At 41.9% G+C, this 115,343-nt stretch carries 104 protein-coding genes, 1 tRNA gene, 1 riboswitch and 4 other annotated features (1 of these 110 only partly in view); of the genes, 96 read left to right on the top strand and 9 right to left on the bottom strand.

Translation table 11 applies throughout. The annotated features are described in order from the left end of the window. Positions 1 to 632 carry the 3' portion of a M42 family metallopeptidase gene (locus V7201_RS08785; RefSeq protein ID WP_335376399.1) on the top strand. Its footprint begins 454 nt before the window's first position, so only the last 632 of its 1,086 coding nucleotides appear in the window; its start codon lies off the left edge, out of view; the stop codon is at positions 630 to 632. Between the two features lie 86 nt (positions 633 to 718). On the opposite strand, the gene sspI is transcribed toward V7201_RS08785, so the two are convergent. Then, entirely contained in the window at positions 719 to 931 is a 213-nt protein-coding gene (gene sspI / locus V7201_RS08780) for a small acid-soluble spore protein SspI (RefSeq protein WP_335376398.1), read from the bottom strand. Positions 932 to 1,054: 123 nt separating this feature from the next. Here sspI and V7201_RS08775 point away from each other — a divergent pair, with 123 nt between their 5' ends. The 3 genes from V7201_RS08775 (at position 1,055) to pheT (ending at position 5,656) form a co-directional block, all read left to right on the top strand. Further along, entirely contained in the window at positions 1,055 to 1,810 is a 756-nt protein-coding gene (locus tag V7201_RS08775; RefSeq protein WP_335376397.1) for a TrmH family RNA methyltransferase, read from the top strand. 69 nt (positions 1,811 to 1,879) lie between these two features. Next, positions 1,880 to 2,125: a binding site (T-box leader), on the top strand. Positions 2,126 to 2,184: 59 nt separating this feature from the next. Beyond that, positions 2,185 to 3,222, top strand: coding sequence for a phenylalanine--tRNA ligase subunit alpha (gene pheS / locus V7201_RS08770; protein WP_335376396.1), 1,038 nt, complete (start codon positions 2,185 to 2,187; stop codon positions 3,220 to 3,222). A 19-nt stretch (positions 3,223 to 3,241) separates the two neighbouring features. Beyond that, positions 3,242 to 5,656, top strand: coding sequence for a phenylalanine--tRNA ligase subunit beta (gene pheT, locus V7201_RS08765; protein ID WP_335376395.1), 2,415 nt, complete (start codon positions 3,242 to 3,244; stop codon positions 5,654 to 5,656). 356 nt (positions 5,657 to 6,012) lie between these two features. On the opposite strand, the gene rnhC is transcribed toward pheT, so the two are convergent. Further along, positions 6,013 to 6,942, bottom strand: a complete 930-nt coding sequence (gene rnhC / locus V7201_RS08760) for a ribonuclease HIII (RefSeq protein ID WP_335376394.1) — start codon at positions 6,940 to 6,942, stop codon at positions 6,013 to 6,015. Between the two features lie 140 nt (positions 6,943 to 7,082). Between rnhC and zapA the strand changes: the two genes are divergently transcribed. The 22 genes from zapA to V7201_RS08650 all read left to right on the top strand — a co-directional run bounded on the left by zapA (position 7,083) and on the right by V7201_RS08650 (position 33,047). Continuing rightward, on the top strand, positions 7,083 to 7,343 hold the full coding sequence (gene zapA, locus V7201_RS08755; protein WP_335376576.1) for a cell division protein ZapA: 261 nt from the start codon (positions 7,083 to 7,085) through the stop codon (positions 7,341 to 7,343). An 8-nt stretch (positions 7,344 to 7,351) separates the two neighbouring features. Next, positions 7,352 to 7,894, top strand: a complete 543-nt coding sequence (locus V7201_RS08750) for a CvpA family protein (RefSeq protein WP_335376393.1) — start codon at positions 7,352 to 7,354, stop codon at positions 7,892 to 7,894. 279 nt (positions 7,895 to 8,173) lie between these two features. Then, positions 8,174 to 9,895: a DNA polymerase/3'-5' exonuclease PolX gene (polX, locus tag V7201_RS08745; RefSeq protein ID WP_335376392.1), complete on the top strand. Its 1,722-nt coding sequence runs from the start codon at positions 8,174 to 8,176 to the stop codon at positions 9,893 to 9,895. Between the two features lie 264 nt (positions 9,896 to 10,159). Continuing rightward, entirely contained in the window at positions 10,160 to 12,514 is a 2,355-nt protein-coding gene (locus V7201_RS08740; protein ID WP_335376391.1) for an endonuclease MutS2, read from the top strand. 117 nt (positions 12,515 to 12,631) lie between these two features. Next, a complete protein-coding gene (locus V7201_RS08735) occupies positions 12,632 to 13,036 on the top strand; it encodes a DUF350 domain-containing protein (RefSeq protein ID WP_335376390.1) in 405 nt (134 codons plus the stop codon). A gap of 342 nt (positions 13,037 to 13,378) precedes the next feature. Further along, positions 13,379 to 15,082 carry a long-chain-fatty-acid--CoA ligase gene (locus tag V7201_RS08730; protein WP_335376389.1) on the top strand — a complete coding sequence of 568 codons (1,704 nt, stop codon included), beginning with the start codon at positions 13,379 to 13,381 and terminating at the stop codon, positions 15,080 to 15,082. Positions 15,083 to 15,297: 215 nt separating this feature from the next. Next, complete coding sequence (locus tag V7201_RS08725; RefSeq protein ID WP_335376388.1) at positions 15,298 to 15,900, top strand: TetR/AcrR family transcriptional regulator; 603 nt, start codon at positions 15,298 to 15,300, stop codon at positions 15,898 to 15,900. Between the two features lie 144 nt (positions 15,901 to 16,044). Beyond that, positions 16,045 to 16,818, top strand: coding sequence for an enoyl-CoA hydratase (locus V7201_RS08720; RefSeq protein WP_335376387.1), 774 nt, complete (start codon positions 16,045 to 16,047; stop codon positions 16,816 to 16,818). A gap of 92 nt (positions 16,819 to 16,910) precedes the next feature. Beyond that, positions 16,911 to 17,684, top strand: a complete 774-nt coding sequence (locus V7201_RS08715) for an electron transfer flavoprotein subunit beta/FixA family protein (protein ID WP_335376386.1) — start codon at positions 16,911 to 16,913, stop codon at positions 17,682 to 17,684. Between the two features lie 39 nt (positions 17,685 to 17,723). Then, positions 17,724 to 18,701, top strand: coding sequence for an electron transfer flavoprotein subunit alpha/FixB family protein (locus tag V7201_RS08710; RefSeq protein ID WP_335376385.1), 978 nt, complete (start codon positions 17,724 to 17,726; stop codon positions 18,699 to 18,701). 172 nt (positions 18,702 to 18,873) lie between these two features. Next, on the top strand, positions 18,874 to 19,188 hold the full coding sequence (gene trxA, locus V7201_RS08705; protein ID WP_335376384.1) for a thioredoxin: 315 nt from the start codon (positions 18,874 to 18,876) through the stop codon (positions 19,186 to 19,188). A gap of 236 nt (positions 19,189 to 19,424) precedes the next feature. Then, the gene (locus V7201_RS08700) at positions 19,425 to 20,612 is read left to right on the top strand and encodes a hypothetical protein (RefSeq protein WP_438825035.1); all 1,188 of its coding nucleotides are present in this window, start codon (positions 19,425 to 19,427) and stop codon (positions 20,610 to 20,612) included. Between the two features lie 114 nt (positions 20,613 to 20,726). After that, positions 20,727 to 21,680, top strand: coding sequence for an NAD-dependent epimerase/dehydratase family protein (locus tag V7201_RS08695; RefSeq protein WP_335376383.1), 954 nt, complete (start codon positions 20,727 to 20,729; stop codon positions 21,678 to 21,680). After that, complete coding sequence (locus V7201_RS08690) at positions 21,664 to 22,608, top strand: lysylphosphatidylglycerol synthase transmembrane domain-containing protein (RefSeq protein WP_335376382.1); 945 nt, start codon at positions 21,664 to 21,666, stop codon at positions 22,606 to 22,608. The genes V7201_RS08695 and V7201_RS08690 overlap by 17 nt, the downstream gene beginning before the upstream one ends. Continuing rightward, positions 22,592 to 24,058 carry an alkaline phosphatase family protein gene (locus V7201_RS08685; RefSeq protein WP_335376381.1) on the top strand — a complete coding sequence of 489 codons (1,467 nt, stop codon included), beginning with the start codon at positions 22,592 to 22,594 and terminating at the stop codon, positions 24,056 to 24,058. Before V7201_RS08690 ends, V7201_RS08685 begins: the two co-directional genes overlap by 17 nt. Position 24,059: 1 nt before the next feature. After that, positions 24,060 to 24,842, top strand: a complete 783-nt coding sequence (locus V7201_RS08680) for a glycosyltransferase family 2 protein (RefSeq protein ID WP_335376380.1) — start codon at positions 24,060 to 24,062, stop codon at positions 24,840 to 24,842. 47 nt (positions 24,843 to 24,889) lie between these two features. After that, positions 24,890 to 25,642, top strand: a complete 753-nt coding sequence (locus tag V7201_RS08675; protein ID WP_335376379.1) for a hypothetical protein — start codon at positions 24,890 to 24,892, stop codon at positions 25,640 to 25,642. A gap of 35 nt (positions 25,643 to 25,677) precedes the next feature. Then, positions 25,678 to 26,595 carry an FTR1 family iron permease gene (locus V7201_RS08670; protein WP_335376378.1) on the top strand — a complete coding sequence of 306 codons (918 nt, stop codon included), beginning with the start codon at positions 25,678 to 25,680 and terminating at the stop codon, positions 26,593 to 26,595. 114 nt (positions 26,596 to 26,709) lie between these two features. Beyond that, positions 26,710 to 28,179, top strand: a complete 1,470-nt coding sequence (locus V7201_RS08665; protein WP_335376377.1) for a hypothetical protein — start codon at positions 26,710 to 26,712, stop codon at positions 28,177 to 28,179. 15 nt (positions 28,180 to 28,194) lie between these two features. Next, complete coding sequence (gene uvrC, locus V7201_RS08660; RefSeq protein WP_335376376.1) at positions 28,195 to 29,967, top strand: excinuclease ABC subunit UvrC; 1,773 nt, start codon at positions 28,195 to 28,197, stop codon at positions 29,965 to 29,967. 71 nt (positions 29,968 to 30,038) lie between these two features. Continuing rightward, positions 30,039 to 30,216: riboswitch (Lysine riboswitch) on the top strand. 193 nt (positions 30,217 to 30,409) lie between these two features. Continuing rightward, positions 30,410 to 31,642 carry an aspartate kinase gene (locus V7201_RS08655; protein ID WP_335376375.1) on the top strand — a complete coding sequence of 411 codons (1,233 nt, stop codon included), beginning with the start codon at positions 30,410 to 30,412 and terminating at the stop codon, positions 31,640 to 31,642. A gap of 352 nt (positions 31,643 to 31,994) precedes the next feature. Further along, positions 31,995 to 33,047 (top strand): nuclease-related domain-containing protein, encoded by a 1,053-nt coding sequence (locus V7201_RS08650; RefSeq protein ID WP_335376374.1) that lies wholly within the window; start codon positions 31,995 to 31,997, stop codon positions 33,045 to 33,047. Positions 33,048 to 33,124: 77 nt separating this feature from the next. Here V7201_RS08650 and V7201_RS08645 read toward each other — a convergent pair whose 3' ends face one another. After that, complete coding sequence (locus V7201_RS08645) at positions 33,125 to 33,577, bottom strand: YslB family protein (RefSeq protein ID WP_335376373.1); 453 nt, start codon at positions 33,575 to 33,577, stop codon at positions 33,125 to 33,127. Positions 33,578 to 34,040: 463 nt separating this feature from the next. On the opposite strand from V7201_RS08645, the gene V7201_RS08640 reads away from it, so the two are divergent. The 26 genes from V7201_RS08640 to yihA all read left to right on the top strand — a co-directional run bounded on the left by V7201_RS08640 (position 34,041) and on the right by yihA (position 62,955). After that, positions 34,041 to 34,649, top strand: a complete 609-nt coding sequence (locus V7201_RS08640) for a succinate dehydrogenase cytochrome b558 subunit (RefSeq protein WP_335376372.1) — start codon at positions 34,041 to 34,043, stop codon at positions 34,647 to 34,649. A 47-nt stretch (positions 34,650 to 34,696) separates the two neighbouring features. Continuing rightward, positions 34,697 to 36,454 carry a succinate dehydrogenase flavoprotein subunit gene (sdhA, locus tag V7201_RS08635; RefSeq protein WP_335376371.1) on the top strand — a complete coding sequence of 586 codons (1,758 nt, stop codon included), beginning with the start codon at positions 34,697 to 34,699 and terminating at the stop codon, positions 36,452 to 36,454. 6 nt (positions 36,455 to 36,460) lie between these two features. Further along, positions 36,461 to 37,222, top strand: coding sequence for a succinate dehydrogenase iron-sulfur subunit (sdhB, locus tag V7201_RS08630; protein WP_335376370.1), 762 nt, complete (start codon positions 36,461 to 36,463; stop codon positions 37,220 to 37,222). A gap of 435 nt (positions 37,223 to 37,657) precedes the next feature. Beyond that, positions 37,658 to 38,125, top strand: a complete 468-nt coding sequence (locus tag V7201_RS08625; RefSeq protein WP_335376369.1) for an acyl-CoA thioesterase — start codon at positions 37,658 to 37,660, stop codon at positions 38,123 to 38,125. Positions 38,126 to 38,266: 141 nt separating this feature from the next. Continuing rightward, positions 38,267 to 38,491: a spore germination transcription factor GerE gene (gene gerE, locus V7201_RS08620; protein ID WP_019154738.1), complete on the top strand. Its 225-nt coding sequence runs from the start codon at positions 38,267 to 38,269 to the stop codon at positions 38,489 to 38,491. A gap of 215 nt (positions 38,492 to 38,706) precedes the next feature. Further along, a complete protein-coding gene (locus tag V7201_RS08615) occupies positions 38,707 to 39,165 on the top strand; it encodes a MarR family winged helix-turn-helix transcriptional regulator (protein ID WP_335376368.1) in 459 nt (152 codons plus the stop codon). A gap of 10 nt (positions 39,166 to 39,175) precedes the next feature. Then, positions 39,176 to 39,973: a glutamate racemase gene (racE, locus tag V7201_RS08610; RefSeq protein ID WP_335376367.1), complete on the top strand. Its 798-nt coding sequence runs from the start codon at positions 39,176 to 39,178 to the stop codon at positions 39,971 to 39,973. A 180-nt stretch (positions 39,974 to 40,153) separates the two neighbouring features. Beyond that, positions 40,154 to 41,224 (top strand): GerMN domain-containing protein, encoded by a 1,071-nt coding sequence (locus V7201_RS08605; RefSeq protein ID WP_335376366.1) that lies wholly within the window; start codon positions 40,154 to 40,156, stop codon positions 41,222 to 41,224. 125 nt (positions 41,225 to 41,349) lie between these two features. Further along, positions 41,350 to 42,105: a ribonuclease PH gene (rph, locus tag V7201_RS08600; protein WP_335376365.1), complete on the top strand. Its 756-nt coding sequence runs from the start codon at positions 41,350 to 41,352 to the stop codon at positions 42,103 to 42,105. 14 nt (positions 42,106 to 42,119) lie between these two features. Beyond that, positions 42,120 to 42,725 carry an XTP/dITP diphosphatase gene (locus tag V7201_RS08595; RefSeq protein ID WP_335376364.1) on the top strand — a complete coding sequence of 202 codons (606 nt, stop codon included), beginning with the start codon at positions 42,120 to 42,122 and terminating at the stop codon, positions 42,723 to 42,725. Further along, entirely contained in the window at positions 42,718 to 43,242 is a 525-nt protein-coding gene (locus V7201_RS08590; RefSeq protein WP_335376363.1) for a metallophosphoesterase, read from the top strand. The genes V7201_RS08595 and V7201_RS08590 overlap by 8 nt, the downstream gene beginning before the upstream one ends. 122 nt (positions 43,243 to 43,364) lie before the next feature. Beyond that, positions 43,365 to 43,441: transfer RNA gene (locus tag V7201_RS08585), tRNA-Arg, on the top strand. A gap of 402 nt (positions 43,442 to 43,843) precedes the next feature. Next, complete coding sequence (gene ilvE / locus V7201_RS08580) at positions 43,844 to 44,749, top strand: branched-chain-amino-acid transaminase (protein ID WP_335376362.1); 906 nt, start codon at positions 43,844 to 43,846, stop codon at positions 44,747 to 44,749. Between the two features lie 10 nt (positions 44,750 to 44,759). Further along, positions 44,760 to 45,016 (top strand) — a binding site (T-box leader). Between the two features lie 176 nt (positions 45,017 to 45,192). Beyond that, positions 45,193 to 46,908: an acetolactate synthase large subunit gene (gene ilvB, locus V7201_RS08575; RefSeq protein ID WP_335376361.1), complete on the top strand. Its 1,716-nt coding sequence runs from the start codon at positions 45,193 to 45,195 to the stop codon at positions 46,906 to 46,908. After that, the gene (gene ilvN / locus V7201_RS08570) at positions 46,905 to 47,420 is read left to right on the top strand and encodes an acetolactate synthase small subunit (protein WP_335376360.1); all 516 of its coding nucleotides are present in this window, start codon (positions 46,905 to 46,907) and stop codon (positions 47,418 to 47,420) included. The genes ilvB and ilvN overlap by 4 nt, the downstream gene beginning before the upstream one ends. A 171-nt stretch (positions 47,421 to 47,591) precedes the next feature. Next, positions 47,592 to 48,614 (top strand): ketol-acid reductoisomerase, encoded by a 1,023-nt coding sequence (ilvC, locus tag V7201_RS08565; RefSeq protein WP_335376359.1) that lies wholly within the window; start codon positions 47,592 to 47,594, stop codon positions 48,612 to 48,614. Further along, complete coding sequence (locus V7201_RS08560) at positions 48,601 to 50,139, top strand: 2-isopropylmalate synthase (RefSeq protein ID WP_335376358.1); 1,539 nt, start codon at positions 48,601 to 48,603, stop codon at positions 50,137 to 50,139. Before ilvC ends, V7201_RS08560 begins: the two co-directional genes overlap by 14 nt. Positions 50,140 to 50,177: 38 nt before the next feature. Then, on the top strand, positions 50,178 to 51,290 hold the full coding sequence (gene leuB, locus V7201_RS08555) for a 3-isopropylmalate dehydrogenase (protein ID WP_335376357.1): 1,113 nt from the start codon (positions 50,178 to 50,180) through the stop codon (positions 51,288 to 51,290). 38 nt (positions 51,291 to 51,328) lie between these two features. Then, positions 51,329 to 52,738, top strand: coding sequence for a 3-isopropylmalate dehydratase large subunit (gene leuC / locus V7201_RS08550; protein WP_335376356.1), 1,410 nt, complete (start codon positions 51,329 to 51,331; stop codon positions 52,736 to 52,738). 89 nt (positions 52,739 to 52,827) lie between these two features. Continuing rightward, positions 52,828 to 53,433, top strand: a complete 606-nt coding sequence (leuD, locus tag V7201_RS08545) for a 3-isopropylmalate dehydratase small subunit (RefSeq protein ID WP_335376355.1) — start codon at positions 52,828 to 52,830, stop codon at positions 53,431 to 53,433. A gap of 268 nt (positions 53,434 to 53,701) precedes the next feature. Continuing rightward, positions 53,702 to 54,718, top strand: coding sequence for a tetratricopeptide repeat protein (locus V7201_RS08540; protein ID WP_335376354.1), 1,017 nt, complete (start codon positions 53,702 to 53,704; stop codon positions 54,716 to 54,718). A gap of 158 nt (positions 54,719 to 54,876) precedes the next feature. Then, positions 54,877 to 56,166, top strand: a complete 1,290-nt coding sequence (gene tig, locus V7201_RS08535; RefSeq protein ID WP_335376353.1) for a trigger factor — start codon at positions 54,877 to 54,879, stop codon at positions 56,164 to 56,166. A 347-nt stretch (positions 56,167 to 56,513) separates the two neighbouring features. Beyond that, a complete protein-coding gene (clpX, locus tag V7201_RS08530) occupies positions 56,514 to 57,776 on the top strand; it encodes an ATP-dependent protease ATP-binding subunit ClpX (protein ID WP_335376352.1) in 1,263 nt (420 codons plus the stop codon). Positions 57,777 to 57,971: 195 nt separating this feature from the next. Then, entirely contained in the window at positions 57,972 to 59,639 is a 1,668-nt protein-coding gene (gene lonB, locus V7201_RS08525; RefSeq protein ID WP_335376351.1) for an ATP-dependent protease LonB, read from the top strand. Between the two features lie 407 nt (positions 59,640 to 60,046). Further along, positions 60,047 to 62,374: an endopeptidase La gene (gene lon, locus V7201_RS08520; RefSeq protein WP_335376350.1), complete on the top strand. Its 2,328-nt coding sequence runs from the start codon at positions 60,047 to 60,049 to the stop codon at positions 62,372 to 62,374. Next, positions 62,371 to 62,955 (top strand): ribosome biogenesis GTP-binding protein YihA/YsxC, encoded by a 585-nt coding sequence (gene yihA, locus V7201_RS08515; RefSeq protein ID WP_335376349.1) that lies wholly within the window; start codon positions 62,371 to 62,373, stop codon positions 62,953 to 62,955. The genes lon and yihA overlap by 4 nt, the downstream gene beginning before the upstream one ends. Before the next feature lie 135 nt (positions 62,956 to 63,090). Here the strand turns inward: yihA and V7201_RS08510 are convergent, their stop codons facing one another. After that, positions 63,091 to 63,576, bottom strand: a complete 486-nt coding sequence (locus tag V7201_RS08510) for a LiaI-LiaF-like domain-containing protein (protein WP_335376348.1) — start codon at positions 63,574 to 63,576, stop codon at positions 63,091 to 63,093. A 254-nt stretch (positions 63,577 to 63,830) separates the two neighbouring features. Between V7201_RS08510 and hemA the strand changes: the two genes are divergently transcribed. The 11 genes from hemA to V7201_RS08450 all read left to right on the top strand — a co-directional run bounded on the left by hemA (position 63,831) and on the right by V7201_RS08450 (position 79,562). After that, positions 63,831 to 65,177 (top strand): glutamyl-tRNA reductase, encoded by a 1,347-nt coding sequence (hemA, locus tag V7201_RS08505; RefSeq protein ID WP_335376347.1) that lies wholly within the window; start codon positions 63,831 to 63,833, stop codon positions 65,175 to 65,177. 14 nt (positions 65,178 to 65,191) lie between these two features. Continuing rightward, positions 65,192 to 66,025, top strand: coding sequence for a cytochrome C assembly family protein (locus V7201_RS08500; protein ID WP_335376346.1), 834 nt, complete (start codon positions 65,192 to 65,194; stop codon positions 66,023 to 66,025). Between the two features lie 12 nt (positions 66,026 to 66,037). Next, positions 66,038 to 66,973 (top strand): hydroxymethylbilane synthase, encoded by a 936-nt coding sequence (gene hemC / locus V7201_RS08495; protein ID WP_335376345.1) that lies wholly within the window; start codon positions 66,038 to 66,040, stop codon positions 66,971 to 66,973. Further along, entirely contained in the window at positions 66,970 to 67,755 is a 786-nt protein-coding gene (locus V7201_RS08490; protein WP_335376344.1) for a uroporphyrinogen-III synthase, read from the top strand. Before hemC ends, V7201_RS08490 begins: the two co-directional genes overlap by 4 nt. Before the next feature lie 3 nt (positions 67,756 to 67,758). Further along, positions 67,759 to 68,739, top strand: coding sequence for a porphobilinogen synthase (gene hemB / locus V7201_RS08485; protein ID WP_335376343.1), 981 nt, complete (start codon positions 67,759 to 67,761; stop codon positions 68,737 to 68,739). 134 nt (positions 68,740 to 68,873) lie between these two features. Next, the gene (gene hemL, locus V7201_RS08480) at positions 68,874 to 70,166 is read left to right on the top strand and encodes a glutamate-1-semialdehyde 2,1-aminomutase (protein WP_335376342.1); all 1,293 of its coding nucleotides are present in this window, start codon (positions 68,874 to 68,876) and stop codon (positions 70,164 to 70,166) included. A 431-nt stretch (positions 70,167 to 70,597) separates the two neighbouring features. Then, positions 70,598 to 71,752 (top strand): stage VI sporulation protein D, encoded by a 1,155-nt coding sequence (spoVID, locus tag V7201_RS08475; RefSeq protein WP_335376341.1) that lies wholly within the window; start codon positions 70,598 to 70,600, stop codon positions 71,750 to 71,752. A gap of 192 nt (positions 71,753 to 71,944) precedes the next feature. Then, complete coding sequence (gene ysxE / locus V7201_RS08470; RefSeq protein ID WP_335376340.1) at positions 71,945 to 72,994, top strand: spore coat protein YsxE; 1,050 nt, start codon at positions 71,945 to 71,947, stop codon at positions 72,992 to 72,994. A 393-nt stretch (positions 72,995 to 73,387) separates the two neighbouring features. Beyond that, positions 73,388 to 73,637 (top strand) — a binding site (T-box leader). Between the two features lie 44 nt (positions 73,638 to 73,681). Beyond that, positions 73,682 to 76,321: a valine--tRNA ligase gene (locus V7201_RS08460; RefSeq protein WP_335376338.1), complete on the top strand. Its 2,640-nt coding sequence runs from the start codon at positions 73,682 to 73,684 to the stop codon at positions 76,319 to 76,321. 75 nt (positions 76,322 to 76,396) lie between these two features. Continuing rightward, the gene (locus V7201_RS08455; RefSeq protein ID WP_335376337.1) at positions 76,397 to 77,710 is read left to right on the top strand and encodes a bifunctional folylpolyglutamate synthase/dihydrofolate synthase; all 1,314 of its coding nucleotides are present in this window, start codon (positions 76,397 to 76,399) and stop codon (positions 77,708 to 77,710) included. Between the two features lie 133 nt (positions 77,711 to 77,843). Then, the gene (locus tag V7201_RS08450) at positions 77,844 to 79,562 is read left to right on the top strand and encodes a sensor domain-containing diguanylate cyclase (protein WP_335376336.1); all 1,719 of its coding nucleotides are present in this window, start codon (positions 77,844 to 77,846) and stop codon (positions 79,560 to 79,562) included. 29 nt (positions 79,563 to 79,591) lie between these two features. Here V7201_RS08450 and V7201_RS08445 read toward each other — a convergent pair whose 3' ends face one another. The 3 genes from V7201_RS08445 to V7201_RS08435 are packed head-to-tail and all read right to left on the bottom strand — an operon-like array spanning position 79,592 to position 81,382. After that, complete coding sequence (locus tag V7201_RS08445; protein ID WP_335376335.1) at positions 79,592 to 80,515, bottom strand: hypothetical protein; 924 nt, start codon at positions 80,513 to 80,515, stop codon at positions 79,592 to 79,594. A 14-nt stretch (positions 80,516 to 80,529) separates the two neighbouring features. Next, entirely contained in the window at positions 80,530 to 80,961 is a 432-nt protein-coding gene (locus V7201_RS08440; RefSeq protein ID WP_335376334.1) for a PilW family protein, read from the bottom strand. Positions 80,962 to 80,965: 4 nt separating this feature from the next. Further along, positions 80,966 to 81,382 carry a type IV pilus modification PilV family protein gene (locus V7201_RS08435; RefSeq protein WP_335376333.1) on the bottom strand — a complete coding sequence of 139 codons (417 nt, stop codon included), beginning with the start codon at positions 81,380 to 81,382 and terminating at the stop codon, positions 80,966 to 80,968. A gap of 146 nt (positions 81,383 to 81,528) precedes the next feature. Between V7201_RS08435 and V7201_RS08430 the strand changes: the two genes are divergently transcribed. The 28 genes from V7201_RS08430 to pheA all read left to right on the top strand — a co-directional run bounded on the left by V7201_RS08430 (position 81,529) and on the right by pheA (position 106,387). Then, positions 81,529 to 82,089 carry a hypothetical protein gene (locus tag V7201_RS08430; protein ID WP_335376332.1) on the top strand — a complete coding sequence of 187 codons (561 nt, stop codon included), beginning with the start codon at positions 81,529 to 81,531 and terminating at the stop codon, positions 82,087 to 82,089. A gap of 52 nt (positions 82,090 to 82,141) precedes the next feature. Beyond that, positions 82,142 to 83,509 carry a G5 domain-containing protein gene (locus tag V7201_RS08425; protein ID WP_335376331.1) on the top strand — a complete coding sequence of 456 codons (1,368 nt, stop codon included), beginning with the start codon at positions 82,142 to 82,144 and terminating at the stop codon, positions 83,507 to 83,509. Positions 83,510 to 83,534: 25 nt separating this feature from the next. Further along, positions 83,535 to 85,199, top strand: coding sequence for a GspE/PulE family protein (locus tag V7201_RS08420; protein WP_335376330.1), 1,665 nt, complete (start codon positions 83,535 to 83,537; stop codon positions 85,197 to 85,199). 13 nt (positions 85,200 to 85,212) lie between these two features. Then, entirely contained in the window at positions 85,213 to 86,253 is a 1,041-nt protein-coding gene (locus V7201_RS08415; protein ID WP_335376329.1) for a type IV pilus twitching motility protein PilT, read from the top strand. Between the two features lies 1 nt (position 86,254). Next, entirely contained in the window at positions 86,255 to 87,460 is a 1,206-nt protein-coding gene (locus V7201_RS08410) for a type II secretion system F family protein (RefSeq protein WP_335376328.1), read from the top strand. 124 nt (positions 87,461 to 87,584) lie between these two features. Further along, positions 87,585 to 87,998 carry a type II secretion system protein gene (locus V7201_RS08405; RefSeq protein WP_335376327.1) on the top strand — a complete coding sequence of 138 codons (414 nt, stop codon included), beginning with the start codon at positions 87,585 to 87,587 and terminating at the stop codon, positions 87,996 to 87,998. A gap of 2 nt (positions 87,999 to 88,000) precedes the next feature. Next, positions 88,001 to 88,756, top strand: coding sequence for a prepilin peptidase (locus tag V7201_RS08400; protein WP_335376326.1), 756 nt, complete (start codon positions 88,001 to 88,003; stop codon positions 88,754 to 88,756). A gap of 75 nt (positions 88,757 to 88,831) precedes the next feature. Beyond that, positions 88,832 to 89,824, top strand: coding sequence for a type IV pilus biogenesis protein PilM (gene pilM, locus V7201_RS08395; protein WP_335376325.1), 993 nt, complete (start codon positions 88,832 to 88,834; stop codon positions 89,822 to 89,824). Further along, entirely contained in the window at positions 89,824 to 90,462 is a 639-nt protein-coding gene (locus V7201_RS08390) for a hypothetical protein (RefSeq protein ID WP_335376324.1), read from the top strand. Before pilM ends, V7201_RS08390 begins: the two co-directional genes overlap by 1 nt. Further along, positions 90,459 to 91,313 carry a hypothetical protein gene (locus V7201_RS08385; RefSeq protein ID WP_335376323.1) on the top strand — a complete coding sequence of 285 codons (855 nt, stop codon included), beginning with the start codon at positions 90,459 to 90,461 and terminating at the stop codon, positions 91,311 to 91,313. Before V7201_RS08390 ends, V7201_RS08385 begins: the two co-directional genes overlap by 4 nt. Positions 91,314 to 91,431: 118 nt before the next feature. After that, on the top strand, positions 91,432 to 92,463 hold the full coding sequence (locus tag V7201_RS08380) for an SPOR domain-containing protein (RefSeq protein ID WP_335376322.1): 1,032 nt from the start codon (positions 91,432 to 91,434) through the stop codon (positions 92,461 to 92,463). A gap of 327 nt (positions 92,464 to 92,790) precedes the next feature. Then, entirely contained in the window at positions 92,791 to 93,363 is a 573-nt protein-coding gene (locus V7201_RS08375) for a Maf family protein (protein ID WP_335376321.1), read from the top strand. A 67-nt stretch (positions 93,364 to 93,430) separates the two neighbouring features. Beyond that, positions 93,431 to 94,120 carry a RadC family protein gene (radC, locus tag V7201_RS08370; protein ID WP_335376320.1) on the top strand — a complete coding sequence of 230 codons (690 nt, stop codon included), beginning with the start codon at positions 93,431 to 93,433 and terminating at the stop codon, positions 94,118 to 94,120. A 162-nt stretch (positions 94,121 to 94,282) separates the two neighbouring features. Further along, positions 94,283 to 95,305 carry a rod shape-determining protein gene (locus V7201_RS08365; RefSeq protein ID WP_335376319.1) on the top strand — a complete coding sequence of 341 codons (1,023 nt, stop codon included), beginning with the start codon at positions 94,283 to 94,285 and terminating at the stop codon, positions 95,303 to 95,305. An 82-nt stretch (positions 95,306 to 95,387) separates the two neighbouring features. After that, on the top strand, positions 95,388 to 96,278 hold the full coding sequence (gene mreC / locus V7201_RS08360; RefSeq protein ID WP_335376318.1) for a rod shape-determining protein MreC: 891 nt from the start codon (positions 95,388 to 95,390) through the stop codon (positions 96,276 to 96,278). Then, complete coding sequence (gene mreD, locus V7201_RS08355; protein WP_335376317.1) at positions 96,275 to 96,793, top strand: rod shape-determining protein MreD; 519 nt, start codon at positions 96,275 to 96,277, stop codon at positions 96,791 to 96,793. The genes mreC and mreD overlap by 4 nt, the downstream gene beginning before the upstream one ends. A gap of 84 nt (positions 96,794 to 96,877) precedes the next feature. Further along, positions 96,878 to 97,558: a septum site-determining protein MinC gene (gene minC / locus V7201_RS08350; RefSeq protein WP_335376316.1), complete on the top strand. Its 681-nt coding sequence runs from the start codon at positions 96,878 to 96,880 to the stop codon at positions 97,556 to 97,558. A 1-nt stretch (position 97,559) separates the two neighbouring features. After that, entirely contained in the window at positions 97,560 to 98,363 is an 804-nt protein-coding gene (gene minD, locus V7201_RS08345; protein WP_335376315.1) for a septum site-determining protein MinD, read from the top strand. A gap of 173 nt (positions 98,364 to 98,536) precedes the next feature. Next, positions 98,537 to 99,313 carry a M23 family metallopeptidase gene (locus V7201_RS08340; protein WP_335376314.1) on the top strand — a complete coding sequence of 259 codons (777 nt, stop codon included), beginning with the start codon at positions 98,537 to 98,539 and terminating at the stop codon, positions 99,311 to 99,313. Then, a complete protein-coding gene (locus tag V7201_RS08335) occupies positions 99,306 to 100,172 on the top strand; it encodes a M50 family metallopeptidase (protein WP_335376313.1) in 867 nt (288 codons plus the stop codon). Before V7201_RS08340 ends, V7201_RS08335 begins: the two co-directional genes overlap by 8 nt. Positions 100,173 to 100,238: 66 nt before the next feature. Further along, the gene (locus V7201_RS08330; protein ID WP_335376312.1) at positions 100,239 to 101,693 is read left to right on the top strand and encodes a ribonuclease E/G; all 1,455 of its coding nucleotides are present in this window, start codon (positions 100,239 to 100,241) and stop codon (positions 101,691 to 101,693) included. A gap of 105 nt (positions 101,694 to 101,798) precedes the next feature. After that, positions 101,799 to 101,878, top strand: a sequence feature (ribosomal protein L21 leader region). A gap of 15 nt (positions 101,879 to 101,893) precedes the next feature. Then, positions 101,894 to 102,202, top strand: coding sequence for a 50S ribosomal protein L21 (gene rplU, locus V7201_RS08325; RefSeq protein WP_335376311.1), 309 nt, complete (start codon positions 101,894 to 101,896; stop codon positions 102,200 to 102,202). A 15-nt stretch (positions 102,203 to 102,217) separates the two neighbouring features. After that, on the top strand, positions 102,218 to 102,550 hold the full coding sequence (locus V7201_RS08320) for a ribosomal-processing cysteine protease Prp (protein ID WP_335376310.1): 333 nt from the start codon (positions 102,218 to 102,220) through the stop codon (positions 102,548 to 102,550). A gap of 13 nt (positions 102,551 to 102,563) precedes the next feature. After that, a complete protein-coding gene (rpmA, locus tag V7201_RS08315) occupies positions 102,564 to 102,854 on the top strand; it encodes a 50S ribosomal protein L27 (protein ID WP_023627149.1) in 291 nt (96 codons plus the stop codon). A 210-nt stretch (positions 102,855 to 103,064) separates the two neighbouring features. After that, on the top strand, positions 103,065 to 103,604 hold the full coding sequence (locus tag V7201_RS08310) for a sporulation initiation phosphotransferase B (RefSeq protein WP_335376309.1): 540 nt from the start codon (positions 103,065 to 103,067) through the stop codon (positions 103,602 to 103,604). Positions 103,605 to 103,693: 89 nt separating this feature from the next. After that, the gene (obgE, locus tag V7201_RS08305; protein ID WP_335376308.1) at positions 103,694 to 104,989 is read left to right on the top strand and encodes a GTPase ObgE; all 1,296 of its coding nucleotides are present in this window, start codon (positions 103,694 to 103,696) and stop codon (positions 104,987 to 104,989) included. A 69-nt stretch (positions 104,990 to 105,058) separates the two neighbouring features. Next, positions 105,059 to 105,514, top strand: coding sequence for an ACT domain-containing protein (locus V7201_RS08300; RefSeq protein ID WP_335376307.1), 456 nt, complete (start codon positions 105,059 to 105,061; stop codon positions 105,512 to 105,514). Positions 105,515 to 105,544: 30 nt separating this feature from the next. Continuing rightward, positions 105,545 to 106,387, top strand: a complete 843-nt coding sequence (gene pheA, locus V7201_RS08295) for a prephenate dehydratase (RefSeq protein WP_335376306.1) — start codon at positions 105,545 to 105,547, stop codon at positions 106,385 to 106,387. A gap of 345 nt (positions 106,388 to 106,732) precedes the next feature. Here pheA and V7201_RS08290 read toward each other — a convergent pair whose 3' ends face one another. Both V7201_RS08290 and V7201_RS08285 read right to left on the bottom strand, forming a co-directional pair. After that, positions 106,733 to 107,272 carry a transcription repressor NadR gene (locus V7201_RS08290; protein ID WP_335376305.1) on the bottom strand — a complete coding sequence of 180 codons (540 nt, stop codon included), beginning with the start codon at positions 107,270 to 107,272 and terminating at the stop codon, positions 106,733 to 106,735. A gap of 60 nt (positions 107,273 to 107,332) precedes the next feature. Then, on the bottom strand, positions 107,333 to 108,472 hold the full coding sequence (locus V7201_RS08285) for an IscS subfamily cysteine desulfurase (RefSeq protein ID WP_335376304.1): 1,140 nt from the start codon (positions 108,470 to 108,472) through the stop codon (positions 107,333 to 107,335). A gap of 158 nt (positions 108,473 to 108,630) precedes the next feature. On the opposite strand from V7201_RS08285, the gene nadB reads away from it, so the two are divergent. From nadB to V7201_RS08260, 5 genes are all read left to right on the top strand, one after another. Next, the gene (nadB, locus tag V7201_RS08280) at positions 108,631 to 110,220 is read left to right on the top strand and encodes an L-aspartate oxidase (protein ID WP_335376303.1); all 1,590 of its coding nucleotides are present in this window, start codon (positions 108,631 to 108,633) and stop codon (positions 110,218 to 110,220) included. Further along, a complete protein-coding gene (gene nadC / locus V7201_RS08275) occupies positions 110,189 to 111,025 on the top strand; it encodes a carboxylating nicotinate-nucleotide diphosphorylase (RefSeq protein WP_335376302.1) in 837 nt (278 codons plus the stop codon). The genes nadB and nadC overlap by 32 nt, the downstream gene beginning before the upstream one ends. A gap of 15 nt (positions 111,026 to 111,040) precedes the next feature. After that, positions 111,041 to 112,147 (top strand): quinolinate synthase NadA, encoded by a 1,107-nt coding sequence (nadA, locus tag V7201_RS08270; protein WP_335376301.1) that lies wholly within the window; start codon positions 111,041 to 111,043, stop codon positions 112,145 to 112,147. A 167-nt stretch (positions 112,148 to 112,314) separates the two neighbouring features. Next, a complete protein-coding gene (gene safA, locus V7201_RS08265) occupies positions 112,315 to 114,294 on the top strand; it encodes a SafA/ExsA family spore coat assembly protein (RefSeq protein WP_335376300.1) in 1,980 nt (659 codons plus the stop codon). 22 nt (positions 114,295 to 114,316) lie between these two features. Beyond that, on the top strand, positions 114,317 to 115,261 hold the full coding sequence (locus V7201_RS08260; RefSeq protein ID WP_335376299.1) for an aminoglycoside phosphotransferase: 945 nt from the start codon (positions 114,317 to 114,319) through the stop codon (positions 115,259 to 115,261). Positions 115,262 to 115,343: the final 82 nt, after the last annotated feature.

Below are 115,343 nucleotides of genomic sequence, written 5' to 3'. Positions count from 1 at the left end.
AATGGGGAGTCGTTCCAGGAGACATGATTGTTCCTTACTTCGAATTCACAGTGATGAACAATGAAAAAATGCTGCTTGCAAAAGCATGGGATAACCGCATTGGCTGTGCGATTGCAATCGATGTCCTAAAGCAGCTTAAAGGCCAGGAACATCCAAACGTAGTTTACGGAGTGGGTACTGTACAAGAAGAAGTAGGTCTTCGCGGGGCTAAAACTTCTGCGCAGCTGATCGAGCCAGATATCGGTTTCGGAGTTGATGTAGGAATTGCCGGAGACACACCAGGCGTTACTGAAAAAGAAGCACTGAGCAAAATGGGCGATGGACCGCAAATCATCATTTATGATGCTTCCATGGTTTCACACAAAGGCCTTCGTGACTTTGTTACAGACTTGGCAGACGAACTTAATATTCCATATCAGTTCGATGCAGTCGCTGGCGGCGGTACAGATTCAGGTGCCATCCACATGACGCACCGTGGAGTTCCTGCATTGTCCATCACAATTGCGACGCGTTATATCCACTCACATGCTGCAATGCTGCATCGTGATGACTATGAAAATGCTGTTAAATTGATTGTTGAAGTAATCAAACGTCTTGATAAAGAAACGGTTGATCAACTAACTTTTGAATAAGTTAAACAGAAGGAGGGCTGCAGCCTTCCTTTTTTCTTGGTCCAAAAAAAAGAACTCCTGGAAATTAAGGAGTTCTTTCGTTGTAATTATTTTCTTTTCAAGCCAGACTCAAGCGCATCCAGCATTTCCTGCTTTTCTTCTTCAGAAGCGTTTTGCCAGATTACTTCGAATAGTACTCCGAGTCCTGGCAGCATCTTTTCCTCACCAGCTTCAATAGCATCAATAATTGTATCCTTAAGCTCATCCTGTGTATTTCCAGAAACATTTGAAATAACGGCATTTCTAAGGTTTAAGTTCATTGTTCACTCATACTCCTTTCAAATTCCAACATTGATTATAGAATTCACCATTTTGGTTTTATTATGTATCGAATTTGAGATATAATAGTAAAATTGAACAAGCCATATTAAAGGAGAGCCAGAGTGAAGTACATTCAATCTGATAAAAATCCCCAAGTTAAACAATGGAAAAAATTACAGACGCGCAAGGAACGGGATAAGTCTCGAACATTTCTGATTGAAGGCTTCCATTTAGTTGAAGAAGCCATTAAACAAAAAGAGTATGTTGAAGAAATCATCCTGAGTGAAAAAACGGAAATGCCGCCAAGCTGGGATTATGGCGCAATCCCTGTCACAGTCGTGACGGAAGAAATTAGCAGGCAGCTTGCTGAGACGGAAACAACACAAGGCATTTTTGCCGTTTGCATGCAGCCTAGACAGACTCTGGAGAACGGGAAAACGTATTTGCTGATTGATTCTGTTCAGGATCCAGGAAACCTTGGAACGATGATCAGAACAGCGGATGCAGCTGGTATTGATGCAGTTATTGTTGGAAAAGGCAGTGTCGATATTTACAATCCTAAGGTGCTGCGCTCTGCGCAGGGCAGCCATTTTCATTTGCCAGTACTTAACGGCAATCTAGATGAGTGGATTGATCGGCTTACAACAGAAAATATTCCTGTATACGGAACAGCACTTGAAAACGGTTCTGTTTTTACTGAGGCAGCCTGCAATGAATCATTCGCTCTGCTCGTTGGGAATGAGGGTAGCGGGGTAAACAAGGAGCTGCTGGCAAAAACAACGCAAAATCTGTATATCCCGATTCTTGGGAAAAGTGAATCCTTGAATGTAGCAGTGGCCGCAGGGATCCTGCTATATTATTTACAAACGGCAAAATAGGCGCAATTTTTTTCAAAACCATTTGATACTGCGCGCAGTTTATACTATAATAAACAGCAAAATAATATTTCAAAAACGATGACGGAGAAAAGTAGCTTGATGATGGCCATCCAGGGAGAAAATGCCGGTGATTGGGAGCATTTTTATGGAACAGGCAAGCGAAGTTCACCTCCTGAGTTGGCATCGGGACCACTCTGAATGAGTGTAAAGATGCATCGGCACAAGCCGTTATCTTAATGAAGCGAACAAGTAATACATAATCGTATTGCCTGTTAAAAAGGGTGGTACCGCGATAACCAAGACCTCGTCCCTTTATCTGGGATGAGGTCTTTTTGTGTTCAAAAAAGAATGTATGAAATGAAGGAGGATTTAAAATGCAGGAACGTTTAAAAGAACTGCAGGCTGAAGCACTTGAAAAAGTAGCTGCAGCAGCTGACCTTAAAGAATTGAATGATATTCGCGTTTCCTATCTTGGGAAAAAGGGTCCAATTACTGAAGTATTAAAAGGGATGGGCAAATTATCCGCTGAAGAAAGACCAATGATGGGTGCTCTTGCAAATGAAGTCCGCGATGCAATTTCCGGACAGATTGAAGTGAAGCAGCAGGAGCTTGAAGAAGCAGCTGTTGCAAAACAATTGGCAGCAGAACAAATTGATGTAACACTTCCTGGAAGACCTGTGAAGACAGGCAGCCATCACCCGCTAACAAGCATTATCGAAGAAATCGAAGACCTGTTCATTGGAATGGGCTATACAGTTGAAGAAGGCCCTGAAGTTGAAAAAGATTACTATAACTTTGAAGCGCTGAACCTGCCAAAGGGACACCCAGCGCGTGACATGCAGGATTCCTTCTATATTACCGAAGAAATCTTAATGCGTACTCACACTTCTCCAGTTCAGGCAAGAACGATGGAAAAGCACCAGGGCAAAGGTCCAGTTAAAATCATCTGCCCTGGCAAGGTATACCGTCGTGATAACGATGATGCCACACACTCACACCAGTTCATGCAAATTGAAGGATTGGTTGTGGATGAAAACGTACGAATGAGCGACCTTAAAGGCACTTTGGAAGTTTTCGCAAAGAAAATGTTCGGTGAAGACCGTGAAATTCGTTTGCGTCCGAGCTTCTTCCCGTTCACTGAGCCATCAGTAGAAATGGATATTTCCTGCAAAATCTGCGGAGGTTCAGGCTGTAACGTATGTAAAGGTACGGGCTGGATTGAAATCCTTGGAGCGGGAATGGTTCATCCGAACGTTCTTGAAATGGCTGGTTACGATTCAAAGAAATATACAGGCTTCGCATTCGGTATGGGACCAGAGCGTATCGCAATGCTTAAATATGGAGTGGACGACATCCGTCACTTCTACACAAATGATGTCCGCTTCTTAAAGCAATTTTCGGTTGAAGAATAAGGATTAGGAGGATTAAACCATGTTGGTATCATATAAATGGCTGCAGGATTATATTGATTTAGCTGGCGTATCTGCGGATGAGCTTGCTGAAAAAATCACAAAAAGCGGCATTGAGGTTGAAGGCGTAGAAAAGTTAAATGAGGGCATGAGCGGTGTTGTAGTGGGTCACGTTCTTGAATGTGAAAAACACCCGAATGCAGAAAAATTGAACAAGACTCTTGTGGACCTTGGCGATGGCGAACCAGTTCAAATCATTTGCGGTGCACCAAACGTTGGCAAAGGGCAAAAAGTAGCAGTTGCAACGGTAGGAGCAGTTCTTCCTGGCAACTTCAAAATCAAGAAAGCAAAACTTCGCGGCGAAGAATCCAATGGGATGATCTGCTCTTTGGCTGAGCTTGGAGTCGAAGCAAAGCTTGCACCTAAGGAATATGCTGAAGGTATTTACAATTTTCCGCAGGATACTGAAATCGGCCAGGATGCCCTTGCAGTGTTGAACAGGGACGATGAAATCCTTGAGCTAGGTTTAACTCCAAACCGCGCTGACGCAATGAGCATGATTGGTGTTGCTTACGAAGTAGGAGCCATTCTTGGAAAAGAAATTAAACTGCCAACTCCACAGCCAGAAACTTCTTCTGAACAAGCAAGCGACTATATTAATGTAACTGTTGAAGCTAAGGAAGATAATCCTTTGTATGTTGCAAAGGTCATTAAAAATGTAAAGGTTGGTCCATCACCGGTTTGGCTGCAGACTAGATTGATGGCTGCAGGTATCCGTCCGCATAATAATGTCGTTGATATCACTAACTTCATTCTTTTGGAATATGGCCAGCCGCTTCACGCGTTTGACTACGACAAGCTTGGATCAAAAGAAATCCTTGTCCGCCGCGCGAAGGCTGGTGAAGTGATTGAAACGCTGGATGATACGAAACGCACATTAACGGCTGATCACCTTGTAATCACCAATGGCACAGAGCCTGTGGCCCTTGCAGGTGTAATGGGCGGAGCGAACTCAGAAGTAGGAAGCGATACGACTACAGTTCTTCTTGAGTCAGCTTATTTCACTGGTGGAGTTATCCGTAAAGCATCCAAGGACCATGGCTTGAGAAGTGAAGCAAGTTCTCGCTATGAAAAAGGTGTTGATCCTCAAAGAGTGCGCCCGGCTGCTGAACGTGCTGCTGAATTAATGATTCAGCTTGCTGGCGGTGAAGTCCTTGGAGGCATCGTAGAAGCGAATGCACTTGAGATCAAACCTGTGGTTGTGTCAACAACTCTTGAAAAAATCAACAAAGTTTTGGGAACAGACCTTGAAATGAAGCAGGTTGAGGATATTTTTAACCGCCTGAAGTTTGAAACGTCTGCAGATAATGATACCATCTCCGTAACCGTTCCGACTCGCCGCGGCGATATCACAATTGAAGAAGATTTGATTGAAGAGGTAGGCCGCTTATTTGGCTATGATAACCTGAAAACAACTCTTCCAATTGGATCATCAACACCAGGACACCTTTCTGAGTATCAGAAAAAGCGTCGTGTTGTCCGTCGTTTCATGGAAGGTGCAGGTCTTTACCAGGCGGTTACTTACTCACTTACAAGTGAAGAAAAAGCGCTGCAATACGCTTTAGATGAACGCGAACCTGTAAAATTAGCAATGCCGATGAGTGAAGACCGCAGCATTTTGCGCCTAAGCATCGTTCCTCAGCTGCTTGAAGTGCTTAAATACAATATCGCACGCCAAAATGACAGTGTAGCTGTTTATGAAACAGGAGCAGTATTCTTAAAGAACAGCAATGAAGAACTTCCTGAAGAGCGTGAGCACCTTGCAGCTGCAATTACAGGACTATGGGAAAGCCATCCTTGGCAGGGTGAAAAGAAGCCCGTCGACTTCTTTGTCCTTAAAGGTATCGTCGAAGGTCTTGCTGCCAAACTAGGACTAGAAAGCCAACTGGGCTTCCAGAAAGCAGAGTTTGCAGGAATGCACCCTGGACGTACAGCTGAAATCACATTGAACGGTACGGTCATTGGATTCATTGGCCAGGTTCATCCAACAATGCAGAAAACAATGGATTTAAAAGAAACATACGTATTCGAATTATCGCTTAAAGCCTTATTGCAGGCAGAAACATCGCCGCTTCAATACACAGCAATTCCTCGCTTCCCTTCAATCTCGAGGGATATTGCCCTTGTAGTTGAAAAAGCAACTTTTGCAGGTGACCTAAAGAAGGTCATTACTGAAGCAGGAGGAGCGCTGTTAAAAGAAGTTCAGGTATTCGACCTGTACGAAGGTGAAAAAATGGAGCCGGGCAAGAAATCCATTGCCTTCTCATTGAAATATTTTGATCCAGAAAAAACCTTGACTGATGAAGATATTGCAAAAGCACACAATAAAGTGCTTAAGGCTCTTGAAGAACAGACAGGAGCAGTACTAAGAGGTTAAAAAATTAAAAGGCAGCCCGCGGGCTGCCTTTTTGCTATTTGAAAACTTTTTCCGTAACTTCAGAACGAATCCCCGAAAGAATATGCCTGTATCCCGTAAGAATGCCTCGAAAGTCCCGCGAATATATACCTCTATTCCGCAAAAATGCCTCAACATTCCGCAAGGGCGCCTCGACATCCAGCAAGAATATGCCTATATTCCGCAAAAATATGTCTGTATTCCGCAAAAATGCCTCGACATTCCGCAAAAACCCCTGGACATTCCGCAAAAACCCCTGGACATTCCGCATTTTTTGTCGAAATCCCGCAAACTGGAAAAAACAAAGGTTTTTTTCCAATTTTACATAGGTGAGAGGCTTATACCCTTGCAATCTTCTTCGCTTTTTCCGTATTAGCGAAGTGCAGCTTCACGAACTCAGGCAGCACATCAATCCCTTTATCCAGAATCAATCTTGCGGCTGCTTTATCCACTGCAGCACCTGCTCCTTTTGGAATCGTGAATCCAGCCCGCTTGCTCAAATTTTCAAAGTGGCGTACAAATGCATACCGTGCAATCATGGATGCTGCTGCAACTCCTAAATGGATCCCCTCAGCCTTGGTGCTGAATAAAACATTTTCCCGCATGATATTTTTTTGTCCTTTTAAGTGAGCGTAATAGATTTCCTCTTTCGCAAATTGGTCGATCAGGATCGCTTCAGGTTTTTCCGGCGCTATTTTTTCCAGGACATGATTGATTGCCTGGTTATGGAGCAACGCTTTCAATTTGCCCTGTGACATGCCTTTCATCTGCATTTGGTTGTATTTTTCATTGTGAAGGGTAAGCAGACTGTGTGGAACAAAAGTTACGAGCTGCTTTGCGATTTCAATGATTTTATCATCCTTTAAATTTTTTGAATCCTGTACCCCGAGTTCTTTTAAAACCGGAATATCTTCTCTTCTGACATATGCTGCAACAACTGTAATCGGGCCAAAGAAATCTCCAGTGCCGACTTCATCCGATCCTATGATTGACATTTGACTGATATTGCGGGGTAAATGGGATGGAGATGAGGATACGCTCATCTTCTTGGCGGAAGGTTCAACAGCTGTCCCCCATTTAGCTGCTTCTGATTCGCCGTCTTTGCCCTGGAATAGTACTTTCCCGGACTTGTAGGCTGTTATTGCACAGGAAGCTGTTTTTGCAGCGAAAATGCTGCCTGGAGGAAGCTTATCAATCAAAAATTTACTATAGTACTCTTTCATCTTTTTGATTTCTTCCGTTTTTTTCTGCAGGACGATATTTCCCATGGTTAAACACTCCCTGTTTTGATTTCAAAGTTAGACATTATCTTCCAAAATTCATATGTATGTGACAGGCAAATACTTCCCAGTCATTTGCGTTCATGTTATAGTATAGAATAGGATTCTTACGAATGGGGGCATAAATGTTGTCAGACATAAAAAAAAATCGATCGACTGTGGATATATTTGGACAGCAGTATGTCATAGTCGGTACAGAAAGCACCAGCCATATCCGGCTCATAGCCTCAATGGTAGATGACAAAATGCGTGAAATCAGCTCAGCGAATCCTTCACTTGATATTAATAAGTTAGCAGTGTTAACTGCAGTGAATGCCGTTAACGATTACATAAAAATGAAAGATCGTGTTGAGTCGCTCGAAGCGGAAATTAAAAGGTTAAAGGACTGAACTTATGCATGCTTGATCTCGCGGTTTTAGCTATTTTGGTTATTGGCTTTTTTGTAGGACTTAAAAGGGGATTCATACTCCAAACTATCCACCTCGTCGGATTTATTGTGGCTTTCATTGTTGCATACATATACTACGAACAACTCGCACCAAAGCTGACATTATGGATTCCGTATCCTAATCTAGGAAGTAATACGACATTAAATCTCATCTTTGATAATACCAATCTCGAAACAGCGTATTACAGGGCAATTGCGTTTGCAGCTATTTTTTTCGCTGTAAAGATTTTGCTTCAAGTTATTGGTTCAATGCTGGACTTTGTCGCAAACCTGCCAATCCTTCATCAGCTGAATGTTTGGGCCGGCGGTCTATTAGGATTAGTGGAAGTCTATCTTGTCATGTTCATCATTTTATACATAGCTGCACTATTGCCAATCCAGGCAATTCAGGACCCATTGAACGATTCAATTCTTGCCGAAAATATCATAAAAAATACACCGGTATTTTCACAGCAAATAAAACAACTATGGATTGAATATATGGCTGCATAACTTCTCTGTTGCGGAGAAGTTTTTCTTTTATCAGGCTTTTTTGACATAATGATAAAAAAGGACAAAGCGTTTTCGTATTTGGGAATATTACTAGTGACAAATTCAGCTTATATGGCGAAAACGGAAAGAGTAACAATACTAGATGACAAACTGCTTTTTGTAATCAGGCTTCATTTGATTTCACAGTGAAGCTTGTTTTCTATAAAATAGAATCAATCGACCTCTTCTGGGATAAATCTCTTTGCTTCCAGAATTGAAAAAAAAAGGCAGGTGGGCATTATGCCAGCAAATAAAAAAGATATCGTCCAATTGCTCGAAACAATTGCTATATATATGGAATTAAAAGGGGAAAACCCATTCAAGGTCTCAGCCTTCAGAAAAGCAGCAGCCGCTCTTGAAGCCGATGAAAGAAGCATGTCGGAAATGGGGGACCTGACTGAAATAAAAGGGATTGGTAAAGGTACTGCTTCTGTCATCCTGGAATATATGGAAAAAGGTACTTCAACAGAGCTTGCAGAATTACAGGAAGAGGTACCCAGCGGATTGATTCCGCTGCTTCAGCTCCCAGGTATGGGCGGCAAAAAAATTGCCAAGCTCTATAAAGAGCTAGGTATTGAGAGCATCCATGATTTAGAAGAAGCCGCTAAGGCAGGGAAGATTCGCGATCTTGCAGGCTTTGGCAAGAAAACGGAAGAAAAGATTCTCGCTTCAATCGAAAATTTTGGGACTAGGCCAGAACGTCTGCCATTAGCATATATGCTGCCAGTCGCAGAATTAATTGAGTCCCAACTTCAAATGATAGAGGGAATAGACCGCTATTCTCGGGCAGGAAGCCTTAGAAGGTTGAGAGAAACGATTAAAGACCTCGATTTTATCATATCATCAGAAACCCCGGCAGCAGTTAAAGAAGAGCTAGTCAAACTGCCAAAAATCAAGGAAATCATTGCGGCTGGAGATACGAAGGTTTCTGTGACGCTTGGACTGGATTACGATGTGAATGTTGATTTCCGTCTGGTTTCTCCAGAAGAATTCGTAACAGCACTACATCATTTTACGGGTTCGAAGGATCACAATGTCAGAATGCGCCAGCTCGCAAAGGAAAAAGGTGAAAAAATCAGCGAGTATGGTGTGGAAAATGTTGAAACAGGTGAAGTAACGACATTTGAGTCCGAAGAGGAATTTTATCAGTATTTTGGGCTTCCTTTTATTCCGCCTGAACTGCGCGAAGACGGTTCTGAAGTGGAATTATATAAAGAGGATTTAAAACTGATTACCCTTGACGCAATCAAAGGTGACGTTCATATGCATTCAACCTGGAGTGATGGCGGCCATTCAATTGAAGAAATGGCTAAGGAGTGTATCAAAAGAGGCTATAAATATATGGCCATTACCGACCACTCCCAATATTTGAAGGTAGCGAACGGTCTAACGCCAGAACGGTTAAGGAAACAAATTGAAGAAGTGAAGGAACTGAATGAAAATTTCGTTGATTTTACAATCCTGACAGGAATTGAAATGGATATTTTACCTGATGGAAGCCTCGACTTTGATGATGATTTGTTGGCTGAGCTGGATCTGGTGATTGCATCTATCCATTCGTCATTTTCACAGCCTGTTGAAAAAATCATGCATCGCTTGAAAACGGCTTTGGTAAATGCCAATGTAGACATCATTGCCCATCCGACAGGCAGGCTGATTGGCAGACGTGAGGGTTATTCCGTGGATATCGATATGCTGATTGAACTCGCTAAAGATACTAATACCGCACTTGAACTGAATGCCAATCCTAACAGACTGGACCTTGCAGCGGAATATCTAAGAAAAGCTCAGGATGCAGGCGTGAAAATCGTCATTAATACAGACGCTCATAAAGTAGATACACTCGAACATATGGGGATAGGCGTTACTGCAGCAAGAAAGGGCTGGATCAAGGAATCCTCGGTTTTGAATGCATTAGACCTGAATGGATTGCTTGACTTCCTGCATGAACGACATAAGTAAAACTATTTTCTAATTTAGACTCTCTACAATAGAGATTTATCAATTTAAAGGTTGTTTTCGCATTGTTTGTTGGTTTCAAACAAGTACTTGCATCCGCATTTATAAAGGAATCGGAGCTCTTTTCGAGAGGACTTCAGAACTAAATTTACATTAAAACTCGTAAAACCCAGGTGCCGGTTTTTATTTTCATTGAGAAAACAACAATGTTTACGAAAAGAGCCTTATTAAAAGAGAACCTTCGATTGAGAAGAAGGAGGAAATTTTGTGCAGCAACGAGCCATGAAAACACTTGAATTTGATAAGGTCAGGAATCAGCTGATCGAGCATACACATTCAGCATTAGGCAGGGAAAAAGCCCAAACCTTAATGCCGTCTGCAGATTTTGAAGAAGTATCACGGCTTCAGGAAGAAACAGATGAAGCGGCTAAAGTGCTCAGGATAAAAGGGAATGTTCCTCTGGGCGGCATCCACGATATAAGACCGCATACGAAAAGAGCTCAAATCGGCGGGATGCTCAGTCCGATTGAACTAGTCCAGGTGGCGAGCACGGTCCATGCGAGCAGACAAATGAAGCGATTCATCGAGGACCTGCAGGAGGTAACAGAGGTTCCCATTTTACTAACCTATTCTGAAGGAATTATTGTGCTCGCTAAGTTAGAGGAATCCATTAAAAATGCAATTGATGAAGGCGGCGAGGTTCTGGACAGTGCAAGTGATGCCCTTAGGTCTCTCCGTCAACAGATGAGAACAAGAGAGTCCAGGGTACGGGAGAAGCTGGAGAGCATGATCCGGTCCTCCAATGCTGCAAAAATGCTGTCAGATGCGATCATCACCATCAGGAATGACCGATTTGTTATTCCAGTAAAACAGGAATATCGAAGCCATTATGGCGGCATCATTCATGACCAAAGTTCATCAGGACAAACATTATTTATCGAGCCGCAGTCTGTCGTTCAGTTGAACAATGAACTGCAAACGATCAGAGTTAAAGAACAGCTGGAAATAGAAAGAATTCTATCTGAACTGTCTGCATTCACTGCGGAATATCATGATGAACTTCTAGCAATTGTTGAGATAATGACTGAGCTTGATTTTATGTTTGCTAAGGCAAGGTATGGCAGCAGGATAAAAGGTTCTAAGCCAATGGTAAATAATGAGGGCCGTATCAATCTTATTAAGGCAAGGCATCCATTAATCCCAATCGATGAAGTGGTTGCCAACAGCGTCGCACTTGGCAAGGACTATACGACCATCGTTATTACCGGTCCAAATACCGGCGGTAAAACGGTTACGCTGAAGACAGTTGGCCTTTGCACATTGATGGCCCAGGCTGGATTGCAAATTCCTGCGCTTGATGGGTCTGAAGTGGCTGTTTTTGAATCTGTTTATGCAGACATCGGTGATGAACAATCAATCGAACAAAGCTTAAGCACCTTCTCATCCCATATGGTCAATATTGTGGAAATCCTCAACAAAGTGGATTATAACAGTCTGGTGCTATTTGATGAACTCGGCGCTGGAACGGATCCTCAGGAAGGCGCGGCACTTGCTATTTCCATCTTGGATGAAGTGTATAAGTGCGGTGCAAGGGTGATTGCGACCACTCACTATCCGGAGCTAAAGGCTTATGGATACAATCGTGAAGGTGTTATAAATGCCAGTGTGGAATTTGACGTAGAAACGCTCAGCCCGACTTACAAGCTTTTGATTGGTGTCCCAGGCCGAAGCAATGCCTTTGAAATTTCGAAAAGACTTGGGTTAAAGGAATCAGTCATCCAAACGGCAAAATCATATATCAGCGAGGATAGCAATGAAGTCGAGAATATGATCGCTTCACTCGAGACAAGCAGGAGACACGCTGAAAGAGACCGTGAAGAAGCTCATCAGCTTTTCAAAGATGCTGAAAATCTCCATAAGGATCTGCAAAAGCAGATGGCAGATTATTATGACAGAAAAGACGAACTTGCAGAAAAAGCCAAAGAAAAAGCTGCTGGAATTGTGGAAAAGGCCAGGGATGAGGCAGAAGAAATCATTCGTGAACTCCGCAAGCTCCGACTTGAAAAAGGAGCAGAAATTAAAGAACACGAATTAATTGATGCCAAACGCCGCTTGAGTGATGCTGCTCCTGAGTTAAGGCAGGTTAAAAAAGGCGGCAAAGCGAAGGCAGGAAAGCATGAATATCAACCTGGTGACGAGGTGAAGGTCTTAACCTTTGATCAAAAAGGTCATCTGATAGAACGCGTTTCAAATAAAGAATGGCAGGTCCAAATCGGCATTATGAAGATGAAAGTCAAAGAATCGGATATGGAATATATCAATTCTCCAAAGCCTGTTGAAACTAAACCAGTTGCGATAGTAAAAGGGAAAGATTTTCACGTTAGTCTCGAATTGGACCTCCGTGGAGAGCGTTACGAGGATGCTCTTATGAGAGTTGAAAAGTATATTGACGATGCACTGCTCGCAGGATACCCGCGTGTTAACATCATTCACGGTAAAGGGACTGGGGCGTTAAGGCAAGGCGTTCAGGAGTACTTAAAGAATCACCGTTCAGTTAAGAAAATCAGGTTCGGTGATGCAGGAGAAGGCGGAACTGGTGTTACAGTGGTAGAATTCAAATAAGAAACTCTCTTTTACCAGTCTGTCGTACAGAGTTAAAATAAAGAATGCAAAATCAGGGGGATTAACCTTATAATATGTCTAGAACTTAATTTTAATTAAGATCAGGGAGAATTGGATATGGATCACTTCTGGGAAAATGAATTTGTTGTGACAGCGGGTTATTATAGTGTGGCGATTCTCTGCATGGTCGTATTCCTGGCTGTTTTCGAATTAGTGACGAAATACCGCAACTGGGATGAAATAAAGAAGGGCAATATATCAGTTGCAATGGCTACGGGTGGAAAAATTTTCGGTGTGGCCAATATTTTTCGCCACTCTATCAATCAGCATGACTCACTGCTGACTATGATAAATTGGGGAGTCTACGGATTTGTGCTGCTCTTGATTGGATATTTTATTTTTGAATTCCTGACTCCAAAATTCAATATTGATAAGGAAATCGAGAACGATAATCGTGCTGTTGGCTTCATTTCCATGGTGATCTCGGTTGGCCTGTCCTATATAATCGGTTCGGGAATATAACAGGAGGACAATGATCAGATGGAAAAACTGGCAAAAATATTGCTGATTCTCTGTGGAGTATTCCTGTTAGTCGGCTTTATCTATATGATGTTTTTTACTTAGAGTATTTTTTGGGACCGCCTATTATTTGGCGGTTCTTCTTTTTTCGGTGAAAATTACTCTAACCTTTAAGCATATTGAAAAGTTATCCTATGATAAAGCACAAACTGGATATTTCGTCAGGACATGCCCTATAGACCAAATATCCTACAAAAAACTATTCTAATTGTCATAAAAAGACCATTATATTATAATGAGGAAAACAAAAGAATTTTCAAAAAATTTTAAATAAGGGGGTAACGAATGTTGGAAAACAGGCCATGGCTATCGCAATATCCACCTGAGATACCTGCTACACTGGATCTTCAGGAAGCAACAGTTCAGAATTATTTGAAGCAGACTGCAGAGAAATTTCCTGAAAAAGTCGCAATACACTTTATGGGGAAGGAACTGACGTATAAGCAGGTTTATAACTATGCGAAAAAATTGGCTGCTTATCTGCAATCTTTGGGAATTGAAAAAGGAGATCGGGTGGCAATCATGCTCCCAAATACTCCACAATCAATCATCAGCTACTATGCAATCCTGATGGCCGGCGGGATTGTCGTCCAGACGAATCCTCTGTATATGGAACGCGAACTTGAATATCAAATGAAAGATTCCGGCGCAAAAGCAATTATTACCTTAGATATTTTATTCCCTAGGGTTTCAAAAGTCATCGCGAACACGGATTTAGAGAATGTAATTGTAACCGCTATCAAAGATTATCTTCCTTTCCCTAAAAACCTTATCTACCCATTCATCCAGAAGAAGCAATATGGAATTATCGTAAACGTTAAACATGAAGGGCAGAATCACCTTTTCAATGAAATTATGAAGCAGCCTGCCGGTCAGATTAAAGAGTATGACTTCAATTTTGAAGAAGATCTGGCATTATTGCAATACACTGGCGGAACCACCGGATTTCCGAAGGGCGTTATGCTGACGCATAAAAATCTGGTTGCGAATGCAGCGATGTGTAATGCATGGCTCTATAAATGCAAGCCGGGTGAAGAAACGGTACTTGGTATCCTCCCATTCTTCCATGTGTATGGAATGACGGCTGTACTGATTCTATCAGTCATGCAAGGGTCGAAGATGGTCCTGTTGCCTAAATTTGATCCGGAAACGACCTTGAAGACCATCCAGAAGCAGAAGCCTACTTTATTTCCAGGTGCACCGACCATTTATATTGGTCTGTTGAACCATCCGGACCTAAAAAAATACGACTTGTCATCGATTGATTCTTGCATAAGCGGCTCAGCCCCTCTGCCAGTCGAAGTACAGGAACGATTTGAAGAAGTTACAGGTGGAAAGCTTGTAGAAGGCTATGGTTTAACAGAATCATCACCTGTCACACATGCAAATTTCCTGTGGGACAAAAAGAGAGTAAAAGGGAGCATTGGTGTTCCTTGGCCTGATACAGATTCTGTCGTTCTATCAATGGAAACCGGCGAGCCGATGCCTCAAGGAGAAATCGGCGAAATAGCAGTAAAAGGGCCACAGGTTATGAAGGGATACTGGAACAGGCCGGAGGAAACGGAACAAGTCCTAAGAGATGGCTGGTTATTGACCGGAGATCTTGGCTATATGGATGAAGAAGGTTATTTCTACATTGTCGACCGGAAGAAGGATATGATCATTGCCGGCGGTTTCAATATTTACCCTCGGGAAATTGAAGAGGTGCTGTATGAACATCCTGCGGTACAGGAAGTCGTCGCAGCTGGCATTCCAGATCCTTACCGTGGCGAAACAGTCAAAGTATATGTTGTTCTTAAGGAAGGCGCTAAAGTGACAGAGTCTGAACTTAATGAGTATGCGAGGAAACACCTGGCAGCCTATAAGGTTCCACGACTTTATGAGTTTAGAAAAGAGCTTCCAAAAACAGCTGTTGGCAAGATCCTGCGCAGGGCACTTGTAGATGAAGAAAAAGCAAAAAGACAGGAAGATGAACAGAAGCGAGCTTAATTTTAAAGCCGGCTCCTAAATCGGCTCTTTCTTTTTGGATATTATGGCTTGTCCAAATGAAACACATTTCCTTGACAGAAATGTGACTGGATACTATTATAAAAATATGAATGACGATTCATTCAGTAAACTATTTGCAGATAAAAATCGTAAACGGGAGTGTGTCACTGTAGCATTTTAATGCTTGTGCTTTTCCTGGAGCGGGAGTGAAAGTAATGAAAAAAAACAGGCCGAAATACATGCAAATAATTGACGCAGCAGTTGTCGTTATCGCTGAAAACGGCTACCACCAGGCTCAAGTGTCTAAAATAGCAAAGCAAGCTGGAGTGGCCGATGGGACAATTTATTTGTACTTTAAGAATAAAGAAGACATTCTGATTTCTCTGTTCCAGGAGAAAATGGGTTATTTCGTTGAAAACATCGAACAAAAAATTGCAGGAAAAACAACCGCGACAGAGAAATTATACATGTTGGTGGAAACGCATTTTAAGATGCTTTCCAAAGACCGGCATCTTGCAATTGTAACCCAGCTGGAACTAAGGCAGTCGAATAAGGATCTCAGGCATAAGATTAACGAGGTGCTGAAAGGCTACTTAATGCTGATTGACCGAATCATTTTGGAAGGCATAGAGAATGGAGAGTTTTCTGGCTCCCTTGATTTGCGTCTTGCAAGGCAGATGATTTTTGGGACGGTTGATGAAACTGTCACTTCATGGGTAATGAATGAACAGAAATACAATCTTCCAGACCTGGCAAAAGCAGTCCATCAGCTTCTGATTAACGGCTGTGGTTACCAGGACACCAAACCGGTCCTCTAATTAGGCTCTTATCGCAATCTTTCGGCATTTTACCCATGGTAAAGCCGCTGGTGAGTGAGGAGTACATAGTAAGGCTGTTTCGTAAAAAAGAGAATACCCATTGCTTTGCGAAAAACAGCTTTAATAAAAAAGGGAGGGGAAAACGTGGAATATCTTAAGTGGTCAACGGAGGACAGGATTGCAACCATTACAATCACCCGTCCGCCAGCCAATGCACTTTCGTCTGGGTTGCTGAGAGAACTTTCATCAGTGCTCGACGAAATCGAGGGGAATCAGGAGATCAGAGTGGTACTGATCCACGGTGAAGGAAGATTCTTCTCTGCAGGAGCAGATATCAAAGAATTCACGACCATTAAAACTGGTGAAGATTTTGCGAAGCTCGCAGAGTATGGCCAGGACTTATTTGAACGTATGGAATATTTTCCAAAGCCAATTATTGCTGCCATCCATGGCGCAGCATTAGGCGGAGGATTGGAGCTTGCCATGGCATGCCATTTCCGTCTTGTAGCGGAAAACGCTAAGCTGGGATTGCCGGAACTGCAGCTAGGATTAATACCTGGATTTGCAGGGAGCCAGCGTCTCCCACGCTATGTAGGTGTTGCAAGAGCTGCAGAAATGCTGTTTACAAGTGACCCAATTACGGGTACAGAAGCAGTGCAATTCGGTTTAGCTAACCACGCATACCCCGAAGAGCAGCTGCTTGAAAACGCATACAATATGGCTCGGAAGATTGCAAAGAAAAGCCCGGTTTCCATTGGCGCTGCTATTAAACTGTTAAACCATTCAAAGACTGATTCCTTCTATAAGGGAGTTAAGGAAGAAGCTAAGCTCTTCGGAGATGTATTCCTTTCAGAGGATGGGCAGGAAGGAATTCAGGCTTTTCTTGAAAAAAGAAATCCGGATTTCAAAGGTAAATAAAAGCAAACCTTTTAGCAGTAAATATTTTTTTAATACAAATTATTTAAATCTTTAGAACAGCTAAAATGTTTGAATACTTAGGAGGTCAAATAATGAATATCTACGTTCTAATGAAAAGGACATTCGATACAGAAGAAAAGATTTCAATCGCAAACGGCAAAATCAATGAAGACGGCGCTGAGTTCATTATCAATCCATACGATGAGTATGCGATTGAGGAAGCAATACAGGTAAGAGACGCTCACGGCGGTGAAGTGACTATTGTCTCAGTAGGCAACGAAGAAGCGGAAAAGCAGCTGCGCACAGCACTTGCGATGGGTGCAGACAAAGCAGTATTGATCAATATCGAGGATGACGTTGAGAATGGTGATCAATTTACGACTGCGAAAATCCTTGCTGAATATCTAAAGGAGAAGGAAGCAGACTTGATTCTTGGCGGGAATGTCGCAATCGACGGCGGCTCAGGACAAGTAGCACCAAGAGTAGCAGACCAGCTTGGAATTCCTTATGTGACAACAATTACTAAGCTTGAAATCAATGGTTCTACTGCTACGATCACAAGAGATGTTGAAGGCGACTCAGAAGTAATTGAAACAAGTCTTCCAGTTCTTGTGACAGCACAGCAGGGACTTAACGAGCCACGCTATCCATCCCTTCCAGGTATCATGAAAGCTAAAAAGAAGCCGCTGGATGAGCTTGAACTGGATGACCTGGATTTAGAAGAAGATGACGTAGAAGCGAAAACAAAGACAATTGAAATTTATCTTCCTCCTAAAAAAGAGGCAGGAAAAGTCCTTCAAGGCGATCTTGCCGATCAGGTGAAGGAACTTGTCAGCCTGCTTCATTCAGAAGCGAAAGTCGTTTAAGACAATACAGAAAGAATAAATAAGCAGGAGGTAAATCAAATGGCTAGAAAAGTATTGGTATTGGGAGAAGCGCGTGACGGTTCACTAAGAAATGTATCCTTCGAAGCAATTGCTGCAGCTAAAACAGTTGCTGAGGGCGGAGAAGTTGTAGGTGTATTAATTGGTGATTCAGTTAGTTCTTTAGGAAAAGATCTCTATCAGTATGGTGCTGACAGAGTTGTTGCAGTAGAGGATGCAAAGCTTGCACAGTATACACCTGATGGATTTTCACAGGCTTTAATGGCAGTGATTGAACAGGAAAATCCAGAAGGACTAATTTTCGGACATACGTCATTAGGAAAAGATCTGGCGCCTAAAATTGCTAGTAAATTAAACTCTGGACTCATTTCTGATGCCATCGGTGTTGAGGAAGCAGGAGGAAACTTAGTCTTCACTCGTCCGATTTATTCTGGTAAAGCATTTGAAAAGAAGATTGTTACTGACGGCCTAATTTTTGCGACGATCCGTCCGAACAATGTCGCTCCACTTCAAAAAGATGAAAGCAAATCAGGTGATGTTTCGTCAGTATCAGCTGAAATCAAGGATTTAAGAACAATTATTAAGGATGTCGTCCGGAAGGCTAGCGAAGGTGTAGACCTTTCCGAAGCGAAAGTAGTAGTCGCTGGCGGCCGTGGAGTGAAGAGCACTGATGGATTCAATCCGCTAAAAGAACTAGCTGATGTACTTGGCGGAGCTGTAGGTGCTTCTCGTGGCGCTTGTGATGCTGATTACTGCGATTACTCTTTGCAAATCGGCCAAACAGGTAAAGTAGTCACCCCTGACCTTTATATCGCGGCAGGTATTTCCGGAGCCATCCAGCACCTTGCTGGTATGTCCAATTCAAAGGTAATTGTAGCGATCAACAAAGATCCGGAAGCAAATATCTTTAAAGTGGCAGATTACGGCATTGTAGGAGATTTATTTGAAGTTATTCCAATGCTTACTGAAGAGTTCAAGAAGCTTAAGGTGAATGCATAATAACAAAAAACGGACGTCAAACGCGTCCGTTTTTATGTTGAAACTAAATGAATTTATTAGGAATATTCATAGTTGAAAAGGGTAAATTACAACGAGAGCAAATAAATAGCATCAATTGGTAAACGATGATATACTTTCGTTATTATTTCAGATTTATTTAGGAGGCATACAAATGGCAATTACACATGCTACAGACCAAACTTTTGAAAACGAAACAGGATCAGGCGTAGTCCTTGTTGACTTCTGGGCTCCTTGGTGCGGACCTTGTAAGATGATCGCTCCTGTTCTTGAAGAATTAGATGCAGAAATGGGAGACAAAGTTAAAATCGTTAAGCTAGATGTTGACGACAACCAGGAAACTGCAGCTAAACATGGCATCATGAGCATCCCAACATTACTTGTTCTTAAAGATGGGCAACAAGTAGATAAAGTAGTTGGATTCCAGCCTAAAGAAGCACTTGCTGGCAGACTTTCTCAACATATCTAGTCAAGAAATTAAAATCCCGCCTTCATATGAAGGCGGGATTTTTTTATTTGCAGGTTCTTTCTGTGAAGTATGTCCCCATGAATTAGGAAAATTAATTGTTCAATAGTTTGCCATACTTTTATTCAGGAAGTTTGTTGACAGTGATAATCATTCTCGCTTATAATTACAACTGTCAAATGAAAACCATTATCAATTAAAAAATAAATCAATTACATATTCAGTGGGGGTTTACGATCATGAAAAAAAGAGACTTAAAGATTATTTTTGCTAGCTTCATTATGGCAAGTACTGTAATGGCAGGGTGTGGTGCTGCGGATGATAACACATCAAAAACTGAAGAGAAAAAACAGGAAGAAACAGTAAAACAGGAAGATAACGAAGAAGATGCAGAGAAGGAAGTCGAATTTGGTGCTGTCTTCCAGGAAGCAGTTGCAGAACTGGAAAAAGCAAAAGAGGGCAAAGAAGTAGACTTTGATAAAGTAACAACTCTGTATAAAGAGAATCTTCAATCGTTAGTTCAACAAAGAGATCAGGAATTCGAAGATACAATTGACCAGCATATTACAACTGCACTTCAGGCAGGAAAAGATGGTTCAATGGATAAAGTAGTTGTTAAACAGATTTTTGATAAGTTAATGCAAAAAGTATTCTATACAACAATGAAACATGAATTCAACGAGGTTGCAGAAAACTGGGGAAATAAAGATGCAGTAAAGGAAGAGATTGAAGAGGCAAAAGAATTTTACGCTATTATTGAAGGTACTGTCCAAAAGCGTGATGATGCATACGGCACGAACATGAGAGATGCGATTTCAGGCGGTTTTGAAGAAATGGAAAAGGCTGTTGAAGCGGATGATGAATTAGCGTTCCAGCTCGGAAAACAATTAGTTGATAAAACGTTAATGAAAACCTTCTACCTTGCTACTGCTGCATTGCCAAATGGCTACGCGACAAAAGCTGCTGATAAAGCGAAGGAAGATGCAGAAGCTGCAAAAGTGGAACAGGCAGAAGGATGGGCATTCCATCAATCAAATGCTAGCTATCTAATTAAGAACGCACCTGAAGAAGCTGAAATTATGGAAAAGCAATTCAATCTGGAAACAGATGTTAAAACAATCGATCCAGCTGCAGTAAATAAGGCCGCAGTTAGAGGGTTCGCAAAAATTGCCCTCCATGAATATGAGGAAAGTGTAGAGAATATCGGTCAGGATAAGGGTGCAATCACTGCTCTTGAAGGTGCTTTATTCATCGATATGATCGGCGAAGACATTAAACGGCTAATCGGAGATACTGAATCTGCAACACTTTCGGAAAATGCCCAAAAATATTTAGATGCGGTTAAATCACAAGATAAAGCAAAAGCTGAAGAATTAATGAAAGAGCTGGAAGCGACTTTAAACTCTGTCATTGATGCAGCAAAATAAATAGATAACGGAAAAACCTTGTATGGATGACAAGGTTTTTCCCTTTTTTACTAACCCTCAGATTTTCTCTATAATATAAAAGGGTTAGACAACAGATATTGAGGTGTTAAGCAGGTGAAAATAATAGTAACAGGCGGAGCGGGATTCATCGGCTCTCATTTAACAAGGAAGTTAATTCAAGCTCAGCATGAAGTGTTAATTATAGATGAACTGCATCCGTACTATTCAAGGCAGAGGAAAAGAGAGCAGTTGGCTTTCATTGAAGAAGCTGGCTCTTTTATGTTTAAAGAGTTGAGCCTTTTAAAAGATGCAGAAGAGGTTCGCGAGGTTTTTGCTGCTTTTAATGCCGATTGTGTTGTCCATTTGGCAGCATTGCCAGGTGTAAGTTATTCCTTGGAAGCTCCAGGAGAATATGTGGATTATGATATTAAAGCGACAGCCAACCTATTGAAGTTCTCAGGCGAATCACATGTAAAGCATGTCGTTTTCGCGTCATCATCCTCGGTTTATGGTGACCAGGCTAATGAACCGTTAGTAGAAGAAATGGCAACAGGCAAAGTCATTTCTCCTTATGCTGCCGCCAAGTTTGGTGCTGAATCATTTTGCCATGCGTTTGCAAGCATGTACAAGTATGATATGACAATTCTTCGCTTTTTTACTGTCTACGGCCCATGGGGAAGACCGGATATGGCAATATCCAAGTTTATCAGCCATCTTATGAAGGATGAGGAAATCACTGTCTTTGGAAGCGGCACATCCCGTGACTATACATACATCGATGATTGCGTGGAAGGAATATATGCCTCGATTAAATACGGAAAAGGAACTAATATCATAAACATTGGTTCTTCACAGCCAGTGTCGATAGAAGAGCTTGTCGAAGGTTTGGCCGATCATTTCCCGAATATGAAAATTAATTACTCAGGCTTTCGCAAGGGAGATGTAAATGCTACTTGGGCTGACCTATCCCGCGCAAAAGAGCTGCTGAATTACGAGCCAAAGGTTTCTTTTAAGGAAGGGCTGGCGAAAACAGTAAGCTGGGCTAAAAATAATGAAAAAATATTTTAAACTGGCTGGCTTTGTTTTTGTGGTAGTCTTTGCCTTCTTAACCTTCCGATATTTTCATATAGAAGATTTATGGAATGAAGGCAAGCGATTCTTTGGGTCTTCCCTTTTTTGGTGGACCTGTGCAGCTTATGGACTGGCTTTCCTTTTTCGTGCTTTAGCCTGGAAAATCTATATTTATAAACCTGTTAGATTTTCCACCTGTGTTCAAGGAGTCTTGATAAGTTTATTCATTAATCATATTACCCCAGTAAAAGTTGGGGACATACTGCGAGCCGGAATACTAGCTTCAAAAGAAAAAGAAATATCTTTGGATGAAGCTGCCCATTCTGTGGTCGTAATGAGATTGATGGATATGGCGGTATTGCTCTTTTTCAGCGGAGCAGGATTATTTATACTAGGGAGAGAAATTAGAGTTGATTTTTCAGGATGGATTGCATTTATTGCATTTTGCTTCATTCTTCTTGCTGTGTATACAATGAAAAAGTACATGCCGGCTTTTTTTCATAAACATTTGACTATGGTAAAACTTGCAGTCAAACAAAAAAATAGTCTTTTTATCCTCCCGCTTGTAATAGGGAGCTGGATCCTGGAAAGTGTTGTACTTTGGAACGTTCTAAAGTCTATGGAGCTGTCTATTCCCTTTTTCCATAGCATCTGGGTGAACTCACTGACAGTGGGCGGACAGGTTTTCCAAGTCACTCCAGGAGGCATCTCTACATACGAATCAGTGATGACAGCCGCTCTAGTCTTAACAGGGATTGGAGGAAAGGATGCTTACACAGCCGCTCTACTAAGTCACAGCTTTAAATTTATATTTTCTTATCTATCAGGTTTAATTTTAATTCTATCTTCTCCTGCTCAAATGATTGGGGAGCTGAGAAGAAATGGTTTTTGGGGAAAGAAGGTTCAAAATGAAAAGCGCATCTAAATTTGAGAAATTCGCTGCACGATGCTGGAATTTGCTTAACGAAGGAAAGCCGTTTACACCGATTTTCACAGTCGGAACCATGCTGTTATTTCATTTGGGCGATCTTGGCAGCCCAGAGATGACAGTGGATTTCTTACTAGCTTTTCTTACGGTAATTCCATTATTCGTCATGTATTTTATTTATGATTTTCCACTTTTTTTGAGAAACTATATATGGATTCCATTCGTTACTTTTATCATCATCTGGCCAGGTCTAAATATCAGCCTGTTACTTTTCGCAGCAGGGCTTTACTTTTTCTTCACAGTCTTTTTCTGGGGTACCTTTTATTATCATTTAAGGATTGGGACATCCTGGCTGAATTTCACGAGATTTTGGAAGCTTGTCCTGAAAAACAGCGATTCCACTAGCGGAAATGCTCAGGAACAGCTTCCGAAAGTGTTTCTCCTCTTGTCAGTTTGGGAACTATCCTTTAATTCATTGTCAGCTAATAAAGGAATTCCTCTAGTAGAATTAGGATTATTCTACGGTTTTATTTTGGTCTTTGCTTTTATTTTGCATAAGTATCTATTTGATTGGAAGCCAAAGGCTTACGAGACTTTTACAAAGGATGAGGGACCTGAAATTCCCGAAAACGGTCTGTCGGACAAAGTGATTGTGATTGTGATCGATGGAATGAGGAAAGAGCGCTTTTATGAGGCAAACACTCCATTTTTAGACGGGTTAAAAGAAAACGGAACAGAATATTTGAATATGGAAACGGTATATCCTGCACGTACGGTTGTTTGTTTTAGCTCCATGTTCACCGGGACGTATCCGTTCGAACATGGAATTACTTCAAATATGGTATGGAGGCTAGGAATTAAGACTGAAAGCATTTTTGATTCCCTAAGGAAGGTTGGCAAAAGAGGAAGACTTCTTGGTATTGCCCATTTAGTAGATTCCATGGGAAGTGATGTCGAAACTGTCACGGCCGTTATGCATAAAGACAAAGCAGATCCACATATGCTTGCAAGAGCAAGGAAGATCATGAAAGAGCAGGACCCGGACCTGTTCATCGTTCAAATGATTGGGACAGACCAGGTAGGTCATAGCCGTGGAGTATTGTACGACGATTATATTGAGAAAATTGAAGAGGCAGATGCACTCATAAAGGATTTTGTAGAATGGCTGGATCAGGAGGGGAAAATGGAAAATACTACTCTTGTGATTTGTGCAGACCATGGACAGGCTGACGGAATAGGCGGTCACGGCCACCTTGACGAAGGTGAAAGATTTGTGCCGTTTTTCATGCACGGACCCCATATTGCCAAAGGGAATAAAATTCAGGAAAAGCATAGTCTCGTATCGCTGGCGCCGACGATTTCGTATCTGCTTGGTGCGCCGTATCCTGCCAGCAGCCGGGGGAAGGTCCTTGTTGACGCAATAAAAGAACAGAAGGAAGAGAAATGATTTGAGTAAAGTAATCGTATTTTTGCCTGCTTTTAATGAAGAAGAATCAATCGGAGAAGTGATTGAAAATATCCCGCGCAAATTCGAGGGTGCTGATCTTGTAGAGATATTGGTGATTGACGACGGCTCTACCGACAATACCGTTTCAGCTGCAAGAAAAGCGGGAGCTGATCATATAATAAGCTTTGGAAAGAACCGCGGTCTCGGAGCCGCGGTCCGTAAAGGGCTGGAAGAATGTCTTCATCTGGGTGCAGATGTTGGTGTGATGATCGATGCGGATGGAGAGTATCCTGCATGGCAGATCCCGGAACTTGTAAAGCCACTCTTTGAAAATCAAGCTGATTATACAATGGGATCCAGATTTATGGGCACTATAAGAGGGATGAAGTTCCATCGCAGGATGGGAAACTATTTTTTCACCTTTCTGCAAACATTGCTGTTAAGAAAATGGCTTTATGACGGCCAATCAGGCATGCGTGCATTTTCACGAGAAGTCCTTGAACATGCTGAGATCATCCATGATTATAATTACGCTCAGGTATTGACGCTGAATCTTGTACGAAAAGGATTCATGGTGCTTGAAGTGCCCATACAGTACAGGGTCAGGACGACTGGGACTTCCTTCATTTCTTTTCGAAAATATATGACAAATGTTGTCCCGGCTATTATTCGTGAAATATCCCGTCCAGTTAAAAAGGTGCAAAGGGACTCGGCGAAAAATAGATTCTTATATAAAAGTAGTAAAAATAGTGACAAAAAAGTGACGATGTTCAAATATGATTGACATAAGGAATGATAATCATTATCATTATCATTGTAGGAGGGAAACAAATGAAAAAAGCCATATTTTTTTGCTTTTCACTGATATTGATTCTCATTAACGGCAATCCACAGCCTGCCAGCGCTTATTCATATGGAGATCCTAATGAAGAGAAAGTGGCAGAGGTCTACAAGGAGATGCAGTTGAAACTTGATGAGAACCCTCCGAATTTCTCTGCAGCGAAGTCCCTGTTTGAAACGGTAAAAGAAGAAACAGATATGCATATGGGACCTGAGCCTGGAGAAATCATCATGAAAAATTTAAATGACGAAAATAAAGAAGCTACAATCGAAAACATGGAGAAGCTTCTGATTTTGAATATTGCAAGAAGGCTTGAAAGTATCGAAAAGAATTTCGAGGAGTACGATACCTCTAAAAAACTGCTAGCAAAAGGCTTCGCTACATATCAGGCTTTATCGCCAAAAGTAGAGGCAAACAATGCGGAATTAGATAAGGAAATGAAAGCTGATTTCGATGCTGCTCTTGAGGCACTTGGTAATCCTGGACTTTTTGGAGTCGGGAAAAAGCCATCTGACATAGAAGCATTTAAAAGTAATAAGGAAGAAATCCTTAATGCACTGCAAAAGGAATTCAATCTTGCCAGCCTGGAAGTCGGACATTTTACAGAAACAGTAGAAGAACAAGGAACTGGAAAAAAAGACTGGACCGATTTATCCAACATCCGAAACTGGATTCCGTTAATCCTGATCGTCGCAATCATTGCGGCAGTTGTTTTTATCGGCATTAGAAAAAGAAGAGGTTAAAGCTTGACCACACCTTGGAGAGGGGAGAATGGGCAATGGAAATTCAAGCATTACTGATTACCTTCCGTGAAGTATTGGAAGCGTTGTTAATCGTCGGGATCATCACAACTTACTTAAAGAGGATGGACCACTCTAAGTATACGAAGTATGTGTGGCTGGGTGCCGGACTGGCTGTTTTGGCGAGTATTGGGGTGGCGATCCTGTTCCAGGTGGTATTCACTGGATTTGCCGCCATGGGCAGCGAAATTTACCTGAAGATTGGAATCATGCTCGTATCGACCGTGTTACTAACGCAAATGGTATTCTGGATGGCGAGCCACAGCAAGGACTTAAAGGGCAATATGGAAGGGAAAATGAACAAGTTCATCTCGACAGGAAATATTGTCGGTATGGTCATCCACTCATTCCTGGTTGTATTGCGTGAAGGTATTGAAACGGTTTTCTTCTTTGCTGCAATCACCGGCGGTAATATCGGCGCTGCAATGCAAGGCTGGGGAGCTCTTACCGGAACACTTATTGCGGTAGTTGTTTCATATATGTTCTTTAAAGGAACAATGAAGGTTAAGCTTAAAACCTTCTTCCAACTTACTGGCGCATTCATCATCCTGATCTCAGCTGGGTTATTGGTACAGGCAATTTCAATGATGCAGGACATAAACTTGATCGGCAGTGTAATACCGCATGTCTATGACATTACATGGTTCATGCCTGAGCATCCAATTGATTATGCACACTATGTACGTGACAACGGAGTCGCACCATTATTATCAGGTGATATCGGCATCTTCCTAAAAGCACTGTTCGGTTACTCTTCGATGCCATCCATCGAGGAAGTCATTGCTTATATCGGATACTTTGCAGGCATTTTCCTGCTGACTTCAACACGTGGCACGAAAAAACAGAAGCCTGCAGAAAACAAACAAGTAAATGTATTGAAACCGCAGGTGAAATAAACATAGCTTCCTCTCTCCAGAAAAAGTACAGGGAAATTCCTTGTGCTTTTTTCATACGTTTAGACCTTATTGTTTTTCAAATTGCTCTAGTGTTTTTAATGAAGAAGGTAGTTGGTGAAAAAGTTGAATTATGAAAAATGGAAAAGTCCAGCAATAGTGGCGGTAAGTTTGGTCGTAGTAATGTATGTTTTATGGCTGCAGCTCAGTTCGCTAAATCCTTTTGTTTCTTCCTGGGACCAAGTGGATTTTTCGCTTGCAATTGAAAGGTATGACCTTAGGGCAATGCGGCCCCATTTTCCGGGCTATCCTTACTTTATTCTGGGAGGGTTGCTTGCAAAGTTCATCGTAGAGGAACCGAATCAAGCTCTGGTGCTCTTTAATATTTTAATATATGCGAGTTCGATCATTCCGGTTTATATTATCGCATCCAGGTTGATTTCCAGGGAGAGCGCCTTTATGGCGGCCGCGGTTATTTATACCGCAAGCTATCCATTGATCATAGTCAATCAGCCGATGTCGGAAGGTGCAGCTCTTGCCGTCTTCTGGTGGTATTTCTTGAGCATTGTCACTGCCTGGGAAAGAAAATCAGGCAAATGGCTGCTGCTGCCGCTGTTTTTATTCAGCGTGCTCCTGGGGATCAGGCTTAGCTATATTCCTTTGGGTGCAGGGATGATTTATCTCTTTTGTAAAAAATGGAAAGACCATCAAATTGGATCCGTCGGACTTTTAACATATACTTTCGCTGCAGGTGTGTTCCAGTTAATCTGGATTGGCGGGCTCATCATGACTGAAGGAGGAATCGCCAATTTTCTGGAACTTGCCTTTGGGTTTACTGGCGGCCATTTTCAAGAATGGGGCGGAACTACGACCTCAAATGACTTATCGATTATTGCCAGAATAAAAATATTCTTGTTTACCAACATTTTTTGGTGGGGAATATTTTCAAGAACACATGTTTTGATGGTATTATATATAGTTATCGGCCTATTCATTTTTTGGCCGGGTACAAAAAGTAATCTTTTTAAGAATATGCCTTTCACTTTAGGTGTCTTGATGATGTCTGCATATGGCATATGGGCACTGTTTGCTCAAAATATCGATAAGGCCAGACATATTCTGCCCGTTGCAGTGATTCTGATCTTTTTAGTATTGTCTGCATTTTTCAAAAGGTACCCAAATATTTATAGCAGTTTATTGATTCTCATACTTCTTATTGCCCAGGCAATGGTTTCAGCGAACCTTGTGAAAACACAGGCAAACGAGGAGCCTGCTGTTTACCAGCTTGCCCGTTTTCTTGAGGAGACAAATGAGGAATTTGTGCTATATACATGGGAAGAAACAAGAGTCCTGGGATATTTGAAAATGCCATATTCACATAAAAGGATCAATACGTATAAAGTATTTCTGCATGATCAGAGCTTATATAAAGATAAAACAGTGTATTTGACCGATAAAGTAGTCGATGGCTTTAGGGCACAGGGAATTGAGATAGATAAGAGAGTTGAAAAGATAAGGATTTTCAACTCCGAAAAAATATTCGATCCAGTCTACAATGAAATTATTTTATATAAATGGACACCGTAACAGGGGGTGAACAGTATGAATGATCAAATTAAGAATAAATTGGCCATTCTCCCGGCACAGCCAGGATGCTATTTAATGAAGGACCGGCAGGGGACCATCATCTATGTTGGGAAAGCTAAGATACTGAAAAACAGGGTTCGTTCATATTTTACCGGCTCACATGATGGAAAGACTCTGCGTCTAGTAAATGAAATAGAAGATTTTGAGTATATCGTTACCTCCTCAGACATGGAAGCACTTGTCCTTGAAATTAACCTGATCAAGAAATATGATCCTAAGTACAATGTCATGTTAAAAGATGACAAGAGCTATCCATTTATCAAGCTGACTGCAGAACGCCATCCTAAGCTGATCATCACCCGCAAGGTTAAAAAAGATAGCGGGAAATATTTCGGGCCATATCCGAATGTCCAGGCAGCAAATGAAACGAAAAAGCTTTTGGACAGGATCTATCCACTAAGGAAATGTTCCACTCTGCCGGACCGGGTATGTCTCTATTATCATATGGGCCAGTGCCTCGCGCCTTGCGTAAAGGATGTAAGCAAGGAAGAGTACAAAAAAATAACAGATGAAATTACCCGCTTCCTGAACGGGGGCTTTAAGGATATTAAAGTAGATTTAACTGCTAAAATGGCCGCGGCTGCTGAAGAACTGGATTTTGAAAGAGCGAAGGAATTCCGCGATAAAATTGTTCATATTGAGGCTACAATGGAAAAACAGAAGATGACCTCGACTGATTTTACCGACCGCGATGTGTTTGGGTACGCCGTGGACAAGGGCTGGATGTGTGTTCAAGTATTTTTTATCAGGCAAGGAAAATTAATTGAACGCGAGGTTTCGATGTTCCCAATCCATAATGAACCGGAAGAAGACATCCTCACTTACCTAGGCCAATTTTACTCGAAAAATGAGCATTTCAAGCCGAAGGAAGTTCTCGTCCCTGAAGGCGTAGATACGGAAATGGCTGAAGCGCTGCTTGAAGTAAAGGTGCTAAAGCCGCAGCGAGGCCAGAAAAAAGATCTTGTCCGCCTTGCTTCAAAGAACGCCGGAATCGCTCTCACTGAGAAGTTTTCACTGATTGAACGCGATGAAGAACGGTCAATCAAGGCAGTCGAGAATCTTGGAATTCAAATGGGCATTTACACGCCACACCGTATCGAATCTTTTGATAACTCGAATATCCAGGGGACCGATCCTGTTTCAGCCATGATTGTTTTTATAGACGGCAAGCCTGAAAAAAGGGAATACCGTAAGTATAAAATCAAATCTGTCGTAGGGCCGGATGATTATGAGTCGATGCGGGAGGTAGTAAGGCGAAGGTATTCAAGAGTCCTGAGGGAAGATCTGCCGCTGCCTGATTTGATTATCATCGATGGCGGGAAGGGGCATATCGAATCTGCCCGTGATGTACTCGAAAATGAACTTGGCCTCGATATTCCGATAGCGGGTCTGGCAAAAGATGATAAGCATAGGACTTCCCAGCTTTTATACGGCAATCCACTGCAAGTGATCAGCTTGCCAAGGAATAGCCAGGAATTTTACCTGCTGCAAAGAATCCAGGATGAAGTCCACAGATTCGCGATTACATTCCATCGCCAGCTCAGGGGGAAAAGTGCTTTTCAATCATTGCTTGACGATATCCCTGGTATTGGTGAGAAGCGTAAAAAGGCGCTGCTGAAACATTTTGGATCCGTGAAAAAAATGAGGGAAGCCTCCATAGAGGAATTGACTGCTGCTGGTTTGCCCTCCATTGTAGCCCAGGAACTGTTTACTAAATTGCAGAACTAACGGTAGCAATCTATTTTTTAGTGTGCTATAATAAGAAAAAATTTCATATAGCTATCACTTTAGAGCATTAAAGTGAAGATAGAGGTGCGAGCTTCAAGAGTAAGAGCCAGGAGAATTATAGGATTCTGTGAATGGCTTTGAAAGGGGATGGTCGCCGAAGTGGGGGAATGCCTATTCTTTTTCCCGCTGGTCCTTCGTTGAATAAACGCTGGATTGTCAAGATTGCCATCTTGGAGTGCTATCTCATGTTGCAGCGTATATATGCGTTTATCAAGCAATGGGAGACACTCTCATTGCTTTTTTGTATTTATAAGGATTTTTCGTCCATTATTCACAGCTGAATGTCATGCGAAAACATCCTTAGGGGAAAATACATATGCGGATTTTGCCATGAAGCTCTTTATAGAGGCAGAAATAAGAAGGAAAAGGCAGGGGAAGGTAAATGGGATTAATTGTACAGAAATTTGGAGGAACTTCTGTTGGCACTGTTGAGCGAATCAAGAACGCTGCCAGCAGAACTGTTGAAGAAATGCAAAATGGAAATAACATTGTGGTTGTCGTATCCGCGATGGGGAAAACGACAGACCATTTAGTTGACATGGCTAATGAAATTTCGAGCGCTCCATCTAGGAGAGAAATGGATATGCTTTTAACGACAGGTGAACAGGTAACCATCGCTTTGTATTCTATGGCGCTCGCGCAAATGGGAATTGAAGCTGTTTCCTATACAGGCTGGCAGGCTGGAATCAAAACTGAGGATGTTCACAGTAACGCAAGGATTGTAGATATCGAAACGGACAGAATTAAAAACGACCTTGAGCATGGCAAAGTTGTTATTGTAGCCGGTTTCCAGGGAGTGACGGATGATGGGCAGATCACGACTCTTGGCCGTGGCGGATCTGATACAACAGCAGTAGCATTGGCAGCAGCGTTAAAGGCAGATAAGTGTGATATCTATACTGACGTGACGGGTGTATTCACGACAGATCCAAGGTATGTGAAAAGTGCAAGGAAGCTGTTAAGTGTTTCTTATGATGAAATGCTTGAGCTGGCAAACCTGGGAGCGGGCGTTCTCCATCCAAGAGCGGTGGAATTTGCAAAGAACTACGGGCTGCCAATTGAGGTAAGATCCAGCATGGAAAAAGAAAGAGGTACGATCATCGAGGAGGAAATTGGGATGGAACAGAATTTAATCGTTCGTGGAGTGGCATTTGAAGACAAAATTACAAGAGTATCAGTCCTTGGAGTAAGCACATCGTTAAAGGGACTATCAACCATTTTTACAACATTGGCTCAAAACCACATCAATGTTGACATCATCGTCCAAAGCAGAACAGAAGCAGATTCTGCTAACATTTCTTTTTCAATCAAGAGCAATGATTTACCAGAAACTTTAGATGTATTAGAACGGAATAAGGAATTATTAAATTATAAAGCAATTGAATCAGAAACCGGCCTGGCTAAAGTGTCCATCGTAGGTTCTGGCATGGTATCAAACCCTGGTGTAGCTGCAAAAATGTTCGAAGTTTTAGAAGGACACGGCGTTCAGGTGAAAATGGTCAGCACATCGGAAATCAAGGTTTCCACAGTGATCGAAGAAAAACAGATGGTGAATGCGGTAGAATCACTGCATGAAGCGTTTGAGTTGTATTCTGAGTCGGTTAAAACGAAGTAAGCTGAGGAAAGCCTTCCAGGTGTTTGATGCCTGGGAGGCTTTTTTCTATAGAAATTGCGGCCAATATGGCTATTTGGAGAAGAAATTTTTCTTACTGGTGATAAATCGGTTCTTACTAGTAATAAAATTCTTCTTACTAGTAATAAAACTCTTCTTACAAGTAATAAATTCATTCCTACTGGTGATAAAAATTTTTCGCTTGTTTAACATGCCATTCTGTACTTGATAACCATCAATTTAGGCTCTTATTTAACTTACTTGTCAAAGAAAGTTCATAATCGCGATAGTAGTGGGGCAGGAATTAGATGTTTTTAAAAGAATTTCTATAAAAAATACTCTGGGAGGGATTTTATTGATAATAAAAGATAGGAATTATCCGATTAGGCTTAGGATGTATGAAGCCCTTTTGAATAGACTCAAAGAAAATTGTTCGAGAAGGGGAGAAATAGAGGACGATTACAAAGGCTGGCGGGCTGGGTATAAGGGGGAACTGCAAACGGATTACCGCTTAAGTTTCTTGCCCGAAAAAGATTACTGGATCCTGAGAGATCTAAGGTTAAAGGATGGCATATGGCATTTCCAGATTGATACTCTCATCATAACCCATAGCTATATACTTCTTATTGAGACAAAAAACTACTCAGGTGCCATTTACTTTGAAAAGAATTCGGAGCAAATGATTCAATCAAAGCAAGATAAAGAAAAGGCATACGATAACCCGGTCCTCCAGGTTAAAAAACAAAAATGGCATCTTAATAGATGGCTGGTTGCACACAATTTTAAAGTCCCTCCCATCTTTATCATGGTTGCCATCAGCAATCCCTCCACCATTATTAAAACCAATGATTCCAAACTTTATCAACATGTAGTCAAAGGAGATGTGCTGGTCGATCGAATCAGGAAAATGGAAAACACTAATTTAAAAGACTTCTTTTCCGAAAAAGAAATGAAAAAACTCTCCAAAACCCTCGTCAAAAAGCATACACCACTCTACCCTGAAATTCTCAAAACATATTCTCTTGCAGAAAAGGACCTTCATAAGGGTGTTCAATGCCCTTCTTGTTCAGCTTTTGGGATGCGGAGAATGAAGCGGAAATGGGTTTGCCACAATTGTTCGTTTCATTCTCGAACTGCCCATCTTATGAGTGTAGTTGATTTTTTTCTTCTTATAAAACCCACCTTAACAAATTCAGAACTGAGTGAATTCCTTCTTATCCAAAATCCAAGAGCTATCGGAAACATGCTATCATCCATGAATTTATCATCCAGCGGTTCCAATAAAGCTCGTATCTACCATATGCCTGAAGATTTTGAGACATTTATCCAATTGGCGCAAGAGAAATATGATTCATTCCATAACCTGTCTAAACCAAAAAAGCCTGGGAAAAAAATCCCCAGGCTTTAACGCAAATATGCAATTCCAGACTGCCGAGCCAGCAAACATTGCCAATGCTCGCCATCAAGGTCATACAGCGCGGTTTCTCATTCAGAAACAAAATCATTTTTATCCCATTTAATGGTGAATTGGATTCGAAATGAACGCTTATTGGGGTGTTCGAAGGCTTCGGCTGTAGCATTCTTTTGCAATTCCATCTGCTGTGCGAGAAAACCTGCTTCAAGCTGGAATGTGGAGTTTGCGTTATTTTTTAACCGAGAGGAAATCAGCTCGCTGCTAAGTTCCAGCACCAATTGTTTTCTTGTTTCTTCCTTAACTGAAAGGGTGCCCCAGCCTGCATCCTGGAAAAAGCGGATTGTTTCTTCCAGTGTCGATAATGGATATTTGCGTGCAAGGCGTTTACCTGCCCAATAGAGTATTTCAGGAGTGTCCTTGCCTAGCAGTTCTGGCAATAGGATTTCTCTGACTAATTCATACCCAAAAGCGGAAACGGAAAGTGGCTCGCTTTCAGTTTGCTGCTCTGATGTTAATTCACTCATGTTCTCCCCTCTTTCTATTACTCTATTATAAACAATTTGCCAAAAAAACAACCAGCGATTCTAAATTAATAATCTGTTAAATTTTAGATGGGCAATAAAGATACTATTAATATTTTCCATGTTTATACCATACCCAATTCTTTACAAGCTAAAATTTAATCATCCGGGAAATTTATTTCATTGGCAACTAAAAGGTAATACTATTATTTTAATATACTCTAACCGGCGGTAAAATAATTAGAAAGTGGCATTTTTACAATATCAATATATTTAAAAAATTTTACCTATATAAACTTTTTTATGTATCCGTTTTCTTGACGCTCTATTATGATGGGAGTAAAATGAACATGTCACATAATTGTAAGATTTGTTTTGTAATATGATGTTGGGGTTAATCAAACTGTCAGTTTAATAGGGGAGAAAAGCCTGTACATCACGGCCAAATTTCAAGGGGGGTATACATATGGCGGGTAAACAAGAGTTTTATTGGCGGAGGCTGCATTCTTTGCTGGGTGTAATTCCAGTAGGACTTTTCCTTATGCAGCACCTTGTAGTCAACCATTTTGCTACAGGGGGAGAAGAATCATTTAACAAAGCGGCTCATTTCATGGAGCAGCTGCCTTTCAGGTATTTTCTAGAAATCTTCATTATCTTTTTACCACTATTATTCCATGCAATCTACGGACTTTATATTGCTTTTACGGCTAAGAACAATATAGGGCAATACGGCTATTTCAGGAACTGGATGTTCATGCTGCAGCGTGTCTCAGGTGTCATCACCCTGATTTTCGTAGCTTGGCATGTTTGGGAAACGCGTATCGCAGCTTTTTTTGGTTCTGAAGTGAATTTCCAGATGATGGAGACCATTTTATCTTCTCCGTTTATGCTTTGGTTCTATATAATCGGTATCATTTCAACAACTTTCCACTTTGCTAATGGATTGTGGTCTTTCTTCGTAAGCTGGGGTATCACTGTAACGCCTCGAGCACAAGTGATTTCCACTTACATTACTATTGGAGTATTCATTGCGCTTTCCATCGTGGGAGTACGCGCAATCTTGGCATTTGTATAAATTGATCGGAATTTAAGACAGACATGGATTTAAGGGAGTGAGTCACGATGAGTAAAGGTAAGGTTATCGTAGTCGGCGGCGGTTTGGCTGGCTTAATGGCTACAATAAAGGTGGCTGAAACAGGAACACCTGTTGAGCTATTCTCTCTTGTGCCGGTAAAACGTTCACACTCTGTTTGTGCACAGGGCGGAATCAACGGTGCAGTAAATACAAAAGGTGAAGGTGACTCTCCATGGGTTCACTTCGATGATACAATTTACGGCGGTGACTTCCTTGCGAACCAGCCTCCTGTAAAAGCTATGGCTGAAGCAGCACCAGGAATCATCCACCTTCTTGACCGTATGGGTGTAATGTTCAACCGTACTCCAGAAGGCCTTCTTGACTTCCGCCGATTTGGTGGAACACAGCATCACCGCACTGCATTTGCAGGCGCTACAACCGGTCAGCAGTTATTGTACGCATTGGACGAGCAGGTACGCCGTCATGAGGTCGCTGGTCTTGTTACTAAATATGAGGGTTGGGAATTCCTTGGTGCTGTACTTGATGAAGATGGCGTTTGCCGCGGGATCACGGCTCAAAACCTGACGTCAATGGAGATTAAGTCGTTCGCTGCAGATGCTGTTATCATGGCAACTGGCGGCCCTGGAATTATCTTTGGGAAAACAACTAACTCTGTCATCAACACAGGTTCTGCGGCTGCGATTGTATATCAGCAGGGCGCATATTACTCAAACGGTGAATTCATCCAGATCCACCCGACAGCAATTCCTGGCGACGACAAGCTTCGCCTGATGAGTGAATCTGCCCGTGGTGAAGGTGGACGAGTTTGGACGTATAAAGATGGTAAGCCATGGTACTTCCTTGAAGAGAAGTATCCTGCATATGGAAATCTGGTTCCTCGTGATATCGCAACACGTGAAATCTTTGACGTTTGCGTTAGCCAAAAGCTAGGAATCAATGGCGAGAACATGGTTTATCTTGACCTTTCACATAAGGATCCAAAAGAGCTTGATATCAAGCTTGGCGGCATCATTGAAATCTATGAGAAATTCATGGGCGACGACCCTAGAAAAGTTCCAATGAAAATCTTCCCTGCAGTCCACTATTCAATGGGCGGACTTTGGGTTGACTATGACCAGATGACGAACATTCCTGGATTATTTGCAGCTGGCGAATGTGACTACTCTCAGCACGGCGCAAACCGCCTTGGTGCAAACTCATTATTGTCAGCTATTTATGGCGGTATGGTAGCAGGGCCAAATGCAATTCGTTATATTAACGGTCTTGAAAAGAGTTCCGATTCTGTTTCTTCTGCGATTTTTGATCAGCACGTCCAGCAGGAGCAGAGTAAGTGGAACAACGTCATGTCGTTGGATGGAAATGAAAATGCATATGTCCTTCACAAGGAGCTTGGCGAGTGGATGACGGATAACGTAACGGTTGTTCGTTACAACGACAGACTATTGAAAACAGATGAGAAAATTGTAGAATTAATGGAGCGCTACAAGCGTATTAACATTAACGATACAGCAAAATGGAGCAACCAGGGTGCTGTGTTCACACGCCAGCTTCAAAACATGCTTCAGCTAGCACGCGTAATCACAATCGGTGCTTACAACCGTAACGAAAGCCGAGGAGCACACTACAAACCTGAATTCCCTGATCGTAATGATGAGGATTTCTTGAAAACAACTATGGCTAAGTTTGTTGATTCAAACTCTGCTCCAGCATTCCATTATGATGATGTTGATACTTCATTAATCAAACCGCGTACGCGCGATTATTCTAAGAAGAAAGGGGAGTAATGAGGCATGTCAGAGAAAAAAACTGTCCGTTTTATCATAAGCCGCCAGGATACTCCTGATTCAGCCCCTTATCAGGAAGAGTATGAACTTGAATATCGTCCGAATATGAATGTGATTTCCGCGCTGATGGAAATTCGCCGCAACCCGGTAAATGCAAAGGGTGAAGCTACAACTCCGATTGCATGGGACATGAACTGTCTTGAAGAAGTATGTGGTGCATGTTCAATGGTCATCAATGGACGTCCTCGTCAGTCCTGTTCTGCGCTGGTTGACCAGCTTGAACAGCCAATCAGGTTAGAGCCGATGAGAACATTCCCTGTTGTGCGTGACCTTCAGGTTGACCGCAGCCGCATGTTCGATTCCTTGAAGCGTGTTAAAGCCTGGATTCCAATCGATGGAACGTACGACCTTGGACCAGGACCACGTATGCCTGAGAAAAAGCGCCAATGGGCATATGAACTATCTAAATGTATGACTTGCGGTGTGTGCCTTGAGGCATGTCCAAATGTTAACAGTAAATCTGATTTCATTGGACCGCAGTCGCTTTCACAGGTTCGTTTGTTCAACGCCCATCCAACAGGTGCACTGAACAAAGGCGAGCGACTTGAAACAATCATGGGAGACGGAGGACTTGCTAACTGCGGTAATTCTCAGAACTGCGTTCAGTCCTGCCCTAAAGGAATTCCATTGACTACTTCAATTGCAGCTCTAAACCGTGATACAACTCTGCAAGCATTCAAAAACTTCTTTGGAAGCGACCAGGTTTAATGATTTTAAATGCCTCCCTCTCTTAAACAGAGAGGGAGGCATTTTTTTAGTGGTTATTTTCTTGCTGTTTTCGAATTAATTGTTGCTTTTCGGACGAGTACTTGTATCGTCATGTTTAGAGGTATCGGGGCCCTTTTCTGGAGACATCTTAACTAAATTTGCATAAAAATTCGTCAAAAACCAGTTGCCGATATTTACTTTTGTTGAGAAAGCGAAAAAGTGTAGGGAAAGATCCTTTCTATAAGTGTTTTGGAGTAAACCCGACAATCGTAGCAAAGCGAATTCAGCCTTATGATTAGAGTATTTCCTGGAAAACAAATTCATCATTTTCATTAGGCATAGTGCCAAATGATGCTTAGGGTTTTCAAAAAATCTAAATATATTTATAATAAAGAAAAGAATGAATCTTCATTCAGTTAATCAGGAGGCTAATACATGAAGAAAACCAATTATATCGATGACATCGTAAGCTGGGAAGAAGAGTTTGAGTATTATCATGACGTGAAGGTCAGATTTTCTGAAACAGATATGTTTGGCCACCTGAATAACACGGTTCCGTTTACTTTTTTTGAAATGGCGAGGATCGATTTTTTTAAAAGTCAGGGGTTCATGCAAGATTGGGTTAAGCCCGAAAATGAAACGATTCCGGTTGTTGCGGATTTGCAATGTGATTATTTAAGCCAGATTTATTTTGATGAAGATTTAAAGATTTATGTGAAAGCAAATTCAATCGGCAATTCTTCAGTTGACTTGCATTATATGGGGAAGAAGGCAGACGGATCGATTTGCCTTGCAGGACGGGGAACAATCGTTCAGATTTCCAAGAGGACGGGCAAGGGTGTTCCTTGGTCAGAGGAGATGCGCCACCTGCTTGCAAAGAGCAAAAAGTCTGTTGTGAAATAAATTTTGAACATTTTTATAAAAAAGAGTAATAAGCCCTTGAAATGTTGTCACTTCAATTCTTTCCTTCACATAAGATATGTTGACTAAATTTATACCCACCCCGCAGTTCACAGCTGGCGAAGGCAAGGAGGGTTACAATACTTGAAGGAAAATGAATATACTCACAAGCCATTACTCACTAAACGCGAAAGAGAAGTTTTCGAACTGTTAGTCCAAGACAAAACAACAAAAGAGATCGCTAGTGAATTATTTATCAGCGAAAAAACGGTTCGGAACCACATTTCAAACGCCATGCAGAAGCTTGGTGTAAAGGGGCGTTCCCAAGCTGTTGTAGAGCTCCTGCGTATGGGAGAGCTAGAACTTTAATCTAGACCGGCCAACCTGTTGGGAGGCCGGTTAGATGTTTATAAGGGGAGATTAAGAAGCACTCAATGCTTGGAAATGAATTCTGTCTTGAAATTTGCTCGAAAAAAGTAGAAAATAAGGGCAATAGGAAAATAATAAAAAAGTTTTGTCGGTCAGGAAATCAAGTTTAAACGGCAGTGAAAATGGCGAATGCATTTATTTAGGAGTTGTGATAGATGAAACTTGAAGATATCCAAAGTAAACAGGAACTGGACACGGTTGCTGATATTGAAAAAGATTTAAGGTACATATCGGGAATTATAAAACAAAAGGGTCGTGAGCTCCTCAGTAATTACACGATCACTCCTCCTCAGTTTGTTGCTTTGCAATGGCTTTTTGAGGACGGAGATATGACAATCGGCGAGCTGTCGAATAAAATGTTTTTGGCTTGCAGTACGACAACTGACTTAGTGGACCGCATGGAAAAAAATGATCTTGTTGTAAGGGTCAAGGATCCGAATGACAGACGTGTAGTCCGTATCCATCTTCTTGAGGAAGGTGAAAGGATTATCGATGAAGTGATCAAGAAGCGCCAGGTTTACCTACAGGAGGTATTGAAGGACTTTTCCGGCGACGAAATCGTATCGCTGAAGCACAGCCTGTCAAAATTACATCATGAAATGCGTGGAGAATGAGGCGAGTTTTTTGAACCAACCGATTGGAATCATTGATTCAGGTGTGGGCGGGTTAACGGTTGCCAAAGAAGTGATGAGGCAGCTTCCTTATGAACAGATCATCTATGTGGGCGATACAGCACGATGTCCGTATGGCCCTCGCCCTGTGGAAGAAGTGAAAAGATTCACCTGGGAAATGACCCGATTCCTGCTTGAAAAGAATATTAAGATGCTGGTCATTGCCTGCAATACGGCAACAGCTGTAGTACTTGAGGAAATCAGGAATGAACTGCCTATTCCTGTGCTTGGTGTTATTCAGCCAGGGGCCAGGACTGCGATAAAGGTAACGGACAATTACAAAATTGGGATCATCGGCACTGAAGGTACTGTAAAAAGCCGAGCGTATGAACATGCCCTAAAAGCAATCAATCGCAAAACTTTTGTAGAAAGCCTTGCTTGCCCTAAGTTCGTCCCGCTTGTTGAAAGTGGGGAATACAACGGTCATGTTGCAAAAAAAGTTGTAACAGAGACACTTGAGCCTTTGATAAGTAAAGGGCTCGATACATTGATATTAGGATGTACGCACTACCCTCTGCTTGAGCCGCTTATAAAAGATGTAATGGGCGATCAAGTAAAGGTCATCAGTTCAGGTGAGGAAACAGCCCGTGAGGTAAGTACGATTCTGGGGCATAACGATATGTTTGCCGAAAGAGAAGAGCTGCCTGAGCATTCCTTTTATATAACTGGCTCTAGAACGATTTTTGCCCGAATTGCTTCTCAATGGCTGGAAATTCCGATTGAACATGTGGAAAAAATTAAATTAGGTTGAAAAAGGCCTCCGGAATGGAGGCCTTTTTGTATGTCTGCCGAAAAAGCTGGTTCAAATAAAAAAATCTCTTCCCAAAAATAAATCGAGTAGCGGGTTTGTACAAAAATCTTTTCAAAGGCGGTCTAAAAAATCCCGAAGCTCGTATACATGATAGTACAAACTGTCTTTGGAGGGATTTATATGTCAAAAAATAATAAAGCTGTCTTCGTAACTGCAGCGACATTAGCAACTACAGTTTTCCTGTCAGGCTGCGGGTTATTTGGGGGCGAGGAGAAAAAGAAAATTGATCCACCGCAGGATGTAACCTTCACGGAGGATGGAGCAGCGGTCGATGAGAATACCTCCGCACAATCAAAGCAGGATCAAACAGAAGCAGTGGAAACGACTGTCAAGACAGAACTTTATCTGATTGACAAAAATGGTTATGTTGTATCCCAGGCAATGGATCTTCCCAAGACAGAGAGCGTAGCCAAGCAGGCGCTAGAGTACCTGGTAGCCAACGGACCTGTTGAGCAAATGCTGCCAAATGGATTCCGTGCAGTCCTGCCAGCAGATACACAAATGACGGTTAATATCAAGGATGGCACAGCTACAGTTGACTTCTCTAAAGAATTTGCAAACTACAAAAAAGAGGATGAGAAGAGGATTTTACAGGCTGTAACCTGGACTCTTACTCAATTTGAGAGTGTAAAGGATGTTAAGCTGCAGCTGAATGGTACGCCGCTAGAGGAAATGCCTGTGAATGGCACGCCAATTGGCGAAGAATTGAGCAGAGCTGATGGCATTAACATGGATAACTCTGATGTTGTTGATATCACAAATACTAAAGCGGTGACAGTCTACTATATAGGCGGTGAAGAAGGCGCCTATTATTATGTTCCTGTAACTCGACGTGTCAGCAATGACTTTAAAGACAATATTACAGCGATCGTAAACGAGCTTGTAGAAGGACCTGCCTATGCATCCAATCTTTTATCCGAGTTCCAGTCAGATGTAAAACTTTTGGATACGCCTACGCTAGAGGACGGAAAGTTAACTTTGAACTTTAATGAATCGATTTATGGCAGCTTTGAAGAAAAAATGGTTTCTGAGCATGTATTGAATTCTCTCGTGCTTTCCCTGACTGAGCAAACGGGTGTTGAGAGTGTGGCTCTTACGGTGAAGGGAAAGGCGGATGTATTGACAGAGAAGGGCGAGAAGCTGTCAGAGCCGGTTACAAGACCTGAAAAAGTTAACACTGGTAGTTTTTAATAGCGCGGTTTTGGTATACTAAATAAAGACAGATGAAGAGGCAGGCATTTTGCTGCCTCTTATTTATTGTTATTGGGGCAGCGGTTAGAGTTCTGCCTTTCATAAATGCCAAGGAGGATAAATAAATGCGATTTGATGGACGTGAACCCTTACAATTAAGGCCGATACATATTGAAACAGATTATTTAAAGCATCCAGAGGGCTCTGTATTGATTTCTGTCGGTGATACAAAGGTAATTTGTACTGCCAGCATTGAGGATCGAGTTCCGCCATTTATGCGCGGGGAAGGAAAGGGATGGATTACGGCAGAATACTCCATGCTTCCGCGTGCTACGGAGCAAAGGAATATTAGAGAAGCGGCTAAGGGCAAAATTTCCGGAAGGACTATGGAAATTCAGCGCTTGATTGGAAGAGCTTTGAGAGCCGTTGTAAATCTTGAGGCAATCGGGGAGCGTACAGTCTGGATTGATTGTGATGTCATTCAGGCAGATGGCGGAACACGCACCGCTTCCATTACAGGAGCATATGTTGCGATGGCTCAGGCTCTTTACAGGCTTAGCAAGCAGAAAAAACTATCTGGTTTCCCTTTAACAGATTTCCTGGCTGCAACCAGTGTTGGCATTCTGGAGAATGGTCAGCCAGTTGTTGATTTGAATTATGTTGAGGATTCTAAGGCAAACGTAGACATGAATGTCGTCATGACTGGAAATGGCGAATTTGTAGAGCTGCAGGGTACAGGAGAAGAGGCAACTTTTTCATACAGCCAGCTTCAGGAGCTGCTGAAGGCTGCACAGGAAGGGATCATGGAGCTTTTTGAAATGCAGAAGGAAGCTCTTGGAGAAGAATTGGCAGCGAAGATTGCGAGCGCCAAAAAGAGATAGGGGGAGATCTCAAGATGAATACAGTAATAATTGCAACGAAAAACATTGGAAAAGCAAAGGAGTTTGAAAAGCTTTTTCTGCCAATGGGAATGACAGTGAAAACGCTACTTGATTATCCAGAGCTAGAAGACGTTGATGAGACGGGTACTACTTTTGAGGAGAATGCTGTTCTAAAAGCAGAGACAATCTCAAAAGTGCTTGGCGTCATGGTCATTGGGGATGATTCTGGCCTGGAAGTGGACGCGCTTGAAGGACGTCCAGGCGTCTATTCTGCAAGATATGCGGGAATAGAAAAAAATGATGAAGCGAACATCGACAAAGTTCTCGCTGAACTTCAGGATGTGCCAGAAAACGAGCGGACTGCCAGATTTTGCTGTGCCTTGGCAATGGCCGAACCTGGGAAGGAAACGGTAACTGTATTTGGTACTTGTGAGGGACATGTCCTTCATGAACGGAGAGGCACTAATGGGTTTGGCTATGACCCTGTGTTTTTTGTTGAGTCAGAAGGGAAGGCAATGGCTGAGTTGTCTTCCGAAGAGAAAAACGGGATCAGTCACAGGGCAAAAGCGATCAAACAGCTTGAAAAAACGCTAATGCATCGGAAGCAAAGCGATGTGTAAAATCCTGATTGTAAGTGACAGCCATGGTTCTGCGGAATTGCTTGAGGGAATCGAGAAACTTCATGGGCAGGATGTTGATTTGATGATCCACTGTGGTGATTCTGAACTTGCTGAAGATGATGCAGCGATTAAAAGTTTCAGATCCGTTAGGGGGAATTGTGATTTTCTCGGAGACTTTCCTGATGAAGATACTCATGTGATAAATGGAGTGAAAATCTTTGTGACACATGGGCATCTTTACTCAGTCAAATCCACATTGGGAAATTTGTTTTATAAGGCAAAAGAAATCGATGCTGATATTGTTTGTTTTGGCCATTCGCATGTATTGGGTGCGGAAATGGTCGACGATGTCCTGTTTATCAATCCTGGCAGCATCAGGCTGCCAAGGGCAAGGAAGGAAAGAACCTATATCATACTTGAACTCAAAGATGGAAAAGCAATGCTCCAAATCCATGACTTTGGAAATGGAGAAATGGCTGAGCTAAGACAGGAATTTACCCTTCCCAAAAAAGCATAAAAGAACTATAATATTTTTTTGAGGGGAGCATTAATTACTCCCCCTCAAAAAAAGTTTAATTTATTTATTGACATTTAGTTGTTTGGCTACTATAATAAATCTTGTCTTTAAAAAACATATTTGTCCCAGTAGCTCAGCTGGATAGAGCACACGCCTTCTAAGCGTGCGGTCGGGAGTTCGAATCTCTCCTGGGACGCCACTTAAACTACATACCTTAACTCACCTTGCTGAAAGGTGAGTTTTTTTTATTTCTTCAGAGCCATAAAAAATCAGATTCCATTCGTTCTAACTTCGCAGTTAACTCTTTCAAGATAAAATCCTCTATTTTTAAAAAAAAATTTTCCTTTTAATAAATGTGAATATATCAACAATGTAAGCGGATACAAATAAACTAATTAATCAAAATTATCAAACAATTTAGAAAAACCCTGTTGACGAGGGTGCATTTTGGGCGTAAGATAATCCTCAAATAAAAAAAACAAGTTGGCTGCAGCCAGAATGAAAGACAGTTTTATTTCAATTTCCGATTGTGTAAAATTGTATTTTTTTAAATTTAAATTTTAACTATTTAAAGCGTCTAATCATTAAAGGAGTGTTAATTGTGCCCGATCAATGGATTTACTTAAACGGTGAGTTTGTCACCAAGGAAAATGCTAAAGTTTCTGTATATGATCATGGTTTTCTGTACGGAGACGGTGTTTTTGAAGGGATTCGGGTATACAGCGGCAATATATTCAGGATGGAAGAACATATGGACCGTCTATATCGGTCAGCAAAATCTATTATGCTGAACATGCCCCACTCTAAAGAAGAGTTCACTGATCTTGTTGTAGAAACAGTAGAACGGAATCGATTAAGAGATGCCTATATCAGAGTCGTAGTCTCAAGAGGGGTCGGCGATCTAGGCTTAGACCCATATAAATGTCCTCACGCCAATGTAGTCATTATCGTAGAACCACTTGCGATCTTCCCGAAGGAATTGTATGAGCGAGGGCTCGATATTGTGACAGTTGCAACAAGAAGAAACAGGCCAGACGTTCTTAGCCCAAAAGTTAAATCACTCAATTATTTAAACAATGTCCTAGTAAGGATTGAAGCTCATCTCGCAAATGTCAGTGAGGCACTCATGCTGAATGACCAAGGATATGTTGCTGAGGGCTCAGCAGATAATGTTTTTATTATCAGAGGGAATACATTCCTCACCCCTCCAGGTTATGTAGGGGCATTAGAAGGAATTACAAGAAATGCAGTCATTGAAATCGCTGGCAATCTTGGGTATGAGGTGAAGGAGGAACCGTTTACCCGGCACGATGTTTACACTGCGGATGAGGTATTCCTGACTGGGACCGCCGCAGAAGTCATTGCAGTTGTAAAAGTAGATGGCAGAGTCATTGGAGAGGGAACGCCAGGAATGCACACGAAGAACATCCTGCGTGAGTTCCGGGCAAAGGTTGTGGCGGAAGGCGTACAGGTTTATCAGGAAGAAGAAGCACATCAAGTCAGCTAGCTTCATAAAGGACAAAGCGAAGACAGGGACAAGTAATTTTTTGCGATAAGCATGGACAGAGAGCCGGGAATGCTGAGAACCGGTGATGCCGCATCAAATGAACTCACCCTGGAGCGCCGGTTTGAAAGGGATTCCCAGTAAAACCGGCCGAGTGTCGATCACACTCGTTATCAAAATCGGCAGCAGATGCTGTCACGAGCGCGCGCATTCATGCGTGAAGAAGGGTGGTACCGTGGAACAGGAGAAAAAGCCTATTCCATCCCTTTGTCTGGCCTTGCCAGGCATATGGAGATGGAATAGGCTTTTTTATTTTGAAGAAAGCTCTCATCTTGAATATTAACCTTAGAGTAATTTTAGCCAATGAATAGAACCTGGAAAAATAACATCAATGAATTAGAGCGATTTCGAAATCTAAAACAAACTAGTAGGGGGGATTCGTAAAAATGGTGCAGGAAGCTGCCTTGAAGGAAAAGAAACCGCTGGCAACTGGTCTCAGCGGCGCTGATTTACTTTTAAAAGCTTTGGAGAGGGAAAACGTTGAAGTCATTTTTGGCTATCCAGGGGGAGCTGTCCTCCCGATTTATGACAAACTCTATGATTCTAAAATTCTTCATGTCCTGCCAAGGCATGAGCAAGGGGGGATACACGCAGCGGAGGGATATGCTCGAATAAGCGGGAAGCCAGGAGTGGTGATTGCGACTTCTGGGCCAGGTGCAACAAATATTATTACTGGCCTGGCAGATGCAATGATGGATTCTTTGCCTCTCGTAGTGATCACGGGCCAGGTGGCAACAGGTGTAATTGGGTCGGATGCCTTCCAGGAGGCTGATATTCTCGGCATCACTACTCCGATAACAAAATACAATTACCAGATCCGGGACACAAAGGACATACCGCGAATTGTCAAAGAAGCATTTTATATTGCAACCAGCGGCAGGCCGGGTCCGGTAGTCATAGATTTTCCGAAGGACCTTGCAGCAGCACTGACGGAAGAGCTTCAGGAGCAGGAAATCTCTCTCCCAGGATACCAGCCAACAATTGAACCCAATTTACTTCAGGTGAGGAAGCTCGCAGAAGCAGTAAGTAAAGCTAAGCGTCCCGTCATTCTTGCGGGAGCGGGTGTCCTCCATGCCAAAGCGTCACCCTTATTAAAACAATATGCGGAACAGCAGAAGCTGCATGTAGTCCATACGCTTTTAGGATTAGGAGGTTTCCCGGCAGGCCATGAATTGTACCTTGGGATGGCAGGCATGCACGGCTGCTATGCTGCAAATATGGCCCTCTATCAATGTGACTTATTGATTAATGTCGGGGCGAGGTTTGATGACAGGCTGACGGGTAATCTGAAGCATTTCGCTCCAAACGCACGGGTAGCGCATATTGATATTGATCCTGCAGAAATCGGCAAGAACGTCGACACCCATATACCTGTCGTTGGTGATGCCCGTGAAGCGCTAAGCCAGCTGGTCAGACAAGACACAGAAGCGCCTGAACAGGATGAATGGGTGGAAACGATCTCTACCTGGAAAAAAGATTTCCCATACTACTACGAGAACACCGACGTGCTTAAGCCGCAAAAGGTAATGGAACTCCTTTACGAAAAAACAGCCGGGGAGGCGATTGTCGTTACAGATGTTGGCCAACATCAAATGTGGGCAGCACAATATTATCAATTCAAAAATGCTGATCGCTGGGTTACGTCAGGTGGACTTGGGACCATGGGCTTTGGCCTTCCGGCTAGCATTGGTGCCCAGCTGGCAGATCCATCAGCCTGTGTGATTGCCGTACTGGGTGATGGAGGATTCCAGATGTCAACACAGGAGCTTGCTGTAATAGCCGAGTTCCAGCTGCCAATTAAAATAGCAATTTTTAATAATAAAGCATTGGGGATGGTAAGGCAGTGGCAGGAAATCTTTTATGGCTCGAGATTTTCTCACAGCAAAAATCCCGTTCAGCCATCGTTTGTAAAACTGGCAGAAGCATATGGCATTAAAGGCTATCAAATCAATTCGGAAGCCGAGGCCCATGGAGTGCTAGATGAAGTATTAAATAACAGTGAACCGGTTCTTCTGGATTTCAGGGTTGATGCTGATGAAAATGTGTATCCGATGATTGCCCCAGGAAAGGGAATCCACGAAATGGTGGGTGTTAAGAAATGAAAAGAATAATCACAATAACTGTCTTGAACAGACCGGGAGTCCTGAACCGGATTACCAATTTGTTTACGAAAAGAAATTATAATATCGAAAGCATTTCAGTCGGCCCGACGGAGCATGAAGGTGTTTCGAGAATGACATGTGTTGTCCATGTTGAAGACGATCGAATGGCAGAACAAATTACAAAACAGCTGAATAAGCAGATCGATGTCCTTAAGGTTGCCGATATCAGCGACCAGGCAGTTGTGGCAAGGGAGCTCGTACTCATGAAAGTTCCGGTACTGCCGCATAACCGTTCAGAAATTTATTCAATCATAGAGCCATTTCGGGCTTCAGTGATTGATGTCAGCAAGGATAGCATTATCATCCAATTAACAGGCGAATCAGAAAAAATCGAAGCCTTTATCGAGTTAATCAAACCTTATGGAATAAGAGAAATGGCACGGACCGGTACAACAGCGTTTCCAAGAGGCTACCAGCCTGGGAACCAGCAAAAAGCCCTTTCGTTTGTGTAGGCTCTATGGGTAATTGCTTTTGAACCATACATGAATTCTTTTTTTGCACCTCTAAAAAGCGTGTTAAACCAGTTCGTACTGGAATTAAGTACCTAAACCAAATTCAGATGCAGAATCAAGTAACGTAGTGAAATTCCAAAATAATATGCGGATAAGAAGGGGAGACGGAAAATGGCGAAAATGTATTATAACGGTGATGCAAAAGAGGCTTATTTTAACGGAAAGAAAGTGGCGGTTGTGGGATATGGTTCCCAGGGGCATGCTCATGCGCAAAATTTAAGGGACAGCGGTGTTGAGGTTGTAGTTGGCCTTAGAAGAGGAAAGTCATGGGAAAAGGCGGAGGAGGATGGCTTTGAGGTCAAAGCTGTTTCTGAGGCAGTGGCTCAATCAGATGTGGTCATGATCCTCTTGCCAGATGAACTTCAGACATCGGTTTACAAAGAAGAAATCGAACCTCAGCTGACAAATCAGGCTCTCATGTTTGCACATGGATTTAATATTCATTTTAACCAGATCGTTCCGCCGGAGAATTGTGATGTATTACTTGTTGCGCCTAAGGGTCCAGGGCATCTTGTCAGAAGGACTTACGAGGAAGGTGCAGGTGTTCCGGCGTTGTTCGCAGTCCATCAGGATGTAACAGGGGAGGCCAGGGAATTGGCGCTGGCCTATGCGAAAGCGATTGGTGCCCTAAGAGCAGGTGCATTGGAAACGACATTCAAAGAAGAAACTGAAACAGATTTATTCGGGGAACAAGCTGTCCTTTGCGGCGGACTTACATCGTTAGTAAAAGCAGGATTTGAGACTCTAGTTGAAGCAGGCTATCAGCCAGAACTGGCCTATTTTGAGACGATGCATGAATTGAAGCTGATTGTTGACTTAATGTACGAAGGCGGACTGGAAGGAATGCGTTATTCTATTTCAGACACTGCACAATGGGGAGATTTCGTCAGCGGACCTAGAGTTGTGAATGACCAGGTGAAACATGAAATGAAAAAGGTTCTGAAGGATATCCAGGAGGGCAAATTCGCAGAGGGATGGATTGCGGAAAATAAATCCAGCCGACCGGTTTTTAATGCAATCAACGAAAAGGAAAACCAGCATCAAATTGAAGTGGTTGGCAGAGAACTGAGAAAGATGATGCCTTTTGTCAATAAACAAAAGCAGAGAGAAGTGGCTGCCAGTGCGAAAAATTAAGATTTTTGATACAACATTGCGGGATGGAGAGCAATCGGCCGGGGTGAATCTTAATTTTACCGAGAAGCTTGAAATAGCGAAGCAGCTGGAAAGGCTGAGTGTTGACATTATTGAAGCAGGATTTCCTGCTGCGTCAAAAGGAGATTTTGCATCTGTAGCTGAAATTTCCCGAGCAATCAAGGGATGCTCTGTAACGGGGCTGGCAAGATCGGTTTTATCTGATATTGATGCAGCCTGGGATGCTTTAAGATATGGTGCGGAACCAAGACTACATTTGTTTATTGCCACTTCACCAATCCATCGGGTTCATAAGCTTAAGCAGACAAAAGCAGAAGTGATTGAAACAGCTGTAAAAACTGTAAAATACGCAGCTTCTAAATTCCCCGTAGTACAGTGGTCTGCAGAGGATGCATGCCGGACAGAACTTGATTATTTAGCGGAAATTGTAGAAGAAGTGATCAAGGCAGGAGCAAAGGTCATTAATATACCTGATACAGTGGGGTATATTTCGCCAATGGAATACGGCAATATCTTTAAGTATTTGCAAGAGAATGTTCCTTCTATTAGTAAAGTTGAACTTTCGGCACACTGCCATGATGACCTGGGGATGGCAATTGCCAACTCTCTTGCTGCTGTATCAGCGGGTGCCTCTCAGGTAGAAGGAACAATCAATGGGATTGGAGAGAGAGCTGGCAATGCAGCACTAGAGGAATTCGCAGTTGCCCTCCATATCCGGAAAGACTTTTACCAAGCCGAGACAAGAATGAATCTAAAGGAAATCAGCAGAACCAGCAGCCTGGTCAGCAAACTCACAGGGATGGCGGTTCCAGCAAATAAAGCAGTGGTAGGAAGAAATGCCTTTGCCCATGAATCGGGAATCCATCAGGATGGCGTTTTAAAAGAGAAAACAACCTATGAAATCATTTCACCAGAGCTGGTTGGCCTGCAAAATAATTCGATGGTTCTTGGGAAGCATTCTGGCCGGCACGCATTCCGCAATCGTCTGAATGAAATCGGGCTGGCAGTACCAGACCAGGATATCAACCATTTATTCGCGGTATTCAAGGAACTGGCAGACCGCAAAAAGGAAATGACAGATGAAGATTTGGCAGCGATCATCCTGGAAGAAACGCTGTCAAAGGAACAGCAATATTATCGCTTGAATTCAATCCAGGTTCAGTATGGCACCAACCAGGTTCCTACGGCAACCGTTTCTCTTTCCGGCTGTCAAAACGAATTGATCCAGGAAGCAGCTACTGGTTCTGGAAGTATTGAAGCATTATATAACACGCTTGAAAAATGCTTGAAGGAATCTGCCAATTTACTCGATTATCGTATCCAATCAGTTGGCGCAGGAAGAGATGCTCTTGCCCAGGTATATGTAAAACTTAGATTTGCAGGAACGGAGACAAGCGGAAGAGGCCTTGCACAGGATGTTCTGGAAGCTTCGGCAAAAGCCTATTTAAACGCAGTCAATAGGGTTCTATATATAGAAGAAAACAAAAAAATCGCAGTGAATGGTTAAGTTGTGAAAATACCATATAAAAAATGGAGGCGAAAGTTATGGAAAAAAGGATCGCAGTCCTGCCAGGTGATGGAGTAGGCAAAGAAGTAAGCAGGGGGGCGGTCAGCATCCTCCGTGCAGTAGGTGAGCTTTATGGACATAAATTTCAATTCTTATATGGAGATATTGGCGGAGGGGCAATCGATGAGTTCGGCACACCGCTTCCGCAGCAGACAATCGATCTTTGCAAAGCAAGTGATGCAGTACTGTTAGGAGCAGTAGGAGGGCCGAAGTGGGATATGCTGCCGGGACATCTCCGCCCAGAAAAGGGATTGCTGAAAATCAGGAAAGACCTTGGTTTGTACGGCAATGTTCGCCCGGTTCAATACTATTCTAGTATTTCCGGGGTATCGCCGCTTCGCAAGGAAGTGATTGAAGGGGCTGATATGGTCGTAGTCAGGGAACTGACCGGCGGGCTGTACTTTGGCAAGCCGAGTGAAAGAACGATGAAAAAAGGCGAGGCATCTGTAGTGGATACGCTATTTTACCAGAAAAAAGAGATCGAGAGAGTAATCCGCTATGCATTCAAATTAGCATCCAGCCGAAGAGGTAAAGTGACCTCGGTGGACAAAGCGAATGTTTTGGAATCTAGTCGAATGTGGCGGGAGACGGCAGAAGAGGTGGCAAAGGATTTTCCGCAGGTTCAGCTGGAGCATATGCTTGTTGATAATGCGGCCATGCAGCTCATTAAGAATCCTCGACAGTTCGATGTCATCGTGACTGAAAATATGTTTGGCGATATCTTAAGTGATGAAGCTTCCGTTTTGACTGGTTCGCTTGGTATGCTGCCATCTGCAAGTGTATCTGTTGATGGTCCGTACTTATATGAACCGATCCATGGCTCAGCTCCGGATATAGCTGGTCAGAACACGGCCAATCCAATTGCGATGATTCTATCAGCAGCGATGATGCTTAGAATGTCATTCGGAATGGAAGAGGAAGCAGAAGCGGTTGAAAATGCGGTAACCCAGGTGCTCGATGCTGGAAGCAGGACTCGTGATATTGCCGATTTCGGGAATGTTCCGGTAACTACGGAGGAAATGGTTGAGGAAATTAAAGCCGCCCTGCTCGATCATGAAGCAATCTGTAATATAATGAGTGCTTACGCTTAACGATATCTGAATTTTTCAAAAAAAGGAGGAGGCTGCTTGTGGGAAAAACGATCATCGATAAAATTTGGGAAAGCCATGTTGTTCACCGGGAGGAAGGTAAGCCGGACCTCATCTATATAGATTTGCATCTTGTCCATGAGGTAACTTCCCCGCAGGCTTTCTCGGGACTTAAAATGAAAAACCGTCCAGTGCGGAGACCAGATCTTACCTTTGCAACAATGGACCATAACGTTCCAACGATCAACCGCAGCCAGATACATGATCCGGTAGCTAAAAACCAGATGGATACGTTAAGGGAAAATTGTTTGGAGTACGGAATACAACTAGCTGATCTGGATAGTCCTGAACAGGGGATCGTCCATGTCATCGGACCTGAGCTTGGATTGACGAAACCAGGGATGACTATAGTGTGCGGAGACAGCCATACATCCACACACGGAGCTTTTGGCTCGCTGGCGTTTGGGATAGGCACCAGTGAAGTTGAGCATGTTCTCGCGACGCAAACATTATGGCAGTCAAAGCCTAAGACGTTGAAGCTAGAGGTTTCCGGAAACCTGGGACCAGGAGTCAGCGCCAAGGATGTCATTCTTTTTGTCATCAGCAAATATGGTGTCAACTTTGGAACGGGTTATGTAATTGAATTTTGCGGAGATGTCATCAAGGCAATGTCGATGGAAGAGAGGATGACCATCTGCAATATGTCGATTGAAGGAGGAGCAAAGGCTGCACTTGTCGCGCCGGATGCTACAACGTTTGCTTATTTAAACGGACGGAAATATGTTCCCGAAGGTGATGATTTCCTGGATTCGATTCTTGACTGGAAGCTGCTTGCTTCAGATGAGGATGCAGAATACGATCATGTCATTGCGGTTGATGGAAGCGAAATCGCCCCAATGGTCAGCTGGGGTACGAACCCTTCCATGACAGTCCCTGTCACAGGAAGAGTTCCATTTTTGGATGAATGTGAATCGGAAGCGGATAGAAAGTCCGTCCAGAGAGCATTTGAATATATGGGTCTTGAGGAAGGACAGCAAATCGCAGATGTGGAAGTCACAAAGGTTTTTATTGGATCGTGTACAAATTCCCGGCTTGAAGATCTCAGGGCTGCTGCTGAAATAATCAAAGGAAAAAGTGTGGCTCATGGAGTCCAGGCCATTGTCGTTCCAGGCTCGCAAAATGTAAAGAAATTAGCGGAAGCAGAAGGAATTGACAAACATTTTATTGATGCAGGATTTGAGTGGAGAGAATCTGGCTGCAGTATGTGCTTGAGTATGAATGCCGATATAGTAGGGCCGCAAGAACATTGTGCATCCACATCGAACCGGAATTTTGAAGGGAGACAGGGAGCTGGGGCACGAACTCACCTTGTCAGTCCTGCAATGGCAGCAGCAGCTGCACTTAATGGTCGCTTTGTCGATGTCAGATCAATGGTTGGTGCCATGATTTAAAGCGCTTGGATCAAATGGAATATTATTTGGATTGGAAGGCAGCAAACCTTCAAGAATTATGAATAGAGCCTTGCAGAAAGGAGCCTGATATGTCGAGTTTTAAAGAATGGACCGGAAAAGCTGTAGGAATGGACCGGACAAATGTTGATACCGATCAGATCATCCCGAAACAATTCCTTAAAAGAATTGAGAAAACTGGTTTCGGAGAGTTCCTGTTTTATGATTGGCGTTTTAAACCGAATGGAGAGTTGAATGAGCAATTTGAACTCAACCAGCAGGAAAATGAAGGTGCATCCATTTTAATCGCAAATGAGAATTTCGGATGCGGGTCATCAAGGGAACATGCTCCATGGGCTTTGCAGGATTTTGGCTTCAAAGTTTTGATAGCTCCCTCTTTTGCCGATATTTTCCGCCAAAACTGTCTTAAAAATGGCATCCTCCCGATTGTTTTAAAAGAAGAAGAAGTTTTCTATCTACTAAAGCAAGCCGGGAATCAGCCGTATGAATTGACGGTGTCATTAGAAACAAAGTCGGTTTCTGACGAAAATGGATTTGAAACTACTTTTGAAATTCATCCATACTGGTACAATATGCTCCTGAATGGCTGGGATGAAATAGAATTGACTTTACAGTTGGAAGATTGCATTAAAGCATATGAAGAAAATCAATCTCAGAAAAGGGTACTAATTGGATGAAAAACGGACGGATTCACAGGCATGGCTTGTGAATCTTTTTGTTTTTTCTATAATTCATGCTAAACTTACTTCATTAAAAAGCTCGTTTTGAAACTCTTTAAATCTTTCAGTTATTCTTTTTGGTTGTTATCGAAGAATTTGTTCGATTAATAAGTTGTTTTGCACTCCGATCTACACAGTTCAAACAACATGAAGCTTTTAAAACAATCAAACCGTAAAACAACATTTGTAGATTTCCCAATAAAATCGAGAGTAAGGCGGTATGTTTATGAATAAGCGGGATTCGAAAAAGGACAATGTGATCCTGTTTCCCGGTCTGGAAAAGCGCCTGTTAGAGAAGGGGCTAGATTACCTCAAACAGAAAAAATACAGGGATGCCATCCAATTTCTTGAGCAGGCTCTGGACCATGACCCGGAAAACAGCGATATTTATGTAGGTCTGGTCCTGGCTAACTTTGAGGCCGGGTCTTTAAAGCAAGCCAAACAGATTGCGGCTCAGATGCTTCGAACGGGCTTGGGTGATTACATTCAAGTAATCGATTTATACTTGATGATTCTTGTACAGCTGAATGAATATGAAGAAATAGTTTCTACTATAGAAGCACTTCTTGAGGAAAAGGAAATTCCCGCAGATAAGCATGAACATTTTACAAGAATGCTTGAATTTGGCAGGAGGATGTTCGAAAGCGGACCAGAAATGGAAGAAGCGACTGAAGTGGAATCAGAAGGAGTCTCCCTGGGGTTATTCGATCTGCAGGATCCAAAAGACCAGGTAATGATTGCAGCAAGGCTGACAAAAGAAAATATCCGTCCTTACATAAAAGAAATAAAAGAGTACTTAGCATCAGAACAAGGCCACCCTTTTCAAAAAACAATGCTCCTTAATATATTGAAAGAACAGGAATATGCAGAAGAGACGAATGTCCGTAAATTCGGCTGGGACAAATCGTTCATTCCCTCGAGACTTCCAGACCTGAAGGATTACATCGCATTGAATGATGTCGTCCAAATACTCGGGGATGAATTAGAGAATGCTGACCCCGTTCTATTTGAGAATATATTAAGTTTAATTGAGAGGCATTTCTTTCTGGTTTATCCGTTTGATTTGCCAAACGGAGAGGCAGAAGCATGGGCGGCTGCCTATCATTTTATGGCGAATGAATATTATGGATTTGATGAACCTCTTGAGTCTTTTGCTGAATTGTATACTAGTTCTGAAAAAGAAACGGGTGAGGTTCTGGCTTTTATCCGGATGCTAGAAGAAATTTCTTACCCGATAATATAGTCCAAGCTGTTGAAACGAAATAAACCTGTGTTATAATGTAGTGGTTGTATTATGTAAAAATCATTCTATTTTACATCTAATCTGGAATATTGCTTGGTTAACAAGAGTATTCATCGTCGAATGAAACATGACAATAGATTATTGTTGGAGGGAACTGTATGTCTGCAAAATTAGAGAAATTAGAAAAGAACCAAGCGGTTCTAACAATTGAAGTAGATGCAGAAAAAGTAAACCAAGGTTTAGACGCTGCATTCAAAAAGGTCGTTACGAAGGTAAATGTACCAGGCTTCCGTAAAGGAAAAATGCCACGCCAAATGTTCGAAAAACGTTTCGGTGTAGAATCTTTATACCAGGATGCAATTGATATCCTTCTTCCAGAAGCATATGCAAATGCAATCGTTGAAACTGGAATTGAGCCAGTTGATCGTCCTGAAATCGATGTTGAACAAATCGAAAAAGGCAAGAGCATGATCTTCAAGGCTACTGTAACTGTTAAGCCTGAAGTGAAGCTTGGCGAATACAAAGGGTTAGAAGTTGAAGAATTCGATACAAACGTAACGGATGAAGAAGTTGAAAATGAATTAAAAACAATGCAAGAGAAGCAGGCAGAGCTAGTAGTTAAAGAAGAAGGCACTGCTGCAGAAGGCGACACTGTTGTAATCGATTTTGAAGGTTTCGTTGATGGCGTAGCTTTCGAAGGCGGAAAAGCAGAGAACTATTCACTTGAACTTGGTTCAGGTTCATTCATCCCTGGTTTCGAAGAGCAACTAGTTGGAACTGCTACTGGCGAAGAAAAAGATGTAGAGGTATCTTTCCCTGAAGAGTACCATGCAGCTGAACTTGCTGGAAAGCCAGCTACTTTCAAAGTTAAGATTCACGAAATCAAAGGAAAAGAACTTCCAGCTCTAGATGATGAGTTTGCTAAAGATGCAGATGAAGAAGTTGAAACTTTAGATGCTCTTAAAGCTAAAATCAAAGATCGTCTTTCTCACGACAAAGGGCACCAGAAAGAAAATCACGTACGTGACACAATCGTAGAAAAAGCTGCAGCTAACGCTGAAATCGAAGTTCCAGATGCAATGGTTGACACCGAAGTTGACCGTATGATCAACGAATTCGAACAGCGTCTGCAAATGCAAGGTATGAACCTTGAGCTTTACTTCCAATTCTCTGGTCAAGACGAAGCTGCTCTTCGCGGCCAGATGAAAGAAGAAGCTGCTACACGCGTTCGTGTAAACCTGACTCTTGAAGCAATCGCAAAAGCTGAAAACATCGAAGTAACGGATGAAGAAGTGAATGCAGAGCTTGAGAAAATGGCTGAAATGTACAACATGACTGTTGATAACATCAAAGCTGCACTAGGTGGAAGCCTTGAAGGAATCAAAGGCGATCTTCAATTGAAAAAAGCTGTTGATTTCCTTGTAGAAAACAGCAAAACTGTTGCATAATAGAATTAAGATTTATCATAAACAAGGCGCGAGAGATCGTGCCTTGTTTTCTACAATAAAAACATAAGTTCAACGTTATATACATACATAATTTTTTAGCAATTTCCCATCTGCCGATTTAATGAGACCATTTATGGTTAAGATGATTTAGTACATATATTTTCACAAGTGTTCATAAGCACGAAACTTGTCCATGTCAAGGGTTATTATTTCCTGTACCTTGGCATAATGTGTTACAATGCAATACATACCTGCTCAACCAAAGCAGAAAAACTGTTACTTAACTTTTCGTTTGCTTATGAATTGCAGCTTTATATATTGTTAGAAGTTCTCAAGGGGTGAAGGCATTGTTCAAATTTAATGATGAAAAAGGGCAGCTTAAGTGTTCTTTCTGCGGCAAAACGCAGGATCAAGTCCGCAAGTTAGTAGCAGGGCCAGGGGTCTACATCTGTGATGAGTGTATTGAATTATGCACGGAAATCGTTGAAGAGGAACTGGGCACTGAAGAAGAAGTTGAATTTAAAGATGTACCAAAACCAATGGAAATCCGAGATATCCTTAATGAGTATGTAATTGGGCAGGACCAGGCTAAGAAAAACCTGTCCGTAGCCGTTTACAATCATTATAAGCGCATTAACTCGAACAGTAAGATCGATGATGTAGAGCTTTCAAAGAGTAATATTGCGATGATCGGGCCTACGGGAAGCGGTAAAACATTGCTTGCGCAAACTCTTGCCCGCATTCTTAATGTTCCATTCGCAATTGCAGATGCTACATCACTTACTGAAGCTGGTTATGTCGGTGAAGACGTAGAAAATATCCTTTTAAAATTGATCCAATCTGCAGATTATGATGTGGAGAAAGCTGAAAAAGGGATCATCTACATCGATGAAATCGATAAAATTGCAAGAAAATCCGAAAACCCATCTATTACTAGAGATGTTTCGGGTGAAGGCGTGCAGCAGGCATTATTGAAAATTCTTGAAGGAACAGTTGCAAGTGTTCCGCCACAAGGTGGAAGAAAGCATCCTCATCAGGAATTCATCCAAATTGATACAACGAATATTCTATTCATCTGCGGTGGAGCATTTGATGGAATCGAATCAATCATCAAACGCCGCCTTGGCCAAAAAGTAATTGGTTTCGGATCTGATAAGAAAGAAGAAGAATTAGACAAGAAGGAATTACTGTCAAAAGTGCTTCCTGAAGACTTATTGAAGTTCGGTTTGATTCCAGAATTCATCGGCCGTTTGCCAGTAATCGCCAGCCTGACTCCGCTTGATGAAGAAGCACTGGTTGAAATCCTGACTAAGCCGAAGAACGCGCTTGTTAAGCAGTATCAAAAGATGCTTGAGCTTGATAATGTGGAACTTGATTTCGAAGATGATGCCCTTATCGAAATCGCAAAAAAGGCAATCGAGCGTAAAACAGGTGCCCGCGGACTCCGTTCAATCATCGAAGGCATCATGCTTGACGTCATGTTCGATTTGCCATCACGTGATGATATCGTAAAATGCATCATCACAAAAGAAACAGTCGAAAACAGCATGCCACCAAAGCTAGTGCTGGAAGACGGAACCGTTTTAGAAGACGAAAGAACATCAGCATAATCATTAAAAGTCCGGTGATCACTCACCGGACTTTTTTGCATCTCTTTACCGCATTAAAGCAGTGGGGGTCAGACCCCCGGCGCTTTAAAGCGATAATGAATGGGAAAATTCACTTGAAAATATTGTTTATTCCAACTCGGTCAAGGGGATACTAGGGTAAAGCGAATAGTCATCAACTTACGGGAGGGAATTTATTTGAGTTGGACCGGAATCGCCTTATTCATACAGCTGTTTTTTGGAATTATCATTGGGCTGTATTTCTGGAATCTGTTACGTAATCAACGAACTCAAAAGGTATCGATTGACCGGGAATCCAGAAAGGAAATGGAACAGCTGAGAAAAATGAGATCGATATCTCTTAGTGAGCCTTTGGCCGAAAAAGTTAGACCTTCCAGCTTCAACGACATTGTCGGACAGGAAGATGGAATAAAAGCATTAAAAGCTGCGCTTTGCGGACCTAATCCCCAGCATGTCATTATTTATGGGCCTCCTGGTGTAGGGAAAACTGCGGCTGCCCGACTTGTCCTTGAGGAAGCAAAGCAGAATTCCAAATCTCCTTTTCAATCTTCTTCAGTGTTTGTTGAGCTCGATGCAACTACAGCAAGATTCGATGAAAGAGGAATTGCCGATCCGTTGATTGGTTCTGTCCATGATCCGATTTATCAGGGAGCAGGAGCGATGGGGCAGGCAGGTATACCGCAGCCAAAGCAAGGAGCGGTAACCAATGCGCACGGCGGGGTTTTATTTATTGATGAAATTGGTGAATTGCATCCTATACAAATGAACAAGCTTTTGAAAGTCCTGGAAGACAGGAAAGTGTTCTTAGAAAGTGCCTATTATAATGAAGAAAATGCACAGATTCCAACACATATCCATGACATCTTCAAAAATGGGCTGCCTGCGGATTTCCGACTTGTAGGTGCGACGACAAGGACTCCAAGCGAAATCCCTCCTGCCATTAGGTCAAGATGCATGGAAGTATTTTTCCGAGAGCTAAGTCAGGAGGAAATCGCTAAAGTAGCCAGAAACGCAGCCGATAAAGTAAATCTGACGATGAGTGAAGAAGCGATTTCAATTCTGTCAAACTATGCACGCAATGGCCGTGAAGCTGTTAATATGGTTCAGATTGCGGCGGGACTGGCTATAACGGAAGAACGCTCATACATTAAGGAAGAGGAAATTGAATGGGTCGTCCATTCTAGCCAGCTTACTCCAAGGATGGAACGTAAAATCAATGAAAAATCTGCGGTCGGACTCGTTAATGGACTTGCAGTATATGGACCGAATACTGGTGCTCTCTTAGAAATTGAGGTCACGGTGATAAAAGCAAAGGATAAAGGGTCCATCAATATTACCGGAATTGTTGATGAAGAAAGTATCGGCGGACAGGGTAAATCGATCAGAAGAAAAAGTATGGCAAGAGGCTCGATTGAAAACGTCATTACAGTCCTAAGGTCAATGGGTGTACCTGCTGATGAATTTGATATTCACGTTAATTTTCCAGGCGGAACTCCTATAGATGGTCCATCAGCAGGAATTGCGATGGCTACAGGTATTTATTCAGCGATTTACAAAATACCGATGGATAATACAGTTGCGATGACAGGGGAAATTAGCATCCATGGAAATGTAAAGCCAATTGGCGGAGTTTATCCAAAAGTAAAAGCGGCAAAAAAAGCCGGAGCCAAAAAGGTCATCATACCAAAAGAAAACGTGCAGACGATCCTAAATGAAATTACAGATATCGAAATCATCCCTGTTACTCACCTGGATGAGGTATTTGAAATCGCCTTGCTTAAGGAGCATCCACGCGAACAAATTATTTCAGCTGCTCCAGATCTTGTAAAGAAGGAAACGAGCTAAACATGGATTAAAAAGGACGCGTAATGCGTTCTTTTTTAATGGGCTATATTTCGAATCGTATAAATGGAGCAAGGATTTTTTTACAAACGGAAACACTTAGCAACTTAAGCACAATTTTTTATAAAAAATTTGTGCCTCTAACTGAAACAGTCCATAGCCAAGTATCTAAGCAAAGAATGCTCCATAACACAACAATTAAATGAAATTTTTTTTTACATTCATTCTGTAAGCAGAGTAACAGACATATTTTTAGCGTAATATCAGGATACTAACAATTAGAAGTCATATTATTAAACCGTTCTTTCTGCTCTTGATATTAGACACTAGAAAATAAATACGATAGAATTGAACAACAAAGTATTTAAATGCTTATAGAATGTTACAATGCATGTTGGAGGTGCAATATCATGGCGAACGAAAAAGAGCTCACTGTCCCTCTGTTGCCGCTTCGCGGTCTTCTCGTATACCCGACAATGGTACTTCATTTAGATGTTGGTCGGGAAAAATCTGTACAGGCTCTTGAGAAGGCTATGGTGGATGACCATTTGATCTTTCTTACGACTCAAAAGGATATTTCTATAGATGAACCAGGCGAAGAGGATTTGTACCAGGTGGGTACACTCACTCGTGTGAAACAGATGCTAAAACTTCCGAACGGAACAATCCGTGTTCTGGTTGAAGGCTTGGCAAGAGCTGAAATCATTGAACTTTTTGATGAAAAAGATTACTACTCGTGCACCCTGAGAACATTTGAAGACAGGGAAACGAAGGATGTCGAAGATGAAGCATTAATGAGGACAATGCTTGAGTATTTCGAACAATACATAAAAATGTCCAAGAAAATTTCTGCGGAAACGTATGCATCAGTTTCTGACATCGAAGAGCCAGGAAGAATGGCTGATATCATCGCTTCCCACCTGCCTTTGAAATTAAAAGAAAAGCAGGAAATATTAGAGACGATTGATATAAAAGAACGTGTTAACCGAGTGATTGAAATCATTCATAATGAAAAAGAAGTGCTTGGTCTGGAAAAGAAAATTGGCCAGCGTGTCAAGCGGTCAATGGAGCGCACGCAAAAGGAATATTATTTGCGGGAACAAATGAAAGCGATCCAGAAAGAACTTGGCGAAAAAGAAGGCAAGACTGGTGAAATAGCAGAGCTTAACGAAAAAATTGAGCTTGCAGGAATGCCTGAGCATGTAAAAGAAACAGCCCTGAAGGAATTGGACCGCTACGAAAAAGTCCCGACAACCTCTGCTGAAAGCGCAGTGATTAGGAATTATATTGAGTGGCTGGTTAATTTGCCGTGGTCGAAGGCAACCGATGATGACCTTGATATTACCAAAGCGGAAAAAGTCTTGAATAAGGATCATTATGGACTTGAGAAAGTTAAGGAACGTGTGCTTGAGTATCTCGCTGTCCAGCAGCTGACAAACTCGTTAAAAGGACCAATCCTCTGCCTTTCTGGACCTCCGGGAGTCGGTAAAACAAGTCTCGCCAGATCCATTGCAAAATCATTGAACCGGAATTTTGTCCGTGTTTCCCTGGGCGGTGTCCGTGATGAATCTGAAATCCGCGGCCACAGAAGGACTTATGTTGGCGCGATGCCAGGCCGGATCATTCAGGGAATGAAGAAATCAGGAACAATCAATCCTGTATTCTTATTAGATGAAATTGATAAAATGTCGAGTGATTTCCGCGGGGACCCTTCAGCTGCTATGCTTGAAGTACTGGATCCTGAGCAAAACCACAACTTCAGCGACCATTATATCGAGGAGCCGTATGACCTTTCTAAGGTCATGTTCATTGCGACCGCAAACAACCTTTCGACAGTTCCAGGTCCATTGCTGGACAGAATGGAAATCATCAATATTGCGGGTTATACAGAGCTTGAAAAGCTTCATATAGCCAAAGATCATTTGCTGCCAAGGCAAATCAAGGACCATGGTTTATCCAAGTCCCAGCTGCAAATGAAGGATGAAGCAATAACGAAAGTGATACGTTATTATACTCGTGAATCCGGCGTACGTTCTCTGGAAAGGCAGCTGGCAGCAATCTGCCGGAAAACAGCGAAAATCGTTGTATCCGGAGAGAAAAAACGTGTTGTTGTAAATGAAAAAAATGTGGAAGAATTCCTTGGCAAGACTAAGTTCAGGTATGGTCAGGCAGAACTCGAAGACCAGGTGGGCGTTGCCACTGGTCTTGCCTATACTACTGTTGGAGGTGACACGCTTCAAATTGAGGTGTCGCTATCCCCGGGTAAAGGCAAACTTGTACTGACAGGAAAGCTTGGAGATGTCATGAAGGAATCAGCTCAGGCAGCCTTTAGCTATGTTCGTTCAAAAGCGAAGGATCTGGACATCGATCCGGACTTCCATGAAAAGAATGATATTCATATCCACGTCCCCGAAGGCGCTGTTCCTAAAGATGGACCTTCTGCAGGGATTACCATTGCTACTGCACTCGTATCGGCTTTATCAGGAAGGCCGATTCGCAGGGAAGTAGGAATGACAGGAGAAATAACTCTAAGGGGACGCGTATTGCCAATCGGCGGCCTCAAGGAAAAATCATTGAGTGCCCACAGGGCAGGTCTGACAAAGATTATTCTTCCTAAAGATAATGAAAAAGATATTGACGACATTCCTGAAAGTGTACGTAAGGAGCTTGAATTTGTGTTAGTTTCTCATCTAGATGAAGTACTTAAGCACGCTCTAGTTAGCGGTGATATTCAATGAAAGTAAATAGCGCAGAAATAGTGATCAGTGCTGTAAGGCCGAATCAGTATCCGGAAACGACTCTTCCGGAATTCGCCCTTGCAGGACGGTCGAATGTAGGGAAATCTTCTTTTATCAATAAAATGCTTAACCGGAAAAGTCTCGCCAGGACTTCTTCAAAGCCAGGAAAAACGCAAACGCTGAATTTTTACTTGATCAATGAAATGCTTCATTTCGTTGACGTTCCTGGGTATGGATACGCGAAGGTGTCTAAGTCTGAACGAGAAGCATGGGGAAAAATGATTGAAACCTACATTACATCAAGGGAACAATTAAAAGCAATGCTTCTAATTGTGGACCTAAGGCATCCGCCTTCAAAAGATGATGTCATGATGTATGATTTCCTCAAGCATTACGATATTCCAGTTATCATCATTGCGACTAAAGCGGATAAGATCCCGAAGTCAAAGTGGCAAAAGCATTTGAAAATCACAAAAGAAACTCTTGATCTTGACCCTAATGACACTATCATCCTTTTCTCATCCGAAACAGGGGAAGGCAAGGATAAGGCTTGGTCAGTTCTTGGAGCTTTCATGAAATAAAGCAAAACGCGGTCCGATGATGGACCGCGTTTTTAATACGGGATGGATGTAATTGAATTACAGATTGGTGAATTCTTTTCAAAACATTAGTGTAGAATGAGAAATCCCGCACCATTATAATGATGCGGGATTCACTCATTTTTTCTTGAAAAAAAGAAGATAGATACCGATCAAGATCAGGGCCGCTGGCCAGAATTTCCATGCTGTTGCGACACCATTTTCCAGCAAACCAAGCCAGCTTGTAATCCGGTCATAAAATAGCAGTAGTCCTGCTAAAATAAGAAAGAGGACTCCGTGGAACAAGCCATTTCCTGTTTTTTGGTACCGAAGTAAAAAGCCTAGGGCAATGATTAGAATAAATGCTCCAAGATGATCCGGCCATAATTCGAACTTATTGACGACATGAAAATGGACACCTAATCCAACAAGGATCACTCCGGGTAAAATCGCTTCATAATCTTTTCCCCAGTAGCCCTGTACCAAAAAGGCGGCACCTACAATAAGAAGGAGAGTAGGCCACGTGTAAAATTCCTGGAAAAGGGTAATGTTTGCCTGCTGAAGATAAAAATAAATGCCAAACCCTATTAATATCATTCCTGGGATCATTCTCTGATTTTTCATTCTTTCACCACTTCCAATAAGGCTCACTTGAATTAATCGACAAACTTTGATAAGGTACATTAGGGAGTATGTTTATTTGCTGTTCGTAAGGTAATTATGTAAATAAACAACTTGTAAAATGAACTTATATTTATGTAATTTATATCACATTGTGTTCACTAGTTGTTCACATTTCTAGCAAAAAGGAAAATGGCTTCATGGTATAATTTCCTTAGCCAATTATGCAATTTCTATTTGGGGGTGTCAATTAATATATGCACATTATAGTTGTCGGACTAAATTATAAAACTGCCCCTGTCGAAATCCGCGAAAGGTTGACATTCAACGAGGCGAATCTTGGAGAAGCAATGAGTGCACTTCAGGCAAAAAAGAGCATTCTTGAAAATGTCATAGTATCAACTTGCAACCGTACAGAAATATATGCTGTCGTGGACCAGCTCCACACAGGCAGATATTATATAAAAGAGTTTTTATCTGAATGGTTCGGGATTCCGCAGGCTGAATTCACGCCATTTCTGTTTATTTATGAACAAGATGGAGCAATCGAGCATTTATTTAAGGTTTCGTGCGGGTTAAACTCAATGGTGCTTGGCGAAACTCAAATTCTTGGCCAGGTACGCTCAAGCTTTATGCTTGGACTTGAGAGAAACACGACTGGGACTGTATTTAACCAGCTATTTAAGCAAGCTGTGACGCTTGCTAAGCGCGGTCACTCCGAAACTGAAATTGGTGCGAATGCCGTATCAGTCAGTTATGCAGCTGTTGAGCTCGCTAAGAAGATTTTCGGATCTCTTGACCAGAAGCATGTACTTATTCTTGGTGCCGGTAAAATGGGCGAACTAGCCATCCAAAATCTCCATGCAAATGGAGCAAAGAAAGTTACCGTCATTAACCGTACCTACAAAAAGGCCGAAGATTTGGCCACAAAATTTTCAGGCAAAGCCAAGACGCTTGATGAGCTTCAAGGCGCGCTTACAGATGCTGATATCCTGATCAGTTCTACTGGAGCGAAGGATTTTGTTGTAACTCGTGATATGGTTGCCAAGGTTGAGCAGAAACGCAAAGGAAAACCATTATTCATGGTTGATATTGCAGTGCCGCGCGATCTGGACCCTGATATTGCTACACTTGAAAATGTATTCCTTTATGATATTGATGATCTTGAGGGAATTGTCGAAGCAAATCTGCAAGAACGCCAAAAAGCTGCAGAGAAAATTCTCATTATGATTGAAAGTGAGATCGTCCAGTTCAAACAATGGCTTAACACTCTAGGGGTTGTTCCTGTCATTTCTGCATTGAGAGTGAAAGCTCTTGCCATCCAGGAAGAGACAATGAACAGCATTGAAAGAAAGCTTCCGCATTTATCCGATAGGGATATGAAGGTCCTTAACAAGCATACAAAAAGCATCATCAACCAGCTACTGAAGGATCCAATTCTTCAGGCTAAAGAGCTTGCAGCTGGTCCTGATTCCAACGAGGCGCTTGACCTATTTGTCAAGATCTTTAATATTGAACAGCTAGTCGCTGAACAAGAGGGAATGAAAACAGCAGAATCCAGGCAGGCCAGAGTTCCTTCGCCTCAGGCTTCCCTACAGTCGTAAGAGGGGTTCTGTTTATGGGAGATCTTTTTATTACCCGCCTTCATGAAATGACCATTGTTGTTTATGCGGCAAGCGTCCTTTTATATTTTATTGATTTTCTTAACAGTAACCGGAGGGCGAACAAAATTGCTTTCTGGTTACTTGCATTTGTATGGGGTTTCCAAACTCTATTCCTTTTTTATTATATGGTCGAAACCGGCCGATTCCCTGTACTGACCCTCTTTGAAGGGCTTTACTTTTATGCGTGGGTCCTGGTCACACTGTCCCTCGCAATCAACAAACTATTAAAGGTAGACTTCATTGTCTTTTTTACAAATGTACTGGGATTCATCATTATGGCCATCCATACTTTTGCGCCTGTGCACTATGATTCAAATGTCATCTCTGAACAGCTTATATCAGAACTCCTGCTGATCCATATCACGATGGCGATCCTGAGCTATGGAGCTTTTTCGATTTCTTTTGTCTTTTCTTTGCTTTACCTCCTTCAATATGACCTTTTAAAGAGGAAAAAATGGGGAAAGATGTTATGGAGAATATCAGATCTGACAAGGCTTGAGTATTGGTCTTACATATTGAATGTTATTGGAGTGCCAATGCTTATCCTGAGCCTGATTCTTGGGCTGCAGTGGGCATGGATCAAGGTCCCTGATCTTGAATGGTATGATGCGAAATTAATAGGCTCGTTCGTGGTTTTGGCTGTCTATAGCATTTACCTATATTTGAGGGTTGGCAAAGAAGTATATGGGAAGTCGCTTGCTCTATGGAATATCGCTTCCTTCCTGATTGTATTAATTAACTTTTTTCTTTTCGGAAAATTATCATCATTTCATTTTTGGTATCAATAAAAGGAGGCTGTCATGAGAAAAATTATCGTTGGTTCAAGACGGAGTAAATTAGCATTGACGCAGACAAACTGGGTAATCGAGCAGTTGAAAAAATTAGGAGCTCCTTTCGAGTTTGAAGTAAAGGAAATCGTTACTAAAGGAGATCGGATTTTAGACGTCACGCTTTCAAAAGTGGGCGGAAAAGGCCTATTCGTTAAGGAAATAGAACAAGCGATGCTGGACAAGGAAATTGATATGGCTGTCCACAGCATGAAGGATATGCCTGCAGTCCTGCCTGAGGGTCTTGTGATTGGCTGCATTCCTTTCCGCGAGGATCATCGAGATGTCCTTATTTCGAAGGGAAATGTTCCGTTCAGCGAGTTAAAATCTGGTGCTGTGATCGGAACGAGCAGCCTGCGCAGAAGTGCTCAGCTTTTAGCACAGCGCCCTGATCTTGAAATGAAGTGGATTCGCGGTAACATTGATACAAGGATCGGCAAGCTTGAGACAGAGGAATATGACGCAATTATTCTGGCTGCCGCTGGACTGAAGCGTATGGGCTGGGCTGATGAAACAATAACTGAATTCATTGATCCCGAAATCTGTGTGCCAGCAGTGGGCCAGGGAGCACTTTCGATTGAATGCCGAGGTGACGATGAAGATCTTCTTCAGCTGCTTGAAAAATTCACATCCGCTGAAACGAATGCGGCTGTAAGGGCAGAACGAGCTTTCCTAAATAAAATGGAAGGCGGCTGCCAGGTGCCAATCGCAGGATATGCCCATATAAATGAACAGCAAGAAATCGTTTTGACAGCTTTAGTAGGTTCACCAGATGGAAAAACGATCATTAAAGAACAAGTCAAAGGCAGAAATCCGGAAGAAATCGGCGAGCTTGCTGCAGAAAAACTGATCAGCGAAGGCGCGAAGGACTTGATCGATAAGGTTAAACAGGAGCTTGAGATTGAATGATTCCGTCTTTGCCGCTGCAAAATAAAACAGTCATGATTCCAAGGGGAAAGGCGCATGCAAAGTCTTTCTCCGAGTTAGTGGCTAAGTTTGGAGGGATTCCAGTGGAAATCCCTCTAATTGCCTTTAAGCCTGTTGCAGCAACAAAAGAACTCCATGAAATGATGAATAACTTACATACGTACGATTGGATTATTTTTACGAGCAATGTGACTGTGGAAACCTTTTATTCTTTAATGAATACACCTGTACCATTTCCGAAGGTTGCTGTGATCGGCGAAAAGACGAAGCTGGTTCTTGAAAATATGGGTGTTAAGGTTGATTTTACACCTGGGCATTATGTTGCTGAAGATTTTGTTGAAGAATTTCATTCTTACATCCGTGAGGGTTCACGTGTCCTTATTCCAAAAGGAAATCTTGCAAGAGATTATATTGCTGCCACATTAAAAAAACACGGTGCTATAGTTGATGAGCTTGTCATCTATGAAACCTACCTGCCTGATGATAGCCGGGATAAGCTGATTCAGATGCTTAGAAATAGAAGACTTGATATACTTACATTTACAAGCCCTTCTACTATTGATCATTTTATGGAAATAGTAGAAGGACATCTGCTCCAAAACAAGCTTGATCAGTGTATCATAGCCTGTATCGGCCCTGTTTCAATGCTTAAAGCAGAGGAATGGGGATTGACTGTCCACGCTGTGCCTGAAAAATATACAGTTGAAGAGATGCTGAAAAGCATTATTGAGTACTTAAAAATAAATCCGCATTCTGGAGGATAAAACATGAAAAACCTTGAATTTAACCGCCACCGCCGTCTTCGTCAAACTGCGAATATGCGTGCACTTGTCCGTGAAAACTATCTTCGCACTGAAGATTTAATTTATCCACTGTTTATCGTCGAGGGAGAAAACATCAGGAATGAAGTATCATCAATGCCGGGAGTCTTCCATTTGTCTCTTGATAATCTGAAAGAAGAAATGGCTGAAGTAGAATCTCTTGGTATTAAATCTGTCCTTCTTTTCGGCGTTCCAAATGAAAAGGATGAAGTAGGCTGCCAGGCGTACCATGACCATGGGATCGTCCAGGAAGCGACTCGTGTCATTAAAAAGGATTTCCCTGACATGGTTGTCATTGCGGATACATGCCTGTGTGAATACACAAGCCATGGACACTGCGGCGTCATTGAGGACGGTAAGGTTCTTAATGATCCATCACTTGAATTGCTTGGTAAGACAGCTGTCAGCCAGGCAAAAGCCGGTGCAGATATCATCGCGCCTTCAAATATGATGGACGGATTCGTTACAGCTATCCGTTTTGCATTGGATGAAGCAGGTTTCCAGGACGTGCCGATCATGTCTTACGCTGTAAAATATTCATCTGCATTCTACGGACCTTTCCGTGAGGCTGCTGAAAGCACTCCGCAGTTCGGAGACCGCAAATCCTACCAGATGGATCCTGCAAACCGTATTGAGGCAATGCGTGAAGCTGAGTCAGATGTCATGGAAGGAGCAGACTTCCTGATTGTGAAACCAGGCATGCCTTATCTTGATATCGTCAGGGATGTTAAAAATAATTTCAACCTACCTGTCGTGATCTATAATGTCAGCGGAGAATACTCCATGGTCAAAGCTGCCGCACAAAACGGTTGGATTGATGAAAAAAGCATCGTGATGGAGATGCTGACAGGCATGAAACGCGCAGGCTCTGACTTGATTATTACCTACCATGCAAAAGATGCTGCACGCTGGCTGAAGGAACAATAAGATCACTCTTTATTTAGTACCCTTTACAAAAAGGATTTGTTAAAGGTCAATGTTGAACTTTAAATCCAGTTAATTGGAGCGAAAACCAACAGACCAGTTTTACAGAGCCTATAAAAAAGAAATGAGGGATATAAATGCGCTCATATGATAAATCGATTGAAGCTTTCAAAGTAGCAAAAGAAATCCTGCCTGGAGGGGTAAACAGTCCTGTCCGTGCATTTAAATCAGTGAACATGGATCCAATCTTCATGGAAAGAGGGAAGGGTTCGAAGATTTACGATATCGACGGCAATGAATATATCGATTACGTACTGTCTTGGGGCCCGCTGATTCTTGGTCATACAAACGATCGCGTTGTTGAAGGAATCAAGAAGGTAGCTGAGTTAGGAACGAGCTTTGGGGCTCCTACATTGGTAGAAAATGAACTGGCTCAGCTAGTCATTGACCGCGTACCATCCATCGAAATGGTAAGGATGGTTTCTTCAGGTACAGAAGCGACTATGAGTGCTCTTCGTCTTGCAAGGGGCTATACAGGCAGAAACAAAATCCTTAAATTCGAAGGCTGCTACCACGGCCATGGCGATTCACTGCTCATTAAAGCTGGCTCAGGCGTCGCTACGCTTGGATTGCCTGACAGCCCAGGTGTGCCAGAAGGGGTAGCAAAGAACACGATTACAGTCCCTTACAATGATTTAGAGAGCGTCCGCTATGCATTTGAACAATATGGCGATGATATCGCTGGTATAATCGTTGAGCCAGTTGCAGGCAACATGGGCGTTGTTCCGCCAGTCCCTGGTTTCCTTGAAGGACTGCGTGAAATTACCACTCAATACGGAACAGTGTTAATTTTTGACGAGGTCATGACAGGCTTCCGCGTCGGCTATAACTGTGCACAAGGTTATTTCAATGTCACGCCTGATATTACTTGCCTTGGAAAGGTTATTGGCGGCGGGCTGCCTGTTGGGGCTTACGGCGGCAAAAGAGAAATCATGGAGCAAATCGCTCCAAGCGGTCCTATCTATCAAGCTGGAACACTTTCCGGTAATCCTCTGGCCATGACTGCGGGACTTGAAACATTGAGCCAGCTGACACCAGACACATACAAGGAATTCGAACGGAAAGCTGACATCCTTGAAGCAGGTTTGAAAGCAGCGGCTGAAAAATATGATATCCCTCATACGATCAACCGTGCAGGCTCAATGATCGGCATCTTCTTCACGAATGAAAATGTCATCAACTATGAGGCTGCCAAAACATCAAATCTCGAATTCTTTGCTTCCTATTATCGTGAAATGGCTAATGAAGGAGTATTCCTCCCGCCATCACAATTTGAAGGCCTGTTCCTTTCAACTGCACATACAGATGAAGACCTTCAGAAAACAATTGAAGCTGCTGAGAAAGCCTTCTCCAAGCTGCAAAATAAATAATACGCTAAAGACACTTTTCGATACGAAAAGTGTCTTTTTTGGGTTTGGGAAAGTGAGTCGGTTTTCAGGGCATTTCGGAATATAATGAAAAGTTTCGGAATAAATGGAATGGTTTTCGGAATAAAATAAAAAATTCCGGAATAAATGAACCTCTTTCAAAGCAACAAGGCTTACTTTAACAGCCTAACTAATAATTTTTCGGAATACCCTTAAATAGACAGCTCTTCTTACTTTAAAACTCAATTTATTTACAAAGTATTGTTATAAATGTTAATCCTCTTTAAAAATGATTTTAATTTTACCTGATCGTATTCTTTTTTTATATTTACTCACGCAAGTAATGGTCTAAATTATCATAAAAGCAAATATGTACTCATAAAGTGTTAATGACATAGTGATTTTACGCTTAAGGAATGAAAGGAGGAGTCGCTTTGTCTCAGGGAAATCAATCGTGCCTGCGATTTTCGTTAGAGGAGTCAGTATGGTTTCAAAGAGGACAGGAAGTCGCAGAGCTTGTCTCGATTTCACTCGATCCGAATATAACGATACAGGAAAATGAGCAATATGTATCCATTCGCGGATCGCTGGAATTGACTGGGGAATATACATGCCATGAAAATCAGCAAGAGAACTCGGAAGACCATATCCCGGCTCTTAAATTCGTGCATTCTGTGATGGAGAGGGATGAGGGAGTATATGAATTCCTGCACCGCTTTCCAGTTGATATCACGATTCCGAAAAACAGAATCGAAAGCATTTATGACATCAACATTAATGTAGAATCCTTCGATTACGTTTTTCCGGAAAAGGATCGCTTGAAGCTGAATGCTGATCTGGCAATTACAGGCCTATACGGAGAACAACAGCACGAAACCGAAGAAAACCAGGAAGCTGCTTATGAAGCTGAGGAACTTGAATTCAGCTTCCGTGAAGAGCAAACAGAAAAAGCTGCTGCCAATAATCAAAATGAAGAAGATGCGGAGGAATTTGACTTTCCAGAAGCACCAGCATTTTCATTTGTCGAACAGAATGAAGCTTTAAAGCAGGAAGAGGAAAATACATTCGAAGAAGAATTGTATGCACCTTTCCGTGCAGAAGCGAAAAAAACGGGTGCAGAGGAAAAGTCCGAGGAGCCTGTATTGCAGGAACAGCGTCATTTACAGGCCGTTCCGGAATATTCCTATAGCGATTTCAGGAATGAGAATCTACCTGCTGAAGAAACCGAGGTTGAGGCTGAACAGGAAACTGAAGTTGAAATCGAGGAGCCGAAGCAGGAAGTGAACGAACCTGCAGAAGTCCAGGAGGCTGAGGAAGAAAGCTCATCCTCTCCAGTTATGAAGAAGAAAAAGCCGAATATGAAAAAAGGTATTTCGATCGCAGAGTTTTTAGCAAGAAAAGAAGAGGAAGCGGTGGTTGCAAAAATACGAGTCTGTATTGTGCAGCAAGGCGACTCTCTCCAAGCTATTTCTGAGCGCTATGATGTGCCAGTACAACAGCTTTTGCGAGTGAACCATTTGAGTATTGACCATGAAGTAAAAGAAGGCCAGGTTTTATATGTACCTGGAGTAGCTGTGCACCATCAATAACCCAGGCTCAAAACAACAATCTCAGTAAATGTAAACAGTAGAAGCAACGCCTTGTCCGAAAAGCTAGTTGTCAGGGCTGGTTTGGGTGCTGGCCAGGGTTGCTTCAGCTTTTTTAGTGGGCAGGTGTCTGACACCTGCTCAAATCCATTTTTAAGCATATTTACAGGAAGTTAAGAAAGTGGGCGAGATCCAATGGATGATCGCAATTTTTTAAATGAAGAAGCAGAGGTATTAAAGCAGTATCCGGTTGAGCCATACTTTGCTGAGGATTTTGGCAAAATTAAAAAGATTTATACAAGAACGGGCACATTTGCCTTAAAAAAAATCCATCCATATGAAGGCACGGATTTTGTTAAGCATATTCAAACACTTTACCAAAAAGGCTTTAACAGGATTGTTCCTGTATATCCTGCAAATGATGGCAGGTATGCCATTTTGCATAATAAATCACTTTACTATCTGATGCCGTGGATTCCGAATGAAATAAAGGAGAATCATCAATCAGAAAGGCAAATGCAGCTGTTCAGGGAATTGGCGAGGATGCATACTTTGTCAGCAAAGGAGCTTGAAATCAGTCACGAGCTGAAAAAGGAACACTATGAACAAACCTTGAAGGAATGGGAAAAAGAAGAGGAATTTATAAGTGGATTTATTGAGAGCTGTGAAAATAGAGTATATATGTCACCTTTTGAATTAGCCTTCTGCCTGTATTACAGCCAAATCAACCAGGCGATCCAGTTTGCCAAACAAAAGCTTGAGAGCTGGCATGAAAAAACAAAGGATCAAAAAAAGACGAGGACCGTCATCCTGCATGGAAAAATCTCAACGGAACATTTTTTGTTCGATGAAAGAGGATATGGGTATTTCATTAATTTTGAGAACGCAAGGCAAGGTTCACCAATTCAGGACCTGCTCCCATTTGTATCTAGGTCGTTAAAAACATTGCCCAAACGTTCTGATGATTCTATTGATTGGATTTATGCTTACCTGAAATATTTCCCTTTCAGAGAGGATGAGATGCAGTTATTTATGAGCTATCTGGCATTTCCAGCGGGAATCATCCGTGTAGCTGAAACCTATCATCAGCGAAAGACGGAGCTGGATGAAAGGAAGTTTGTCCAAAGATTGCAGAAGCAATATTGGCTTTTAAGCAATACGGGATATGTTGTTACTAAAATGGATGAAATAGAAAAACAAAAACAGCAAGCGAAGCAAGCAGAACAAGAAGGAGCCCAGAGCTAAAATATGCCCTGAGGCTCCTTAAAAAATTTCAAATTTTATCGCCAGAGCGATCATAATAAAGATTGATAACAGCAGTACATCAAAAGTCGTTGGGAAAAATAGCGTCCGAAATCCTTGGAAAATGCAAAAAGGAAAGATTAATTGAGCACAAATGCCTCGAGCCGTTCTGGCCCACCTCGGGAGTGTATATGGATTATACCTTCGTCTCTTCATCTCCATCCCTCCAAACCGACAGATATTCCTTTTTTATTCTATGAGCAGTTTGCCTAAATTGTGCTAATAAATGGAACAGCTTGATGCAAAAAGTATAAAATATAAAAAAATAGGAAATGATGATTGACGTCATTCCCCTTTTTTGGGTAGTATAACTAATATACAAAAACACAAATAAAGTGAATAGCATTGACAGGGAAGAGTACATTATCATTTAGCTTTAAGAGAGGAAAACCATTAGCTGCGAGGTTTTCTAAGCCGAATCAATGGAAGGTCGCCCTAGAGCTTCGTCTGCTAACGGAAGCATTTATCTTATTAACAGGCGACGGTGAAGAACCGTTATATCCCTATGAGCCAGCATGTTGGAAATTGTTAACACCACTGCTGGGAAAAAAGGTGGTACCGCGAACAAACTCCATTCGTCCTTTTATGGCGAATGGAGTTTTTTTATTTTATTTTTTAGGAGGAATCACGATGGAAGAGAATTTATCAATGCCTACTAAATACGATCCTTCCGCGATTGAACAGGGCCGTTATGAATGGTGGATCAAGGGCAAATTTTTCGAAGCGAAAGATGATGCACAAAAGAAGCCATATACGATTGTTATCCCGCCGCCAAACGTTACAGGAAAGCTTCACCTTGGGCATGCCTGGGATACGGCTCTCCAGGACATCTTAACTCGCATGAAGAGGATGCAGGGTTACGATGTTCTCTGGCTGCCAGGAATGGACCATGCTGGAATCGCAACGCAGGCGAAGGTTGACGAAAAGCTTCGTAACCAGGGAATCAGCCGATACGATTTAGGACGCGAAAAGTTCGTAGAGGAAACATGGAAGTGGAAAGAGGAGTATGCTCAGCACATCCGCCAGCAATGGGCTAAGCTTGGTTTAGGCCTTGATTATAGCCGTGAGCGATTCACACTGGACGAAGGGTTGTCAGACGCAGTTAGGGAAGTGTTTGTTGCGCTTTATCGCAAAGGCCTTATCTATCGCGGTGAATACATCATAAACTGGGATCCAGCAGCAAAAACAGCCCTATCGGATATCGAGGTTATCCACAAGGATGTACAGGGTGCATTCTATCATATGAAATATCCGCTTGCTGATGGTTCTGGCGACATCGAAGTAGCAACTACAAGACCTGAAACAATGCTTGGCGATACAGCGGTAGCGGTACATCCTGAAGACGACCGCTACAAGCATTTAATCGGCAAGACCGTCATTCTTCCAATCGTTGGCCGCGAAATTCCAATCGTAGGCGACGATTATGTAGATATCGAATTTGGTTCTGGAGCGGTAAAAATTACTCCGGCACATGATCCGAATGATTTTGAAATCGGCAACCGTCATGATCTTGAAAGAGTCCTTGTCATGAACGAGGATGGCAGCATGAATCATAATGCCGGCAAATACCAGGGCATGGACCGCTTTGAATGCCGCAAGCAAATCGTTAAGGACCTTCAAGAGCAAGGTGTTTTATTCAAAATTGAAGAACACATGCACTCAGTTGGACATTCAGAACGTACCGGCGCAGTTGTCGAACCGTATTTATCGACACAATGGTTCGTTAAAATGCAACCTCTTGCCGATGAAGCAATCGCTATTCAGCAAAAAGAAGATAAGGTCAACTTCGTACCTGAGCGTTTCGAAAACACTTATCTTCGCTGGATGGAAAATATCCGTGACTGGTGTATTTCCCGACAGCTATGGTGGGGCCATCGTATTCCAGCCTGGTACCATAAAGAAACTGGAGAAGTTTATGTTGACCATGAACCGCCTGCAGATATTGAAAATTGGAATCAGGATAATGATGTATTGGATACTTGGTTCAGTTCTGCATTATGGCCGTTCTCAACAATGGGCTGGCCAAATGAGGAAGCAGCTGATTATAAGAGATACTACCCTACAGCTGCATTAGTTACAGGCTATGATATCATCGCGTTCTGGGTATCCCGTATGATCTTCCAGGGACTCGAGTTCACTGGTCAAAGACCATTCGAGGATGTTTTAATCCACGGTCTGGTTCGTGCCGAAGATGGCCGTAAAATGAGTAAATCACTTGGCAATGGCGTTGATCCGATGGATGTCATCGATCAATACGGTGCTGACTCATTGCGCTACTTCTTGACAACGGGTAGCTCTCCAGGACAAGATCTTCGCTACAGCACTGAAAAAGTTGAAGCAACCTGGAATTTTGCCAACAAGATTTGGAATGCATCTCGCTTCGCATTAATGAACATGAACGGATTGAAATATGAAGAAATCGATTTGACTGGTGAAAAATCTGTTGCGGATAAGTGGATTTTAACTAGGCTGAATGAAACGATCGAAACAGTGACAAGACTTTCAGACCGCTACGAATTCGGTGAAGTAGGCCGTGCGCTATACAACTTCATCTGGGATGATTTCTGTGACTGGTACATTGAAATGGCTAAGCTTCCGCTATATGGAGATGATGAAGCTGCGAAGAAGACGACTCGTTCCATTCTTGCTTACGTTCTCGATAACACAATGCGCCTGCTGCACCCATTCATGCCATTTATTACCGAAGAAATATGGCAGAACCTGCCTCACCAGGGCGAATCGATTACAATAGCAAGCTGGCCGCAGGTTGATCCAGCATTAACCGATAGCGAAGCTGCTGATGATATGAAATTGCTCGTTGAAGTAATCAGGGCTGTAAGGAACATCCGCTCAGAGGTGAATACACCGCTTAGCAAAAAGGTTGATATGTTCTTGAAAGCGAAAGACGAAAAGATTCTTAAAACGCTTGAGAGCAACCGTGGTTACATTGTCCGCTTCTGTAATCCAGAAAATCTACAGATCGGACTTGAAGTTGAAGCTCCTGAAAAGGCGATGACAGCAGTAGTAACAGGACTGGAAATTATCATGCCGCTTGAGGGACTAATTAACATCGATGAAGAAATCGCACGCCTTCAAAAAGAAAAAGAGAAACTGGATAAAGAAGTAGAACGTGTTCAGAAAAAGCTTGCGAACGAAGGCTTTGTAAAAAAAGCTCCTGAAAAGGTTATTGAAGAAGAACGCGCGAAAGAAAAGGATTACGTTGAAAAACGTACTGCTGTTGAAGCGCGGATTAATGAGCTAAGAGGATAACTTATAACAAGATAGGAATTAACATTGAAGGCGAACCAGTATTGGTTCGTCTTCATCTTGAATTGGGGTGCAGGAATGTTTCATACATATGAACAAGCAGTAGATTGGATCCATACGAGACTTAGGCTCGGGATTAAACCAGGATTAACAAGAATGGAATGGATGCTGGAAAGACTGGAGCATCCTGAACGAAGGATAAAAACCATCCATGTGGGCGGCACGAACGGGAAAGGTTCGACTGTCACATTCCTGCGTTCCATCCTGGAATCAGCCGGCTACATGGTAGGTACATTTACCTCTCCATACTTTGAGCAGTTTAACGAACGCATCAGCATTAACGGCCAGCCAATCAGTGATGATGACCTTATCCAGCTTGTAAATGTCATCAAACCGCTGGCGGATGAACTGGATCAAACGGAATTAGGCGGTCCAACAGAATTTGAAGTCATTACGATTATGTCAATTTATTACTTTGCCAAAATCTCTCCTGTGGATGTTGTTATTTACGAGGTTGGCCTTGGAGGAAGGTTCGATTCCACAAACGTCATTCATCCTTTATTATCAATCATTACAAGTATTGGACTCGACCACACGGCTATTCTTGGGGATACATATGAAAAAATAGCCTTTGAAAAAGCAGGTATTATTAAAAATGGTGTAAGCGTCATTACAGGTGTGAAGCAGCCGGGGGCATTGGGGGTAATTCGTAGCACAGCAGCTGAAAAGAAATCCTCTATTTATCAGTTGGGGGAACAATTCTTTACAAGCTCTAAAAGTTCATTGAAAGATGGAGAAAAGTTTACTTTTTCAAGCCCGTTCAGCCAAGTTGAGCAACTTGAGACATCGATGATTGGCGCACACCAGGTAGACAATGCCTCTTTAGCCGTCATGGCAGCACAGATCCTGACGAATTATTACTCCTTTATAATAGAAGATTCACATATCAGGAATGGTTTAAAAAAGGCTTACTGGCCTGGAAGGCTGGAGGTACTGTCTGCAAAACCGTTCATTTTGATTGACGGTGCACATAATGAGGAAGGTATAACTGCTCTTGCCAGTGAAGTAAAATCCAGATATGCCGATAAAAAGGTTAGCATTCTGTTTGCCGCTCTCACAGACAAGAAATTGGACAGGATGATTGCCATTCTAGCAGAAACAGCGGATTCCCTAACGTTTACGACATTTGATTTTCCAAGAGCAGCAAAAGCAGAGGAGTTAATGGAAGCTGGAAAAGCAGCTGACAATATGGCCATAGACAATGATTATGAAAGTTATCTTCAACAAAAAATAAAGGAATTAAAGGGAAATGAAATATTGCTCGTAACAGGTTCGCTTTATTTTCTGTCAGAAGCAAAGCCATTGATCACCAAACTACTAAAAAATAAATAAGAAAATTATGACATTCGACAAAAAGTTTGCTAAACTATTTAAAAAGTATGACTTTTTACCTAAGAAATATATTGATATGACGAACAAAAATTGTTTCGACAAATCATACAATTGAAGAAGGGAGGGTGGATAGATGAAAGTTTCTCCAATGGTTAAGAAATCAATCTGGTTTGGCTGGCTGCTAATCGTGCCGGCTGGCATCTGGGTAACGTATCAGGTATATCCACCTTCAATAGATGGTTCAATCTGGGGTGTCCTGGCATTCCTCTTATTAACGGCTGTCGTGGCATCAATGCCAATGGTTGTAAATAATACTCCAATTTTCTTAATTCAATGGGTATCGATGGCGGTTTTTCTTACTTATGGGTTATTTGTTGAAATGATTTTAATACAAATTTCTGTTGTAATACTCTTAATGAGGTTAAGACTCCAAAAAACAGATGTATACAAATTTCCATTGAATTCGCTGATGTTTTTTATAATATCGCTGTTAAGCGGCTTGGTGTTTTATGCTCTGGGCGGGACTCACGGTGATACTTTTGCACAGAATCCATACATACTTATAGTTGGTACTATATACGGAATTAGTAACTTCGCGGTTAACACAATTCTTTTAATTTTAATCCAAGCTTTTGCTTTTAAACTTAAAGGCCCATACTTTGGCAAGGATTTTATTTGGGAATCGATCACGACCCTGATTACCTTCCCAATTGGTTTTGTTCTTTATGAGTTATACAGAGAGATGGGGATCATTTCGCTGCTATTTGTAGGAATTCCGTTTGCGAGCCTGTCTATCATTCTAAGTCTCTATTATTCCAGTGATAAAGTGAACGAGTTTTTGCAGAATGCCGCAGAAATCGGCCACCAGCTTGCTGAAAGGCTGAAAGCAAATGAAGTCATTGATCTGTTTGTCCAAAAGCTGATTGAAATGCTTCCTGTTGACTATGCATATATTCTTGATGTCGTCGATCATAAAGAGTTAAATCTAATCTATAAGGTGGAACATGGAGAATTTCTCGAACCGGCAGCTGCCCCTTTAAAAAAGGGTGAGGGAATCAGCGGACTTGTATGGGCTGATAAAAAGCCTGTGCTTTTTCATTCCAAAAAGCAATGGAAGCAGATCAATTCTGGTTATATACCACCGAGTGTTGAAAGCATCTTAAGTGTCCCGATTGTCAGGAACGCACAAGTAATAGGGGTCCTGGTTCTGGCCGCAAACAAAAAAAGGGCATTTGAGAAATCCCAGCTGATGATCGTCGATATTCTGTGTTCCCACTTTGCCATCGCGGTTGAGAACGCAAGGCATCATGAAAAAACAAAAGAAAACAGTGAGAGATGCGCTCTGACAGGACTTTATAACTATCGCTATTTTGAAAATATGCTGACAAGTGAGTTTGAAAAGTTACAAAACTCCGAGAGAAATCTGTTGTCACTCATCCTGCTTGATATTGATCATTTTAAATCAGTAAATGATACATATGGGCATCAAAGTGGAAATGAGATTCTGTGTGAACTTGCAGTCCGATTGAAAGATCGGATCGGGGACATCGGTACAGTAGCCCGATACGGGGGAGAGGAATTTGTCATCCTGCTTCCTGACATGATGAAGGGTGATGCATTCAAGCTTGCTGAGCAAATCAGGCTGATGATTGCAAGCGAGCCATTTGCCTTGCTTCAATCCATGGACGCAGACGGGAAAATAATCTTCGTTGATATCACCGCTTCAATCGGTGTCGCTACAGCACCTCAGGATGCAGACGATTCACTTGCATTAATTAGACACGCCGATCGCGCTTTATATGTGGGAGCAAAGCGATCCGGAAGGAACCGGGTTGCTGAATACGTAAAATAAGGCTGACCTGATTGGGTCAGCCTTTACATTTAGTATTTAACTTCAATTCCGTTATTAAGGTCTATGGACCAAGGATTATCGTTTGCTTTAGGGCAGGATACTCCTGTTGTTCCTGAAAATGATGTATAAGGAATGAGTGTATCATTCTCAATTAAATAGGTATTTCCGGTAACGCAAAATGTATAGGCATTATTTGGTTTATTAAATTCATGCCTGAAAACAGCATCACCAAAAACTATTATGTCAGCTCCACCATTAAATGTAATGTTGTCATTAAAAAAAGCATTTCCAAGAACTGCAATAATTCTATTTCCTCGAATTTGAATATCTTTAGCGAAATATGTAGAATTGGGAAAATACTCATCCTTATCTGACCCATTACCCTTTAAGTCGATCGAATAGCCAACATAATCCATGTATCGATCTTTTGTAGGAATTGACTCTCCAACTAGTGAATTGCCGCCATTTTTTACGATAAGGATTGTGCTTTCAAGTATTTTTTTTTCACTTGCTGTTATTCCTTTAGTCTTGAATGAAATCGAAATATTGTTATCTGACATTTTTTTGACAGAAGGTGATGATACATCATACGAATTGCTTCCTTCAACGGTCATGGTCAGGTAGTTATTGTTTGACACTCCTTTCACCAGTGCATCATAGAAGATCTCATCGTAATCAGGGATGATGATTTCTGATTTCTTGCTTGCTTCTTCGAAAGCATCTTTAACTTTGTTCTTCGCTTCCGTGTTTGACGAATTCACGATTTGTGTAAGTAATGCCTCATAATGTGCGACTCCCATCTCCGCAAGATCTGTTGCTTTATTAACTTCATCCGTTTTATTGAATTGTTTTCTAGCTGAAAGGGCCATTCCGCTCATGGAAAGAGCAAATACAAAGGTGATGGTGATGATTAGTAATACGAGAACGAGTGCGTAACCTTTTTCATTTTTCATCACTTAACCCTCCCTTAGTATCTTTTAATTATCGTTTTAACTTCATAGGTTTGTCCTGTTTTATCATTTAAAGTTAAATGAATGGATAGAGGCAACGACGAATCTATATTTTTCGAACCCGAAATAGCTATTTCATCAGGATAGCCAAGTTCTATTTGTATATCATATCTGGAATCTCCCAGAAGTTTATCAGCTGCCTTTTCACCGATGTAAGCAGCCTTTTTTTTCTCATCGTAGGAGATTTTGTATTTGTCATATTTGAGATGGTGTTGTTTAACTGTTGCAAGAATGATATTAGCGGTTTGGTCCATGCTGTTTTTTTCTGATATGTGGCTGTAGTTTTTATTAAATCCCAAAAAAACACTATAAATAAGTGCGGATATAAAAAATAGAATGGTAATGGCAGCGAGCACTTCAACTAAGGTCAGTCCACGTTGGTTATTCATTAACTCACCTTCTTATATAAGTAAATGTTTCAGATGAACTTTCGGGATTATTTAAGTCTTTTACAGAAATCTTTACTCTGATTAAACCTTCTACACTATCAGCAAATTTTGCCGATATATTAAATGGACTAGCAATAGGGCTGCCTAAAAGATTGGATAGTTCGTTCTTTTCCACAATGCAAGGTAATGTCCCACATACACTGCTGGTTTTAACGTCATTTTTTGACAAACTGACTTCTATCTGATTAACAATCTGCTGGGCAGTCTGAGTTGTACTTAATTTATCTTCATTTTTTTTGACGAACATTGCTGACTGGGTAAAAAAACTGGCAAAAGAGGTCAAAACAATAACAAGCAATACAATAGATAATAAGACTTCCACCAAAGTAAGTCCTTTTTCTTCATCCAACTTTATTCCCAAGACCTTATTCCTCCGTCTACTAAATCAATTAATTTTATTATACAATATAAAAGAGTGAAAATTGTCATTTTATAAGTTAATAGTCCGATATATTGCTGAATTTTAGCGGGCTATAATAATCACATATAAACGTATGGAGTGAGACAATGAAAAGTCTTTTATTTTTGTTAATATCGGCAGTTTTGGCATTGGTTTCGATAAAATATATTTCTTTAGGGCTAAATGGGAAAGAGAAAATAATTGTTACTGTTTCATCCTTTCTTATCGGGACTTTTGGATTGGTTTTTAGTTTGATTGCTCCGCCTTGGCAGGCATTGTTAATTATGGTATTGCTGGCGTCTTCTGTTGGATATATAATGGTTAGTCGTTCTGTTGGTATTGGCACAGTAAAAGGTCCGATACAGTTAAATGTGAATGACAAGCTGGATCAGAATTCCATTGTAAGTGATGCCTCCTCTGAGCTTGCATCCCATCAAAGAAGTCAGATCAGCTCTCAGGCAGATGAAATAGTACCAAAAGTTCTTGCCAATCATTATGTAACAGATTTGGAAGAAGACATCTCTTTCTTAGAAGAAAGAAGTAAATTACCATTGAATGAATTTGATGATATACCGGTCATTCACTTTGATAATCAAAAAGACTTGAATGACGAGAAGTGGATAAATGAAGTGGACGAACACGAAATGTATGCAACCAGCCAATTGTAACTTTGGTTTATTCAGAAGGATTCTAATATCGGAATCGGAGAGGACATAATAAATGAAAAAGCGAAAAATATTTAAACTATCTCTGATCATTTCTGTTTATTCTCTGTTTATTTTTAGCTTCACCTACTTTGGCGCTTCGGCAATAAGTTTAAGGTCCTCTGCTAATCCAGTATTCTCAGAAAAAACGTTTATTGGCACTATGGATGTTTCGGGTAAATCGCAGGAAGAAGCAAAGACCGCCCTCGAAGCAAAAAGGAGCGAATGGGCCTCCAGTGCAGAAATTATATTGTCTTATAAAGGGCAAACCTTTTCAATTGCTGCCGATGAATATGATTTTTTAATAGATGAATCGATTGCAACAGCTGTAAATGGTGCACAGAATAAAGTGCTCGTTAACATGAAAAAAGACGTCTTTGATGAACTGCCACTAATTCCAACAGCGCTCATCAGCAATCTTGATAAAGAAAGTATTAAAAAAGAATTGCTATTAGCACCACAGAATTTTGTACAAACAACTGAAATTAGTATAGAAAACTATCTTCCAAAAGAAGAGGTTAAAATAATTTCTAAAGTTGCCATAAAACTTTCAGAAGAAAATCAAGAAATTCAGGAATTCACTAAACTTTACCCATCAATCGAGATTGCTCCTGAATCTCAATTTTCTTTTGCTGCATTCGTTAAGGAAAATGAAATGAACAATATATCTTCTTATACATATAGCCAGATTGCTACGGCGATTTATCAAGCACTCATGCCTACTAATTTTTTGATTGCTGAAAGGCATATCGGCAGTCAGCTTCCTGACAATATACATGCTGGGTTTGAGGCAAAGGTTAATTTCGATAAGAAAATGGATTTACTTGTCTATAACCCTAACAATTCATCGTATTCCATGGCATTCAATTTGAAGGCAAGTGAATTGGAGGTTTCGATAATAGGGATTCCGCTTTTGTATAATTACAGCATCATTACTGCGGACAAGCAGGAATTTGAGCCGAGGACAATCAAGCAATATTCACCGCTGCTTGAGCAGGGCCAAAAATCGGTTGAAGTAGAAGGAAGTGCTGGGATTCTAGTAAAGGTTTTTCGTGAAACTTATAATCAAAAAGGTGAGCTGCTAAAAGCTGAATTGTTATCAGAAGATTTTTATCCACCAGTTCATAGAGTTGAAATAATGGCACTTAAACCGGCAGCTCAGGCGACAGAATCCACAGCAGATGGAAATGCAGATACGGTAGCAGCACCTTCAGCAGAGGAAACAGAACCTGCCGGGCAAAACGCATCTGACCACATCCCTGCTGAACCTAAGGAAAATGATAATGAGGGACAGCAATCGAGTGATAGCCAGAATGGAACAGAGAACAATGCAGATGAAGACGATGGCGGTTTATTTGGGAAGCCGAACGAAGAGCCGAAGTAAGCATTGATGTCGGGAGCGATAAAAAATGAGACAAATTAGAAAGCGGCTTGGTGATTTATTAGTAGAAACAGGCATGATTTCTGAGGAGCAGCTTAAGGTCACCTTGGCTGAAAAAGCACAAGGGCAAAAGCTTGGGGATGCCTTGCTTCAACGGGGACTTATTACTGAACAGCAATTAATTGAAGTTCTTGAGTTCCAGCTTGGAATTCCGCATATAAGTTTATATCGGTACCCATTCGATACGACTCTTTTTACTCTTATTTCTAAAGAAATAGCCAAACGTAACCTGGTCATTCCCTTAAAGAAAGAAGGAGAAAAACTGTATGTGGCGATGGCTGACCCGATGGATTTCATTACGGTTGATGACCTCAGGCTGTCGACTGGCTTCTATATCGAAACAGCAATAGCGACCAAAGATGATATAATCCGTGCGATCAATAAATATTATGATAGCAATGAAGGATTTGAGGATTTAATCGGTATCAACAGTCCCGCTATAGATCCGATTCAGGAGGAAAAACTGACAGAAGCAGATTCTCCAATCATAAGGCTTGTTAATCAACTGCTTTCAATTGCTTCTGCCAGCAAGGCGAGTGATATCCACATTGATCCTCAGGAGACGAAAGTTGTGATCCGATACAGGATTGATGGCATTTTAAGGGTTGAACGTGTACTGCCAAAGCATATGCAAAACGTCCTTATCGCGAGAATAAAAATCATGGCAAACCTTGATATTACTGAGAATCGAATTCCCCAGGATGGCAGGATTAAGGCAAATCTCGACTTTCATCCTATTGACCTGCGGGTATCAACACTTCCAACGGTATTTGGCGAAAAGGTCGTTATGCGTATCCTTGATATGGGCAGTACACTGAATGACATTGAAAAGCTAGGGTTCAACAAACACAATCTTTCCCGTTTTAAAGATATGATTTCCAAGCCAAATGGGATTGTGTTGATTACCGGACCAACCGGTTCAGGGAAATCATCTACCTTATATGCTGCACTGAACAAGCTTAATAGTGAAGAGGTAAATATCATCACGATAGAGGATCCTGTTGAATACCAGCTCGAAGGGATAAATCAAATACAAGTTAATCCTAATGTAGGCATGACGTTCGCAGCTGGACTACGCTCTATTTTGCGTCAGGATCCGAATATAATCATGGTAGGTGAAATCCGCGACAAGGAAACAGTTGAGGTAGCGGTAAGAGCATCATTGACTGGTCATCTTGTTCTAAGCACAATGCATACGAATGATGCCCTCAGCTCGGTTAATAGGATGATTGAAATGGGGGTAGAACCTTTTTTGGTCGCATCTTCATTAAGCGGTGTTGTTGCCCAGCGTCTTGTTCGAAAAGTATGCCGTGATTGCGCAGACACACATGCGCCGACCAAAAGAGAAATCGATATTTTCTCAAAAAGAGGAATTCATATCGAAACTGTTTGGAAAGGAAGAGGCTGCTCTTCATGTAATATGACTGGATATCGCGGCCGAATTGCTGTTCATGAGGTTTTGGCTGTCGACGATGAACTACGCAGAGCCATCATGAATGAGGAACCAGTAACGACCCTCAGGGAGATAGCGGTAAAAAATAAGACGATCTTTCTAATTGATGATGGTTTGCTGAAGGTTAAACAGGGGCTTACCACAACTGAAGAAGTTTTGAGAGTCGCCATAACAGAATAAGCGAGGTGAAACAATGAGGGATAAAATTGAACATTTGCTCCGGTCTGGCTTTGAGCTTAAGGCATCTGATATACATATTACTGTCGGCATTCCTCCCGTCATGAGGATTAACGGAGATCTTAGGAGATATGGACCTGACTCTATTACACCTGATGAAACAGAAGGAATGGCAAGAGCGATTATTCCGGAAAAATCATGGGAACATTTCAAGGCGAAGGGTGAACTTGATTTTTCCTATGGTATTCCGGGCATCTCCAGATTCAGGGTAAATGCCTATCATCAGAGAGGTTGTGTTTCGCTTGCGATCCGAATTGTTCCTACTAGGATTCCAACATTGGAGGAGCTCGAATTGCCGGAAATATTGAAGAAAATTTCTGAAAAGCCACAGGGATTGGTACTAGTGACGGGACCGACGGGAAGCGGAAAATCGACTACACTTGCATCGATGATCCAGTATATGAATATAGCGATGAGGAAGCATATTGTCACATTGGAGGATCCAATTGAATACCTGCACAAGCACGGGAATAGCATCATAGACCAGCGTGAAATAGGCTTTGATACAAATAACTTCGCTAATGGCTTAAGGGCGGCTCTCCGGCAGGATCCGGATGTCATTTTAGTAGGAGAAATGCGGGATTTGGATACAATTCAGACAGCAATAACAGCTGCTGAAACAGGGCACTTGGTATTAGGGACATTACATACCTCAAGCGCGCCGGCCACAATAAATAGAATAATAGATGTATTTCCGCCAAGCCAACAGGCTCAGGTCCGTATCCAGCTTGCCTCTGTTTTAGTCTCAGTCATCTCCCAGCGTCTTTTCCCTACAGCGGATAAAAAAGGACGCAGAAGTGCTACCGAGATTCTTATCAATAATGCTGCTGTGGCGAATTTAATCCGGAATGAAAAAATCCATCAAATTATCAGCATCATGCAAACCTCCAGGATTTATGGCATGCATACATTGGAAATGAACATCAAGGAGCTTGTTCAGCAGGGAATCATCTCTAAGGAAATTGCTGAACCATATTTACAGGAGAAGTTGGTGTAATATGGCACGCTTTAAATATTCCGGACGGGACCGGACGAAAAAATGCTCAGGAACGATCACGGCTGGTTCAAAGCGGGAAGCGTTGGAAAAGCTTCGTGAGGAAGGAATCAGGACTACTGAAATTAATGAAGTTCCTGAAACCTGGCTGACAAAAGATATAACGATTGGAAATCCTGTTAAACTGCAGCATTTAGTCATCTACTTGCGGCAGTTTGCCACTCTATTAAAGGCTGGCGTGTCAGTCGTAGAGTCTACAAAGATTCTTTCTCAGCAAACCGATAGCAAAGCTTTAAGGAAAGCACTGTTGGATATCGAATCTGATTTACGAGAAGGGGTACAGTTATCACAGGCGACGGCAAAGCATAGCAAGATTTTTTCGCCGATGTATATTAATATGGTCAAGGCTGGTGAAGCGGGCGGTAATATGGATGATACATTAGAACGTCTAGCAGACCATTATGAAAAGCAGCATAACACACGTCAAAAGGTAATTGCTGCTTTGAGTTATCCTTTAGTCATTGGATTTATTGCAATAGCAGTTGTTATCTTTTTATTAGTGTATATTGTTCCTACCTTTGTCGACATGTTCGAGGATTTTGGAGGGGAACTGCCCGCGATTACTAAATTTGTCCTTGGAGCCAGTGGGTTCATGCAGAACTTCTGGTGGCTTATTTTGTTTTTCATGATAGGTATCGTAGCTTCTATAACAGCAATGAAGAAGAATAAACAGACAAAATATTATCTTGATTATGCAATGTTAAGAATGCCGATTTTCGGCAAGTTGCTGCAAAAGGCGGTTCTTGCGAGAATGACTCGTACCCTTAGCTCACTCTTTTCTAGTTCGGTGCCAATTCTTCAGGCACTTTCTATAGTTGAAAATGTTGTTGAGAATGAAGTGGTTGGCAGAGTCGTTCGAGAATCCCGAGATTCGCTTGAAATTGGACAATCTATGACAGGACCTATGCGCAAGCACTGGGCATTTCCTCCGCTGGTCACACAAATGATCTCCATTGGAGAAGAAACAGGGTCGCTCGATGCCATGCTTGGCAAAGTAGCCGATTTCTATGAAAAAGAAGTAGAAACAAGTACCGACCAATTAAAATCATTGATAGAACCGATCATGATTGTCATTCTCGCAAGTTTAGTCGGAACCATCGTCACATCCATCATGGTTCCAATGTTCGACATATTTAACCATGTTAATTAATTATTGCTAAAAACGACAATTACTAACACATAATTTATATGATTTTTTTATTCTATCAATTATAATAATTGTAGTTACATAATTCGTTAGTCATGGGAAAAAATAACTAAAAGGAGAGGTAGAAATGTTTAGAGCTATTAAGAAGAAATTGAAGGATCAGAGAGGTTTGACACTGATTGAACTTTTGGCTGTTGTTGTTATTTTGGGGATTATTTCAGCGATTGCGATACCGAGTATTGGTGGCCTTATTAATAATGCTAAAGATGATGCAAAGGTTGCAGAAGGAATCCAAATAGTTAATGCAGCTAAACTTTATGTTTCCTCTAAGACACCTGCGTCTGGAACGGTGCTAACAAATACTGAATTAGGTGCATACCTTGATAGTATAGACGATCCTAGTTATAAAGTGACAGTAACAGAGGCATCTGGTAAATATTCATATAGTTTAACAGTTCATGAATCAGTAGCACTTGTTGATGGTATTGATAAATCAACTAAGGACACAGCAGCTTCTGAAAAGGAACTATTGGCTTATTAATAATGGTAACATACATTTTATTAATTTACGGCCTTCTCCTGGGCTCTTTCTACAACGTAGTAGGCCTAAGAGTTCCAGAAGGAAAATCAATCGTAGCACCTCGCTCTTCCTGTCCAAACTGCGGACACCAATTAAAGGCGCTAGAATTGATCCCGGTATTTTCATATTTAATCCAGAGGGGGAAGTGCCGACAATGCAATGTCGGCATTTCGCCCGTTTATCCTTTATTTGAGCTTTTGACTGGTGTTCTGTTTGCTGCTTCTTACCTCTTGCTTGGGTGGGGTGCTGAATTGCTCATCGCACTTACGCTGGTATCTTTATTCATCATCATTACTGTATCTGATGTTGCATATATGCTCATTCCAGATAAGGTGTTGCTTGTTTTTGCAGGGATTTTTGCGGTAGAGCGTTTTTTTTCCCCGCTTTCGCCGTGGTGGGATTCTATCGCCGGCGCGGCTGCAGGTTTTTTTCTCCTCTTAATGATTGCACTCATTAGCAAGGGAGGCATGGGTGGTGGTGACGTAAAGCTTTTCGCTTTGATTGGCTTTGTTGTCGGATCCAAGACCATGCTGCTATCCTTCTTTTTTGCCACCTTTTATGGCGCTTTTTTTGGTATCATTGCCATGTTGCTTGGCTTCGTAAAAAAGAAGCAGGCCATACCGTTTGGTCCATTCATTGCCATCGGTACTTTGACTGCCTATTTTTTTGGCAGCAAAATCGTAGAATGGTATCTTAATTTTTTTATAATTGGATTATAATAATAGCTTTTTTCGGAGTTATGTTGCTACCAATCTACCATGCGAAAACAGTCATATTTAAAGGAGTTTCTCAAAATGGCATTTTCTTTTTTTTCTGGCAGAAGCAAATTCATGAATCTTGTGCTAAATGACCATTCGATTCGGTACGTTGAGCTAAAGCAGAAGAACCCGGTTATTCCACATCATTATGGCCAGCGTTTATTGCCTTCTGGTATCATCACGGACGGTAAAATTCAAGACTTCGACACATTGGTGAATATTCTGGATGAATGTATTGCTGAATGGAAAATAGCAAAAAGGGAGATCCGGTTTACCGTACCTGATTCGCTTGTCATCATCAGAAAGGTTTCAATCCCTGCTGATGTAAAGGAAGATGAAATCCATGGTTATTTGTATTTAGAACTTGGCTCAACCATTCACTTGCCTTTTGAGGATCCAGTATTTGATACCATTTCCCTCGGTGTTGAAAATCAAAAACAGGAAATCCTGGTTTTTGCGGCTCCTGAAAAATATGTTACAGAGTACGCGGACCTGTTTAAATTCGTGAAGCTTAAACCGGTAGCTGCAGATATTTCACCGCTAGCGATTTATCGTCTTTTTCACCAAAGTGACATGGCCGTTAGGAATGAGGTCCTGTTGACTGTCCAGTTTGATCTTGATGTGGTAAGTATGTGCGTCTTTGAGGAACAGATTCCGGTTTTCATGCGCCACATTCCGGGTGATCTTAAGGAGAGCTGGAAGGTTAAGAGGGGCAGGGACAATCAAACGAGCCAGGAGCTAGTTTATGAAGGTGAAATTGCTGAATTGACGTTCCAACTCGAAGAAATTTATCGAGACATTGCTAAGCTCATGGACTTTTATCGATATTCGTTGACCCAGGGGGAAAATGAGGTTTCGCGCATTTTAGTAAATGGCGATCATCCTATGCTCGATAGAGTATTAAGTGATATGAAAGAAAGGTTTGGAATTCCTGTTGATACAATAAAAATCAAGATACAGAATTCCGATGCTGTAGAATTGCCAAGGGCCTTCAATCTGGCACTCGGGCTAGGATTAAAAGAGGTGTAATGATGCTGGTAGAGATTAACCTTTTACCTAAGAAAGAGCATAAAAAGTCTTCACAGCTTATTATTGCCATTTTAATTATATTATTTATCACAGTAAGTTCATCGATCATTTACATACAGGGAAACAGGTATAACAGCAAAATGGTATCTATTGAAAAGCAAATCGAGTCCCTTCAAAAGTTGAACGATGCACAGCAGGCAAAAATGACAGATGTCGAAGCAGGCAATGCGGCAGTAATACTTCAGACAGCTCTAAAATGGGCTGAACAATACCCTGTTGAAACTGTGCCATTAATGCAAAATATCATTTCATTGCTTCCGGAGCGCGGATTTATCCAAAACTTTGAATATAGCAATTCCGATTCAATCCTAATCACGATTCAATTTGATGCTACTAGAGACACAGCCTTTTATTTAAGCTCATTGAAACAATCTGAATGGGTTCAGGAAGCAACACTATTGAACATTAAGGCTGTAACAATAGAAGAGGAGAAAGTAGCAGGCGAATCTGGAACTGTAATTAATAATGTAAAAGAACAAATTCTTCCTAGGTATAGTGCTGAATACAAGATCATTTTCAAACCGCAATATTTTAAACATAACAGTGAGTCAGCTTTAGAAGGAGGAAATGAGTCATGAACCTCCGACTGGAAAAAAAACATATTATTATTCTAATAATTTCATCCTTGCTGGCAGTGTTACTATATTTCGGAGCCTTTCTATTCTATTTGAATCCTCTTAAAACTAGCCTATCGTTGAAGGAAAGCCAGTTGAAATCTGAACAGCAGCTAGGTGAAGCACTGGCAGCCCGTCTTGCTTCCGCAAAGGACAGTGATTTCAGCAGTACAGCGGAAATGCAAACATTGCTTCCGGTAGATCCTATGATTGAGCAGTTTGTTCTGGATCTTGAAAAGGCGGAGGTTGTTTCAAATAGTTATATCGAATCAATTGATTTCACAGAAGGTGAGTCAAGCGACTTAACTGTTCAAATTGACGCAAATCAAGAAGAAGGTACATCAAAAGCTGTACAATCGGCAAATCAGGAAGGTCCCGGAACCACCAAAAATGAGGATCAGAAAGAATCATTAAATATGCCTGAGGGGTTAGCAAAAACAACAGCGACGATCGTTGTTAATGCTGATAATTATTTTGATTTGGAAAAATTCATCGATACTCTGGAAAATTTAAAAAGAATTGTAATGGTAGAATCAATAGCATTTAGGGGACCAGAGGAAATGATGTCCTTGTCAGATGAGCAAGAAAAGCTTGAGATGACCCTTACGGTAAATATCTTTTATCTACCAGGGCTGGTTGATCTAAAGGAATATAACCCTAAGGTGGAAACCCCTGAACCAGCCAATAAACGAAATCCATTCCCGAACTTCGGCGATTATTCTGATGATAATGTTACATCAGACCAACAGGCTGAAAGTGAAGAGATTATGGAGACTGATGAATTTTCAACAGGAAATGGTAGCAACGAACAATAAACCCATAAAAAAATTGACGAAAGCATTCTATAACAAGACGACAAAAGTCTTGTTATTTTTTTTTGCCTGTATGATAGGATGAAGCAAAATAGGAACGGGCAAGGAGGAGGTACGAGCATTGGACAAGCAAGGTAGGACGATAACGATCAAGATCAATGGCAAGGATCGACCGCTGAAAGAGGAAAAAAATTCTATAAAAGAAGTGGACGAGAACCAATTTGTCCCAAGTGTTAGCGATGATGCACTGAATGAAACGGCAGCTTCTCAGGAATCAGCTGATGATAGCTTTGATTGGATTTTGCCAGACCCTATTGAGGAGGAGGTTGTGAAGGAATACAAGATTGCGCCAAAACAGCCTAAGAAGCAAAAGAAAAATATCGGAATTTCAGTTTGGAATCCGAAAAATTCACGCAAGAATCGTCTTTATTCCACCATCTTTATTACGACCTTTTTCGCTGTATTGCTTGGAACGGTTTTTGGTGTCACCATTTTAAAATTTGTGACAGCTGATACTGATCCAGCTGTACCTGAGATCTCAAAGGTAAATCCTGCTCCGGAAAAAACAGATGAGGGTAAAGTTGCAGGAAGTGTTTCTGCAAAACTAACTAGCATACCTGCTTTTGTTGTGCAAAATGGAATTTTTACTACTGAGGACGCAGCAAAGGAACGCGGGAATCTATTGGCAGGACAAGGAATATCGGCTGAAATCTTTCCGGTCAATGGACAGTTCGCTATTTACTTAGGGACGGCAGGCAGCATTGAGGATGCTAAAGAAATTAGTAACACCCTTAAGTCAAAAGGGGTAGAGGTGTTTGCCAAGCCAGTTGAAATACCAGGAGGCATGGCTGACAATGTAACAGCAGAAGAAGCAAAATTACTGGAGAAAGCCCCTGAGATTTATTCTATTCTATCAAGCGGACATGCAGCGACGCCAGAAACCCAGAAAAAAATGGTTGAGTATCAAGTCATGTTAAGTGAGATTCCAGACAAGACTGTTAAGGATAAAAATATATTAAAGGTTAAAGCCAGCATTGAAAGAGCAAGCAAATCATTTGCGGATTATCAAAAATCAAAAGACGGAAAACAGCTGGATGAAATGCAAACGAATTTGCTGGCATTCCTCTCCGCCTACTCATCCATTGTTAAATAATCAACTTCATTTAATATGCAGAATTCTTATAGCAGAATATTTTCCGGGAAATTGTGCAAATTAACAGAGCTTTCGGCATTTGGCTGAAAGCTCTAATTTTATGCCGTTTTTTCTGAATTCATACCTAATTAATTTCGCAAGTTTGGCGATAGAAGGGGTTCATTTAAGCAGTTTATTTAAAAAAGATCGATTTTGAGAAAAATTATTATTCAAAAAAGCCACAAAGTTTACGAAAAGAGTCTATACTAGAGATTGTTTGCAGTGTGGAAGTTTGTTACGATTAGTTTGTATCTCCCTTAGATGCAAATAAAAAAGAAAGGTGATTATATGCAACGCCTCATTTTAGCCTCTTCTTCTCCACGGCGAAAAGAACTTCTAGAAAACCTCCGCTTGAAATTTGAAATCTCGAGCAGCGATGCTGATGAAAGTTTTAGTGAGGAATTAAGCCCTGCGGATGCAGTAATGGAGTTGGGATCACGAAAGTCAGCTGTTGTGGCTGCAAACAACCCGGATTGTTTCGTTATAGGTTCGGATACAGTTGTTGTACATGAAGCTGAGATCCTCGGCAAGCCTGGAAGTGAACAGGAAGCCTTTCAAATGCTCAGGAAGCTGTCTGGAAATACCCATTCAGTTTACACGGGGGTATCCATTATATCTCCAGAGAAGGAAATACGTTTTTATGAAAAAACAGATGTGACGTTCTGGGATTTGTCAGATGAAGAAATTGACACTTATATAAAGAGCGGTGAACCATTTGATAAAGCAGGCGGCTATGGAATACAGGGTTTTGGAAGCATGCTTGTCAAAGAAATCAATGGTGACTATTACACTGTTATGGGGCTGCCAGTATCAAGATTGATCCGGGAGCTTCAAAAGATCGGTTACATCCTTCCTTATTAAAAAGAATGCCACAGAAACTTCTTCTACACTTCCCTCGTCATAATTTATTGACTGGGAGGAAGACCAATTGTCATCAAATTCATTAATGATCAGAGATTATCCGCAAAACGAACGGCCAAGGGAACGGTTTGTCCAAAACGGTCCCCAGAGCCTGTCGAATCATGAATTGCTTGCCCTGCTGCTCGGAACAGGGTCAAGAGAAGAATCAGTCCTGCAGCTTGCAAACCGCATGCTTTCCCAGTTTGAGGGCCTTCGTCTGTTAAAAGATGCTACTCTTGAAGAATTGACGCAAATAAAAGGGATTGGACAAGCGAAAGCGATCCATGTCCTTGCTGCTGTTGAAATTGGCAGGCGGATCGCAAACCATACTCTTGATGAACGCTATGTCATCCGCTCGCCTGAAGACGGCGCAAAATACTTGATGAACGATATGCGCTTCCTGACTCAAGAGCATTTTGTATGTCTTTATTTAAATACAAAAAATCAGGTCATTCACAGACAGACGATTTTCATTGGTAGCCTGAATGCCTCGATCGTGCATCCGCGCGAGGTATTCAAGGAAGCTGTCCGCAGGTCTGCTGCCTCCGTCATCTGTGTCCATAATCATCCTTCAGGAGATCCTACTCCTAGCAGGGAGGATATTGAGGTAACGAAGCGGCTGACGGAATCGGGAAAAATTGTCGGAATTGAATTGCTAGACCATTTAATCATTGGGGAAAATAAATATGTTAGTTTAAAGGAAAAAGGGTATGTATGATACTAGGATTTTGATTGACGTTGAGATATAATATAATTTATGATTTTTGCGGACACAATTAAATTTTTTGTCAAAAAATCTGCTAAAAAAACAATCATCTTACTTTGTAAATAGATTGCCTGTTCTTTTATTGCATTTATGTTCAGAAGGGGAGATACAACCATGTTTGGAATTGGAACTAGAGACCTAGGGATTGACTTAGGGACCGCTAATACACTCGTTTATGTAAAAGGAAAAGGAATTGTCCTGAGAGAGCCATCCGTTGTGGCACTTCAAACTGATACTAAGAATATCGTAGCAGTAGGTAACGACGCTAAAAATATGATCGGCCGTACACCGGGGAATGTTGTAGCCTTAAGACCTATGAAGGACGGAGTAATTGCTGATTATGAAACAACGGCAACGATGATGAAGTATTATATTAAAATGGCTACCAAGAATAAAGGCTTTTTTGCAGGTAAGCCATATGTCATGGTTTGCGTGCCATCGGGAATCACGGCTGTTGAAGAACGTGCGGTCATTGATGCGACACGCCAGGCTGGGGCAAGGGATGCTTTTACGATTGAGGAACCGTTTGCAGCAGCAATCGGGGCAAACCTTCCAGTTTGGGAGCCTACTGGAAGCATGGTTGTAGATATCGGGGGCGGAACGACTGAAGTGGCAATCATTTCACTTGGCGGTATCGTGACATCCCAATCGGTTCGTATCGCTGGCGATGAGATGGATGACGCAATCATCAATTATATCCGCAAGACGTACAACCTGATGATCGGTGAAAGAACAGCAGAAACAATCAAAATGGAAGTTGGTTCAGCTGGTGACGCAGAAGGCATCGAAAACATGGAAATCCGCGGACGCGACCTACTGACAGGTCTTCCTAAGACAATTGAAATCACTGCTGTTGAAATTGCGAAAGCACTTCATGACACAGTATATGCAATTGTCGACGCCGTTAAGTTAACACTTGAAAAGACCCCGCCTGAACTTGCTTCAGACATTATGGACCGAGGAATCGTCCTTACTGGAGGAGGCGCTTTGCTGCGCAATCTCGATAAGGTAATCAGCGAAGAAACAAAAATGCCGGTACTTATTGCCGAAGATCCTCTTGATTGTGTCGCAATTGGGACAGGCAAGGCATTGGATCATATCGATCTGTTCAAGAATAAAGCAAAAGAATCAAGATGAAAAAAGAAAGGGGAAGCGGGAATCCATCCTACTTCCCTGCTCTCTTGTCATCATAATTTTTAAGATTGTAGAGGTGTAAATCATGCCACAGTTCTTTTTTAACAAACGCCTGATAATGCTGCTTGTGAGCATTATAGTCCTCGTGGCATTGATTGGCTTTTCTTTAAGGGAAAGGGAAGAATTGACTTGGCCCGAGCAGTTCGTAAAAGATTCAACTAGCTGGGTTCAATCCCTTGTTTCCAGACCTGCGCATTATGTTGCCGGTTTATTTGAAAACCTTCAAGACTTGCAAAATACATATCAGGAAAACAAAGAATTAAAGAAACGACTTGATGATATGGCCCGACTTGAAGCTAAAGTATATTCCCTTGAAAAAGACAACGAGGAGCTTCAGGAAATTTTAGATAAAAAAGAGTCACTTTCAGACTTTGAACCAATCCAGGCTGTGATGATTGCCAGAAGCCCTGATCGCTGGAACGAGCTTATTATCATCAATAAAGGCAAATCCCAGGGTATTGAAAAAAATATGGCCGTGATTACTGCAAGGGGATTGATTGGTAAAGTAAAAAGCACGACTCCATTCTCATCAACTGTACAGCTGGTCAGCGCACTGGACCCTACAAACCGCATTTCAGCTCTTCTGCAGGGAGAAAAAGAGCTGCATGGTACAATTGACGGCTATGATAAGGAAAAGGAGCTTCTTTTATTGAAAGGACTTCCTTATGACGCCAAGGTGAAAAAGGGACAGAACGTCATTACATCAGGTTTGGGTGGAGTTTTCCCTAAAGATCTGCCAATTGGTAAGGTTGTAAAGGTAGTACCTGATGAATTTGGCCTCAATCAAACAGCCTATATCAAACCAGAAGCTGATTTATATGATCTAGAGCATGTGATGGTCGTTAAAAAATCAATGGCTGCTGTAGATTTCAGCGATTTTACTGAAGATGGCGAAGACAAGGAGGAAGGCAATTGATTCGTTTCTTGCTGCCTGCCCTGTTCGCCCTGTTATTTATATTGGAAAGTGTTTTTGTCGAACTTCTTCCAGCTGAATTATTTAATAGTGACCGCGTTCTTGCGCCTCACTTCCTAATGGCCGGCATCTTGTTTTTGACGGCCTATTTAAGCCCTAAGCATGGAATCTTATATGGTTTAATTTTTGGTCTGCTTTTTGATGTTGTATATACAGAAATCATTGGGATCTATCTATTCCTGTTCCCATTCATAGCATATCTTTTTGCCAATTTGCTCAGGATCCTGCAGATAAATATTTTGATTGTTTCTGCCCTGACAATCATGGGCATAGCCCTTCTTGAGGTGGGGGTCTACGAGTTAATGCATTTGATTAATATAACGAATCTGGACTTTTCGACCTATGTCAGTATTAGGTTTGTGCCAACATTGATCTTGAACCTTGCATTTATCGTATTGGCCGCATATCCATTCAAAAGGCAGTTCGAAAATGCTGCTGACAGGCTGCGCAATGATTGAGAAAAATCTCTATCCTGCCTATTCAAATAAAGGAATTTGACGGATGCTTGTCGAATTTCTTTTACCATTGAGGTGAACATCCGTATGAAAAAAACACAAAATGTGACAATTAAAGGGACGAAAGATGGACTCACGCTCCATTTGAATGATACTTGCTCCTACGAGGAATTAAAAAAAGAACTCGACAGAAAGCTTTCCAATTCCTCCCGTGTCCAAGAGGAACAGCAATTGCTGTCCGTAAAGGTGAAGGCAGGAAATAGATATCTTACTCAGGAACAGCAGGAAGAGTTGAAGGATCTGATTCGCCAAAAGAGGAATTTAATCGTTGAGGATCTTGAAACGAACGTGATTACAAAGGAAGAAGCTGAGCGGGAAAGACAGGAAACAGAAATTGTCCCTGTGGCAAAGGTTATTCGCTCAGGCCAGATCCTTGAAATAGTCGGAGATTTGCTGCTGATTGGAGATGTCAATCCTGGAGGCACAGTTAAGGCAACGGGAAATATCTTTATTATGGGCACTCTTAAAGGGATTGCGCACGCTGGTTTTGAAGGGAATGATGAAGCAGTGATTGCGGCATCAGTTATGAAACCGTCTCAATTAAGAATCAGTGATTGCATCAACCGTGCTCCAGACCAAGTGCCCGATGAAGAGAATAGGGTTATGGAATGTGCTTACATATCTGATAATCAACAGATTGTCGTTGATAGATTGCAAGTTTTAATGCGAAAAAGACCTAATTTAACTAGATTTGAAGGAGGCCTCTAAAATGGGAGAAGCGATTGTAGTTACATCCGGAAAAGGCGGAGTCGGCAAAACAACGACCTCTGCTAATATAGGTACAGCTTTGGCCCTTCAAGGCAAAAGAGTCTGCCTGGTCGATACGGATATCGGCTTGCGTAATTTAGACGTTGTTATGGGGCTGGAGAACCGGATCATTTATGATCTTGTAGATGTGATCGAAGGCAGGTGCAAGATTCACCAGGCACTTGTTAAAGATAAGCGCTTTGATGACCATCTATATTTGCTTCCAGCTGCACAGACAAGCGATAAAACGGCCGTCCAGCCAGAACAAATGAAAAAATTAGTCAATGAATTGAAGCAAGACTATGATTATATCGTTATTGACTGCCCGGCAGGAATCGAGCAAGGCTATAAAAATGCCGTTGCCGGTGCAGATAAGGCGATTGTTGTCACAACTCCTGAAGTATCCGCTGTCAGGGATGCAGACAGGATTATCGGCTTGCTTGAGAAAGAAGAAAATGTTGAAGCGCCAAAGCTTGTCATCAACCGGATCCGCACCCATATGATGAAAAATGGCGATATGCTTGATGTAGATGAAATTACAACACATCTTTCAATTGACTTGATTGGAATCGTCGCGGATGACGATGAAGTCATCAAGGCATCGAATCACGGCGAACCGATTGCCTTGAATCCAAACAGCAAAGCGTCTATAGCCTATAGGAACATTGCCCGCAGAATCCTTGGCGAATCCGTTCCATTGCAGCAGCTTGATACTGAAAATAAAGGTGTATTCTCTAAAATAAAGAAGTTTTTCGGAGTCCGCTAGTAAAAAGCGCCTGACCTTGGTTGCATTCCATGCATACCGGGCGGGTGCTTTTTTTATTCCAACTTCCAGTTTAACAACTCTTCTCCTAGATAAACTCTCTAATTGTCATACTCTTGTTGGACAGGTCATAAACTTGTACTAACTTTGAGTACAAGGGGATTGGTGGGGATAGGATGAGCTCAAGATCGGAAGATATTCGCAAAAGAATGTTAAAGAGGAAGAAAGAGCGGGAAAGAATGGATAAACTGAACCATGGCCGATTGTTCTATTCAGAGGAGGAACGGCACGGATTTGACCGGATTCCATCTTATGATATTGGGCCAGGAGAGGGAAACCATCCATTATTCAAAAAAGAAGTGTTTTTATTTAAGGTGCTTGCATCTGCATGCCTGGTATTAGTTATCGCAATCCTTTTCCGAAGTCCAGCTGAAAAAGCAGAAAAGTTTCAAAGCTATGTAAAACAAACAATGGAACAGGAATTCCAGTTCGCTGCTGTTTCTGATTGGTATGAAGAGCAATTTGGCAAACCATTGGCACTTCTTCCGGCTAAAAATACCGGGGAGGAAGACAAGCAGGAATTGTCTGAACAAAACGAGTATGCTTTGCCTGCTTCAGGAAGGATTCTTGAGGAGTTCGGAGACAACGGTCAAAGGATCATGATTGAAACTGGGAAGGGTGCTGGAGTTGAGGCAATGAACGAAGGACTTGTTCATTTTGTCGGAATGAAGGATGGATTTGGAAAAACGGTCATTGTTCAGCACGCAGACAAGAGTGAAACATGGTATGGGAACTTGGACGGAATTGATGTGAATTTGTATGAATATATCTCAAAAGGCACAAAGGTTGGGACAGCTATGGACAGCACAGACGGCACAAAGGGATCGTTTTATTTCGCAATAAAAAAAGGGGATGATTTCATCGATCCCGTCCAGGTGATTAAGTTTGAATAAAACCGCTGAATTATTACGAAAAATACAGATACATCCTTTATTATGGATGGTCATTGCACTTGCTGTCGCAACCGCGCATTTTATAGAGCTGATGATGGTGCTGCTGATTATTTTTGTTCATGAAATGGGACATGGTGCTGCAGCCTCTTTTTTTTCGTGGAGAATTAAGAAAATAGCCTTGCTGCCTTTCGGCGGTGTTGCTGAAATGGATGAGCATGGGAATCGGCCATTGAAAGAAGAGCTTATTGTCGTGCTGGCGGGGCCACTTCAGCATTTATGGATGATCGGGCTCGCATATATATTATATCTGAATGGCATTTTTCCTGAAAAGTGGCATTCCCTGTTCATTGAATACAATTGGATGGTCTTATTGTTCAATTTGCTGCCAATATGGCCGCTCGATGGAGGAAAACTTATTTTTATTCTTTTTTCTATGAATTCTTCCTTCCAGATTGCCCATCTTAGGACTATATATTTATCAATCGGTTCATTGGCTATTTTTTCAATCGTCCTCATGATCCTTGCGCCATTAACCCTGAATGTCTGGGTAATCATCGGTTTTCTGGCTTTTTCACTTCATTATGAATGGAAGCAACGTCGCTTTATTTTCATGAGGTTTCTTATGGAGAGGCATTATGGAAAACAAGCAGATTTCAGGCAGCTTAAACCAATCAACGTAGAAGAAAATGAAGTGGTGGGGCAGGTCCTCGAAAAATTCCAGCGAGGCTGCAAGCATCCGATCATTATAAAGCAAGTCAATGGCAAAGAGACAGTAATGGATGAGAATGAATTGCTTCATGCTTTTTTCAGTGAAAAACTGATGTCTGCTAAAATAGGAGATTTGCTTTACACATACTGACATAGGATAATAAATGCAGCGGGGAGCTTTTTCTTGCTGCATTTTTTTATTTAATAGGGAGAGTCCATGGAACAGTTAATTATAAATATCATATCCAGAGAAAAACGCTTCGCCTTGATCAAAAATGGCGCTGTTGAAAAAATATATATTGAGCAGCCAAGCCAGCAATCTCTTGTCGGCAATATTTATCTAGGGATTGTTGAAAAAGTGATTCCCGGCATGAATGCGGCATTTGTGAATTTTGGAGAAGAAGTGAGCGGATTCCTGTCACGAGATAAGCTTCCTGGGCATGTGCTCTCGGAGGAAGATAATAAGGCGAACCGGTCTATTTCTTCTTATCTTCATCAGGGGGAAAAGCTGCTTGTCCAGGTTGAAAAGGATGCAGCAGGGACAAAAGGTGCGAGGTTGACGGGAATTATTGAAATACCGGGTGAACATCTGGTGTACATGCCGAATGGCAAATATATCGCCGTATCCAAAAAAGCAGAAACGCCAGAAATACGGGAAAGATGGCGGGAGTTTGCTAAAGAGCTGAAAACAGCAGATGAAGGGTTGATTTTCAGGACTGAAAGCCTCACTCAGACCGAGGAGGTCATAGCGAATGAACTCGAGCAGCAGCGGTATGAATATCAACAAATGCTTACATTAGCAGGTGGAATGAAAAAGCCTGGAATCGTTTATAGTCGGGATTATTTTTATGAACAAGCCACTGCAGCTATTTCACTAATGAAAGAAGGCTCCGTCATTGTGGATAGCCTGGAATATAAGAAGAAGCTGAATCCTCTAAATAAAGATGAGATTACGGTCAGCTTTTACAATGGCAAAGAAAATATTTTCTCTTTTTATAAAATAGAGCAGGAAATCGAGCGGTTATTAAAGAGAATCGTCTGGCTGGAAAAAGGTGCTTATATGGTCATTGACCTTGCAGAGGCTCTTACAGTTTTCGATGTGAACACAGGTAAGTTTTCTGGGAAGACAAATTTACGCGATACTGTCATTAAAACCAATATGAATGCGGCAGTGGAGGCGGCACGACAGATGAGGCTCAGGGATCTTGCCGGCATCATCCTAATTGATTTCATTGATATGCAGGAGAGCAAGGACAGGGATACGGTCCTGAATGTGATTCGCAAAGAATTGCTGCATGATGATCGCAGAACGAGGATTGTGGGCTTTACCGAACTCGGAATCCTCCAGCTGACAAGGAAAAAGACAAAGCAATCGCTCGATGAAACTTTGACTGAAACTTGTGGTACATGCAGTGGTTCGGGTAAGGTGCTCAGTTCAGAAACAATGGCCTACCGTCTTGAGAGAGAGCTGTGGGAATATAAGGGGACTGATCATGAAGCTGTCCTTATTTCTGCAACTAGAGAGGTCATTGACCATTTTTCCGGAGAAGTGGGTATTCATAAGTCCAGGCTTGAAAAGGTATTGGGAATGAAAATCAAATTCACGACTGCAAATGCGGAGCGGCCTTATTACGAAATAATAAAATTCGGCGCTTCAGCAGAGCAATCTTAAAAAACACCCAGAAATGAATGATATATGCTATAATATAAACATCTATTATTGTGTTGACACTTTTGCTCGGCATGTGATAGTATTTTAATGTTATTGTTTGTAGCACCCGTGCTACAACCGCACGCATCAGGTATTTAAGTTTTGCTTTTGGCAAACGCCTGCTGATGGCGAGTCTGAGTCTAATGAGGAGGTGCAATGGAATGTACGCAATTATCGAAACTGGCGGCAAGCAAGTAAAGGTAGAAGAAGGACAAGCAATCTACATTGAAAAGCTAAACGCTGCTGAAGGCGAAACTGTAACTTTTGACAAGGTTCTTTTTGTAGGTGGCGATACTGTTAAGGTTGGAAGCCCAGTAGTTGAAGGCGCAACTGTAACAGCTAAAGTCGAAAAGAATGGCCGTCAAAAGAAAATCATCGTTTTCAAGTACAAAGCGAAAAAGAACAATCGTAAAAAGCAAGGTCATCGTCAGCCTTACACTAAAGTTGTTATCGAAAAGATCAACGCTTAATTAAGGCAGATTACCATGATTCGTGCAACGATTAATCGTACAAAATCCGGAAGCATCCGTTCGTTTACGATTAGCGGCCACGCTGGATTCGCTGCCCATGGCAGTGACATTGTCTGCGCAGGTGTTTCGACCATCTCGATTGGGACAGTCAATTCCATCATTGGATTGACAGGTGTCACCCCGGACATTGAACAAGGCGCGGATGGTTTTCTCCGCTGTGAAATCCCCGACAATTTGCCGGAGGAAACACAGGAGAAAATCCAATTACTCCTTGAAAGCATGGTCATTACATTGCAATCGATGGAAAAAGAGTACGGAAAGCACATAAAATTAACCTTCAAAAAGTAGGAGGTGGAACAAAATGTTAAGATTAGATCTTCAATTCTTCGCTTCTAAGAAGGGTGTAGGTTCAACTAAGAACGGACGTGACTCAATCTCTAAGCGTCTTGGCGCTAAGCGTGCAGATGGTCAATTCGTAACTGGTGGTTCTATCCTTTACCGTCAGCGCGGAACTAAAATCTACCCAGGTGTAAACGTGGGTAAAGGTGGAGATGACACTCTATTCGCTAAGGTTGACGGCGTCGTTAAATTCGAACGTCTTGGCCGTGACCGCAAGCAAGTAAGTGTTTATCCTGCAGCTCAAGAAGCGTAAGCCAAAGAGAAGCCCTAACCACTGCGGTTAGGGTTTTCTTGTTTTTTCGCTCTGTTAACCATTAATGAGGGGTTTTAAATCCTGTTGATTGGAGCGGAAATCAACAGTTAAGGTTAACAGAGCAAGGTTTTTATAATACATAATTACTTACGCAGTATGGCTTTTTTGTTATACTAACACCAAGCAGTCTTATGAGTAGGGAGTATGTTTATGAAAAAAGAGTGGGATACAATCGAGGTTTTGCGCCATGCGCGCCATGATTGGATGAATCAGCTTCAATTAATTAAAGGCAATCTATCTCTGAACAAAGTGGATCGGGCTAAAGATATCATTGAAGAAATTATCATGGAAGCCAGGCAGGATGCAAAGCTATCTAATTTAAATCTTCCTCAATTTGCCTCAAAGTTGTTAACCTGCAATTGGGAGAATCATTTTTTTCAGCTGGAATATGAAGTGATGGACTCCCAAAACTTCCACAGACTAGATGATCAGCAGCTGGCTAGCTGGACAGAGCTGCTGTTTGAAACGCTGAATTCTTCAATTGAACGTTATCAGGAAAATCATCTTTCCGTCACAATCGATCCACAGGATAATGGTATTGGGTTCTTTTTTGATTTTAGCGGAATAATAAATGATAAAAATCGTATTCAAAACTTTTTAGCCCATAAGCCCAATAAAGGAATGAAAGTCATTTCAGACGGGGTAATTGATGGCGAATTGACGATTGAAGTTTTTATGGATTCACTCTAGGGAAACATAAAAAATGCTGATCTTCTTTGATGAGTATTAAACCGTCAATCATTTTAATTAACAAAAATCAGACAGGTGGTAATGACATAATGTTTGTCGATCAGGTAAAAATTTACGTAAAAGGCGGCGACGGCGGCGATGGTATGGTTGCTTTTCGTCGTGAAAAATATGTGCCAAACGGCGGTCCAGCCGGCGGCGACGGCGGTAACGGCGCCAATGTAATCTTCCAGGTAGAAGAAGGACTTCGTACATTGATGGATTTCAGGTATCAGCGCCATTTCAAGGCCCCTCGCGGTGAGCATGGGATGTCTAAAAATCAGCACGGTAAAAATGCAAAGGATATGATTGTCAAAGTTCCACCTGGAACAATTGTATCTGATGCGAAAACTGGGGAAGTTATTGCGGATTTGGTCGAGCACGGCCAGCAGGCTGTCATCGCTAAAGGCGGACGTGGCGGACGCGGAAATTCACGTTTTGCAACTCCATCCAACCCGGCACCTGAACTTTCTGAAAAGGGAGAGCCTGGACAGGAAAAAGACATTGTCATGGAATTGAAGCTTCTTGCTGATGTAGGACTTGTCGGTTTTCCTAGTGTTGGAAAATCAACGTTATTATCTGTAGTCTCTGCGGCAAGGCCTAAGATTGCAGAATATCATTTTACAACAATCGTACCTAACTTAGGTATGGTAGAAACAGAAGACAGCAGAAGCTTCGTGCTTGCTGATTTGCCGGGCCTTATTGAAGGAGCGCATTCAGGTGTAGGTCTTGGCCATCAATTTTTGCGTCATATTGAACGGACACGCGTCATCGTCCACGTAATCGATATGGCTGCAACTGAGGGCCGCGACCCTTATGAGGACTATCTAACAATTAATAATGAATTAAAAGAATATAACTTAAGGCTGACAGAAAGGCCGCAGGTAATCGTTGCGAATAAAATGGACATGCCAGATGCAGAAGAGAACCTGGAAGTGTTTAAAGAAAAGATTGGCGATGCACATCCAATCTTCCCAATTTCTGCAGTCACACGTGAAGGCTTGCGTGAACTTGTCTTTTCAGTTGCCGATTTAGTTGAAAAGACTCCGGAGTTCCCTCTTATCGAAGAAGTGGAAGAAGAAGATACAGAAGTTAACCGTGTTATGTATAAGCATGAAAAAGCAGAACAAGAATTCCAAATTGACCGTGAACCGGATGGTACCTTTGTCATTTCCGGTGATAGCATTGAGAGACTATTCAAAATGACTGATTTCTCACGTGAAGAGTCAATTAGACGTTTTGCCCGTCAAATGCGTGGAATGGGTATCGATGATGCCCTCCGCGAAAGAGGAGCAAAAGACGGAGATACAGTTAAACTTCTTGAGTATGAATTCGAATTTGTTGAGTAGGCCTTGTACATCTATATAAAAATCATCTTTGCTGATCAGGCGCTTACGCACTTCTGATGGGGTGGAAACATGAAACAAAATCAATTGGATAAAAAGTTTTTCCTTGTTCGGGAAGATGTGCTGCCTGAAGCGATGAAGAAAACGCTTGATGCGAAGGAAATGATTGAACGGGGAAAAGCAGAATCAGTTTGGGATGCAGTACAGCGGGTGGATTTAAGCCGTAGTGCTTTTTATAAATACCGTGACACTGTATTCCCATTCCATACAATTGTGAAAGAACGCATCATTACACTTTTTTTTCAGCTCGAAGATCGTTCGGGAACTCTGTCGGAACTGTTAGGTATTGTAGCGGCTTCTGGATGTAATGTGCTGACCATTCATCAGACAATCCCGTTACAGGGGAGAGCGAACGTTACTTTGAGCTTGAATGTTACTGAAATGAAAGTCGAATTGGACGAACTGCTTGGAAGATTGAAAAGGCTGGAATTTGTAGAGAAAGTAGAAGTGCTTGGTTCCGGTGCATAATTGTACTGGCTGCAGGGGGAGAGGATTGGCTTGAAAATTGGATATCTTGGTCCGAAGGCGACATTTACAGATCTCGCGGCACGCCAGCTGTTCAGTGATGCTGAAAGGACTCCCTATGTAAGCATCCCTGAATGTATGGATGCGGCGGCTGCAGGCGAGATTGATGCAGCGATTGTCCCGCTGGAAAATTCGATTGAGGGTTCCGTGAATATAACGATTGATTATTTGGTTCATGAGTCTGAATTGGTTATAGCTGGTGAAGCAGTTGTTCCAATCAGGCAGCATCTGCTTGTACATAAAGCAAACATAGATCAATGGAATAAGGCTGAACTGATCTACAGCCATCCTCATGCACTGGCGCAGTGCCATAAATTCCTGCATAAAGAATTCAAAGGAACACCGCTGGAAAATATGGCATCAACGGCTGCCGCTGCAAATTATGTAAAAGACCACCCAGAGATGAACATCGCGGCAATCGCGAATGGTTTGGCAGCAGAGGAATATGAACTTGCCATGGTGAAAGAAAACATCCATGATTACAGCTATAATCATACTGTGTTTGCTATTCTTGCGAAGGAAGGGCACACCATCAACCTTAAACCATCTGATGACTATAAAACCACATTGATGATCACCCTGCCTTCTGACCAGGCTGGTGCTCTGCATCAAGTGTTATCTGCTTTTTCATGGAGAAAGCTCAATCTGTCAAAAATCGAATCAAGGCCGATGAAAACCGGGCTCGGAAAATACTTTTTCATCATCGATATTAACTTGAAGATGGATGAAGTACTGATTCCTGGAGCCATTGCTGAACTCGAAGCCTTAGGCTGCAGTGTCAAGCTTCTCGGAAGCTACACAAGCCATAGAATCTAAAAAAGATCCATCATTGATGGATCTTTTTTAGGTTGGTAAAAGAAATCAAGTAACAAAATTCTTTAACTGTAAAAATCAGCAATATGTAGTTTTAAAATGAATCATTGGAACAATCCAAAGCCTGAAAACGGCATGATTATGTTCCAATAAGGCTCATTGGAACAATCTAAAGCCTATAAACGACATGTCGATGTTCCAATATGACTGATTGGAACAATCCAAAGACAAAAAACGCCATGTTGATGTCTCAATAAGATTAATCGGACCACTTCAAAGCCTTAAAACCGTTTCATCGATGTCCCAATAAAGTGATACCAGACCTTTCCCATAAAAACGTCTCTGTCTCTACTCCAAATCAACCAAGAAATGAGCTTTTCTAAGTGCTTCTTCTGCTTCATCCAGCGCTTTTTCTGTTGGCGCGGAAATTGTGTGCAAATGTATGCCTTCTGTAAGCTCTGACAAGTAGGAGGCATTAGTAGCACGGATTTTTTCCATGAATTGTTTCACTTCGTATCGATTCGATACCATGATTGAAGCGGTTAAGTCCCCATAGACTGGATGCTCGATTTTGACATCCTTTATGGTGACACCATGATCTACGAGAAGGATGAGTTCTTCCTCTGTCCGTTCTGGAGTATGGGAACAGGCAATGGTTCTTACCGCTCCAGTTGGATTTGAGGCATGCATATAAATATACCCCTGGCTGGTTGCAATGATTGGTTCATTCCTTGCTTTAAGCAAGGTGATGTCACCAACGATGACCTGTCTGCTTACATTTGTTATGGATGCAAGCTCACTTCCGGTAATTGGTTCCCTGCTTTCCTGCAGCCTGCTTAGGATAAATGCCCGGCGCTCGTCCCCGAGGATTTTCGTAGGTTCCTTCATAAATCCGATCCTCTCCTTCTATCTCTTCATTTGAGAATTTTACCATAAATAAAGAGGAATTTAAAAGGCGGAGGCATGTAAGGAGAGTTCGGCAATTGTTTTTGCAAGTGCTTCTACATCCTCGGCTTTTGTCTCTCTCCCAAATGAAATTCGGAAAAACTCTTTGGCTTCTTTACCTGTTATGCCCATTGCTGTCATTGTTTTCGCTGGCGAAACCATTCCTGTGTGACACGCTGTACCAGTCGAGATAGCATACCCCTTGCGATTGCATTCAAGCATTACGTATTGCCCCTCAATTCCCTTAATACTCATTCCTAGAATACCTGGAATTTGAAAAGCTTCATCATCCCCAAATATCTGAACCCTGTCTGTCCTATCTGACAATGTTTCCCGGAAAAGGGACCTTAGCTTCCTCAAACGGACGGTTTCTGTTTCCATTATCAAATGAGCTTTTTGTGCAGCCGTTGTCATCGCTGCAATTCCTGGGATATTTACAGTTCCTGGCCTGAATCCTTTTTCATGCGTTGTACCGGCAATCAAAGGTTTCCATGCAAGCCTGGGATTGATATAAGCAGCCCCGGTTCCTTTTGGACCGTAAAATTTATGACCGGAAATAGAAAGCGCGTCAACGGACCCTGCTATGGAGGCAATAGGAATTTTGCCAAAAGTTTGTACACAGTCACTATGGAGCAAAACATCTTGGCTCTTGCAGAAAGCGGCGATGGCTTCAAGTGGCTGCAGCGTGCCGATTTCAGGGTTTCCATGGTGAATAGAGACGAGCACAGTTTCCTTCCTGGCAGCTTTTATTACACTGTCATATTCAATTTGCCCTCTTCTGTTTAGAGGAAGGTAAGTGACCTCCCACCCCTCTGTTTCCAGCTTTTTCATAAGATTATAGACGGATGAATGCTCAGCTGCACCTGTAATGATATGTTTGCCTTTTTTTCTTAAAGCAGAAAGGAGGGCTATTATAGTTAGATAATTGGATTCTGAGCCTCCACTGGTAAAAAAAATACCCGCACATTCTACATCAAGTAGGTTGGAGAATTCCCGTCTGCAAACTTCCAATATATTTTCGGCAGTACTGCCCATATCATGGAGGCTCTGACTGTTACCGAAGTGTTCAGTTCCTGTTTGGATATAAATCTCCGCTGCTTCCCGGTCGAGCGGGCATGTTGCAGCATAATCGAAATATTTCATAATTGTCTCCGTATCCATTTGACATATTAAATAAACTCCATGTAACCAACTAATTAAAAGCTATAAAAATAGTTAATTGTTAAAAGTTCTTGTCAACAGTGTAAAACTGTGTAAATATATATGTCAAGACACCTGTTAACACAGGAGGCAGCAAAAATATGAAACAAACAGATGTAATCATCATTGGCAGCGGAATTGCCGCGTTGCAATTAGCCAATAAATTAACAAAGAAATTGAATGTGATTATTCTCACAAAGTTGGAGTGGAATACGTGTAACTCTTATTTGGCGCAGGGAGGAATTGCGGCAGCAATCGGGATAAACGATGATCCTTATTTTCATTATCTGGACACGCTGGAAGCAGGCGGCCACCATAATGATTCAGAAGCTGTGCTAGCAATGACGAAAGAAGCACCTGATTTAATTAAAGGTATCTGGCAGGCCGGATGCAGATTTGATGAGGATCAGGATGGAGGGCTGCAACTAGGTTTGGAAGGTGCGCATAGTATGAAAAGAATCGTCCATAGCGGCGGTGATGCCACTGGGAAGCATATGGTGGATTTCTTTAGTTCTACCCTTGGTTCAAATATTTCGATTGAGCAAAAGGTTTATGTCTATGAATTAATTTTAAATGATCAGATGGATACATGTATTGGAGTAAAAGCGAAGACCTCGGATGGGGAGAATGAAGTTTATTATGCAGATCACGTAGTTCTTGCTACGGGGGGATGCGGCCAGCTTTATTCTTTTACTTCAAATGCTGAAACCGCTACCGGTGATGGCATGGCACTTGCTTATAGAGCTGGAGCCGAACTGGCAGATATGGAGTTCATCCAATTCCATCCGACGCTTCTATATATGAATGGCAGCACGAGAGGTCTAATTTCCGAGGCTGTCCGAGGTGAAGGGGCAGTCCTTGTCACTGGCGAGGGACAAAGGATCATGGAAGATATTCATCCCTTAATGGATCTTGCTCCGAGGCATATCGTTTCCCAAACCATTTATGAGTATTTAAAAAAGGAAATTCAAATCTACTTGGATATTACTGAAATTGAGGATTTCGGCATTCGGTTCCCGACCATCAGCCAGCTTTGCGCAGAAAATGGCGTGGAGATTGATAAGGGGCTGATTCCAGTTGTGCCAGGCAGCCATTTTATCATGGGAGGCGTGAAAACTGATTTGCTGGGACGCACAAATATTCTAGGATTGTATGCAATTGGAGAGGTCGCTTGCACAGGGATACATGGAGCGAACAGGTTAGCGAGCAATTCTTTGCTTGAAGGGATGTTCATTGGCTGCAGACTTGCAGAATGGATTAATCATACTCCGGACGTATATAAAAATACTAAAAAATCTGATGCTGTAAAGATAGAATTATATCGTCCATTGGGGGAGCTCCCTGAAATCGAAGAATTAAAAAGAACGATGATGGACCGAACAGGAATTGTTCGGACAAGAGCAATGCTGACAGCCCAAAAGGAATGGCTTGAGCAGTTCAGTTTCGATGAATGGATGGAAGCTCCTCTTGAGCAAATGTCAGCTGCTCAAATTAAACAATTCTTTATGTACATTACAGCCTGCCTGATCACAGATTCAGCACTTGAACGCACAGAAAGCAGGGGCGGTCATTTCAGGGATGACTTTCCAAATGAAGATAATGCGAATTGGATGAAAAAACGGATCGTCCACCAACGAAAAAAAGTAAAGGATGGGAAGCATGAATACAATCAAACTCCGCTTGCTACTTGAACAATTTTTTATTGAAGACATTGGCGACCGTGATGTCACCAGTGAGTTGATATTCGGAAATGGAAAAGAAGGAAGTATGGTTTTTCTTGCGAAAGAGGAGGGAATTTTCTGTGGAGAACAGGTGATCAACACAGGATTCCGTATAATGGATGAAAACTGTCAGGTCAATATGATGGCTAAGGATGGGGCTCATGTGAAAAAGGGGCAAGAGCTCGCGACGATATCCGGCCAAATTTCCGCTTTGCTTAAAGCAGAAAGGGTTGTTCTTAATCTTGTGCAACGGATGAGCGGTATAGCGACGAAAACTCACCAAGCCGTATCTGTGTTAGACAGCGGAAAAACAAGAATTTGTGATACGAGAAAAACAACACCTGGTTTACGGATGCTTGAAAAATATGCCGTCCGATGCGGAGGCGGATACAACCACCGCTATGGATTATATGATGCTGTCATGATTAAGGATAATCATATTTCATTTGCAGGATCAATCTGCGGTGCCGTAGAAACAGTGAAATCAAGTCTTGGCCATATGGTGAAGGTTGAAGTGGAGATTGAGACAGAAGCCCAGCTTAAGGAAGCAATAGAAGCAAAGGCCGACTGCATCATGTTTGATAACAGGACACCGGAAGAAATAGCAGAATGGATTGGCATTGTTCCAAAAGGAATTTTAACAGAAGCTTCTGGCGGCATCACTCTTGAAAATCTGCACAGCTACCGTAATTGCGGGGTAGATTATATTTCCCTCGGCTTCCTGACGCATTCTGTTAAGTCGTTGGATATTAGTGCAAAAGTGATACCGGAATAAAAGGGGGATGAATTCATGAATCTATTGGAGGCGCTTGAATCGAAAGCCAGAATGCTTCCTGAAAAATACAGGGACATGTCTGTAGAGGAACTGGAAGCCCTGATCAGGGATATAAAAATGAAAATGGGAAAGAAGTTATTCATTCCTGGACACCATTATCAAAAAGATGAAGTCATACAATTTGCTGATGCTACTGGTGATTCACTGAAGCTAGCGCAGCTTTCAGCGGAAAACAGGGACGCTGAGCATATCGTGTTTTGTGGTGTTCATTTTATGGCGGAAACGGCCGATATTCTCACAGGGGACAATCAAAAAGTATACTTGCCAGATATGCGGGCAGGCTGTTCGATGGCCGATATGGCCGATATATATCAGACTGAGCGGGCATGGGAATGCCTCCAGATGTTGTTTGGCGATACAATACTTCCATTGACATATGTAAATTCCACTGCCGCGATCAAATCTTTCGTAGGGGTAAATGGCGGTGCCACAGTTACTTCTTCCAATGCTGAAAAAATGGTGCAATGGGCTTTTACCCAAAAGGAACGGATCCTTTTCCTTCCTGATCAGCACTTAGGAAGGAACACAGCTTATAATATTGGAATTGGTTTGGATGAAATGGCTATATATAATCCCATTGAGAACAACCTCGAGTTTGAAGGGCCGCTCGAGAAAGTGAAGGTTATTCTTTGGAAAGGGCATTGCTCTGTCCATGAGAATTTTACCGTTGAAAATATTTTAAACGTCCGAAAAAAAAATACGAATATGAAAATCATTGTCCATCCTGAGTGCAGGCACGAGGTTGTCCGGCTATCTGACATGGCTGGGTCGACCAATTATATTATTGACGCAATTGAAGCTTCACCTGCAGGATCGGAATGGGCAATCGGCACGGAAATGAATTTAGTGAACCGCCTGATTGCACAGCATCCAGATAAAAATATTGTTTCATTGAACCCGCATATGTGTCCATGCTTGACGATGAACAGGATTGACCTTCAGCATCTGTCATGGAGCCTTGATTCTATTATGGAAGGGAAGGAATGCAATATCATTAACGTGGAAGCAGGCACATCGGAAAATGCCAAGCTTGCTCTCAACCGAATGCTGCATCAATCTTAAAACGAATTCCTTCCCGATTGGGGAGGAATTTTTATTTTTGGAAAAGCTTAATGTCGCTTGTTGAAACATATTTATAACTAGTGAAGCATAAGTTTTTTTGAAGATTGTTAGCAAAATGCCCACACCCACATACAATATATGGACTTATGCCATAGGAGGGAATCAGAATGAAGCTCCATATCGTACAGAAAGGGGATACTCTTTGGAAGATCGCCAAGAAGTACGGCGTGAACTTTGAAGAGCTGAAAAAGATGAATGCTCAGCTCAGCAACCCTGATATGATTATGCCCGGTATGAAAATAAAAGTTCCAACTGGTGGAGGTAACATAAAGAAAGAAGCTCCAATTTCCGGTGGAACGCCTCAAGCAAAAATCAATATGGGTGGCAAAAAGGAAATGCCGATTGCCAAAGAGAAACCTATATCAATGCCTGAAGTGAAGAAAGAGGCACCTGTGAAGGAACTGCCTAAGGAAGCTCCAGTCAAAGAGCAGCCAAAAATGGAAATTCCAAAAATGGAATTGCCAAAACAAGAAGCACCTAAGCCAATAAAAAAAGAAGAAGCAGTGAAACCATATACCCCTAAAATGCCGAAACAGATCATGCCTGAAATCGATATCAACAATTACTACATGTTGAATATGTCAAACATGCAGCTCCCGCCAAAGCCACAGCCACAGCCAAAGGCACAGCCCAAAGAACAGCCAAAGGCACTGCCTAAAGAACAGCCCAAAGCACAGCTTAAGCCACAGCTCCCGCCAAAGCCAGAGAATATTTTCCCGGAAATCAAACCTGAAGTGAAACCAGAGGTTAAACCTCAAGCGAAGCCAATGCCAAAAGCAGAAGTGAAACCAAGCGTGAAATCGGAAATTAAACCAAATATTAAAATTGAAAAGAATGATTTCATGGATGAATCACCTTCAATGATGCCATTTATCCAAGGAGGTTACCAACAGCCAATGATCCCTTATCCATATAATTGTTATCCTGGTGCCCCGTCCATGACAGGTCCTGGATATGGTTACCCAGGAACTCAACAGATGATGCCGTATCCTCAGGTGCAGGGAGCGATGAATTATCCTGGCCAATACCCTGGTATGATGCCTGGAATGGGAATGGCAGATTTGGAATCATCGTCATTTGAACAGAATATGCAAATGCCATTAAGTCCAGTAATGGATGAAAATATGCCAGCGAATATGCAGCCACAGGTATCGCCTGAATCAGAGGCAGGGCCTACCTTTTATGGAACGCCGATCTCTCCTGTAATGCCTGGTCCTGGCTGGTGTCCTCCATATGGGCAAATGCCTCATGGTTATCCGCCGATGCCATATATGCCTCAAGTCGGCGGCATGATGCAAGATCAGATGCCTTACCAGCCACAGGTAGGTGGAATGATGGATAATCAAATGCCCCAGGTAAGCGGAATGATGGATAATCAAATGATGCCTCAAGTTGGCGGCATGATGGATGAAGAATCATCTGAAATGCCAATGCCACAAATGCCGCAGATGGGTGGAATGATGGAGAATCAGATGCCGCCACAAATGCCACAGGTAGGCGGAATGATGGAAAATCAGATGCCACCACAAATGCCACAGGTAGGTGGAATGATGCAAGGGCAGATGCCGATGATGCCACAGGTAGGCGGAATGATGCAAGGGCAGATGCCAATGATGCCGCAGGTGGGCGGAATGATGCAAGGTCAGATGCCAATGATGCCGCAGGTGGGCGGAATGATGCAAGGTCAGATGCCGATGATGCCACAGGTGGGCGGAATGATGCAAGGACAAATGCCACATCAAATGCCGCAAGTGGGTGGAATGATGGAAAATCAAATGCCGCCACAAATGCCGCAGGTAGGTGGAATGCAGCAGCCGCCATTGTTCCCTAAGCAGGGCGTCAAGGGGATGGGAAATGACTGTGGTTGCGGAGGTTCTATGGGCACTCCTTACGGTTTAATGGGAGCGGGTTATCCTCCTCATGCACCACAAGGTTATCCGTCCGGACCTGGCATGTACCAATTCCAGCCGCAGCCAGGTTATCAAATGGGGATGGGACCACAGGGCTTCATGAATCCTTATGGAGCGGGTCCGATGGGTCCTGGGTTTGGAATGCCTCGTTTTGATGATGAGAGCGATGAATATTAACATCAAGAGAGGGGGAGACGATTTGTTCAAAAATCGTCTCTTCTCCTATTTATCAAAAGAACTTGCCGTGAATATCATTGAATTTAAGAAATTAAGGGGAAATGTATATTACGTCCGAACGGAGAATGATTCATTTATTCTGAAAGGCTATAAGGAATTAAGAAAGTTAAAGGTTCAAGAGACATTTACTTCATCTTTAAGGAAATCAGGCTTTGAACATTCGTATTGTTTTTATACGAACAATAATCAGCCGCTTTACTTCCAGAACGTATATTATGGTCGTATGGAATATATTCAGCCCAATGAAATACCCTTTCACTATGGACATGATCAAGATAGGCAGGAAGGCATTGATCTTTTAAAACAATTCCATGATAAAACCCATGGTCTTGCCTCTTCTTATACAACCTTGCTCCCTCAAACGGATTTAGTTAGAAAATGGCATCATCGGAAGATTGATTTTATGAGGAATTTACCACAGATAAATTATCACGTAAAAAAAGAGATGACAAATGAGTTTTTAAAGTGGGCAAATTTTTCATTGCATGGATTTGTAAAGTTAAAAAACAACCTGGCTGAAAATCAACCTGCCATCCTTCACGGAGATGTGGCCCATCATAACTTCTTGAGGTCGAGTGAAGGGGAATTGTACTTAATTGATTATGATTTAATCAGTATTGGGTCGACTGCATATGACATGCTTCAATACGCAAATCGCATCTTGCCTTTTTTGGATTGGAAACTTTCAGCGCTAGCAGAAATAAACCACCTGAATAATTGGTTAAATAATGAAGCATTTTTATACGGGCTTTTGTACCCAGCCGATTTATTAAGAGAATGGAATAGGCTGATCAGAGATGATGAAGAATCTAACCCATACAGAACTGCACCGATTGTTAATATGACTATAAGCCAATTCCAGCAAAGGCGGCAATTTCAAGAGGAGGTAAAATCGTTACTGAAATAATCGTTTGTTTTTGTAAGGGAAAAGAAAGTATAAAATTCACTTCGAGAAATGGCCAGCTCCAGTGCCTAGCCCCTCGAGTCGC

The organism is Bacillus sp. JJ1122, assembly GCF_036964885.1.
Lineage (GTDB): Bacteria > Bacillota > Bacilli > Bacillales > Cytobacillaceae > Mesobacillus.
This window is presented reverse-complemented; position numbering and strand designations above follow the sequence as displayed.

What these genes read in the sequence shown, in the direction of transcription:
- polX (WP_335376392.1), top strand. Translation starts at nt 8,174, where the DNA reads ATGCCAGCAAATAAAAAAGATATCGTCCAATTGCTCGAAACAATTGCT.
- mreC (WP_335376318.1), top strand. Translation starts at nt 95,388, where the DNA reads ATGCCACAGTTCTTTTTTAACAAACGCCTGATAATGCTGCTTGTGAGC.
- V7201_RS08675 (WP_335376379.1), top strand. Translation starts at nt 24,890, where the DNA reads ATGAAAAAAGCCATATTTTTTTGCTTTTCACTGATATTGATTCTCATT.
- V7201_RS08365 (WP_335376319.1), top strand. Translation starts at nt 94,283, where the DNA reads ATGTTTGGAATTGGAACTAGAGACCTAGGGATTGACTTAGGGACCGCT.
- V7201_RS08430 (WP_335376332.1), top strand. Translation starts at nt 81,529, where the DNA reads ATGAAAAGTCTTTTATTTTTGTTAATATCGGCAGTTTTGGCATTGGTT.
- ilvN (WP_335376360.1), top strand. Translation starts at nt 46,905, where the DNA reads ATGAAAAGAATAATCACAATAACTGTCTTGAACAGACCGGGAGTCCTG.
- V7201_RS08420 (WP_335376330.1), top strand. Translation starts at nt 83,535, where the DNA reads ATGAGACAAATTAGAAAGCGGCTTGGTGATTTATTAGTAGAAACAGGC.
- V7201_RS08615 (WP_335376368.1), top strand. Translation starts at nt 38,707, where the DNA reads ATGAAACTTGAAGATATCCAAAGTAAACAGGAACTGGACACGGTTGCT.
- V7201_RS08285 (WP_335376304.1), bottom strand. Translation starts at nt 108,472, where the DNA reads ATGAAATATTTCGATTATGCTGCAACATGCCCGCTCGACCGGGAAGCA.
- rplU (WP_335376311.1), top strand. Translation starts at nt 101,894, where the DNA reads ATGTACGCAATTATCGAAACTGGCGGCAAGCAAGTAAAGGTAGAAGAA.
- sdhA (WP_335376371.1), top strand. Translation starts at nt 34,697, where the DNA reads ATGAGTAAAGGTAAGGTTATCGTAGTCGGCGGCGGTTTGGCTGGCTTA.
- rnhC (WP_335376394.1), bottom strand. Translation starts at nt 6,942, where the DNA reads ATGGGAAATATCGTCCTGCAGAAAAAAACGGAAGAAATCAAAAAGATG.
- V7201_RS08750 (WP_335376393.1), top strand. Translation starts at nt 7,352, where the DNA reads ATGCTTGATCTCGCGGTTTTAGCTATTTTGGTTATTGGCTTTTTTGTA.
- V7201_RS08390 (WP_335376324.1), top strand. Translation starts at nt 89,824, where the DNA reads ATGATGCTGGTAGAGATTAACCTTTTACCTAAGAAAGAGCATAAAAAG.
- V7201_RS08710 (WP_335376385.1), top strand. Translation starts at nt 17,724, where the DNA reads ATGGCTAGAAAAGTATTGGTATTGGGAGAAGCGCGTGACGGTTCACTA.
- lon (WP_335376350.1), top strand. Translation starts at nt 60,047, where the DNA reads ATGGCGAACGAAAAAGAGCTCACTGTCCCTCTGTTGCCGCTTCGCGGT.
- rph (WP_335376365.1), top strand. Translation starts at nt 41,350, where the DNA reads ATGCGATTTGATGGACGTGAACCCTTACAATTAAGGCCGATACATATT.
- rpmA (WP_023627149.1), top strand. Translation starts at nt 102,564, where the DNA reads ATGTTAAGATTAGATCTTCAATTCTTCGCTTCTAAGAAGGGTGTAGGT.
- V7201_RS08405 (WP_335376327.1), top strand. Translation starts at nt 87,585, where the DNA reads ATGTTTAGAGCTATTAAGAAGAAATTGAAGGATCAGAGAGGTTTGACA.
- hemA (WP_335376347.1), top strand. Translation starts at nt 63,831, where the DNA reads ATGCACATTATAGTTGTCGGACTAAATTATAAAACTGCCCCTGTCGAA.
- nadC (WP_335376302.1), top strand. Translation starts at nt 110,189, where the DNA reads ATGAATACAATCAAACTCCGCTTGCTACTTGAACAATTTTTTATTGAA.
- ilvB (WP_335376361.1), top strand. Translation starts at nt 45,193, where the DNA reads ATGGTGCAGGAAGCTGCCTTGAAGGAAAAGAAACCGCTGGCAACTGGT.
- pheT (WP_335376395.1), top strand. Translation starts at nt 3,242, where the DNA reads ATGTTGGTATCATATAAATGGCTGCAGGATTATATTGATTTAGCTGGC.
- nadA (WP_335376301.1), top strand. Translation starts at nt 111,041, where the DNA reads ATGAATCTATTGGAGGCGCTTGAATCGAAAGCCAGAATGCTTCCTGAA.
- pheS (WP_335376396.1), top strand. Translation starts at nt 2,185, where the DNA reads ATGCAGGAACGTTTAAAAGAACTGCAGGCTGAAGCACTTGAAAAAGTA.
- leuD (WP_335376355.1), top strand. Translation starts at nt 52,828, where the DNA reads ATGTCGAGTTTTAAAGAATGGACCGGAAAAGCTGTAGGAATGGACCGG.
- ysxE (WP_335376340.1), top strand. Translation starts at nt 71,945, where the DNA reads ATGGATGATCGCAATTTTTTAAATGAAGAAGCAGAGGTATTAAAGCAG.
- V7201_RS08490 (WP_335376344.1), top strand. Translation starts at nt 66,970, where the DNA reads ATGATTCCGTCTTTGCCGCTGCAAAATAAAACAGTCATGATTCCAAGG.
- V7201_RS08400 (WP_335376326.1), top strand. Translation starts at nt 88,001, where the DNA reads ATGGTAACATACATTTTATTAATTTACGGCCTTCTCCTGGGCTCTTTC.
- V7201_RS08460 (WP_335376338.1), top strand. Translation starts at nt 73,682, where the DNA reads ATGGAAGAGAATTTATCAATGCCTACTAAATACGATCCTTCCGCGATT.
- pilM (WP_335376325.1), top strand. Translation starts at nt 88,832, where the DNA reads ATGGCATTTTCTTTTTTTTCTGGCAGAAGCAAATTCATGAATCTTGTG.
- V7201_RS08605 (WP_335376366.1), top strand. Translation starts at nt 40,154, where the DNA reads ATGTCAAAAAATAATAAAGCTGTCTTCGTAACTGCAGCGACATTAGCA.
- V7201_RS08330 (WP_335376312.1), top strand. Translation starts at nt 100,239, where the DNA reads ATGGAACAGTTAATTATAAATATCATATCCAGAGAAAAACGCTTCGCC.
- obgE (WP_335376308.1), top strand. Translation starts at nt 103,694, where the DNA reads ATGTTTGTCGATCAGGTAAAAATTTACGTAAAAGGCGGCGACGGCGGC.
- V7201_RS08595 (WP_335376364.1), top strand. Translation starts at nt 42,120, where the DNA reads ATGAATACAGTAATAATTGCAACGAAAAACATTGGAAAAGCAAAGGAG.
- V7201_RS08640 (WP_335376372.1), top strand. Translation starts at nt 34,041, where the DNA reads ATGGCGGGTAAACAAGAGTTTTATTGGCGGAGGCTGCATTCTTTGCTG.
- V7201_RS08290 (WP_335376305.1), bottom strand. Translation starts at nt 107,272, where the DNA reads ATGAAGGAACCTACGAAAATCCTCGGGGACGAGCGCCGGGCATTTATC.
- minC (WP_335376316.1), top strand. Translation starts at nt 96,878, where the DNA reads ATGAAAAAAACACAAAATGTGACAATTAAAGGGACGAAAGATGGACTC.
- hemL (WP_335376342.1), top strand. Translation starts at nt 68,874, where the DNA reads ATGCGCTCATATGATAAATCGATTGAAGCTTTCAAAGTAGCAAAAGAA.
- V7201_RS08385 (WP_335376323.1), top strand. Translation starts at nt 90,459, where the DNA reads ATGAACCTCCGACTGGAAAAAAAACATATTATTATTCTAATAATTTCA.
- V7201_RS08715 (WP_335376386.1), top strand. Translation starts at nt 16,911, where the DNA reads ATGAATATCTACGTTCTAATGAAAAGGACATTCGATACAGAAGAAAAG.
- V7201_RS08700 (WP_438825035.1), top strand. Translation starts at nt 19,425, where the DNA reads ATGAAAAAAAGAGACTTAAAGATTATTTTTGCTAGCTTCATTATGGCA.
- hemB (WP_335376343.1), top strand. Translation starts at nt 67,759, where the DNA reads ATGAAAAACCTTGAATTTAACCGCCACCGCCGTCTTCGTCAAACTGCG.
- V7201_RS08735 (WP_335376390.1), top strand. Translation starts at nt 12,632, where the DNA reads ATGGATCACTTCTGGGAAAATGAATTTGTTGTGACAGCGGGTTATTAT.
- yihA (WP_335376349.1), top strand. Translation starts at nt 62,371, where the DNA reads ATGAAAGTAAATAGCGCAGAAATAGTGATCAGTGCTGTAAGGCCGAAT.
- tig (WP_335376353.1), top strand. Translation starts at nt 54,877, where the DNA reads ATGTCTGCAAAATTAGAGAAATTAGAAAAGAACCAAGCGGTTCTAACA.
- V7201_RS08415 (WP_335376329.1), top strand. Translation starts at nt 85,213, where the DNA reads ATGAGGGATAAAATTGAACATTTGCTCCGGTCTGGCTTTGAGCTTAAG.
- V7201_RS08730 (WP_335376389.1), top strand. Translation starts at nt 13,379, where the DNA reads ATGTTGGAAAACAGGCCATGGCTATCGCAATATCCACCTGAGATACCT.
- sspI (WP_335376398.1), bottom strand. Translation starts at nt 931, where the DNA reads ATGAACTTAAACCTTAGAAATGCCGTTATTTCAAATGTTTCTGGAAAT.
- V7201_RS08320 (WP_335376310.1), top strand. Translation starts at nt 102,218, where the DNA reads ATGATTCGTGCAACGATTAATCGTACAAAATCCGGAAGCATCCGTTCG.
- hemC (WP_335376345.1), top strand. Translation starts at nt 66,038, where the DNA reads ATGAGAAAAATTATCGTTGGTTCAAGACGGAGTAAATTAGCATTGACG.
- V7201_RS08510 (WP_335376348.1), bottom strand. Translation starts at nt 63,576, where the DNA reads ATGAAAAATCAGAGAATGATCCCAGGAATGATATTAATAGGGTTTGGC.
- minD (WP_335376315.1), top strand. Translation starts at nt 97,560, where the DNA reads ATGGGAGAAGCGATTGTAGTTACATCCGGAAAAGGCGGAGTCGGCAAA.
- V7201_RS08690 (WP_335376382.1), top strand. Translation starts at nt 21,664, where the DNA reads ATGAAAAAATATTTTAAACTGGCTGGCTTTGTTTTTGTGGTAGTCTTT.
- trxA (WP_335376384.1), top strand. Translation starts at nt 18,874, where the DNA reads ATGGCAATTACACATGCTACAGACCAAACTTTTGAAAACGAAACAGGA.
- V7201_RS08340 (WP_335376314.1), top strand. Translation starts at nt 98,537, where the DNA reads ATGAGCTCAAGATCGGAAGATATTCGCAAAAGAATGTTAAAGAGGAAG.
- V7201_RS08670 (WP_335376378.1), top strand. Translation starts at nt 25,678, where the DNA reads ATGGAAATTCAAGCATTACTGATTACCTTCCGTGAAGTATTGGAAGCG.
- V7201_RS08445 (WP_335376335.1), bottom strand. Translation starts at nt 80,515, where the DNA reads ATGAAAAATGAAAAAGGTTACGCACTCGTTCTCGTATTACTAATCATC.
- V7201_RS08540 (WP_335376354.1), top strand. Translation starts at nt 53,702, where the DNA reads ATGAATAAGCGGGATTCGAAAAAGGACAATGTGATCCTGTTTCCCGGT.
- safA (WP_335376300.1), top strand. Translation starts at nt 112,315, where the DNA reads ATGAAGCTCCATATCGTACAGAAAGGGGATACTCTTTGGAAGATCGCC.
- V7201_RS08625 (WP_335376369.1), top strand. Translation starts at nt 37,658, where the DNA reads ATGAAGAAAACCAATTATATCGATGACATCGTAAGCTGGGAAGAAGAG.
- V7201_RS08425 (WP_335376331.1), top strand. Translation starts at nt 82,142, where the DNA reads ATGAAAAAGCGAAAAATATTTAAACTATCTCTGATCATTTCTGTTTAT.
- sdhB (WP_335376370.1), top strand. Translation starts at nt 36,461, where the DNA reads ATGTCAGAGAAAAAAACTGTCCGTTTTATCATAAGCCGCCAGGATACT.
- V7201_RS08655 (WP_335376375.1), top strand. Translation starts at nt 30,410, where the DNA reads ATGGGATTAATTGTACAGAAATTTGGAGGAACTTCTGTTGGCACTGTT.
- V7201_RS08500 (WP_335376346.1), top strand. Translation starts at nt 65,192, where the DNA reads ATGGGAGATCTTTTTATTACCCGCCTTCATGAAATGACCATTGTTGTT.
- nadB (WP_335376303.1), top strand. Translation starts at nt 108,631, where the DNA reads ATGAAACAAACAGATGTAATCATCATTGGCAGCGGAATTGCCGCGTTG.
- V7201_RS08725 (WP_335376388.1), top strand. Translation starts at nt 15,298, where the DNA reads ATGAAAAAAAACAGGCCGAAATACATGCAAATAATTGACGCAGCAGTT.
- V7201_RS08455 (WP_335376337.1), top strand. Translation starts at nt 76,397, where the DNA reads ATGTTTCATACATATGAACAAGCAGTAGATTGGATCCATACGAGACTT.
- V7201_RS08300 (WP_335376307.1), top strand. Translation starts at nt 105,059, where the DNA reads ATGAAACAAAATCAATTGGATAAAAAGTTTTTCCTTGTTCGGGAAGAT.
- V7201_RS08590 (WP_335376363.1), top strand. Translation starts at nt 42,718, where the DNA reads ATGTGTAAAATCCTGATTGTAAGTGACAGCCATGGTTCTGCGGAATTG.
- V7201_RS08410 (WP_335376328.1), top strand. Translation starts at nt 86,255, where the DNA reads ATGGCACGCTTTAAATATTCCGGACGGGACCGGACGAAAAAATGCTCA.
- leuB (WP_335376357.1), top strand. Translation starts at nt 50,178, where the DNA reads ATGGAAAAAAGGATCGCAGTCCTGCCAGGTGATGGAGTAGGCAAAGAA.
- V7201_RS08440 (WP_335376334.1), bottom strand. Translation starts at nt 80,961, where the DNA reads ATGAATAACCAACGTGGACTGACCTTAGTTGAAGTGCTCGCTGCCATT.
- V7201_RS08450 (WP_335376336.1), top strand. Translation starts at nt 77,844, where the DNA reads ATGAAAGTTTCTCCAATGGTTAAGAAATCAATCTGGTTTGGCTGGCTG.
- V7201_RS08375 (WP_335376321.1), top strand. Translation starts at nt 92,791, where the DNA reads ATGCAACGCCTCATTTTAGCCTCTTCTTCTCCACGGCGAAAAGAACTT.
- V7201_RS08310 (WP_335376309.1), top strand. Translation starts at nt 103,065, where the DNA reads ATGAAAAAAGAGTGGGATACAATCGAGGTTTTGCGCCATGCGCGCCAT.
- uvrC (WP_335376376.1), top strand. Translation starts at nt 28,195, where the DNA reads ATGAATGATCAAATTAAGAATAAATTGGCCATTCTCCCGGCACAGCCA.
- V7201_RS08685 (WP_335376381.1), top strand. Translation starts at nt 22,592, where the DNA reads ATGAAAAGCGCATCTAAATTTGAGAAATTCGCTGCACGATGCTGGAAT.
- ilvC (WP_335376359.1), top strand. Translation starts at nt 47,592, where the DNA reads ATGGCGAAAATGTATTATAACGGTGATGCAAAAGAGGCTTATTTTAAC.
- V7201_RS08645 (WP_335376373.1), bottom strand. Translation starts at nt 33,577, where the DNA reads ATGAGTGAATTAACATCAGAGCAGCAAACTGAAAGCGAGCCACTTTCC.